This window comes from Citrobacter sp. KTE151, from assembly GCF_000398845.1.
In the GTDB taxonomy this organism is placed as follows: Bacteria; Pseudomonadota; Gammaproteobacteria; order Enterobacterales; family Enterobacteriaceae; genus Citrobacter; species Citrobacter braakii.
On sequence record NZ_KB976063.1, the window covers coordinates 115,344 to 230,686 of the forward strand.

At 52.4% G+C, this 115,343-nt stretch carries 85 protein-coding genes and 6 pseudogenes (2 of these 91 cut by a window edge); 39 read left to right on the top strand and 52 right to left on the bottom strand.

From position 1 onward, the window contains the following. Both WC7_RS24845 and WC7_RS20625 read left to right on the top strand, forming a co-directional pair. Positions 1-1,942, top strand: a pseudogene (locus WC7_RS24845) (hemagglutinin repeat-containing protein); its annotated part reaches 1,341 nt to the left of the window's first position; the annotation flags it as partial. 3 nt (positions 1,943-1,945) lie between these two features. Next, the gene (locus WC7_RS20625; protein WP_016151896.1) at positions 1,946-2,332 is read left to right on the top strand and encodes a hypothetical protein; all 387 of its coding nucleotides are present in this window, start codon (positions 1,946-1,948) and stop codon (positions 2,330-2,332) included. A 3-nt stretch (positions 2,333-2,335) separates the two neighbouring features. Here WC7_RS20625 and WC7_RS20620 read toward each other — a convergent pair whose 3' ends face one another. Then, on the bottom strand, positions 2,336-2,875 hold the full coding sequence (locus WC7_RS20620; RefSeq protein WP_016151897.1) for an RNA 2'-phosphotransferase: 540 nt from the start codon (positions 2,873-2,875) through the stop codon (positions 2,336-2,338). 305 nt (positions 2,876-3,180) lie between these two features. Here WC7_RS20620 and WC7_RS26300 point away from each other — a divergent pair. After that, positions 3,181-4,020: pseudogene (locus WC7_RS26300) on the top strand (IS3 family transposase); the annotation flags it as partial. Positions 4,021-4,219: 199 nt separating this feature from the next. Here WC7_RS26300 and WC7_RS20600 read toward each other — a convergent pair. Beyond that, the gene (locus WC7_RS20600; RefSeq protein ID WP_016151900.1) at positions 4,220-5,464 is read right to left on the bottom strand and encodes an IS110 family RNA-guided transposase; all 1,245 of its coding nucleotides are present in this window, start codon (positions 5,462-5,464) and stop codon (positions 4,220-4,222) included. Between the two features lie 52 nt (positions 5,465-5,516). Between WC7_RS20600 and WC7_RS0124340 the strand changes: the two are divergent. Further along, positions 5,517-5,846, top strand: a pseudogene (locus tag WC7_RS0124340) (integrase core domain-containing protein); the annotation flags it as partial. Between the two features lie 93 nt (positions 5,847-5,939). Here WC7_RS0124340 and cbdX read toward each other — a convergent pair. The 13 genes and pseudogenes from cbdX to puuD all read right to left on the bottom strand — a co-directional run bounded on the left by cbdX (position 5,940) and on the right by puuD (position 18,801). Next, positions 5,940-6,029: a cytochrome bd-II oxidase subunit CbdX gene (gene cbdX, locus WC7_RS25140; RefSeq protein WP_016151902.1), complete on the bottom strand. Its 90-nt coding sequence runs from the start codon at positions 6,027-6,029 to the stop codon at positions 5,940-5,942. Between the two features lie 13 nt (positions 6,030-6,042). Further along, positions 6,043-7,179: a cytochrome d ubiquinol oxidase subunit II gene (gene appB, locus WC7_RS20595; RefSeq protein WP_016151903.1), complete on the bottom strand. Its 1,137-nt coding sequence runs from the start codon at positions 7,177-7,179 to the stop codon at positions 6,043-6,045. Positions 7,180-7,190: 11 nt separating this feature from the next. Continuing rightward, positions 7,191-8,735 carry a cytochrome bd-II oxidase subunit 1 gene (gene appC, locus WC7_RS20590; protein WP_016151904.1) on the bottom strand — a complete coding sequence of 515 codons (1,545 nt, stop codon included), beginning with the start codon at positions 8,733-8,735 and terminating at the stop codon, positions 7,191-7,193. Between the two features lie 89 nt (positions 8,736-8,824). After that, positions 8,825-9,682: a hydrogenase expression/formation protein gene (locus tag WC7_RS20585; RefSeq protein ID WP_016151905.1), complete on the bottom strand. Its 858-nt coding sequence runs from the start codon at positions 9,680-9,682 to the stop codon at positions 8,825-8,827. Beyond that, positions 9,675-10,082: a hydrogenase-1 operon protein HyaE gene (hyaE, locus tag WC7_RS20580; protein ID WP_016151906.1), complete on the bottom strand. Its 408-nt coding sequence runs from the start codon at positions 10,080-10,082 to the stop codon at positions 9,675-9,677. Before hyaE ends, WC7_RS20585 begins: the two co-directional genes overlap by 8 nt. A 5-nt stretch (positions 10,083-10,087) precedes the next feature. Beyond that, on the bottom strand, positions 10,088-10,669 hold the full coding sequence (gene hyaD, locus WC7_RS20575) for a hydrogenase 1 maturation protease (protein WP_016151907.1): 582 nt from the start codon (positions 10,667-10,669) through the stop codon (positions 10,088-10,090). Continuing rightward, the gene (gene hyaC / locus WC7_RS20570; protein ID WP_016151908.1) at positions 10,666-11,400 is read right to left on the bottom strand and encodes a Ni/Fe-hydrogenase b-type cytochrome subunit; all 735 of its coding nucleotides are present in this window, start codon (positions 11,398-11,400) and stop codon (positions 10,666-10,668) included. The genes hyaD and hyaC overlap by 4 nt, the downstream gene beginning before the upstream one ends. 18 nt (positions 11,401-11,418) lie before the next feature. Then, positions 11,419-13,212, bottom strand: a complete 1,794-nt coding sequence (hyaB, locus tag WC7_RS20565; protein ID WP_016151909.1) for a Ni/Fe-hydrogenase large subunit — start codon at positions 13,210-13,212, stop codon at positions 11,419-11,421. After that, positions 13,209-14,336, bottom strand: a pseudogene (gene hyaA / locus WC7_RS20560) (hydrogenase 1 small subunit). Before hyaA ends, hyaB begins: the two are co-directional and overlap by 4 nt. A 209-nt stretch (positions 14,337-14,545) precedes the next feature. Beyond that, the gene (locus WC7_RS20555; protein ID WP_016151911.1) at positions 14,546-15,826 is read right to left on the bottom strand and encodes an NAD(P)/FAD-dependent oxidoreductase; all 1,281 of its coding nucleotides are present in this window, start codon (positions 15,824-15,826) and stop codon (positions 14,546-14,548) included. A 2-nt stretch (positions 15,827-15,828) separates the two neighbouring features. Next, positions 15,829-17,316, bottom strand: coding sequence for an aldehyde dehydrogenase PuuC (gene puuC, locus WC7_RS20550; RefSeq protein ID WP_016151912.1), 1,488 nt, complete (start codon positions 17,314-17,316; stop codon positions 15,829-15,831). 137 nt (positions 17,317-17,453) lie between these two features. Further along, a complete protein-coding gene (gene puuR / locus WC7_RS20545; RefSeq protein WP_016151913.1) occupies positions 17,454-18,011 on the bottom strand; it encodes an HTH-type transcriptional regulator PuuR in 558 nt (185 codons plus the stop codon). Between the two features lie 25 nt (positions 18,012-18,036). Continuing rightward, a complete protein-coding gene (gene puuD / locus WC7_RS20540; protein WP_016151914.1) occupies positions 18,037-18,801 on the bottom strand; it encodes a gamma-glutamyl-gamma-aminobutyrate hydrolase in 765 nt (254 codons plus the stop codon). A 211-nt stretch (positions 18,802-19,012) separates the two neighbouring features. On the opposite strand from puuD, the gene WC7_RS20535 reads away from it, so the two are divergent. Together WC7_RS20535 and WC7_RS20530 are read left to right on the top strand one after the other, a co-directional pair. Next, positions 19,013-20,431, top strand: coding sequence for a glutamine synthetase family protein (locus tag WC7_RS20535; protein ID WP_016151915.1), 1,419 nt, complete (start codon positions 19,013-19,015; stop codon positions 20,429-20,431). Positions 20,432-20,816: 385 nt separating this feature from the next. After that, a complete protein-coding gene (locus WC7_RS20530) occupies positions 20,817-22,205 on the top strand; it encodes an APC family permease (RefSeq protein WP_016151916.1) in 1,389 nt (462 codons plus the stop codon). A gap of 110 nt (positions 22,206-22,315) precedes the next feature. On the opposite strand, the gene WC7_RS20525 is transcribed toward WC7_RS20530, so the two are convergent. The 12 genes and pseudogenes from WC7_RS20525 to WC7_RS0124345 all read right to left on the bottom strand — a co-directional run bounded on the left by WC7_RS20525 (position 22,316) and on the right by WC7_RS0124345 (position 40,587). After that, positions 22,316-23,884, bottom strand: a complete 1,569-nt coding sequence (locus tag WC7_RS20525; RefSeq protein ID WP_016151917.1) for a formylglycine-generating enzyme family protein — start codon at positions 23,882-23,884, stop codon at positions 22,316-22,318. 48 nt (positions 23,885-23,932) lie between these two features. Continuing rightward, a complete protein-coding gene (locus WC7_RS20520; RefSeq protein WP_016151918.1) occupies positions 23,933-25,147 on the bottom strand; it encodes an ABC transporter permease in 1,215 nt (404 codons plus the stop codon). Continuing rightward, on the bottom strand, positions 25,137-25,862 hold the full coding sequence (locus WC7_RS20515; RefSeq protein ID WP_016151919.1) for an ABC transporter ATP-binding protein: 726 nt from the start codon (positions 25,860-25,862) through the stop codon (positions 25,137-25,139). Before WC7_RS20515 ends, WC7_RS20520 begins: the two co-directional genes overlap by 11 nt. Further along, positions 25,862-27,823 carry a vWA domain-containing protein gene (locus WC7_RS20510; RefSeq protein ID WP_016151920.1) on the bottom strand — a complete coding sequence of 654 codons (1,962 nt, stop codon included), beginning with the start codon at positions 27,821-27,823 and terminating at the stop codon, positions 25,862-25,864. Before WC7_RS20510 ends, WC7_RS20515 begins: the two co-directional genes overlap by 1 nt. Then, on the bottom strand, positions 27,820-28,833 hold the full coding sequence (locus WC7_RS20505) for a flagellar basal body-associated FliL family protein (protein ID WP_016151921.1): 1,014 nt from the start codon (positions 28,831-28,833) through the stop codon (positions 27,820-27,822). The genes WC7_RS20510 and WC7_RS20505 overlap by 4 nt, the downstream gene beginning before the upstream one ends. Continuing rightward, positions 28,827-31,541, bottom strand: a complete 2,715-nt coding sequence (locus WC7_RS20500; protein ID WP_016151922.1) for a virulence factor SrfC family protein — start codon at positions 31,539-31,541, stop codon at positions 28,827-28,829. Before WC7_RS20500 ends, WC7_RS20505 begins: the two co-directional genes overlap by 7 nt. Next, entirely contained in the window at positions 31,541-34,609 is a 3,069-nt protein-coding gene (locus WC7_RS20495) for a virulence factor SrfB (protein ID WP_016151923.1), read from the bottom strand. Before WC7_RS20495 ends, WC7_RS20500 begins: the two co-directional genes overlap by 1 nt. Positions 34,610-34,626: 17 nt before the next feature. Next, on the bottom strand, positions 34,627-36,096 hold the full coding sequence (locus WC7_RS20490; protein ID WP_016151924.1) for an SrfA family protein: 1,470 nt from the start codon (positions 36,094-36,096) through the stop codon (positions 34,627-34,629). Between the two features lie 50 nt (positions 36,097-36,146). Continuing rightward, on the bottom strand, positions 36,147-37,292 hold the full coding sequence (locus WC7_RS20485; protein WP_081638395.1) for a tellurite resistance domain protein: 1,146 nt from the start codon (positions 37,290-37,292) through the stop codon (positions 36,147-36,149). 127 nt (positions 37,293-37,419) lie between these two features. Beyond that, positions 37,420-37,914, bottom strand: coding sequence for a hypothetical protein (locus tag WC7_RS20480; RefSeq protein WP_231390967.1), 495 nt, complete (start codon positions 37,912-37,914; stop codon positions 37,420-37,422). A 76-nt stretch (positions 37,915-37,990) separates the two neighbouring features. Continuing rightward, positions 37,991-38,728, bottom strand: coding sequence for a hypothetical protein (locus WC7_RS20475; protein ID WP_016151927.1), 738 nt, complete (start codon positions 38,726-38,728; stop codon positions 37,991-37,993). A gap of 853 nt (positions 38,729-39,581) precedes the next feature. Continuing rightward, positions 39,582-40,587, bottom strand: a pseudogene (locus WC7_RS0124345) (agmatine/peptidylarginine deiminase). 468 nt (positions 40,588-41,055) lie between these two features. Here WC7_RS0124345 and WC7_RS20470 point away from each other — a divergent pair. Further along, complete coding sequence (locus WC7_RS20470) at positions 41,056-41,619, top strand: DJ-1/PfpI family protein (protein WP_016151930.1); 564 nt, start codon at positions 41,056-41,058, stop codon at positions 41,617-41,619. A 49-nt stretch (positions 41,620-41,668) separates the two neighbouring features. Here WC7_RS20470 and WC7_RS20465 read toward each other — a convergent pair whose 3' ends face one another. Both WC7_RS20465 and WC7_RS20460 read right to left on the bottom strand, forming a co-directional pair. Then, complete coding sequence (locus WC7_RS20465) at positions 41,669-42,415, bottom strand: SAM-dependent methyltransferase (protein ID WP_016151931.1); 747 nt, start codon at positions 42,413-42,415, stop codon at positions 41,669-41,671. Positions 42,416-42,426: 11 nt separating this feature from the next. Continuing rightward, positions 42,427-42,684, bottom strand: coding sequence for a YjhX family toxin (locus WC7_RS20460; RefSeq protein WP_016151932.1), 258 nt, complete (start codon positions 42,682-42,684; stop codon positions 42,427-42,429). A gap of 1,318 nt (positions 42,685-44,002) precedes the next feature. Here WC7_RS20460 and pepT point away from each other — a divergent pair. The 7 genes from pepT to foxA all read left to right on the top strand — a co-directional run bounded on the left by pepT (position 44,003) and on the right by foxA (position 53,388). Next, complete coding sequence (pepT, locus tag WC7_RS20455) at positions 44,003-45,259, top strand: peptidase T (protein WP_016151933.1); 1,257 nt, start codon at positions 44,003-44,005, stop codon at positions 45,257-45,259. Further along, positions 45,256-46,617, top strand: coding sequence for a C4-dicarboxylate transporter DcuC (gene dcuC / locus WC7_RS20450; protein ID WP_016151934.1), 1,362 nt, complete (start codon positions 45,256-45,258; stop codon positions 46,615-46,617). Before pepT ends, dcuC begins: the two co-directional genes overlap by 4 nt. A 527-nt stretch (positions 46,618-47,144) precedes the next feature. Next, positions 47,145-47,780: a DUF2913 family protein gene (locus tag WC7_RS20445; protein WP_016151935.1), complete on the top strand. Its 636-nt coding sequence runs from the start codon at positions 47,145-47,147 to the stop codon at positions 47,778-47,780. Between the two features lie 91 nt (positions 47,781-47,871). Beyond that, positions 47,872-48,111 carry a hypothetical protein gene (locus tag WC7_RS20440; protein ID WP_016151936.1) on the top strand — a complete coding sequence of 80 codons (240 nt, stop codon included), beginning with the start codon at positions 47,872-47,874 and terminating at the stop codon, positions 48,109-48,111. Between the two features lie 208 nt (positions 48,112-48,319). Further along, entirely contained in the window at positions 48,320-49,888 is a 1,569-nt protein-coding gene (locus WC7_RS20435; RefSeq protein ID WP_016151937.1) for a methyl-accepting chemotaxis protein, read from the top strand. A 286-nt stretch (positions 49,889-50,174) separates the two neighbouring features. Further along, complete coding sequence (locus WC7_RS20430; protein WP_032931274.1) at positions 50,175-51,158, top strand: helix-turn-helix transcriptional regulator; 984 nt, start codon at positions 50,175-50,177, stop codon at positions 51,156-51,158. A 121-nt stretch (positions 51,159-51,279) separates the two neighbouring features. Further along, on the top strand, positions 51,280-53,388 hold the full coding sequence (gene foxA, locus WC7_RS20425; protein WP_142417636.1) for a ferrioxamine B receptor FoxA: 2,109 nt from the start codon (positions 51,280-51,282) through the stop codon (positions 53,386-53,388). Between the two features lie 106 nt (positions 53,389-53,494). Here the strand turns inward: foxA and WC7_RS20420 are convergent, their stop codons facing one another. The 4 genes from WC7_RS20420 to WC7_RS20405 all read right to left on the bottom strand — a co-directional run bounded on the left by WC7_RS20420 (position 53,495) and on the right by WC7_RS20405 (position 57,603). Further along, positions 53,495-54,004 (bottom strand): hypothetical protein, encoded by a 510-nt coding sequence (locus WC7_RS20420; RefSeq protein ID WP_223307927.1) that lies wholly within the window; start codon positions 54,002-54,004, stop codon positions 53,495-53,497. 184 nt (positions 54,005-54,188) lie between these two features. Then, positions 54,189-55,283 carry a 4Fe-4S binding protein gene (locus tag WC7_RS20415; RefSeq protein ID WP_032946962.1) on the bottom strand — a complete coding sequence of 365 codons (1,095 nt, stop codon included), beginning with the start codon at positions 55,281-55,283 and terminating at the stop codon, positions 54,189-54,191. A 219-nt stretch (positions 55,284-55,502) separates the two neighbouring features. Continuing rightward, positions 55,503-56,891: a diguanylate cyclase gene (locus WC7_RS20410; protein WP_016151942.1), complete on the bottom strand. Its 1,389-nt coding sequence runs from the start codon at positions 56,889-56,891 to the stop codon at positions 55,503-55,505. Positions 56,892-56,970: 79 nt separating this feature from the next. Continuing rightward, entirely contained in the window at positions 56,971-57,603 is a 633-nt protein-coding gene (locus WC7_RS20405; protein WP_016151943.1) for a LysE family transporter, read from the bottom strand. Positions 57,604-57,876: 273 nt separating this feature from the next. Between WC7_RS20405 and yahO the strand changes: the two genes are divergently transcribed. Further along, on the top strand, positions 57,877-58,152 hold the full coding sequence (yahO, locus tag WC7_RS20400; protein ID WP_016151944.1) for a DUF1471 family periplasmic protein YahO: 276 nt from the start codon (positions 57,877-57,879) through the stop codon (positions 58,150-58,152). Positions 58,153-58,184: 32 nt separating this feature from the next. Here the strand turns inward: yahO and prpR are convergent, their stop codons facing one another. Further along, positions 58,185-59,795: a propionate catabolism operon regulatory protein PrpR gene (prpR, locus tag WC7_RS20395; RefSeq protein ID WP_016151945.1), complete on the bottom strand. Its 1,611-nt coding sequence runs from the start codon at positions 59,793-59,795 to the stop codon at positions 58,185-58,187. 251 nt (positions 59,796-60,046) lie between these two features. Here prpR and prpB point away from each other — a divergent pair, with 251 nt between their 5' ends. The 4 genes from prpB (at position 60,047) to prpE (ending at position 65,593) form a co-directional block, all read left to right on the top strand. Next, positions 60,047-60,928, top strand: coding sequence for a methylisocitrate lyase (gene prpB, locus WC7_RS20390; protein WP_016151946.1), 882 nt, complete (start codon positions 60,047-60,049; stop codon positions 60,926-60,928). Between the two features lie 80 nt (positions 60,929-61,008). Next, complete coding sequence (gene prpC, locus WC7_RS20385) at positions 61,009-62,178, top strand: bifunctional 2-methylcitrate synthase/citrate synthase (protein WP_016151947.1); 1,170 nt, start codon at positions 61,009-61,011, stop codon at positions 62,176-62,178. Positions 62,179-62,215: 37 nt separating this feature from the next. Then, positions 62,216-63,667, top strand: a complete 1,452-nt coding sequence (locus WC7_RS20380) for a bifunctional 2-methylcitrate dehydratase/aconitate hydratase (protein WP_016151948.1) — start codon at positions 62,216-62,218, stop codon at positions 63,665-63,667. A 39-nt stretch (positions 63,668-63,706) separates the two neighbouring features. Next, the gene (prpE, locus tag WC7_RS20375) at positions 63,707-65,593 is read left to right on the top strand and encodes a propionate--CoA ligase (protein WP_016151949.1); all 1,887 of its coding nucleotides are present in this window, start codon (positions 63,707-63,709) and stop codon (positions 65,591-65,593) included. A gap of 44 nt (positions 65,594-65,637) precedes the next feature. On the opposite strand, the gene WC7_RS20370 is transcribed toward prpE, so the two are convergent. From WC7_RS20370 to WC7_RS20355, 4 genes are all read right to left on the bottom strand, one after another. After that, positions 65,638-65,910: a YceK/YidQ family lipoprotein gene (locus WC7_RS20370; RefSeq protein WP_016151950.1), complete on the bottom strand. Its 273-nt coding sequence runs from the start codon at positions 65,908-65,910 to the stop codon at positions 65,638-65,640. Positions 65,911-66,065: 155 nt separating this feature from the next. Further along, positions 66,066-67,319, bottom strand: coding sequence for an MFS transporter (locus WC7_RS20365; RefSeq protein WP_016151951.1), 1,254 nt, complete (start codon positions 67,317-67,319; stop codon positions 66,066-66,068). A gap of 52 nt (positions 67,320-67,371) precedes the next feature. Next, positions 67,372-70,455 (bottom strand): beta-galactosidase, encoded by a 3,084-nt coding sequence (locus WC7_RS20360; RefSeq protein WP_016151952.1) that lies wholly within the window; start codon positions 70,453-70,455, stop codon positions 67,372-67,374. Positions 70,456-70,576: 121 nt separating this feature from the next. Then, the gene (locus WC7_RS20355) at positions 70,577-71,659 is read right to left on the bottom strand and encodes a LacI family DNA-binding transcriptional regulator (RefSeq protein ID WP_016151953.1); all 1,083 of its coding nucleotides are present in this window, start codon (positions 71,657-71,659) and stop codon (positions 70,577-70,579) included. 164 nt (positions 71,660-71,823) lie between these two features. On the opposite strand from WC7_RS20355, the gene WC7_RS20350 reads away from it, so the two are divergent. Further along, positions 71,824-72,432: a class I SAM-dependent DNA methyltransferase gene (locus WC7_RS20350; protein WP_016151954.1), complete on the top strand. Its 609-nt coding sequence runs from the start codon at positions 71,824-71,826 to the stop codon at positions 72,430-72,432. Positions 72,433-72,465: 33 nt separating this feature from the next. On the opposite strand, the gene WC7_RS20345 is transcribed toward WC7_RS20350, so the two are convergent. After that, positions 72,466-73,065, bottom strand: coding sequence for a hypothetical protein (locus tag WC7_RS20345; RefSeq protein ID WP_016151955.1), 600 nt, complete (start codon positions 73,063-73,065; stop codon positions 72,466-72,468). Positions 73,066-73,478: 413 nt separating this feature from the next. On the opposite strand from WC7_RS20345, the gene WC7_RS20340 reads away from it, so the two are divergent. The 4 genes from WC7_RS20340 (at position 73,479) to WC7_RS20325 (ending at position 88,329) form a co-directional block, all read left to right on the top strand. Beyond that, positions 73,479-75,116 (top strand): ShlB/FhaC/HecB family hemolysin secretion/activation protein, encoded by a 1,638-nt coding sequence (locus tag WC7_RS20340; RefSeq protein WP_231390973.1) that lies wholly within the window; start codon positions 73,479-73,481, stop codon positions 75,114-75,116. Positions 75,117-75,128: 12 nt separating this feature from the next. Then, positions 75,129-86,834 (top strand): hemagglutinin repeat-containing protein, encoded by an 11,706-nt coding sequence (locus WC7_RS20335; RefSeq protein ID WP_016151957.1) that lies wholly within the window; start codon positions 75,129-75,131, stop codon positions 86,832-86,834. A gap of 290 nt (positions 86,835-87,124) precedes the next feature. After that, the gene (locus WC7_RS24850; RefSeq protein ID WP_071601750.1) at positions 87,125-87,625 is read left to right on the top strand and encodes a DUF6862 domain-containing protein; all 501 of its coding nucleotides are present in this window, start codon (positions 87,125-87,127) and stop codon (positions 87,623-87,625) included. 404 nt (positions 87,626-88,029) lie between these two features. Next, entirely contained in the window at positions 88,030-88,329 is a 300-nt protein-coding gene (locus tag WC7_RS20325; RefSeq protein WP_016151961.1) for a hypothetical protein, read from the top strand. A 111-nt stretch (positions 88,330-88,440) separates the two neighbouring features. On the opposite strand, the gene WC7_RS26305 is transcribed toward WC7_RS20325, so the two are convergent. Then, positions 88,441-89,285, bottom strand: a protein-coding gene (locus WC7_RS26305; protein ID WP_100245687.1) for an IS5 family transposase whose coding sequence is annotated in 2 segments (ribosomal slippage) — positions 88,441-88,940 and positions 88,940-89,285 — 846 coding nt in all. Because the reading frame shifts where the segments join, the coding sequence is not laid out codon by codon here. Between the two features lie 156 nt (positions 89,286-89,441). Between WC7_RS26305 and WC7_RS27305 the strand changes: the two are divergent. From WC7_RS27305 to WC7_RS20300, 6 genes and pseudogenes are all read left to right on the top strand, one after another. Beyond that, a pseudogene (locus tag WC7_RS27305) lies at positions 89,442-89,970 on the top strand (polymorphic toxin type 25 domain-containing protein). Then, entirely contained in the window at positions 89,967-90,410 is a 444-nt protein-coding gene (locus WC7_RS20315; RefSeq protein WP_016151963.1) for a hypothetical protein, read from the top strand. The pseudogene WC7_RS27305 and the gene WC7_RS20315 overlap by 4 nt, the downstream one beginning before the upstream one ends. After that, positions 90,391-91,086 carry a hypothetical protein gene (locus WC7_RS0124360; protein ID WP_016151964.1) on the top strand — a complete coding sequence of 232 codons (696 nt, stop codon included), beginning with the start codon at positions 90,391-90,393 and terminating at the stop codon, positions 91,084-91,086. The genes WC7_RS20315 and WC7_RS0124360 overlap by 20 nt, the downstream gene beginning before the upstream one ends. Positions 91,087-91,352: 266 nt before the next feature. Continuing rightward, positions 91,353-91,598: a YmjA family protein gene (locus tag WC7_RS20310; RefSeq protein WP_016151965.1), complete on the top strand. Its 246-nt coding sequence runs from the start codon at positions 91,353-91,355 to the stop codon at positions 91,596-91,598. Between the two features lie 86 nt (positions 91,599-91,684). Next, positions 91,685-92,161 carry a cold-shock protein gene (locus WC7_RS20305; RefSeq protein WP_016151966.1) on the top strand — a complete coding sequence of 159 codons (477 nt, stop codon included), beginning with the start codon at positions 91,685-91,687 and terminating at the stop codon, positions 92,159-92,161. 295 nt (positions 92,162-92,456) lie between these two features. Next, positions 92,457-92,831 (top strand): hypothetical protein, encoded by a 375-nt coding sequence (locus WC7_RS20300; RefSeq protein ID WP_202633421.1) that lies wholly within the window; start codon positions 92,457-92,459, stop codon positions 92,829-92,831. Between the two features lie 146 nt (positions 92,832-92,977). Here the strand turns inward: WC7_RS20300 and WC7_RS20295 are convergent, their stop codons facing one another. The 3 genes from WC7_RS20295 to WC7_RS20285 all read right to left on the bottom strand — a co-directional run bounded on the left by WC7_RS20295 (position 92,978) and on the right by WC7_RS20285 (position 94,772). Continuing rightward, positions 92,978-93,499, bottom strand: coding sequence for a hypothetical protein (locus WC7_RS20295; protein ID WP_016151968.1), 522 nt, complete (start codon positions 93,497-93,499; stop codon positions 92,978-92,980). 19 nt (positions 93,500-93,518) lie between these two features. Next, entirely contained in the window at positions 93,519-93,824 is a 306-nt protein-coding gene (locus WC7_RS20290; RefSeq protein WP_016151969.1) for a putative quinol monooxygenase, read from the bottom strand. Between the two features lie 135 nt (positions 93,825-93,959). Continuing rightward, entirely contained in the window at positions 93,960-94,772 is an 813-nt protein-coding gene (locus WC7_RS20285; protein WP_016151970.1) for a DNA-binding transcriptional regulator, read from the bottom strand. Positions 94,773-94,965: 193 nt separating this feature from the next. Here WC7_RS20285 and WC7_RS20280 point away from each other — a divergent pair, with 193 nt between their 5' ends. The 9 genes from WC7_RS20280 (at position 94,966) to mmuM (ending at position 105,133) form a co-directional block, all read left to right on the top strand. Next, positions 94,966-96,630, top strand: coding sequence for a bifunctional 3-(3-hydroxy-phenyl)propionate/3-hydroxycinnamic acid hydroxylase (locus tag WC7_RS20280; RefSeq protein ID WP_016151971.1), 1,665 nt, complete (start codon positions 94,966-94,968; stop codon positions 96,628-96,630). Position 96,631: 1 nt separating this feature from the next. Then, entirely contained in the window at positions 96,632-97,576 is a 945-nt protein-coding gene (gene mhpB, locus WC7_RS20275) for a 2,3-dihydroxyphenylpropionate/2,3-dihydroxicinnamic acid 1,2-dioxygenase (RefSeq protein ID WP_016151972.1), read from the top strand. 28 nt (positions 97,577-97,604) lie between these two features. Then, on the top strand, positions 97,605-98,471 hold the full coding sequence (mhpC, locus tag WC7_RS20270) for a 2-hydroxy-6-oxonona-2,4-dienedioate hydrolase (protein WP_016151973.1): 867 nt from the start codon (positions 97,605-97,607) through the stop codon (positions 98,469-98,471). Positions 98,472-98,480: 9 nt separating this feature from the next. Then, positions 98,481-99,290 (top strand): 2-keto-4-pentenoate hydratase, encoded by an 810-nt coding sequence (mhpD, locus tag WC7_RS20265; protein ID WP_016151974.1) that lies wholly within the window; start codon positions 98,481-98,483, stop codon positions 99,288-99,290. Next, on the top strand, positions 99,287-100,237 hold the full coding sequence (gene mhpF / locus WC7_RS20260; protein ID WP_016151975.1) for an acetaldehyde dehydrogenase: 951 nt from the start codon (positions 99,287-99,289) through the stop codon (positions 100,235-100,237). The genes mhpD and mhpF overlap by 4 nt, the downstream gene beginning before the upstream one ends. Then, a complete protein-coding gene (gene mhpE, locus WC7_RS20255; protein ID WP_016151976.1) occupies positions 100,234-101,247 on the top strand; it encodes a 4-hydroxy-2-oxovalerate aldolase in 1,014 nt (337 codons plus the stop codon). Before mhpF ends, mhpE begins: the two co-directional genes overlap by 4 nt. A gap of 68 nt (positions 101,248-101,315) precedes the next feature. Then, on the top strand, positions 101,316-102,527 hold the full coding sequence (mhpT, locus tag WC7_RS20250; protein WP_016151977.1) for a 3-(3-hydroxy-phenyl)propionate transporter MhpT: 1,212 nt from the start codon (positions 101,316-101,318) through the stop codon (positions 102,525-102,527). 274 nt (positions 102,528-102,801) lie between these two features. Next, positions 102,802-104,205 carry an S-methylmethionine permease gene (gene mmuP / locus WC7_RS20245; protein ID WP_032946968.1) on the top strand — a complete coding sequence of 468 codons (1,404 nt, stop codon included), beginning with the start codon at positions 102,802-102,804 and terminating at the stop codon, positions 104,203-104,205. Beyond that, positions 104,192-105,133 carry a homocysteine S-methyltransferase gene (mmuM, locus tag WC7_RS20240; RefSeq protein WP_016151980.1) on the top strand — a complete coding sequence of 314 codons (942 nt, stop codon included), beginning with the start codon at positions 104,192-104,194 and terminating at the stop codon, positions 105,131-105,133. The genes mmuP and mmuM overlap by 14 nt, the downstream gene beginning before the upstream one ends. A 70-nt stretch (positions 105,134-105,203) precedes the next feature. On the opposite strand, the gene fbpC is transcribed toward mmuM, so the two are convergent. From fbpC to WC7_RS20195, 9 genes are all read right to left on the bottom strand, one after another. Beyond that, positions 105,204-106,250: a ferric ABC transporter ATP-binding protein gene (gene fbpC / locus WC7_RS20235; protein WP_016151981.1), complete on the bottom strand. Its 1,047-nt coding sequence runs from the start codon at positions 106,248-106,250 to the stop codon at positions 105,204-105,206. Positions 106,251-106,261: 11 nt separating this feature from the next. Continuing rightward, complete coding sequence (locus tag WC7_RS20230) at positions 106,262-108,340, bottom strand: ABC transporter permease (protein WP_016151982.1); 2,079 nt, start codon at positions 108,338-108,340, stop codon at positions 106,262-106,264. A 69-nt stretch (positions 108,341-108,409) separates the two neighbouring features. Next, entirely contained in the window at positions 108,410-109,441 is a 1,032-nt protein-coding gene (locus WC7_RS20225; RefSeq protein WP_016151983.1) for an ABC transporter substrate-binding protein, read from the bottom strand. Continuing rightward, on the bottom strand, positions 109,438-110,742 hold the full coding sequence (gene uhpC, locus WC7_RS20220) for an MFS transporter family glucose-6-phosphate receptor UhpC (protein ID WP_016151984.1): 1,305 nt from the start codon (positions 110,740-110,742) through the stop codon (positions 109,438-109,440). The genes WC7_RS20225 and uhpC overlap by 4 nt, the downstream gene beginning before the upstream one ends. 85 nt (positions 110,743-110,827) lie before the next feature. Continuing rightward, entirely contained in the window at positions 110,828-112,369 is a 1,542-nt protein-coding gene (locus WC7_RS20215) for an MASE1 domain-containing sensor histidine kinase (RefSeq protein ID WP_016151985.1), read from the bottom strand. Then, positions 112,369-112,998 (bottom strand): response regulator transcription factor, encoded by a 630-nt coding sequence (locus WC7_RS20210; protein ID WP_016151986.1) that lies wholly within the window; start codon positions 112,996-112,998, stop codon positions 112,369-112,371. The genes WC7_RS20215 and WC7_RS20210 overlap by 1 nt, the downstream gene beginning before the upstream one ends. Before the next feature lie 229 nt (positions 112,999-113,227). Then, complete coding sequence (locus WC7_RS20205) at positions 113,228-114,010, bottom strand: YaiO family outer membrane beta-barrel protein (protein WP_032946969.1); 783 nt, start codon at positions 114,008-114,010, stop codon at positions 113,228-113,230. Further along, a complete protein-coding gene (locus tag WC7_RS20200; RefSeq protein WP_016151988.1) occupies positions 114,007-114,636 on the bottom strand; it encodes an LbetaH domain-containing protein in 630 nt (209 codons plus the stop codon). Before WC7_RS20200 ends, WC7_RS20205 begins: the two co-directional genes overlap by 4 nt. After that, positions 114,575-115,343: the 3' portion of a glycosyltransferase family 2 protein gene (locus WC7_RS20195; protein ID WP_016151989.1), read on the bottom strand. Its footprint extends 428 nt past the window's final position; only the last 769 of its 1,197 coding nucleotides appear in the window; its start codon lies off the right edge, out of view — the gene reads right to left on this strand; it ends in the stop codon at positions 114,575-114,577. The genes WC7_RS20200 and WC7_RS20195 overlap by 62 nt, the downstream gene beginning before the upstream one ends.

Here is a 115,343-nt window from a genome sequence, read left to right on the forward strand (position 1 = left end):
GGTCATTGCCGGAGCGCAGGCCCTGGGTGACAAAATCACTGCCGATGTGGGCCGCGACCTGCTGGTGAGCAGCCTTCAGGATACCGATGACTACACCAGCTGGCAGAAGGACGTCAGTGGCGGAGCCAGCTTCACATTCGGCAGCATGTCGGGTTCCGCTTCACTCAGTATCAGCAACAGTAAAACCAAAAGTGAGTATGCGAGCGTCGGTGAGCAGAGTGGCCTGTTTGCGGGAGATAAAGGTTTTGATATCACCGTCGGCAAGCACACGCAGCTTGATGGTGCCGTTATCGCCAGTACGGCGACGGCAGATAAAAACTCGCTGGATACGGGCACGCTCGGCTGGCGTGATATCAATAACAGTGCCGAATACAGCTCAGACACAAAAGGCATCATTGGCGGGTACGCGGGCGACAAGAACGGAAGCGGCGGTGGTGCGATCCCGATTATCGGCATCGGGGCGCATGATGATGCATCGGGTACGACCCATTCGGCGATTGCAGACGGCACAATCACTGTTCGTGACAAGGAAAATCAGCAGCAGGATGTGGCTGACCTGAGTCGCGACACGGATAACGCCAACGGCCATATCGACAAAATCTTCGATAAAGAAAAAGTCCAGGAGCAGCAGGAACTGGCTGGCCTGTTCGGGCAAATGGCGAACCAGGCTGCGGGCGATGTGGGCGCTAAAATGGGCTGGGCGGCTGATGGCCCGGAAAAGGCGGCGATACACGGTGTTATTGGTGCCATTCAGGCAAGCTTCGGCGGCGGTAACGTGCTGGCAGGTGGCCTGGCTGGCATGAGCAGTGAAGTGTTTGGTCAGATGGTGAATGACTATCTGAGCAGCCATACTCAGCTTGATAACAATGAGAAAGCAGCGATTACCCAATGGGCGGCGGCCATCAGCGGTGGCGCGATTGGCGGGGTTATCGGCGGGAGTAACGGTGCACAGTCGGGTGCGACGGTGGCGCTGGATTCAGTGCGATATAACTACCTGGATCACAAAGAAGCCGAACGCAAAATGCAGGTTGAGAACCAGCTCAAAAATGGCGATCTGGCACCGGAAGAGCGGCAGGCACTGCAACAGGAACTGGCCGATATCAATGCAACAGACAAAGCCCGCGATCAGCAAATTCTGGATGTTTGTACACAAGGGAACAAGAGCAGTGCAGGTTGCGGACAGCTTGTTGTACAGGCACAGAAAGCGCTGAATAGTTATGGCGGTGATGTCACTTATAACCTGAAGTATAAAGACCTTTTCCCGGCGGACTATGCCAACGCTGAAGCAATAATGAAGGGTCTTGATGATGGAAGTATTACTCGCGATGCAGCCATAACGGCTATCGTAAATGCGAGTGGGAAGGACGGGAACCCCAAAAAGTCATGGGATGAAGTGGCTGAAACCTATGACACTGTAATGCAAGTGCATGCTATAGCCAGTGCGTTGATAGGTACTAAACTGGCTATTGATGGAGCAACACCAGGTAAGGCTGCCAACAATGCCAATAAAGAATCTGCAACTCTAAACGCAAATGATGTTCGTTTGTCTCAGAACACCGTTTCTTTTAATAAGACTGAACGTGGTACGGAACAAAAATACACTTATGATGATTTAGTAAAAAGCATGAGAAAGGATGGTTGGAAGGGCGATCCAGTAGATGTTGTGACTATGCCCGATGGTAAAGTTACAAGTATGGATAACACTCGTATAGCTGCCGCACGTGAAGCCGGTATAAATGTTCAAGCTAACGTTCGAAATTATAATGATAAGCTAACGGCAGCTGAAATGCTTCGTTTCTCCGACCCCAAAAGAGGCTTGGCCCCAACAACATGGGGGGAGGCAATTACTGGTCGAATTAATAAACAGTCAGGAAACTTCAGCAAAGATAATCCGTATGGGGCAAACGAATCCCCTCGTATAACTGGCAAACCAAAAGGCTAATAGATGAAACGTTTTTTATGTCCAGAAACGAGTTTTGCGAATGGATTTAAGTATCCAAAAAGTTTTCTGAATGTTATCGAAGAAGATAAACTCATTGATCTGGATCCTTGGTGGTTCCTATGCGAGTTCGATGGTTTTTCGCAGCAGTGGTTCAATGAAATTAAAAAGCAATATCCAGAACGAAATTTGATTCCTTTTGCAAAAAAAGATGGTTCTGATGATGTTGCATGTTTTGACGGTCTCGCTACATCAGGAGACCCTAAAGTTCATTATGTTCATACTTTTGCGTCAACAGGCTGGGAAGATCATGGTTCAGTAGCTAACTTTAACGCTTGGTTTGAAGCCGCAAAAAAAGAATCTGCTCTGTATAAATCAGAGCAGGGAACCTAAAAATCAATCGATGAATTTGGCTGGTACTAAATTGACTAACCAAACGCCATTCTCGGAAACGTAAAATTTATAGCCCTGCTGATACATTTGCAGGGCATTTATCTTTAACACAGTAGGCTTACCATGGCGTGAACCAACTTTTTCAGCTGCGCTTTGATTTTCAGATAAGTGAACGTAATGACGAAGACCGGGGATTAAGCCTTTTTGCTGAATTGATTCCAAAAATTTAATAGTTGTACCATGATACAAATAATCAGGAGGGACTTTTTCAGAAAAAGTCATATTCACTGACTTGGTCGAATGGCCTTGTAACGCTCTGATCTTCAAACCATCTTCAGAAATTGAAAATCTTTTTTTGTCGCTTGTGTCAACAATATCAATTAGTTCAGATTTCTCAATAAGCCTACCATTCTGTGCTGCAAGATGAAGAAAATCATCAATGACTGCCCACCCTTCAGAATCAAGTTGTAGGCCAATTGACTCAGGGGAGTGACGTAAAATAAAGCTCAAATACTGACTGGTTTCTTTGCTCTTGTCTTTCATGATCGCTCTTGGAATTGATAGTTTGTCTGATTGTACAATATACCATTTACTACATTTTTAATTATAAGTTGTAAATAGACCTTCATAGTTCCCGCCTTCAACAGGCGGGAGAGTTTTCATAAATTCAAAGTTCCTCCAGTTCTGCCCTCGTAATAACTCCCTCTAAAAAATCCATCACCTACAACTGTTCAGATGACGACAACTCTTTGGCTTTGTTCAGCACTGGTGTAAGTATCCCGCATAATCGTGCCATTCACATTTAGAGATCATCCGGCATAATCAATCTGCCAACGAAGGCGATCCCTATGCGTAAAGCCCGTTTTACTGAGCATCAGATCATTGCCGTAATTAAATCGGTTGAAGCCGGACGAACCGTTAAAGATGTCTGCCGGGAGGCCGGTATCTCTGAAGCCACCTACTATAACTGGAAGTCCAGATACGGCGGCATGGAGGCTTCTGATATTAAAAAGATCAAGGATCTTGAGGACGAGAACCGACGTCTCAAACAGATGTTTGCCGACCTGAGCCTTGAGAACCGGGCGCTGAAAGACGTTATCGAAAAAAAGCTTTAAAACCAGCCTTTAAGCGTGAGCTGGTCACTCATCTGATAACGACCTTTGGACTCAGTATCCGTCAGGCCTGCTGGAGTCTTAACCTGAGCAGAACGGTTTACCATTACCGTCCGGACACCACGCGTGACGAACCCGTTATTGTCGCGTTGCAGGCAGTGGCCGAGCGATACCCACGATACGGTTTTCCGAAACTTTTCCAGGTTCTGCGGCGGCAGGGATACCCGTGGAATCACAAAAGGATCCATCGTATTTATTGTCTGCTGAAGCTGAATTTTCGCCGTAAAGGCCAAACAACGGTTGCCGGTGCGTAATCCCTCGCCACTGGCCACACCGGAAGCGCTGAACCAGAGCTGGTCTGTCGATTTTATGCATGATGCCCTGGTCTGTGGCCGTCGTTTTCGCACGTTCAATGTCGTTGATGACTTTAACCGTGAGGTATTGTCGATTGAAATCGATCTGAATCTGCCAGCTCAGCGCGTGGTCCGCGTACTCGACAGGATCGCGGCAAATCGCGGGTATCCGGTCATGCTGCGCATGGATAACGGACTACCGTTTGAATCAACAGTTTTTGCGCACAAGGATCCTGCCATCTAATACAAAGGCGATGGTTCATTTTTGTATCCGATATCGCTCATCTCCTTTCGGCTTATAAATATGCTTACCATGACATACAAGGGTCCGAATGGCCCGACAGGACTTAACACAGCATTTTGGGAAACCATGGGCGTTGAGCATTATCTAATGGTCGCGATGCGCCTTACGGCCCGTTGAATCACGTCCTATGGCTTATTTCATAATACCCTTTGTAATCAATATCCTGCTTTACTATTGCATGCGCCACTCTGGCGACTTTTGTTGCTACAGCCGTCATGGCTTTTCTTTTCTGATCTGGCTTATCTCCATTTTCCCGAATATAACGTTCATATTTGTAGCGGAAGCTGTTTTCTCTCGTTCTTACGGCTACGGTGGCGGCAAGCCAGAAGGCATATCTTAATCGCGCATTTCCACGTTTCGACAATCTGTAACCACTGTGCTTTTGCCCGCTCTGGCTGGCGGAAAGATTAAAACCGCAAAAGTTGAGGTACTGCCGGTAATGAGCGAAACGTGTTAGATCACCGCTTTCAGCAATTATCATAAGGGCAATGATAGCGCCAATACCGGGGATCGTACGTAAGTGTCTGTAGTCACTCCGTTCCTGTAAATAATTTTCTGCCTGCTTTTCAAGCTGCAATCGCTGTGCCGAAAGCCCGATATAACGATGAAGTTGTAATCTGAACGTGGTCACTGCCAGAGAATCTTCTGACAACGGTAATGCAATGGAATCCGCAGCAACATCATAGAGATGTTCAAGAAACTGCTTTTTATACTGTTTCCTGCCAACAACATCCCATGACTGTTTTACAAACAAATCCCGGTTCAATGATGTAATACAAGACGGTGTAGGGAATTGAAGTAAAAACTGACAGAACCACTCTGCCCGGGACATATGCAGAAATTGCTCAGCCTCAGGGAAATAAAGGGTCAGATAGTGGTTAACCAGGCTGTTCAGGCATCGGGTTCGAGCCAGAGTAACCTGATGGTATGTGTTTGATATCTCCTGTATATCGATAATGCCATTCGCCAGAGGATCATAAAATGGTGAAGATAATCCCTGTTCGAGCAAATACATAATGACACTGGCATCTTTGCGATCATTTTTATCCCATGTCTTAAACAGCATCTCACGAGCTCGCGCACACCTGACAGATGAAACAAGATGGCATTTTACTCCCTGCTTATGTAACCACCATGCAATGTTGCGGTGATAATCAGCTGTAGGTTCAAAGGCCGCGATAATATCATCATGGGGGGAAGCGGTGAGCGCAAGCAATCGGTTGAACCCTTCCAGTGTATTTTCAATACGCAGGTAAGATGTTCGTCCATCCGGGTGTCTAATTTTTGCATCATGATGTTTTTTAGCGATATCCAGGGCAATCAGTGTCCCCGACAGGCTGGTGTTACTGACAAGAGTATTCATTGATTTTCTCCACTTGTGACAGGCATTACAAGTTGTAGAAAATGGCTGGGTAAAACGCGGGTATCCGGTCATGCTGCGCATGGTCCGGAATTTATCTCTGGCACTGGCTGAATGGGCAGAGAAACATGCAATAAAACTGGAGTTTATCCAGCCAGATAAGCCGGCGCAGAACGCTTTCATTGAGCGCTTTAACCGGACATACCGTGCAGAAATACTCGATTTTTATCTGTTCAGAACGCTGAATGAAGTGCGGGAAATCACGGAAAAATGGTTGTCAGAATATAACTGTGAACGCCCGCATGAATCACTGGACAATATGACGCCGGAGGAATACCGACAATACTATTATTTGGCCGGGATCTCAAAAAATGCATGGAACTAAAACGGGTCTATTTACACCATGCTGCTTTTGTGCGAACGAATAAAGACTCCCCGAATAAACAAGGGAGCCTGGAAGCGTAACGCACGCGTAGGGCTATTTCTGCCGTGACTCAAGCCAGACCAGCGCCAGCGTGGAGAGCGTGCACATCAGCAGAATGCCGACAAACCAAAACAGATACCACATCGTACAGTCCTCCCTAATAAAGTTCGTGGTTGTGGCGGCGGATTGTTTCTACGTTGATTCGTCCCAGCATCTTGTAATAACTCCACAAGGTATAAAGCAGAACTATCGGTAGGAAAATCAGCACGATAACCAGCATGATACTGAGCGTCGTCTGGCTGGAGGTACTGTCCCACACCGTCAGGCTAGAGAGTGGATACGCGCTGGATGGCATCACAAATGGAAACAGGGTGATTCCAGCGGTGAAGATCACGCAGGTCTGGGTCAATGAAGCAAACAGAAATCCCCACACGGCCCGACGTTGCCCGCAGGTATAGATCGCGAGCATTGGAAAAATCATGCCCAACAGCGGAATAACCAACAGTAGTGGTGAATTTTCAAAGTGCGCCATCCACGCGCCCGGTGCGGTCGTTACTGCCTTTAATAGCGGGTTGGACGGACCATTAGGATCCTGGCTAAGCAGCACATAGCCGTCGATCCCCGTCCACAGCCAGTACCCGGCTAACAGGAAGCAGAGCACCACTAACATCGCGCTGCGGCGGGTGGCAGACAGCGCGCGCAGGTGAAGAAGACCGTCGGTTTTCAACTGGAGCCAAACGCCCCCCTGCATAATGACCAACATCAGGCTTAATGCGCCGCACAGTAGGGCAAAAGGAGAGAGCAATTCCCAGAAAGTGCCCAGATATTGCACATGTAATTGTGGTGTGAACACAAAAGGCACCCCCAGGAACAGATTGCCGAAGGCGACGCCGAAGATAACCGGTGGCACCAGGCTGCCGATAACCAACCCGGTGTCCCACATGGCGCGCCAGCGTGCATTCGCTATTTTACCGCGATAATCAAAGGCCAATGGACGAAAGAAAAGGGCGCACAGCACCAGAATCATCGCCACATAAAACCCCGAAAATGCGGCAGCATAGACGCGCGGCCAGGCTGCGAATAATGCGCCGCCCGCCAGAATGAGCCACACCTGGTTACCCTCCCAGTGCGCCCCTACGCTATTGATTAACACCCGACGTTCATCATCGTTGCGCGCGATCAGCGGTAACAGGCAGCCGACCCCCATATCAAACCCGTCAGTGACCATAAAGGCCACCAGAATAATGCCAATCAGCAGCCACCAAATGAGCCGCAACGTTTCATAATCCAACATGATGCTCTCCTTTATTCCTGTTGTTGTGCCGGTTGTTGACGTTGCATCGCATCTGGACCAAGACGCGCGTATTTTTGCATCAGGTAGACTTCGGCAATTAAAAACAGGGTGTAAAGCGTGAGGATTAGCCCCATGGACAAGGCCAGTTGGCCCGCGCTCAGCGCAGAGTGGGCGTACCAGGTCGGCAAAATATCCTGAATCGCCCACGGCTGGCGGCCAAACTCCGTCATAAACCAGCCTGCTTCAATGGCAATCCACGGTAGCGGCAGGCTCCACAGCGTTATGTGCAGTACCCAGCGATGCTGGTCGATACGCCAGCGTAAGGTCTGTATCAGCGCAATCGCCATCACCAGCAGCAGAAGGGAACCGCATCCAATCATGATGCGAAAGCTCCAGAACACGGGGGCGACTTGCGGAATAGCGCCGCGTTGTGCGGCCTGATATTGCGCTGGCGTGACATGGTTCATGTCAGGGGCGTAGTTGGCCAACAGGATGCCGTAACCCAGATCTTTTTCCACGGCGTGAAAAGCGTGCAGTAGCTGAGGCGTGCGGTTACCTTTGGCGATTTCCTGCATCAGCAACCATGCTTCCCGGCCCCGCTGCAGGCGGGGTAGCGCGTCTGCCATCAGGTTCTTCAGCCCCGGAACTGGCGTATCTAAAGAGTGAGTCGCCAGGATACCCAGCAGGGCCGGTATCTTCACGGAAAAGGCGTTACGCTCTTGCTCCTGCTGCGGCCAGGCTATCACATGAAAGGGCGCAGGTGCCGGTTCGGTTTGCCATTCCCCTTCCATTGCCGCCAGTTTTACCGGCTGGCGTTGGGCGACCTCATAGGCTGAGCTATCTCCCAGTTGCAGAGTGCCGAGGATAGCCAGTGTGCCAAAGACGGAACCTACCGCGAAGGAGCGCAGGGCGAACTCGCGAGCGCGACCACGCAGCAGATACCAGGCGCTGATGGACATCACAAACATGGCGCCTGTGACATAACCGGACATCACGGTATGCACAAATTTCACCTGGCTGATGGGGTTAAAAACCAGCTCGCTAAAGCTGCTCATCTCCATGCGCAGGGTATCAATATTAAAGTGAGCGCCCGTTGGATATTGCATCCAGCCGTTGGCGTTGAGGATCCACAGGGCCGAGATATTGGAGCCAAACGCTACCAGCCAGGTCACCAGTAAATGCTGGTACTTGTTTAAGCGCTGCCAGCCGAAGAAGAACAGACCCACGAATGTGGATTCAAGAAAGAAAGCCATCAAGGCTTCCATCGCCAGCGGAGCACCGAAAATATCGCCCACATAGTTGGAATAGAGCGACCAGTTAGTCCCGAACTGAAACTCCATGGTCAGGCCGGTCGCCACACCGAGCGCAAAGTTAATACCGAATAACTTTCCCCAGAAACGCGTCATGTCGCGGTAGACTGTTTTGCCCGTCACCACGAACAGGGTTTCCATGATGGCCAGCAAAAAAATCAGCCCCAGCGTCAGGGGAACAAACAGAAAATGGTACAGCGCGGTCAGCGCAAACTGCCAGCGCGATAAGTCAATGACGTCCCACATGCGAACTCCATCAGGCATTAGAGAGTGAATAGATAAGGAAGAAAACGCCAGACCCGCAGCAGAAAAGTATGCGGGTCGGGAGAAGGGGATCAGGCCGGCGGGCCGGATGCCAGCCAGCTACAGACTTCATCCAGGCGCTGGAGCGAGTCGAGCAGATCCTCCGGAGCAGCCAGTACCAGTTCCGGTAATGGACAGATCTCATAACTCTCGAGCAGAAGCCCTTTCAGGGTATCCAGACAGCGCACATGCCAGACATGGCGCAGCGCCGTGGCGTCGATTTGGCTCTCGCCGTAGCCGATGGTGCGGATCTGAATGCGTCCTTCGCCACACAGGCGGGAGAGGAACTGGCGATCCGCATCGCTAACCGGGAGTTGGGTGAGGTTAATGCTATGAGGTTGCGTGGCCGGATCGCGCACGTGCGCCAGCAGTTCCTGAGCCAGCGTCAGGCCATTCATCAACCCATCGACGGGCGGAGGCAACAGGCTATCGTCTGGCAGCGTCGTGATTGTTGCTGCCTGCCACAGCGCCCGTGGCGCACTGCCTGCCTCCAGATGCTCCTCCCATTGACCCAAGTCATTCTGGCAACGCACCCGCCAGATTCCGCAGAAAATAGACTCCTGAATCTCACTCGCCCTGCCGTCAGCCTGCTGGATACGCACGGAAACTTCGCCTTCGCCGAGTAGCGTATTCAAAAACGTGAGGTCGTCTGCGTTGAGCGTGGATAAATCCCATCCCAGCACGTCCTGTTTTGCGGGAATTTTCTGGCTAAGCTGGTGGCGCACGTCGGCTAACAATGCCATCACCGCCGGGCTGTGCGGACAGTTTTCCAGCCTCGCCATGCTGGGGCTGCTGTTGACCTGGCAGGTGAGGGGCAAGGGATTCATGCTGAAGCTGTCATCGCCCGGCTGGGTTCCCGGTCCCAGCAGATGAAAAAAGGTATCACTCATCTTGCAGGCTCCGGGGGATACGTTCTTCAACGAGGGGGCGCATCAGGTTGAGCAGGTCGGCCCACGGATGGATGCCGCTGAGAATGCCGCGCAGCTCGCCGTGGATAAATACCAGCGTGGCCGGGAAGCGGAATACGCCAAAACGATCGCCGATAGCCTCGCTGTGCTCGAGATCCGCCATAGCGATTTGCCAGTCAAACTGGGGAAACTCGCGGAGCAACTCGGCAATCATTACCGGGTTATCGCTGACTTCTGGCGTGCGGCGGGGATCGCTACTGAGCAGCACCACGCCATCACGCACACGCGTTACCCAGTCATCCAGTTCAGATGCGGTCAGCGGTTGCCAGCCGCGCGCCAGCATGCGTTGCCATAGCGCAGAAAATGGTTTGTCATTCAACATGTTGCTTATCTCTCCAGCGTTACACGATACTGGCGAATACGCACGCCTTCATAGTTTTCCAGCGACAGGCATTCATAGTTCAGGCAACGCGTTTCATCGATTGTCTGTGGCGCGATGCCCCACGCGGCCAGTTGCGTTAGCGCGGCTTGTTCTGCCGCCGGGAGCTGAGCGCGCGCGATGTCGGTCAGGCTGCCGCCATAGTCGTCCAGCTGCACCGGCTGTAGTCCTACGAGGGCGATGTGGGCGGGTAGATGACCGCGAATCTCCGCCAGAGCAAGCACTTCGGAGAAGCTGTTCTGATGCAGACTCATTTTTTTGGCGCTGAGGTAACTGGGGACTTGTTCACCGGCGTAGGATTGCAAAGTGCCTGGCGCGAGTCCGTAGTCGATAGCGTCCAGCAGCAACAAATGGCTGGCCTGCTCAACGTAGCCCAGCAGATTCAGCCCTTGCGTGCCGCCGTCGACAATCTCTACCCATTCTGGCCAGTGATAGTGGGCGTACAGGCGTTCGGCAACGCGAATGCCAAATCCTTCATCTGCCCACAGCAGGTTGCCTAAGCCCATCACGATGACGTTAGGTTCGCTCATGACGCCTCCTTATCGTGCTGGCGTTTGGCAAATTTGTGGCTACGGTAGCCGTTGATCATGGTTGAGATGACGGTATCGTCAGACATGATGTCCTCGCGGATAGCCATATACACATGACCGATGATGAAGGCGGCGATGAACCACATCCCCAACCGATGCCAGCTGTGGATATCGAGAGAGTTACCGCCGGTCCAGTAGAAAAACTCCGTCACATAGCGGAAGGGGGTAAAAATGGCGTACTGGCTATGCTCGCTGTATAAGGCAAAACCGGTGAGGATCATAAAAACTGAGAGCAGGAAATAACCGAACATCGCCGCCTGCGCGACGGGGTTATGGCCGATATCTTCTCCCGGTTTTTTTTCCAGAAACAGATACCAGCGCACCACCGAAAAGGCACCCTGCCACCAACTGCGACGCCAGACCGGCACGATAAACAGCTCGCGTGAATAGCGATTGCCGACGAAGGCCCAGTAAATGCGACCCAGCAGTATCACCGTAAACACCATGGCTGCGGCGAAATGTACTAACCGGATGTCGCCCATGTAGAACAGGTAAGTGGCCTCGCCGTTGACCGACGGCAGTGGTCGGCCAATGAAGTATCCGGTTACCATCAAAACCAACATGCAGCCCACTGTCAGCCAGTGCCACAAGCGTACGGGCGCTTCAAACACATAGTGGCTGACGGCGGTATCACGCGCCTCCCCGACGCGTGGGGATATCTTTCCAGTCATCGTTCCGTTCCTTAACGCTTAGCGAACCTGGACTGCGATAAGTTCGCTGCCGTCGTCGCCGAGGACGTGGGTTGAACATGCCAGGCAGGGGTCGAAGCTGTGCAAGGTGCGCAGGATCTCCAGCGGTTGATCCGGTATCGCCATTTGGGTGCCCATCAACGCCGCCTCGTAGGCGCCAATTTGCCCCTTCGGATCGCGCGGGCTGGCATTCCAGGTGGTCGGCACTACGCACTGATACACGTCGATCTTCTGGTCGCGAATCGACGCCCAGTGACCGAGTGCTCCGCGCGGCGCCTCGGTAAAACCGATCCCACGGCACTGCTGCGGCCAGCTTGCAGGCTCCCATTTTTCGGTATTCGCCGTAGCCAGATTGCCGTTTTTCAGGTTGGTCATCAGCTTGTCGAAGAAATATTGCAGCTTGCTCACGGCCCACTGCGCCTCGTGCGCGCGGCACAAAATACGCCCCAGCGTCGACTGCATACCCGACAGCGGCAGTTTGAGTGCGGACATCATGCGATCGACGGATTCAATCGTGGCGGCATCCCCTTTGTGATAGGCAATCAGCGTACGCGCCAACGGTCCAACTTCCATGGCGTGTCCGCGCCAGCGCGGGGCTTTGATCCACGAGTAGCGTTCATGTTCGTTGAGCTGCTGGATATCGGTATCGCTGCCTTTGACATCGCCGGGGTTGTACCAGGGTTCAGTAATCCCCTCGAACGGGTGACGACCTAATTGATCGTCCGGATAACGGTACCAGGCATGATCGACAAACTCCTGAATTTGCTGCTGATCGGCCAGATCCACCGGCATGACGTTGTTAAAATCACCGTTAATGACCGCGCCGCCAGGCATCAACAGGCTCTTCGCGCTGAAGTCGTTGGCAATATCCGGGAACGCGCCGTAGCTTAAGACGCACTTATCAGACAGCCCGGTGCCAATCTGGCTCCAGGGTTTGTTGAACTGGCCGATAGCCAGCGCGTCAGGAACCATGACGTTGTTGATGAAGTCGGCGGTGCGGGTGATGATCGACTGTACCAGGTTAAGACGTTCCATATCGACCGCGCCAACCGCGCCGCTCTGATCGATATTGATAGCGCATGGCATGCCGCCGACAATCCAGTTAGGATGCGGATTCTTGCCGCCAAACACCGTATGGATTTTGATAATCTCGCGCTGAAAATCGAGCGCTTCCAGATAATGGGCAAAGCCCATCAGGTTAGCCTCTGGCGACAGTTTGTACTGCGGATGTCCCCAATAACCGTTGCGGAAAATCCCCAACTGACCGCCGTCGACAAATTTCTTCAGGCGGTTTTGTACGTCAAAGAAGTAGCCCGGGGAGGACATAGGCCAGGCAGAAAGGCTTTGTGCCAACTGCGAGGTTGCGCGCGGGTCGGCTTTCAGGGCATTCAGAACGTCAATCCAGTCCATTCCGGCTAGCTGGTAAAAGTGGACCAGGTGGTCGTGGCACCACAGCGTCGCCAGCATAATATTGCGAATGATGTTGGCGTTGTCGGGCACCTTGATGCCAATGGCATCTTCAATGGCATAGACCGATGCGAGCGCATGTACGCCAGTGCACACCCCGCAAATTCGTTCGACAAACGCCCAGGCATCGCGCGGGTCGCGCCCTTGCAGAATAATTTCCAGTCCACGGAACATGGTGCCGCAGGACACCGCGTTGGTGATGATGTTCTGCTCATCAATGTTCACCTCACAACGCATATGGCCTTCAATGCGCGTAATGGGGTCGACAACCAGGCGCCGGCCGGCATTATTGACCGTATATCCCTGGGTTTGATACGAATTGCTCATGCCTGTTTATCCTCATTGTCTGGCGACTGTTGTCCGGCGTCGGCTAATTGCTGTTTGTGGCGGTTATGTTGATTGACGGCGCTGGCGACTGCGTGGACACCGACGCTGGCGGCCACCACGCCAAGCGCGGTGAGGCCCACGGTATCGGCGGTTGAATGCGTCCCCATCTGCGGGATATCGACTACGCGGCTGTAGAACGAACCGCGATCCCAGAAGCCGTTCTCCGAACATCCCAGACACCCATGACCGGACTGGATGGGGAAAGAAACGCCGCCATTCCAGCGGGTGGTGGAGCAGGCGTTATAAGTGGTAGGCCCTTTGCAGCCCATTTTGTACAGGCAATAGCCTTTTCGGGCTGCGTCATCGTCCCAACTCTCAACGAACTCCCCGGCGTCAAAGTGGGCGCGGCGGTAGCATTTGTCGTGAATACGCTGACCATAGAACATCAGCGGACGCCCCAGACGATCGAGTTCAGGCAGACGATCAAACGTCACCATATAGGTAATGATGGCGCTCATGACATCCGGAATCGGCGGGCAGCCGGGCACTTTCACGATTGGTTTATCGGTGATCACCTTATCGATCGGCGTTGCCTGGGTTGGATTAGGCCGGGCGGCCTGCACGCAGCCCCAGGAGGCACAGGTTCCCCAGGCAATAATCGCGCTGGCGCCTGCCGCGGCTCTTTTTAGCTTTTCAATAAACGGTCGCCCGCCGCTGATGCAGAACATTCCTTGTTCACCCAGCGGAGGATTGCCCTCGACGGCCAGAATGTATCGGCCGTGGTAGCGGCTCAGAATGTCTTCAAATACCTCTTCGGCCTGCGTTCCGGCGGCGGCCATCAGGGTGTCGTCGTAATCAAGAGAAATCAGGGAGAGGATGACGTCTTTGGCGAGTGGGTGAGAGGAGCGGATAAATGATTCAGTGCAACAGGTGCATTCCAGCCCGTGGATCCAGACGACCGGGATCCGGGGTTTGTTTTCCAGCGCTCAGGCTATTCTGGGCGTCATTGCGGCTCCCAGCCCAAGCGATGTTGCTGCGAGGCTGCAATATTTGAGAAAACTGCGTCGACTCACCCCTTTGCGGCGCATTGCCTGATAAAAGGTCTCCTCGTTATTCGTATTCATAACACGCGTTTCTTCCCCCGTTGAGTTCTGGCCACGTCGCCAGCGATAATCTAAAAAAGCCTATCCGATCAGCAGGGAGAAACAATGCAAAGTGTAGGGTTATGTCCTATTGCGATATTTTCGTGCCCGTTACCTGTTTTTCACTGTCCGGGAATAAAAAAACGCACAGGGGGAGACCGCCCTGTGCGTCGGGTTTATTGCGGAAGAACTTAAACCCCAAGGCGATCGCGTAAGCTGTAATATGCCGCCCCCATGGCGGTAAACGGAATGCGCAGGCTGCGCCCCCCCGGGAACGGGTAGTGCGGCAGTTTGGCGAAAGCGTCAAAGCGCTCGGCATCCCCGCGCAGCAGTTCAGAAATCAGACGTCCTGCCAGGTGGGTACAGGTCACGCCGTGGCCGCTGTAGCCCTGCATATAGTAAATGTTGGTATCAAGACGGCCAAACTGCGGCATGCGAGATAGCGTTAACAGGAAATTACCGGTCCAGCGGTAATCAATTTTTACCCCCTGCAATTGCGGGAAGGTTTTCAGCAGTTTCGGCATTATCAGACGTTCAATATCGTCCGGATCGCGGGCACCGTAGACCACGCCGCCGCCGTACAGCAGGCGGTTATCACCGGTCAGACGGTAGTAATCCAGCAGATAGTTACAATCTTCCACGCAGTAGTTTTTAGGAATCAGCGAGCGCGCCATCTCCGCAGACAACGGTTCGGTGGTTAATACCTGTGTGCCGCATGGCATGCTGCTTTTTGCCAGCGCAGGCTCCAGTTTGTCGCCGAGGTAGGCGTTGCCCGCGACGATCACAAAGCGGGCCGTAACCTGACCTTTTTCGGTGCTGACCACCGCCGGGCTGGTGTGCTGGATACGGGTGACCGGCGACTGTTCGAAGACGCGCCCGCCGTTCAGACGAATGGCGTTAGCTTCGCCAATAGCCAGGTTTAGCGGATGAATATGACCACCGCTGTGGTCGAGCAGCGCGCCGACATAACGATCGCTGCTGACTTCGCGGCGAATTTCGCTGCTGTCTAACAGTTCAAGCTGCGTGTTGCCGTAGCGTTCCCAGTTCGACTTCTGCTCCTCCAGCGTTTCCATCTGCTTGTGGTTCAGCGCCACAAACAGTCCGCCGGGGCGATAGTCGCATTCGATCTGATAACGCTTGATACGTTCGCGGATGATATTACCGCCTTCAAACATCATGCTGCCAAGCATTTTGGCGGCGTCCGGGCCATAGGTGCGCTCGATGACGTCGATATCGCGACTGTAGGAGTTCACCAACTGACCGCCGTTACGTCCGCTGGCCCCGAAGCCGATACGCGCGGATTCCAGTAGCACTACGTCGTAACCCATCTCCGCTAAGTGCAGGGCGGAGGAGAGACCGGTATATCCACCGCCCACGACGCAAACATCACAGCTAACCGACTCGCTAAGGGTGGGAAACGGTTCGTACTGATTGGCGCTTGCGGCGTAATAACTGCTGGTATGTTCAGTCATGATTAAGGCTCCAGGGAGATCCAAATGGTTTTCAGTTCGCTAAATTTTTCCAGCGCATGCAGGGACTTATCGCGCCCGTTGCCGCTTTGCTTATAACCGCCGAACGGCACAGTCATATCACCATCGTTGTAGTTATTAACGAAGACCGAACCGGCCTTCAGGCGACGACTCATGCGGTGGGCGCGCGACAGATCGCGGGTCCAGACCGCGGCCCCCAGGCCGTAGTCACTGTCGTTGGCCAGCGCCAGGGCTTCGGCTTCGCTGCTAAAACGGGTGACGACCAGCACCGGGCCGAAGATCTCATCGCGGCTGACGTGGGCTTGCGGGGCTGTATCGACAAAAATAGTCGGGCCGATAGCCGCTGGGTGGACGTGGCTGCGACCATCCAGCGCCAGCGTGCCTTGCGCTTCACCGTCGCGAATAAAACCGTGCACGGTGTCGGCATGCGCGTTGTCGATAAGCGTGCCCATCGTGGTTTCCGGATCCAGCGGGTTGCCCGGCTGCCAGTTTTTCGCCTGCTCTTTCAGCAGGGCAATGAACTCGTCGGCAATACTCTCTTCCAGTAACAGACGCGTACCGGCGATACAGACCTGACCCTGGTTATAGAAGATGCCTGCTGCAGCATTGGCGGCGGCTTTCGGCAGATCCGGGCAGTCGGCAAAAACGATGTTGGCACTTTTACCACCGGCCTCCAGCCAGACGCGTTTCATATTGCTGTCGCCAGCGTCTTTGAGCAGTTGCTTGCCGGTGCGGGTCGAGCCGGTAAAGGTGATCACATCAACATCCGGATGTTGCGACAACGCCTGGCCCGCTTCGTGGCCATATCCGCTCACCACGCTGAGTACGCCATCTGGCAAACCTGCTTTTTTTGCCAACGCAGCAAGGCGAATGGCGGTCAGCGGTGATTTTTCTGAAGGTTTGAGGATCACGCTGTTGCCTGCAGCCAGTGCCGGGCCAAGTTTCCAGCAGGCCAGCAGCAGGGGAAAATTCCACGGCACGATGGCCGCAATGACGCCCACCGGCTCGCGCACAATCAGCGCCAGATCGCTCACCGAGGTGGTGGCCACTTCGCCATAGACTTTATCTATTGCTTCGGCGTACCAACGGATGGCGCGTGCCGCGCCTGGAATATCATCACGCAGGCTATGGCGAATCGGTTTACCGGTGTCGAGCGTTTCCAGTAGCGCCAGCTCCTCGTGATGCTGCTCCATTAAATCGGCGAACTTGTGCAGGACTGCCTTGCGCTCTGCGGGTGATGCTTGCGACCAGTCTCCGCGTTCAAACACGGTGCGGGCAGCGGTGACCGCTCGGTCTACATCCGCTTTTTTGCCGCGGGCGACTTTGGCGAGCGGACGTTGTCCTGCCGGATCCTGCGTAATAAAGGTTTCGTTATCGGCGGCTGCGCAATATTCGCCGTTAATAAATAAACGGGTCTCCGGCGAATAATGGCTGGCTTTTTCACGCCAATATTTAAGATTCTGAAAGTTCATAGCTACTCCTTTTATATCAATAAGATAAAGTTCGTTGCTGATCTTTTCAGGCAAAATCAGGCTGCACGATGCCCCAGGGATGTACCCTGTTAATGCGCGTTATTTAAGAAGGCCTGAGAAACTCAGGCCGCTACTTATTAGAAAGTGGTAGGAGTGTGGGCACTGATGATGCGGCAGATCCCTGCCGAGGTGTTGCTGAAGCTATGTGGTATACCGGTGTTAATGGCATAACTTTGTCCTGCAACAAGATGATACGTTTGACCGTTGATGGTCAGTATCACTTCACCTTCTAGTATTGTCCCAATCTCTTCACCCTGGTGTTTAATTCTCTCCCCGGTTGTCGTACCTGGCTGATAGGTTTCAAACATCATGGCCAGCGTACGATTCGGATTTCCGTTGTGTACCAGCTTCATGGATACTCCCTGACTCCCGATCTCAATCAAATCATCCTGATTGATAACCACCTGCGGTTCGTCAGGCTTTTCCGGTTCCGCGAAGAACTCGGAGAGCGACAGCCCATAAACTTTCAATAGCTTTTGCAGCGTACTGATGGCAGGACTGACTTTATCCTGCTCTATGGTGCTGATGGCGCTATGCGTTAACCCAGACAGTTCGGCGGCACGACGCTGTGAAAGACCCAATTGCTGGCGGATCTCTGACAAACGTTTACCCGGCGCCAGGCCGTCATCGCTCATAATTGCATTTCCTTAACTGTAGTGGTCAGAGCCGCTGTTTTTCAGCGAGGTGGTTCTGACAAGCGGTGATAAAACCTTCAAGTAACAAACGCGACAGGGCGTATTCGCTACTGTTCCATTCCGGGTGCCACTGCACACCAAGCGCGAAAGGATGGTCGTGAACGCTGGCTGCTTCCACTAATCCATCCTGCGAGCGTGCTTCCACGCGCAGTTGCGGGCCAAGGGTTTTTGCGCCCTGACCATGCAAGGAGTTAACCCAAAACGTGCTGCAACCTGGTATTAGCTGAGATAGCAATCCTCCCTGTTGAACCTGGACTTCATGAGATGGCGCATATTGCTGCTCCACCGGGAGTTCCGCATCTTCACGATGTTCCAGGAACTGTGAGTGATCGCACAGGCGACGATACAGAGTCCCGCCAGTGGCGACAACTAATTCCTGTAAGCCCCGGCAGATGGCGAAAATGGGAATGCGCCTTTCGAGCCCGGCGGTAATTAGCGCCATGCTCAGAAGATCACGCCCGGGATCGGCGTCAGACTCATCGCCATTTTCACCATAAAGGTGCGGCTGCACATTGCTTGGGCTTCCTGGCAGGAAGATACCATCCAGTTTCGGTAACAGCGCGTTCAGTAATTCGGGTTCCGCAAGCGCATGGGGAATCGCTATCGGTAATCCACCGGCGTTTAATACTGCATTCAGGTACTTTTCTTGCAGAGTCTGGGTCTCGTGACCCTTAAGCCTGTTCCTACACATCACTACACCAATAACTGGCTTGTCAAATATATTGCCCATGATCGACCTCACGTTTTGGAATAAATTATTGCCAAACGGTTCCTTGTTATGCCATTCCGTTCATTATTTTCTCAATCTAGCAGCGGAATAACCTTATAGCAAACTTAATTTAACATTTGACAAACAATTTGTTTGCATCCAGAGTCGAAGAGTGGACATTATATTTAACAGTCAAATCACAGAACGGCTTACAGGCCAACGGCGGTGAATCATGGAAACCAATATCGTAGAAGTTGAGAATTTTGTTCAGCATTCTGAAGAGAGACGAAGTAGCGCGTTTGCGCGTGAAGTTAAGCAGTATCTGGAGCGCTATCCCAACACGCAGTTCGTGGATGTGCTGTTAACCGACCTGAATGGTTGTTTTCGTGGTAAACGCATTCCCGTCGCCGGGTTACACAAGTTAGAGAAAGGCTGCTATTTCCCGGCATCCGTTTTCGCGATGGATATTCTTGGCAATGTGGTCGAAGAGGCGGGATTAGGCCAGGAGCTTGGCGAACCGGATCGGACCTGTGTCCCGGTGCCTGGCACGTTAACACCTTCGGCCGCCGATCCGGAATGTATTGCGCAGATGATGCTGACGATGCTGGATGAAGATGGCGCTCCCTTTGACGTTGAGCCGCGGAACGTACTTAACCGACTCTGGCAGAAACTTCGCCAGCGCGGTCTGTTCCCCGTCGTAGCGGTAGAGCTGGAGTTCTATTTACTCGATCGTAAGCGCGATCCCGAAGGTTATCTGCAGCCGCCGTGCGCGCCGGGAACGGACGATCGGAATACGCAAAGTCAGGTTTACTCGGTTGATAACCTGAACCACTTTGCTGATGTGCTAAACGATATCGATGAACTGGCCCGTTTGCAGCTGATCCCGGCTGACGGCGCGGTGGCTGAAGCCTCCCCTGGGCAGTTTGAAATCAACCTCTACCATACCGATAACGTACTCGACGCCTGCGATGACGCGCTGGCGCTGAAACGCCTGGTACGGCTGGTGGCGGATAAACATAAGATGCATGCCACGTTTATGGCAAAACCTTATGAGGAGCATGCCGGTAGCGGAATGCATATCCACATCAGCATTATGAATAATAAAGGCGAGAACGTGTTGGCCGATGCGAATGGCGATGATTCCGCGTTACTTAAGCGTGCGCTTGCCGGGATGATTGATCTGATGCCCGCGTCAATGGCGCTGCTGGCGCCGAATGTGAACTCTTATCGCCGCTTCCAGCCGGGGATGTATGTTCCGACCCAGGCTTCCTGGGGGCACAACAACCGTACGGTGGCGCTGCGCATTCCCTGCGGCGATCGTGATAACCATCGGGTTGAATATCGCGTGGCGGGGGCTGACGCCAACCCGTATCTGGTGATGTCGACCATTCTGGCGGGGATCCTGCATGGGCTGGATAACGAGCTGCCGTTGCAGGAAGAGGTGGAAGGTAACGGCCTGGAGCAGGAAGGGCTACCGTTCCCAATCCGCCAGAGCGATGCGCTGTGGGAGTTCATGCAAAATGACAGTCTGCGTGAGTTGCTCGGGGAGCGTTTTAGCCATGTGTATCACGCCTGTAAACACGATGAACTGATCCAGTTTGAACGCCTGATTACCGACACTGAAATTGAGTGGATGCTGAAAAACGCCTGACAGGAAAGTGGCCCGGCGGCGGAATGTTTGTCGGGCCTGTCGCATTGTTTAGTCATTGAAAAAAAGAAGTCGCATCATGCGGTCTGAGCGGAGCCAGCCCGTCAATATTGCAGGATCACCTGCCATTTCCCGGATGTCGCGTAATGGAGCGGCTTGCGACAACGGGTCTTCAGATAACCGACAGAGTTTGTGACGAGGAAATGTGATGATGCCAATGTTTAAAAACCCGCCCCGCGTGAGCATCCATGGCTCCCGCAGTAAGTACGGACCGCATCTGTGCCGTGCAACATTGACGCCTTTCTTTTGGCTTTCCACCCCGACACGACCCAGGTCTGCTGTACCCACGTTTCGAACGCAGATCTGGGTCGTGTCGGGGAGGAAAGCTATGTCGACTAATTCTTCTGTGGATCTCGCGGCCCAGCCGGGCAAAGCACAGCTGCGTAAATCCCTCAAGCTGTGGCAGGTGGTGGTGATGGGGCTGGCCTATCTCACACCGATGACGGTATTTGACACCTTTGGTATTGTTTCGGGCATCAGCAATGGCCATGTTCCGGCCTCCTATCTGCTGGCCCTGGCGGGCGTGCTGTTTACCGCCATCAGTTACGGAAAGCTGGTACGCCAGTTTCCACAAGCCGGTTCGGCCTACACCTATGCGCAAAAAGCGATCAACCCGCATGTGGGGTTTATGGTCGGCTGGTCGTCACTGCTTGATTACCTGTTCCTGCCGATGATTAACGTCCTGCTGGCGAAAATTTACCTTTCCGCGCTGTTCCCGGGCGTTGCGCCATGGATTTGGGTAGTGATGTTTGTAGCGATCCTCACCGCGGCCAATTTGAAAAGCGTTAATCTGGTGGCGAACTTCAATGCGCTGTTTGTACTGGTGCAGGTCGCGATAATCGTGGTGTTCATTGTTCTCGTGGTGCAGGGGCTGCACAAAGGCGAAGGGGTCGGGACCGTCTGGTCGCTGCAACCCTTTATCAGCCAGAATGCGCATTTGATCCCGATTATCACCGGGGCGACCATCGTCTGCTTCTCGTTTCTCGGTTTTGATGCGGTAACCACGCTCTCTGAAGAGACACCGGATGCCGCGCGTACCATTCCAAAAGCTATTTTCCTTACCGCGCTTTACGGCGGACTGATCTTCATTGCCGCCTCGTTCTTTATGCAGCTGTTCTTTCCGGATATTAGCCGATTTAAAGACCCGGACGCGGCGCTGCCTGAGATTGCGCTGTACGTCGGCGGCAAACTGTTCCAGTCTATTTTCTTGTGTACGACCTTTGTGAATACGCTGGCGTCAGGTCTGGCGTCCCATGCCAGCGTTTCGCGTCTGCTGTACGTGATGGGCCGCGATAACGTCTTCCCGGAGAAGTACTTCGGCTATGTCCATCCGAAATGGCGTACACCCGCGCTGAACGTCATTATGGTCGGGATTGTGGCACTCTCGGCCCTGTTTTTTGACCTGGTAACCGCCACGGCGTTGATTAACTTTGGCGCGCTGGTGGCCTTTACGTTCGTTAATTTGTCCGTGTTTAACCACTTCTGGCGTCGTGAAGGGCGTAAGCATACCTGGCAGGAAAAGTTGCACTACCTGGTATTGCCAATGGTCGGCGCCGCCACCGTTGCCGTACTGTGGGTGAACCTGGAGGTGACATCGCTGACGCTGGGACTGGTATGGGCTGGCGTGGGGTTGGTGTATCTCGCCTACCTGACCGGACGTTTCCGCAAGCCGCCGCCGCAGTTTGACGCCGCGAAATCTGAGCAAGCCTGGGAGTGACTTTTTCCAAAGGGTGAGTTATCAACCAACTTGTGAACTCTGTTAGTCACTAAAGGGGCGAACTGCCAGGGGACGCCCCTTTTATTCATGTGCGTTTAATCAGAGTGAAATCAATGATCACTTTTAATTTGCTTACATGTATCCAACCATCTGGTTGGATCAATTTTCCCGTTTGCCAGATATTGTTGCTGGTTCTGCCAGTGCGCGGCGAGGAATGGCTTAAGGCCTGCAAGACGTTTGTTCAGTGTGAGCATTTGATCGAAAACCATCACTTCATGTTTCAGACCTTCCTGACCATAAAGCGTGGCTGAATCAACCAGACTACTGGCGTAGTAACTCGTCAGCTGTTGCAGGCGATCTGTTTGCTCACCAAGTTTTGTTTTTCGGATCGCGCAATTTTTATCACTGTCATCTTTATCCTTACACAGTAATTCATAGTTGTGATTGAGGAAGTCAAGAAAGCGGCCATCATCCTGCAATTTTGTGCAAAGGAAGGAGCCGAGGTTAAGGCTGGCGCGGATCGATTGTGCCCGTTCTTCCTGTTGTTGCTGATTACTGGCGCGGAGCTGATTTTCCAGATCCTTCAGTTTCTTTTTCAGCTCTGTGTCTTCAATGCCTGATGCCAGGCTTCCCAGCGCTTTTGCGGTGTCTGTGGGGACTTCTTTGCTCTTATCTATACCTGGTTTATCTGCGCCGAGAGCAGCCCAATTTTTCTCCAGCTGTTTCACTCGGTCTGTTGATGTAATGGTCGGAGAGACCAGTACCAGACGCAGGCCGGTGGTTTTGCTGGTGAAAGGATGGGCTTCATCGTAGTAGTTAATTTCTTTACGGGTCGCGCTACGGATCTCTGATTCATTCGAGATGACGCTGCCTCCGCGAACCACAAAACCACCAGCCTGGCCGTGAAGTCTGTTGATTTTATTGAGATAAAATGGGGTGAACATCATCTCAGAGACGTTGCCCAGCATATCGTGTAGGCCGAGGGGGTTAGGGTTCAACAGCCCAATGAGCTGTACTTTGCCGTTAGAGGACTGCGACCCGGAATACCACTCGTAATTTTTCATGTCATCCATCGGATAGTGGGAATCACGGAATTCCGCACTGTTTACCTTGAGGCCGCCGCGTGCTGCAAATTCCCATTCTACTTCAGTGGGCAGACGTAAAAATCCAGGGTTGCCATCCTCTTTCGGTAATTTGTCGAGAGCATTCGTGCGTAACCACTGGTTATATTTATCGGCAAAATTTACTGCATCGAACCAACTGATATTGGTTTCTGCGATGCTTAACTTACGTGATGGCGTGGGACAGGTACCGCTGGTTAATGCCTGGTATTGCAATGCTGTCAGTTCATATTTGGCCATCAAATAGTAACGACCTTTGTTTTTTTTGCTTTCGGTAAAGCTACCGGCGATGAAGGTTGGATAACTGTGTTCAACAAAACCCCATTCTCCGCCATCTTCTCCTAAGATGATCGGCATATCATCCAGAGGACCTGAGACCGGGATTTCTACCTGACGGAAAACCATGGAGCCTTCACAGGGCATGGGCAAAATAATATCTTCGCTATCCGGCTTGGGGTTATAGATTTTCTCTGCCCACGGTTCGGCCAGCACGGGTGACATCTTCACCAGCAGAGTCAGCGCCAGCCAGCGTGATAATGTGGAAGGGGTAAGGGTCATGGACGTTCTCCGCAAATGATAAATGCCTTGGGCAAGTAGGAATAAGGGTTATGCCTCGCGCAGGCTCTGCGCAGGTTCAATATTAATGGCGCGCCAGGCACCAATGCCGGCGACCAGTGTCGCCACGATGATGGTGAGTATCAGAGCGACGAGGCCGTGCAACGGGGTGATCTTACAAATCATCTGACCCGTTGCCTGACTGCCCGCTAACGCCTGGTTAAAGACCTGACTGGCTAAGAGGTAGATCGCAAAGCCGCCGATATAAGCCACCAGACTAAGCAGACAGCCTTGAAAAATCACATAGGCACCCACTGCCGGACGGGTAAAACCGAGCAGGCGGAGGACAGCAATATGTTTACGTTTGCGGTCAACATTCGCGATAAATGAGCCAATAAGTGAGGAAATACAGCCAACCAGTGCAGTGGCGGCAATGGTATTAAAAATAATGCCCAAAACCCGATTGATGCTTTTCACATTTTCTATATCAGCCAGACGGCTGGTGGTTTCGATGCGCTGCTCCCGGAGATCGCGCTCAAGGCTGGCAACCTGATCAATATCGCGGGCGTATAATCTGGCGCGTGCGTAGAGCGGTGGTTTACCGTCAAGCTGCGCACCGCTGGTCATCCCCAACCCAGTTACCGCATAGCCATCGCGGAAATGTTCAAGCGCAAGCAATAACGAAGGCTGGGTAAAGATTGCGGCACGATTAAAATAGGTCGCAGGCAAAATCCCCACGACGGTAACGCTTTTTCGTCCCCATTCCCGGCGTTCATCAAGCATTCTGCCTACTCGCAAAGAGAGCGAATCACCAACACTGACCGCTAATTTACGTGCGGCTTCTTGGGTAATGACAACCTCGTTTTCCTGATGGAGTTCAAGGGACTTGAGTAAAGGGTCCCCTGAGTCTGTTGGAATAACTTCAGCATTCTCAATAAAATGTGTGCTGTCTGTTTGCAGGTCAGCAAGCGTATTTAGTGAACGCGTTTGTCCGATGGCGAAACCCACATCGGGTCGCTGCCGTAACTCTTCGATCCAGTTTTGGTTGTAGCTGCCGCTACTCAGCATACGGATTTCCAGGTTACGAGGGTCACTGGCCAGATCTTCTTGCAGCTGGTTCACAATCCCAAAACGCAAACCGAAAAGAAGTAATAAAGGTGCGATAACAGCGACGAGAGAAGAGACGATGCAAAAAGAAATGATGCGATCGTGCCACAGGTCTTGCATAGCCAGGCGGCCCAGCAGTCTGGCTCGGTTAAAGGACAAAATAGGTTCCTCCCTGTTCGTGATTCGACGATGCCACTAACGGTTCAGGCTGGGCAGTTAAACAGGGTAAATTGAAATGTTGTACCAGTGGCCAGTCATGGCAAACAATCAGCGCCATCATGCCTTCCTGGCGGACCAGTTCAATAAACAGGCTAAATAATTTCTTTGCGTTGTAAGGATCAAGTGCGGCTGTTGGTTCATCCGCCAGTACCAGTTTTGGACGGTGCAATATCGCACGTGCGAAAGCGGTTCTCTGTCGTTCACCAAACGACAACTGCGTTGGATATTTGGCCAATAATGGCGCAAGTTTGAGAGCATCGATTACTCTATCCAGCAGCGCGTTGTCGGGGCGTAATCCCAGCAATTGACACGGCAGAAGGATGTTATCTTTGACGCTCAGATAGGGGAGCAACCCCCCATTTTGTAACACAAAGCCAAGCTGACGGGCGCGAATACCCGCTAGTTTATTATGTTGTTCATCCTTTATCAGCGTTGCGATATCAAATTGCTGTGCACCTTCTTCCAGCTCGAAGCACCCGATTTTACTGGGCTGCAGTAATAAGCCGATGGCTTCCAGTAGCGTGCTTTTACCACATCCACTTTCACCTGTGACCGCGACCACCTGGCCTGACCGCAGCGTGAACTGCGGCAGGTAAACCCGGTGAGCATGACTGCCCTGACCACGAACAACGCACAACTCTTCTATGCGCAGCATCAGGGCATCATTTCCAGTGGGATGGGATAAACGCGATCGCGTGGATCGCTTCCTTTTGCCAGCTCAACCCAGCGATCAACATCGGCGTTATATTTTTGGTAATGACGCAGTTTGGATGACAGCGTGCGGATAAATTTCTCCTGTGACAATCCATCCCAGCTTTTCCAGGTCTCTTCGTCGAGGTTCAGGACATCGCTCTTATAGGGAAGATCGGCCAGATATTCTCCCAGTACACCCAGATCGCCAATGCGGGTATTATCCTGTTGTTTCAGCTGGTTAGGATCAGCGCCCATTGTTGCTGCAACAGTACGCAGTTGCTCAAACATTTTGGTCGGTGAGATCATCCCCTCATTTGCTGCTTTAAGGATCTGGCTGACAGCATCGCTTAAGTCACTTAGCTGACCTTTGGTCAAGAGAACACGAACGTCGGTGGTAGGAATGTTTTGCTTAATCAGGTCGCGGTCGCTAATCCATGCCTGAAAGACTAACGGGGCTTGTGTGCTGTTACGCTTACCCAGATAGGCCAACTGCATGGCATGTCCAATTAATGCCGTATCCTGAAGCAGCTTTTGCTCCGGTGTCTGTTTCTGTCCATCGTCTTTCGCGTAAAGCGCACTACCAATCGCAGCATCACCCATGTAAGCAGATTTAACCTGCTCAGTAATGGCGGAAGCTAGCGCATCTACCTGCTGGCCAAACATCTTAAGATCACCGGCATTTACGGCCTGGTAAAGGTTGGATTGGGTACTGTCAAAATTGGAGAGATCGCGGTACTGGCTTTCGGCTTTGGCATGGTTATCTTTGCCGACTGATGTTTTTAGGTGCAGCGTATAGATAGCAATACCGCGGTTACCCGCCTCAAGGCGAAGCTGGCTGGCATCCAGACCGGTACCTGACAGTTTGTTGCTGCCGTCAATAGCACCTGCATCGGTAATCAGGACCATGTAACGTGCGCCAAACGGGCTCCAGTCAATGTCATCAATAGCTGATAGCACGCCGGAATACGCATCCTCGTCATACAAAGAACTGGAGACTTTCGCTTCTTTTAAATCAGCGACCTTCTTCAGGAAATCCGCACCATCTTTCACATGGCTAGGATCTGCGTAAATCTTTGTGCGGTACTCAAGGCCCGGAACGGCTTTGGTGTTTGAACGAAATGAGATCAGCCCAAACTTAACCTGCCCATCCAGATGCTCTTGTTTGATCTTGCCATAGATCTTATTAACCGCTTCTTTGGTACGTTCAATGTAAGGCCCCATTGAAATGGTTGAGTCAATAACGAAGACCACCGAGGCGTTAAACCCTTTCAATTGATTTACGTTATCTTCTTGTTTTTTAGCCGTTTCAGCTTTACTGACGGAGGCTACGTTAAGCAGACGAGTATAGAAGCCATCTTCAGTCATGACCTCTTCGCCGCTCAGGATTGGCAGCAGATAAAACTGCTTTTGCAGATCGACAAAATACTCGGGCTCTTCAGCCTGAATACCCTCGGCATGGCCGTCCCGTTTTAACCTGGCGCGAAGCGGGGCAATCAGCGATACGGGATCGGGGGCAGAGAGAATATCATCAAGGCTTTTTCTCTCTTTAAAGAACAGCAAACGGTCACGGTTTGCCGGGTTGGTAAATGCCAATGTGAGCTGCATTTTCCAGTCGACGGTACATGACTTTGGCAACCAGCCAATAGTTTTACCAAAGCTATCCGGCCCGACCTTAAGCCAGCTCTGGCCGTTTGCATCTTCTTTTTGATAAACATACAGGCTGCTGAAGGCCGGCTGTAGCTGACCTTTATCATCACCTGCGGTAGTCCCAAGTTTGCAACCCGGGGTAGTGAGAACACGTTGATATAACGTTTTCTTACCTTCCTGGAGCAGAGGTTTGTCGCCATCAGCGGCAAATACATGCCCGCTGAGCAACAGGCCACATAATGGCAGAGCCAGACGACTCATCGGATTCCAGGTCATTTTCCTAGCTCCTTAAGGCGCTGTTTGGCCGTTTGGTTGTCAGGCTCCGTTTGCAGAACCGTTTCGTACCAATATGCTGCAGTATCTTTATCTGGCGCTTTGAAACATTCACTTGGCTGGTGGTATTTCGGGTCGTATTCACCTGCGTACACGAGCGCGATTTTGGTATCGCCACCCTGGGCACGGTTAGCATACAGACGCTGTGCAACACCACATTTTTTAGCCTCTTTTGCGGCCTGGATAATGGTCAGCAGTTTGTCACTGTCGAGCTTTTCCTGAACACAGCTCTGGACGAAATCAAGCTCGTTCTGGCTGTTCAAACCCTGTGCAGAACAGGTACTATGAGCGACAGGCTCTGGTGCGGAAGCGGGTGCAGACGCCGGTGTTTCTTGCTGTGCTTGTTCAACGGGGGGGACTTCCGGTGATTTATCCCGCCCTAAAAACCACCACAGCGCACCGGCAATCACGACTAATGCCAGTATTGCCGCTCCAATGACAGGAAGACGGGAGGGCCCTGATTTCGCTGGAGTTCTCACTTCAGTATGAATAACCGGCTCTACAGGTTCAGGGGCAACAACGGTTTCTGTCGCAATGACGGGCTCAGAAGGAACTTCTGGAGTAGCCAGCATGCTGCTGCCGCTATAGTTGCCTGTTTCACCTCTTGCTTCAGAAGAGAACAGTTCGTCGCGCGCCAGCTGTAACGTGGTATTGCGTGTTTCTCCAGAATCCAACTTGATCTGAATTTGTACCTGGCTTGCCGTCGCCAGCAATGGGTCAAGCAATGTTGGGCCAATACGAAAACCGCTACCATTATTCAACGCATAACCACCGTTCATGGAAAACCAGTGTTGTGCCGGGCTCCAACTGCCATCGGGTTGTAGGTAGTTCTGCTCGTTATTGCACAGAGTAAAGGTCAGATTAGTCAATATTGCGGTTTCACCACGCAGGCGGACCATTAGTTGTGCAGTACCTGGCTCTGCCGGCTGGCAGGCGATGATTTTAGCTAGCATGGCATGCTCTCTTGTTTCAATTGGCTGATAATCTGACCAAGTTGACGATTCTGTTCGAAGGAAATATCCCGTGTGGCGCTATGACCCGCATTGTCCAGGATGACGCTCATCAAAGCAGAAAGCCAGTCACCCAGATAGGATACGCCGGGCTGTGGTGCGACGGCGGCGAGTTGTGGCAACTCATCGTTAGCGAGCTGCTTCTGACGCAGAAACACTTTATTTTTCTCGCCAACATAGCTGTTGGGTACCTTTTCTGCTGGCAGCGTGAGATAACCAAACCAGGCAATAAAATCACGTATGGTCAGTTGAGCACGTAAAACCTGACGTGCTCGCATGTGTACGCGGGTTGTTTCAGCCTGCTCTTGACCCGCCAGGGCATGTTTCAATGTCCCTTCCAGATCCAAACGTGTGGCGGCGGTGATTAGCTCTTCGCTGAGTTGATTCATCAGCTCACTGCTCATGCCCAGTTGACGCCACTGCAACGGTTGCTGCGGCAACTCCCGTAGGTGGGCTACCCAGGCTTTAAAGGCCTGATGCGCGAAATCATCATCCTGGCCTACACGTTCCGTTGCGGCAGTTGCTGGCGCATCAACAACGGCGGTTTCAACAGGTGTAGTCGCAAAGGGATCGCTGGCAAAGGGGTTTTCAGCGAAAGGATTACCACCAAACGGGCTGGTTGCGAAAGCATTGATGGTCGGGCTTTCGCCTTCGGTTTGCGGCGCCTGGTCGAGGTCGCGAATACTCAAATAAATGTTGTTGAGCTCCTGAGTCGGCAGAACCAAGCGTTCGATAAGCTCCCCCATATTGTGGGAACATGCAGACAAGCCCTGCCATAACTCTTTGGCAATTGCTTGTTTTTTCACAATCTGCCCATCACCGTCTTTTTCGTACCACCGACCAAGGCGTTGATCGCCGGTTTCCATGCGACATTGCAGCAGTTGTTGCTGTAAACGTTTTAACTTGAAGTCGAGATGGGCGACGCCGCGTAGTGCTTTAGTCAGGCGCGACATTCCACCGTCGTTGAGTTCGAGCATTGCCTGCCAGGCTGCTTTCGGTTCTGCAACGTGCATATTCACATTTTTTCCGCAGACGAAGGTACTGCCCATGGTATCGAGTACATCACGGTAACGATCGCTGATACCCACTTCCAGGAGTCGCTCCTGTCCAGCATCCCCTTCAAGCCTCAGGAAGGGGTTATCGAGCCCGGGTTTGCGTACCAGGAAACAGTTGTTGAAAGGCTGGTTGGGTGCCCATTGTGGAAGCCATTCATAGTGCGAGAAACGCTCCAGTAAAGTCATGTGCATCATACCTTCCCAGCCTTCTTTTAACTGGCTTTCGGTATGTTGCAGGCTGTTGACGATTCGCATATCACACATGGTGATTGCCCAGAACAGACCCGGGTTGCGGCCTCCGCGCTCTTCGGCACTCTTACCCTGGGTTTTCTCTACCCAGCGGTTTAATACCGGACCCACATCAGCAACGTCGCTCTGTTTGGCTGAGCTGGCGCATACGACAAGCGCATTCATTTCCTGGTTATCTGTATAGCGTTCGAACAGGTAAGCAACTTTTCCGCGAAGCAGGAGCTGCGAAATTGCGTTAAGTCCATCCCGGCCAGCCTGTTCAAGTGCAGTGATCTTGAGACGACCGCGATAGCCAGGGAAGTCGAGCAGATCAACCTGTTCCACAACGCTGTCGGTTTCAACTTCTGCCAGAGGAAAAATCAGCTCTGTGGTTAAGGCCGCCAGTTCCGCCTGCGTTAAGTTGGCGCTACCAATTTGTTGTTCTTCTTTCCAATAACGGATCTCAACGTTGCGATCCTGGCTGGAGCCCAGCCTGTTCAGGCTATCAACGTTCATGATACTGCCGCTGCTATGGTCAGTCAGCGTTTCCAGTGGGGCAAATACCATCCGGGTATGGTTCAGTTTCGCCAGTACATTGGCTAATGAACGGTAGGTTTCTGTGAGGGCTGGCTGTTCTCCCCACAACAGGGAAAAGAGCTCTGCACGATCATTTGGGCTCAACGTCGGGGCAATTTTCAACACCTGCGGCCACCAGGCGTGTTCAAGCTTCTCAACTGACTTTTTAAAGGAAGCGTTAAGGTAATCCCACAAGGCGACGACATCTTCCTGGCTGACGCCGTTATATTCCTGTACCTGCACAGCCCGCTGCAGGAATGGGCGCAGGCGCTCTTCAACCCGGCTTTGGTCAAGCTGATAGCTCAATTGCTCATGGTTGAAGTCGTTAAACCACGCGTTGGCCAGAATCTTAGCCAAATCGATTTCACTGAACAGGCGCAACGGCACTGGGTATCCAGCCGGTGCGGCGGGCGCCTGACGGGTAAAGCGAGTGACCAACCCCGTCGCTTCTTTACCTCCGCCGACAGGGTTAACCTCTTTGATAAAGTCAACACGCCTTTCGCCGTAGAGTGCTTCCAGCGACCCATTGCTACCAGCGGCGAGCGCTGAAATGAGGTACGATTTCCCTGCCTGAGAAATACCGAAAAAACCGACGGTCATCGGTGTTTTGGCAACCTGAGTCAGGCTATTGGCCAGGTTTCTCGTACGCAGCAAACTCAAGTTGAGTTTGTCTGCTTCGTTGTCTAAACGACGTGAACCGGGGCGTACGTTGTCGACCCATCCGAGTGCGTCCAGGCATCCCTGAGCGATAGCAGCCCAACCCTGAGTGAGAGATTTTTGTTCGCTATTCATTATTTTTTAACACTCCCGCTATCGAGCCAGTGACGGCTATCAATGAGCCCTCTATCGGGCATCGTATTGAGTTCCAGATCCAAATCACGTTTGCTAAATGACTTATCGGTGTTGCTGCTGACATCGGCGATCGTCAGGCGATCGCTAATCAGTCCAAGTTGACGAGCTCGTTTACCCTTATCGATCGCCAGTCTGACTTTGAGATACGGGGAGCCGTTATCCGTGGACTGAGCCGAAGAGAATTTTTTACGTCCTTCTTCGCTAAAACGTAGGGTATACAGCGGTGCAGCAGTCCAGCGTTCTGCATTCAACTGGCGATAGCCTAAGCGCAGGTCGCCACGCATAACGATGCTTTGTGTGGTTTTCTCGCCATTTTCCTCGGTGATAGCCGGAAGCTTGATCTGCCCGTTTTCAGACTCGATATGTTGATAAACGATGTCGGCATCGCGAATCAGGTTATCCATATCAATGGTGCCGATATGGCGAATCGTTGAATACGGTTTCAGCTCTGAGGTGCGGAAATGGAAGTTAGGAATGCTATGGTTTGCACACAATTGCGTGAGCATGGCACCCACTGAAGCCGTACTTTTCGGATCGTCGATATGACCGTTTTTATGGAACGGATACCAGGTACCAGTCTGATAACCATGTAACGGCAGAATACGCCCTGGCGGTAACGGAAGGTTGCGACGAATAATCGCCTGAATCCCAGGTAACTGAGACGGCCGGCCGGTGAGTAGCAGCAGATCGCAATGATAATAAGACAGCACTTCACAGAGTGCGGTCAGGACTTTATCGATGCTGAACTTACCTGCACAGAGATCGCCATGGAGTTTGGCGAGTGGCAGATTAAGCATGATATCCGCGAGCTTAAAGTCGGTCGGACCTCCCGCTTTCTGAACTTCTCGGCGCACGAATCCTTCGACTTCATCACGAATACAACCGACTGGTAGCAAATCGCCGACACGTTGGTTAATCAGGGTATGCGTTTGTTCATCAAGCGGATCATAATGTTCGTATGTTCCCAGGATATGTAATGCGAGCGGGACGAACAGCTGCAGGCTTAGCTGTTGGCGAAGCACGGCTTCGGCTGCACTAATATTCTGCGATCCGCACAACTGGGACATCAATGTTTCAGTGGACATCACACCGACTTCACGCAGGGCTTGCTCAAAAGCGGGGAGAACGTATGACTGAATAACATCCAGCAAAATGTCATCACCTGCGATCTTAAAACTGTCGCGAAAGCGCTGGTTGGGGATGATATGTACGTTAGTACCACCACCTGTGTGCCCATTATGATCGAGGCGGTAATCGGTGATCACCAGATCGGTGGTCCCGCCGCCAATGTCAATTGACGCGATAGTGATACTTTCACGATCGGTACGGTCTGGTCGGCCAATTGCGTCGAAAAACTCTTCCGGATGACCGGCAAAGTTCTGATTAATCTCGGTGTACAGGTAAACCAACTGTGCACAGGAGGCTTCGTCCCACTCTACCCTGATTTTAGGTAATGGGATCTTGATGTTAGCTTCCGTATGCTCTTCTTGTACGTCTTTGTACGGATCGTTCTCGCCGTTGTGCCAGCGTAACGATTTCCACACCAAGCCGACAGCCTGACGCATGCGTTCATCCAGCACACAGCGTTCAGCCATGGGCATACCTGGTGGAACCGTCAGAATAATATGGCGTAGCTGACGCGGGATCCCGGCGTGTCCCTGACGAATACGCTGCTCCGGGCTGTTAATCTGGCTAATGGCCTGGGTCAGAACTTCAGCCAGCATAAAGGTCATCAGCGAACTGCGTGAGTAGCGTGGCGTAAAGACGGGGATGCGATCCATCTCATCTTCAATGGTGTGCAGGGCTTCGCCTCTTTCATCGATCAGGTTGGCAAACGGTGCCGCCGTTGCCAATGGATTGCTGTCCTGCACATAGCTGCCATTAAAACGCCAACCCTGGCCATAAAACTTCTCATCCCACAAATAGCGTTTAGGGCTGGATAGACCCGTTGAACCTTCGCTGCCTTTACGACGAGCCGCCAGACGACTGGCTTCACCACCAATACGTGCGATAGTTGGCCACTGGAACGCGTCGTGGCGGCCGCTGCGTACAGAGCAGTGATCTTTGCCGAAGAAGGCTTGCGAAAACTCGACCCTGCTTTCAAAAGGATCGGTATAGATATGTTCGGGGGCGCTGAGATCACGTAGTTTCAGCACATAGTTGTGCCTCATGCCTGAACCTGATTGCCCATGATCTTCAATAAGAATGCCACAGGTGCGCGAGTTGCCCACGTCGAGTATCAGGTCGACGGCGATGGGTTTAATCGCATTGGTTTCCTGATTGGCGATCACTCTGAACTGCGGCAGTTCAATGACGGGTTCAGTCTGGATTTGCAGACCTTCGACTGGAATAGCCATCAATGACAGAAGGTTCAGGTAATGTGCCAGCGGGTATTGCTGTGCAAGTTCCTGCTCACGCTCGTCGATATCCCGGCCTTTGCTCGCTTCTTTGAATACTTCTTTGAGCCAGTCGGTTATCCAGTCCTGCGTCAGGTACCAATTTAGGGCATAGGTTGCTGTCGCGACGGCGAAGGTTGCCCCAGCATTCACATCTTCCTGGTTCGGACTGAGATCAGCGGCAGCCTGCTGTTTAGCCATAATACGGGTGTCGATCGCCAGCGTCATGCGATGGCTGTGACCATCTAAATCGGGTTCTGGTAGTTTGACTAAACGAAAACGAGCCCAGTTTAACGGTCCCTCCTGGTACACATTCGGTGGGCTAAAGCGAAACAAAGGAAGCGGTAACCAGATGCCGTCGAACAACTTCAGGCTCTGTTCAACAGGGATATCGTACTGGCTTTTTGCCTTCTCGATGTTATCGGGGGTCGGCTGATAGAAATAGTAATCGCGCTGCTCGTTGTAAATTAAACGGGTGAGTACACCGTTTGCTAATTTGACAAATTCGCCAGCAGGCAGGCGGCCAAGTGACAATCCGAAATCCATAAACTGGATCCCAGAGTCACCCACGAGGGTAATTTGACGATCGAAAGATACAATCTCAGGCAACATAGTTATCTCGTCCCTGTTCAGGAATTAGGTTGAAGCATGCGAATAGGGAATGTTTTTTCCCCATCATTACTGCCAATACAATCAGCGTGGCCAGCAGCGGCTGATTTGCACTCGATTGTCGGTACAATAAAGTTTGAACCGTCGCTACATTTCATCTGCTCAGGATTGGTGATACTTAGCGCCCCTTGCTGCACATTGCCGCTGGCAGGGCCACGGCAGGTCACACCGCTGGACTGGCGTATGCTGACGGTGCCATTACCCTGGGCAAAGTTATATTGCAGTTGCAACGGTCGCCCGGTGAGCTTGTCCTGAATACCACCATTCACGCGCCATTCTCCGTTAAGAAACTGCGCCGGGCCATCGGGAAGGGCCGGAGGAAACGTCAGCGGTGTGCCCTGTGCTGGGATGACTGGCTGCGTGGTGACTGGTTGAACTGTGGGGGGCGTTTGAGCGTCTGCGGCGCCAGGTACAGCAGGAGGTGCTGGAATAGTCGACGCATCAGCGTTGGCATCACTTGCAGGAACAACTGGGGGAATTGTGTCGTCACCGACCTGCGTGGTTGCTGTCGCTGCCGGAACGGCTGGCGATGTTGGTTCCAGAGCTTGCTGCGCATCGACTGCAGTACCCTCAGATATACCAGGGATGACAGCTGAACCCACGACGGTTTCTGAACTTGTGCGGGAAACCTGCGTTGTTACATCGGAAACGCCTACGGCTGGACGTTCGATGGCAGGAGCCGCATCGATCGCCGTTTTATCCGTGGCGATGGCTGGGAGTCCCGGAATGGAGAGTGATGGTACGCATCCGCGTAGTAGACCTAACAATAATGCCAGCAGCAGCAATGCAAGTAGCAACCAGAGTAACCAACGCCAGCTCCAGCGTCTGCGCACTACGGTATATACATCAGGTGTAACAGCTGGGGTTACAGCGGCGTCTACAGGAGCCAGAGGGGTTGAGGCCGCGTGAGGGGGGGCTGGTAGTAATGCTGGACTCAGCCAATGCATAGGGTTACGTTGTTCGCCTTCCGGATGGACAAATCCCCAAAAGGTAATCACCAGGATCCCGTTTACGAGGTACACAAATTCATAATCCGGGAAATGTGTGACTGACTTCAGCAACTGTGCGAAGACGCGGCGATCGCCCCCAGTCCTGTTTTGCTCAGCATTGAGTAACTGTTCACTTAACGCCTGCACTGACATTTGAAACGCATTAAATTGCTGGCGTGCTGATTCCCGCTCCGCTTCACTCGCACCGCTCCAGGGGATGACATCGCCAGGGAAGCTGCTGTACCAATCGGTTCTGTCACCACCCTGATCGTTTTGTGGGATAGCTAAATGACGAGCCAAATCGCGCCCTGCGTCAAGACGGTAGATTGCTTCACGTAACTGGAACGCCATCTTAAAAACGGGATAGCCCGTTTCACCCAGAGCCTTAAATGAGGAATTATGCCCGGTACGCAGCAGTGGTCCCTGAATCGAATTTCGCATTGTCTAAACCTTGTAAGGCTGTGATTTAACAAAAGCCACAGTGATGCAGGCTATTTTTTACTCGCGCCAGGCGTCCATTCAAAACCCCAGCCATAGTGCTTATCCAGCGACTTCCGGTCAGGGAAGAAACGGTCCAGACGTTCAACCGTGATATTGCCATCGACGTTTTTGAGTCTGGCTATCGCCGCAACGTTATTGCGCTGATTGCTGTCAGTCAGCGTGGATATAATGGGGGGTTGATCGGGCACATAAATCGTGATGGTGGCATTGGTCCCTTGCCAGTTATCGGCACCGCCGTAAATGAAGCTATAAATCAGCACCTCATCAATATCCTGCCAGTGGCTACCATTAATGAAGAGCCATTCACCATCTTGATTGTTACCTTCACGAAGATCTTGTTGCAGCAACAGATAAGGCGGTTTGTCATAGTTTCCCAGGAACTTACTCAACGCTTCGGCACCACTGATCTTGCCATTTTTAAAACGAATAAAGGCGGCGATATCGAGGTCGATAGGCTCTTTATGGCTTCCCTGTTGCCAGGTCAGGTTAATTTTAATACGCCCAAAATCTTTGCGTTTCTCCAGATTTATGCTGGGGTTTGCCTGGGTTAAGTTCGTGCTGGCTGGGGCTACAGCAGGTGCAGCGGTAGGCACATCGTGATGCAACGGAGGAGGGGGCGAGGTTAAGGAATTTTTATGCCACCACCACCCGGCACAGGCGATCAGCAGCAACAAGAGCAGCAATAATAGCCATGGCAGGAAGCGTCGCCACCACGGGATAACGACCACGGGAAGTGGGGGCGCTTCACTGATAATGGCCCAGTTAATCAGCACAGGTTCGCCACCTACGCTATAGCAGTTAAGATCGCGCGAATGCGTTAACAGCCTTTGTAAGGCATGTGCTGAATGTTCTTCGCCGCGTGCGAGTAACTGCTCGATCAAACCGGCCAGAACATCATGGTACTGCTGGCGTTTACTCTGGACGGAGGCTTGTTCCGCCTCGCTTAGCGCAGAAAAGGGCTTTGCCAGCCCCTGGCGCTCAGTCCACCATTCCAGATGTCCTTGTGAACCACGGCGAGCGGTGGCGTAGAGTAGCGCCAAAGATGGCGGAAGATGACGGTGTATGATCGCAACCGTCTCCTCGTAGATTGTCAGAGTCGCTTCATCAATAGGCGCAGCAGTTGTTAATCGTTGCATAACCGAAATCATTATTGTTGTGAGTTATATGCGTGGTATGCATACAGTTGTATATCAGCAAGCCAGAGCCGTTTTCTTCAGCAGCAGAAAAAGTGGCCAGGGGATTTGCGCCACTTTTAGGGCATCCTTAGCGAAGGGTATTTGCTTCCTCCAGGACTTTGATTTTCTGCTTGGCTTCTGCGACTTTTTTTTCAATTGCAGCAATTTCACTTGCGCCACTGGCATGCTGAGACTGCCGTTGCAAGTCCTGCAATTGTTGAATTTCCTTCTGGCGTTCACTGCTTTTTATTTTGCTGGACTTCAGCTGTGCAAGGGTCTGTGACAGGTCTGAACGCACGGCATTTAACCTTGCTTGTTCATCGGCCAGCTTCTGATTGACGTTCTGCTGTCGGTTTTGGGTATAAGCCTGCTGTTGCTTCGCCGACTCATTTTCATACTGGCTGAGTCGAACCTGCTGCTCTTTTTGATCAACCTGCTGACGATAACCGCCGGATGTGGCGCAGCTTAGTTTGGTAATAAAACTCGGATCTTGTGCGTGTAAATCACAGTCCTGTGGCGATGTGGTACAGCCGGTAAGCACAATTGTGGCGAGAAGCAGATATTTTCTCATCAAATAATCCATAAATTGATTCAAATAACAACACGTTACATTTCAAAACGGTCCCAAAAAGGCCGATAATCCTATCGGCCTAAAGCTTTTAGCCCAGAGAAATAGCCTGGCGTTGTTCGTAAAACTCGTTCGTTTCTTTTTCCAGGTCGCTAATCTTGCTATTCAGGCTACTGTACTCTTTGTTTAAATTAGCAAGCTTGGCTTTCTCTGCAGATGTGGTAGTAGTTTGTCCTTGCAAAGCGACCTTGTAGGCAGACTCTTTGTCTTTCATACCTTTCACGGTCTCTTTCATCTTGCTGATGTTGGCGTCGATTTGTGCTAATTGTGTTTTGGCTCCTGCTTTATCAAAGCCAGCCTTATCTTTTTGGATGCTAATTTTGGTTAAGGTTGCCTGGTTTTCACTGATAACCTGTTTCATAGCAAGGGTAGATTTTTCTACTGCAGCGGTATCTTTGCTGATATCCGTATCCATTGCCTGCAGGCGATCGGCTGTGGAGGCATAATCTTTTTTCAGACCATCAAGATAGTAGTTAGCCGTCATACCCGCAGCGCACCCAGCAGCACCACCAATGGCAGCACCTGCAATTGCTTTCTTGGTGTCGCCAGCCAGAGCACCAACCACAGCGCCAAGCGCAGCACCTGATACCGCACCAATGCCACAACCTTGCGCGCCAGAAGCACTAAAAAACTGGGATTGCTCGGTGGTTGTCAGACGTGGATCCGGTTTTGCTCCTGACAGCAGAGTGCTTCCAGTATTGGCGCAACCGCTCAGCAGTAATGTTGCGGAAATTAGCAGACAAGCAGTATTTCGGTTAAAAGAGTTCACTTTTTTTCCTTAAATCATAAATTAGCAACGATAAAAAGCTGTATGGTGATTAAATTTCGCATAAGTAACGATTTCATATAGGGCAAAATTAAATTCTGTATTTTTTATGACGTGATAACTTTTACCCCGGTAATACAATAGAATCAAAATACTAAGTGGTGTATTAATTTCGTGTTGTTACTATTGGTGGCGAAATAAAAAGCATCCACTTTGTTTTATAATTTTTTTAATGTGAACTATTTGTTTTTAAATGATTTATGCTGTTTACGTAAACGAAGTTGTTGAGCCTTCATACGGAGTAAGCCATGGTGAAATGATCAACAGTGCGGTTACCAGAGGGGCCCTTCTCACAGAACATAAAAAATTCGTTATGAGTATACCTGATTTATTCGCGATGTGAATTTATCTTAATTTAATATGCTATGTTTTCATAGAGGGTTGAATGTTGTTCATGTAGATTGATCTAAGTCAATAATAAAATGACTATTATGATTGGTAGTTGCGATAAGTGTTATCCGTGGGAACTCGATAACTTACCTGAGGCTGAACTGAGCGGCCTTTCTTTTTTTTAAGCATATTAAAGCAGAATTTTTCACTTATGTGATGTGAGTATTATCTTGTGATGACTTTGTTTTTCTTTATTCGAAATATCTAATTTTCGGATAATGAAAGTATACTTTTATTTCTCTTTTCCGAAATTACCTTCAGGCAGGAAAGAATAATTGATGATAAGAGTTGTATCCTGTTTGCATTTACCTCACGTCGTGAGGTTGCAAAACAGAATACATCCGGTAGGTACGCTATCTCTGTTTTACATGTAATCCGCCAGAATCCCTGCTAGCATAATCAACCACTAACGAGGCTGCTGCTTCGCGCAGTGAATGCCACCGCCGGCAGCCGCAATGCCATCAATATTCAGTTGAATAATCTCATGCTCGGCAAACAGCTCCTGCAAAATAGCGTAGGTGCTGCGGTCAGTGCGCTTATCGCCAAATTGTGGTGCAATCACGGCGTTATTACAGAGATAAAAGTTGATGTAGCCCGCGGCGAAATTATCACTCGCATATGTCTGACGGATGGTGGTCGGCCCTTCAAGCGTCACCAACTCCAGGTGCCGATCTTTGGCATCCGTGGCGGCGTAGTCAAAGGAGGATGGATCCTGCTCAAGACCCGCCACCACCGTACCCGGATGCGTGAATCGCGCATAAAAATCCTTATGACCATCGGTAATATCTTTACCGGCAATACCCGGCAGCCAGATTATCTTTTCCAGCCCTAACCGTCGCTTAAGTTCAGTTTCACACTCGGCTTTACTGACGCCTGGATTACGATTGGGATTAAGCACACAGCTCTCGGTAATAATCGCCGTGCCTTCGCCGTCTACCTCAATACCACCACCTTCAAGGGGTAGCGCCGAGCGGATAAATTCGGCCTGAGCGTAGTCGGTGACGAATTCAGCCACATCGGCATCACGTTCGTGCTCCTGCTTATTGCCCCAGCCGTTGAAATTAAATCCCACACCGCCGAGCGCGCTGCTGGTGCTTTTTACAAATACCAGCCCGGTGGATCCACAGATCGTCGATCGGGTGAACCAACAGATTGACCGACGGCCCGCACAGGCGCGCGGCGAGTTCGCTGTCTTCTTCGCGAACCAGCATATGCACCGGTTCAAATGCCGCGATGGTTTTGGCGACCAATGCCAGATTTTCTTGCACTATCGGCAGCAGATGAGGCTCCCAGATCTCTGCACTGGCACCAAACGCCATCCAGGTTGCCGTATGCGGCGCACCTTCATCCGGCATTAGCCAACTGCGGTTCTCTGCTGCGCGGGCAAGTTGACTCAAGCTGATACCAGCCATGCTGGCGAGTAGCGTACCTGTTGATGTCACCAAACCTTGTCAGATGAACGAACGTCTTGTCATCATGGGAATAACCTTTGCGTATTTTCACCTGACTGCAGGTGAATAAAATAATAATAGATAATAACGAGTGCGCGCATTTTATTTATTAAATAATAAATAAAACGTCCGTCGGTAAATTTCAGACGGAATATAGCACAGGAGATATACGTTGCAATCGCTTTATTTTATATAATGGGTAGTACTGGCTGATATTAAAACCTCTCAACTATATATTTATATATAATTTATATTTATTAACTCTGTTTTGCAATGTCAGCTTGCGCTGAGGCCCTGTCTGGCGGGCCTTGATGCAGATTGTGATCTGGCCGATTGTTCTGCTGTATTTATTAATGTCGTGAAATGCGTGGGCTATAGTAAAGATGGCCGTTATTTCTCATCATTAATAACCGTGAGCGGGGGATGTGAATGAAGAAGATACTGATGCTGGTCGGCGATTATGTCGAAGATTATGAAACGATGGTGCCTTTTCAGGCGTTGCAGATGCTGGGCCATCGTGTTGATGCCGTCTGTCCGGATAAAAGTCAGGGGGACTACGTTCAAACCGCTATTCATGATTTTGATGGGGCGCAGACCTACAGTGAAAAACCGGGTCATCGTTTTACGCTGAATGCGAATTTTGCCGAGGCGCGGGCCACCGATTACGACGCGCTGCTGATCCCCGGCGGACGTGCTCCGGAATATCTCCGGCTGAATCCGGATGTTATTAAGCTGGTGCAAGATTTCAACGCTGCCGGTAAGCCTATCGCCGCGGTCTGTCATGGACCTCAGCTGTTAGCGGCGGCGGGGGTGTTAGAAAACCGGACCTGTAGCGCCTATCCGGCCTGTGCGCCAGAAGTCCGTCTGAGCGGCGGGCATTACGCAGATATCGGCATTGATCAAGCCCACGTGGATGGCAATCTGATTACCGCGCCTGCATGGCCCGCGCATCCGCAATGGCTGGCTAAATTTGTTGAAGTATTAATGAAGTAAGCAATGAAAAAAGTCGGTATAACCTGCCTGGTTATACCGACTGGACATATTACCTCTGTATGAGTGCGAACACCCCCCAACCAATGTACTCCCGGGTGAAGGCCACGTGGCGTGCTGGTGAACTCCTCAGTTGCTCTCTGACTTCTGGGGCAAATTCATCGTCCGGATTTGCCTCCAGCCACCGGCGCATCGTCAGCCATTTTGCCGCCTCGTATCTGTCCCAACCCTCCTGGTCAGCCAGTACCATTTCAACCACGTCATAACCGAGCAGGTCGAAAGATGAAACGAGCTCTGGCAGAGAAAGAAAATCGGCCACGGCGGTGGCACCGCAAGCCTGGGCGATCTCCTCCGTGGCGGGTATTTGACGCCAGTACGGTTCGCCGATGAGCATAATTCCGCCTGGTTTGAGACTTTGTTCCAGTTGTCTGACCGTTCCAGCGACGCCGCCGGCAATCCAGGTCGCGCCAACGCAGGCGGCAATATCGAATTTTTCTTCGGCGATATAACCTGTTGCATCGGCATGAATAAAACGCACGTGCTCATTGACACCCAACTCTTTGGCCCGCAGGGTGGCTTGCTCACTGAACAGCCGGCTCATATCGATACCCACGCCGGAAATACCGTGATCGCGTGCCCAGGTGCACAACATCTCACCCGAACCGCTGCCGAGGTCCAGAATGCGTGTTCCCGGTGCCATCCGTAAAACCTGGCCTAACGTGGCGTATTTCTGTGCGGTGAACGGATTATGAATGCGATGTGCGCTTTCGCTGATGGTAAAAATCTTCGGGATATCCATCTCTCTCTCCTTTAGCGATTATCAAGTTGGGCGCGAACGTTGTTCAGGCCGGTCGTATTAATACGGTAGGGCTGACCATTGACGGATTTGATCAGTTTCTTGGTTCTGAGCTTTTTGAACACCTCGAGCGTGCAGTCGCAGAGCAGCAACCCTTCACGGCTATAGCATTCGACGGAAGTGACGCGGCCAGAGGCATCGCGGACGTGAGCAATACGGCCACCTTTGGCGAGAACGTGTAAGGTACGTTGTTCCTGACGGGATAAATTCATACTGGAAAACCTGTTTAATCATCATGTGCAAAACGTGCAAACACACAGCGGTGTCCGCATTCGAATTCGGCGCATTGATAACCAGTCCGGCCTGAAAAGGTCGGGAAGCTGATTATCAGATGATTACATTCTCCAGCATCAAAGCCTCGGGTTGAGTTGAAAGGTATTTACATGCTGAATCATACCTGCAAGAAACAGTAGGGGAACTTCCTTGTAGTGGAAGTGTGATCTGTAACGAAAAATTGTATTTCTTTTATTTAATGACTTTTTAATTCTCGTTATGTAAATCGCATTTATTCATTAAATTAATTTAATGTTTCAGCGTCGCCAGAAACGCTATCGGTAGCCATACAGCATTGCTATTCTTTTTTTATCACCTCATTGATTAGTATGATTTACTCTTTTTGCTGGTTAATTTTGTTCTTTGATAAATGCTCCTTTATCATAATTGTGGTTTTAAATGAAATTTGCAATTTAATGTTTTTAAGAATTTTCTTAACGTGGCTAAGTGTGTATACTCGGTCCTGCAAGAAGCGCTTCTGTTATCATTAAAACTATAAGTATGTCCTTAACACCCGTATTACCTCTGCCCTGAATCTCTTCTCGGGGGAGAGGTTTTTTTTGCCTGCATATTATTTAGCTTATCGTCATAAATAGAATTTTTAATATTATCGTTATTGATGTTAAAAATTATTGATTACGACGATTTAGCTCTACTGACCCCTACGGCAATATTGAAATAGTATCAGCCTGAATCTATTTCATAGTGAATAGTATAATTCTTGCTATGTTCATGTGGGTATTATATAGCTTTCCTTATAACTGCCTTTTTTTCAGCGCGATAGAAGTTTTTTGCTTTTGAGGTAATTGTGATTTTGTTCACGGATTTTAGTGCGCGAAGTGGCTATTTGTAGAGAGGTGCAAACGGTTGCATGTTGCTGATACAGTATTCGTTCATTAAAAAAATATAGCGATGGTATGTCTTATGCCAGTACAGAGTACAGGAATCTAAATGATTTCTATTATCTCATAGGTATAGGGATGCCGTTTATGACTTCTGTTAGCTTAACACCATGGGAAATAGCAGTAAAAACAGACAGGGAATATGATTTTATCAATCAGAAAGGAGTTTTTTAATCGCAGGTATAATCACTGGCCTTTTTATCTTCCTTTATATAAATCGTTGTCGTAATGCCCATAAAATCAGCGTTCTGGGATGAGCGCTGATTTTATTTGGTTCTCAGATCACTTACCCCACGCTGCATGCAGAACACCTCTCGCAGTACCTCATAAATGATACATTAAAGGATCTCCTGGAATGGATATTGTTGAACGCTTTATTAACTACACGAAAATCAATACCACGACATCAAGGGAAAACGGCGCTAATGGGATAATGCCTTCTTCTCCTGGTCAAATGGAACTGGCAAAACTGCTTGCAGCAGAACTTGAAGCATTAGGAATGGAAAAGATTGAGGTCAGGGATACCGCTATAGTGACGGCAACCTTACCTGCAAATACTGATGACACGATCCCGGTGGTCTCTTTTTTTGGTCATCTGGATACCAGTGCGGAACAGACGGCAGACACCAAAGCACAGCGCCTGCATTATCACGGCGGGGATTTATGCCTGAACAAAGAGCTGAATATTTACCTGCGCGAAAGTGAATTTCCGGAACTGAAAAATTATATCGGTGATGACCTGCTGGTGACCGACGGGACCAGTCTGTTGGGCGCTGATGATAAAGCAGCCATCGCCGCGATTATGAATGCTCTTGAGTATCTGGTCGCACACCCGGAAATAAAACATGGGCCGGTAAAAGTGGGTTTTGTCCCGGATGAGGAACAGGGCTTGCGTGGCGCAAAAGCGTTTGATGTTGCCGCGTTTGGTGCTGATTTTGGCTATACCCTGGATTGCTGCGGTATCGGTGAGTTTGTTTACGAGAACTGGAATGCGGGCGATGCGGAAATCATCTTTACCGGCCAGTCCGCACACCCGATGTCGGCCAAAGGTAAGTTAAAGAATTCGCTGCTGATGGCGCATAAGTTTATTGCCATGCTCCCAGGGGGAGAAGCGCCTGAATATACGGAAGGGCGCGAAGGGTATTACTGGGTAAAACAGCTACAGGGTAACAGCGCCCGCACGGTACTTAAGCTGGATATCCGCGATTTCAGTGAAGAAGGTTATAAGGCGCGTATGGCGTTTATTCGCCAGCTTGCCGTCAGCACCTGTGCCCTGTGGGGGGAAAACAGCGTGGTCTGTCATTTAGCCGATCGCTACGCGAATGTGTTGAACAGTTTGCAGGGGGATGCTCACTACCCGATTGATATTGCATTCCGCGCGTATCAGAAATGCGGCATAACGCCCGCACCTGTCGCCATGCGTGGCGGGTATGATGGCGCGGTACTGTCGCAGAAAGGATTGCCGTGCCCGAATATTTTTACCGGTGCTCATAACTTCCATTCAATTTATGAGTATCTGCCGGTGCGTTCTCTGCGGGCTGCCAGTGATGTGGTGGTGGCGGTGATTGAGGAAACTTATACTGAGTTCGCGCAGCGGAGAGCTCAGTCATGATTCAGGTGTTAATCGCACTTCTGGTTATCGTGGTGGTCGCGCGTCTGATTCTGAAAGGTTACCGTGCTGAACCGGTGCTCTTCATTGCGGGCTTAGTCTTGATGATTTGCACCGCGTTAACCGGATGGGGTTCCGTATTACCGAAGGGGGTTGCCAGTACGGGAATTTCCTTTCTCGATCCTTTCGAGGTAATGCGCGATCTCTTCAGCACGCGCGCCGCCGATCTCGGCCTGATGATCATGGCGTTAATGGGATTTGCGCATTACATGGATCATATCGGCGCAAATGAGGCGGTCGTGCGGGTAGTAACGAAACCCTTACGGGCGCTGCGTTCGCCCTATGTGCTCCTCTTTTTCTCCTACCTGCTCGCCAGCCTCCTGCAGTTGGCCATTCCTTCTGCAACCGGGCTTGCCGTGTTGCTGATGGGGACGATGTTCCCCATTATGCTGGGGTTAGGGCTCTCAGCGGCCTCGGCTGCCGGGGTCATTGCTACTTCGCTTGGCGTGGCTTACACCCCGACGGCAATCGATGCTATCAGGGGCTCTAAAGCAGTGAATATGGATGTAGTGGAATATGTTGTTTACCACCAGGGACCCGCCGCGCTGGCAACGGTTCTGGTTGTCGGCGTGTGCCATTTTTTCTGGCAGCGGCATTGCGACCGTAAAGCAGGGACGTTACCGCGGGAAATCGGTAGCGCAGAAGTGACTGATTCAGGAAAATCCCCGGCTTTTTACGCGCTGCTCCCCATGCTTCCGATACTGATGGCAGTAGGATCATCCGAGATGTTCGTCAGGGGTATCAACCTGAATATTATCACCATTGTCCTCATTTCAATGACCATCTGTATGCTGATTGAATGGCTGCGGGTGCGTGATTTAAAGTCGGTCTGCGAAGGTTTCAGCCATTTCCTGAAAGGAATGGGCACTGCGTTTACCGGTGTGGTTGGACTGTTGGTTGCGGCAGGGGTTTTTGCTCACGGAATTAAAGTCATCGGTGCGATCGATCAGCTCATTCTGATGGCCGAACATGTGGGATTACCGCCGTTTGCCATGGCGGTAGTATTTGCGCTGGTGACGCTGGCCGCTGCTATCATTATGGGGTCGGGGAATGCGCCATTCCTCGCCTTCGTTGAGCTCATCCCGCAAATTGCCGCCAGTATGGGCGCTAACGCCGTTGCCATGATCCTGCCGATGCAGCAGGCATCGCATATGGGACGGGCAATTTCACCGGTATCCGGCGTCGTGATTGCCGTTTCCAGCGGAGCGAAAATAACCCCATTCGATGTGGTGAAGCGTACCGCCGTACCGCTGATTGTGGGGTTCGTTACTCACACCCTGATCATCGGTATTTTCTATTAACCGTACCAGCGACAAGCCAACTTCCGGTTCATTGAATCCGGAGGTTGGTTTTTTGAATTAGGCGAAATTTAAAAGCGTTAATATTACTGATACCTGTATAAAAAGCCGGGCCTGCTACTGTGAGGCTGTCTGTCGCTCAGCGGAGGATAAAATGCGATTTCATTAGGATGTTTAATGGCTGTTTAGCGTTGAAATGGGTGTTTGTCTGGGGTATCTGGTCAAAACTATCAGGATATTTCTTCTAATCAGCAATTTTTGAAGTTTTATGATGATCATATTTTTAACAGTAGGTGGAATTGATAACCTGTGAGTATTATTAGTTTTTATCTTTATCGTATAATTCTTATTATTTATCGCTGAGCCATCCGGGCATCAATGATTAATAAGAGTGATGTGTTAAGTTTGCAATTTTATTACATAGGGATAAATTAATCTGGATCATATTTTGATGTTTTTAGTTGTAGTATTTTTTAAAATGAAATAATGCAAGATTTACATGTAATAATGATTTATTTGGGCAGGTTTAAGTGGTAAGGGATTCAGGAAAAGTTAGTACGTTACGACACCATTATCAGGATGACCTGGAAGCGTTTACCTGGAGTGCATTGGTAGCAATTGGTATCGCAATACGGGACCGTAAGATTCATTCTAAAATGTCAGAGCATCTTTTTATTATGCAATGGCTGGCCATCGCTAAAAAAAGAAAACTCTTCTCAAGGAACGTAATCAATGAACTTCAATGGCTAATTGATGAAGGCAAGAAAAAAAGCCTCAATGCACAACTTAAATTTAAAATAGAATATCTATACTCGACTTCGAGTGGCGATGTATCGATGCAAAACGACTATTTTAAGTTTACTCATACGATTGAGGTGTTGAGAAATAATGGCTGGGAAAGCTTTCTGCTTACGCCAGAGAAATGGCGAGATTTGCATGAAAAGATTAAGGTAAGAGAAGGTAATTTTATTTTTATGGATGATACTCGGCTGCAGGCGTGTTTTGGCGTGCAGGGTGAGATTGTCAAACCCTTCTGTATCCGGGTATATGGCGATGTTGAGTTTGCAAAGTTAACGTTCATTAAACATAACCTTCCGGCTGAATTTGTAAAGCACGTTTCAAATGAGTTTTATCACTTCCATTTTCTTCTGGTAAGTAATGCTTAACTGACGATGTGAACAATGTGCTGTTAATACAAAGAATAGATTGATCAATTTGTAAATTTATCGGATAGAAACCACGCGCCAAGGACAGCGAATGTTTACTCGAAAGTTAGTGATTGCCAACGAATGGATAAGGTTGTCTGATATTCCAGACAGTGTGTCCATTTCTTTTCGGGGCGTTCTCGAGATAACTGAAAGTACAGGTGTGCCAGACGCCAGCACGCCGTTGTTACGTTTAGAAAATGAAATGGCACCGATCACCGTCGATTCGTTGTCCTGGGTGCGGGTGCCTGTCGATAGTCAGAAAGACATTACCGTTTATATCCATAAATAATATTAATATTGAATAGTTTTGGCCTTATTTTTACCAATGTTAGAGGGCTGCTGTTTATAGTAGTATGTCCCCGTGAGTAATTAATTTATTACCTAAGAATGAATGCGGAAACTTTCTAATAATTAACCATTTTACAGGTTAAGGTATTGCGTGATGTGTCGATAACAATTAAGTCGTAGAGGATTTTTATTGTTATGGAGATGTTTAAATGTTAAAGAATATGAGAATTAAAACCAGCCTGTTATTATTGCTGTTGTTATTTACCTTCATGCAGTTCTTTTCCAATGGATTTGAGTTAGTTGATCTCAAAGGAAATCAAAAAAATACGTTATTACTACATAACATCATTAAGGAGCAGGATACCCTGCATAAGGTCGTTGAGGCTGTTTATAAAGTCAGAAGAGTTCGTGATAATATTCAACAACATAATGCGACCGATGCCCGACAGACAGTGAATCAAATGCAAGATCAGATGGCGTATGCCAGAAAACAGTTCGATATTTTCTGGGGTATTCCTGGATTGACGGCTGACGATCCGCAAATCGGTAAAATCATCAGAACGGCTTTTGAGCAACAAATGAATGCTGAGCAAAAGTCTATTGATACATTAAATCAGACGCTTTCCAGCAACAGTATTATTAATGCACAAGAAAATGCTAATGCGGAATTGCTCGCGGCTCGCAAAAATTTCGATAACGAAGTGACGAATTATTACAAATCAACAATGCTGATTGGTGAGAAGATCGTTGCACAAACACACGTTCAGTTTAATACCTCGATCCTGAAAGTATCCGTGATCCTGGTCATTACGGTACTTATCTTCTTTATCTGTAATTTCTGGTTGAACCGGACCATCATTCAGCCTTTAAAAATCGTTTCTGAGCATTTTGCGCGGATTGGTAAAGGCGATCTCAGCCATCCTGTTAAGGTGTCGGGTAACAATGAAATCGGCGTACTGTGCTTAAATTTGCATAATATGCAAAAAGGCCTGCGGGAGACTGTCAGCACTATTCGCGATGGCGTTGAGTCTATTAATATCGGTATGCAGGAAATTGCTTCCGGTAATTCCGATTTATCAACCAGAACGGAACAGCAGGCTGCGGCAGTCGTTGAAACGGCGGCCAGTATGGAACAGATTTCAGTGACAACAAAAAATAATACTGATAAGTCACATCAGGCATCCGTCATGACCAGCGAAAGTACGGAAATGGCATTGCGTGGCGAGCGTTTAATGAGTGATATGGTTGAGAAAATTCACCTGATCAGCCGTAATGCGCAAGGCGTGAACGAAATATCCAATGTTATTGATAGTATAGCTTTTCAAACCAATATCCTGGCATTAAACGCGGCGGTGGAAGCTGCACGCGCTGGTGAGTCCGGGCGTGGGTTTGCCGTTGTGGCGAGCGAAGTCCGAACGCTTGCTCAGCGCAGCGCCTCCTCGGCGAAAGAAATCAGTGAACTGGTTGCCAAAGCGGCAATTAGCGTTAAGGAAGGGGTAGAGATAGCTGAAAACAGTGGCGCCATGATGGCGGATATTGCGAAGGCAATACGCAACATTAATGTCTTAATGGAAGATATCTCCGGAGCCTCGGGGGAACAGAGTCGCGGCATCGAACAGATCCGGGTTGCGGTAACGCAAATGGAGCAAGTGACTCAGCAAAACGCCTCGCTGGTTGAGGAGATAGCCGCCACGACAGGCAGTGTGGAAGAGCAGTCGGCAATGCTATCCCAGGCTGTGGCGGTGTTCCAGGTGGAGGAAAACCAGCCTTCAGCATAATAAGTAGAATACAAACTCGGCGGGTATCGTGGTGCGTTTGACGTGCCCGTTTATGACAGTGAGAAAGGTTGAGCTGCACACGGCTCACAGACCGCAGCTCATCAGGTGTCAATGTTGCCTGATGAGCTGCGCGAGAAGAATATCGGGAATGACGTTCTCCAGCGCGATATGAAATCGCATACGTCATGTTGATAATAATTCTCATTATTATTGTTGTGTTGTACAGGTAATGGTAATGTTGCTTCAGTTATCAACCGTTAATCCCATTTCCTGTGCAGAAGACAGCATGAACAACACCACCGCCCTGAATACGTCCAGACGCGTAGCCCGCACCTTCTCCGTCAGCGAGTTTATGGATTTTGGTGAGCGTTACGGGATCGATTACCGTTTTCCCCTGCTGGCGCAAAAGCCGGATTTGTCGTCTTGCAGCCCCGTTCTGCAGGGGGAGGTTGAGGAGATGACGCTCCCCTGCGGGATGTGTGTCACGCACTCTGATGTGCAGGTGCTACAACCCTACGAAACCACCTCCCGCCACAGCAGTCCTCTGTATATGCTGGTGGTTCTGGAAGGCTGCGTCATCCTGACGCTCAACGGGCAGGAGCATGTGGTGCGTTCCGGGATGGCGTTTAGCTCACGCCTGAGCGAGCATCAGACGATGCGTGCCCGCCATCATGCTGACTGCAAACTGCGCACGTTATCGCTCGGTCTGTATCCCGACGGCGCGTGGCGCACGGGGTTGCTCGAATCGTTGATGCGTGAGTGGGAAAGATGCGAAACGCCGACGCTTATCTGGCAGGTGCCGGGGTTTTTACTCAGCGGCCTGCAGTATGCGCAGCGGAGCACGATCGGCCATGTTTCTCGCCAACTGATGCTGGAAGGGCTGATATTACAACTGTTCGGCCATGGCCTCAGCGTGTGTCAGGTCGAGAGTGGCAAGCGGCTTGCGGCAAGCGGTGAACAGCAGCGGCTGGAGGTCGTTCGTCGTCTTCTGGAGCAGAGTCCCGAGAATGACTACACCCTCAATGCCCTGGCCCAACGCGCGGCGATGAGCCCCAGCAGCCTGCGCAGCAAGTTCCGTGCGGCCTATGGCTGTTCCGTCTTTGACTACCTGCGTGATTGCCGTCTGGAACGCGCGCGCGGCTATTTACTGGAAGGATACAGCGTACAGCAGGCGGCCTGGATGTCGGGTTATCAACATGCTACCAACTTCTCTACCGCATTTCGGCGTCGTTACGGCTTTTCGCCTGGCGATGTGCTCAAACTTTGCTAATCCATTTTTACGTTTTGCGCACGTGCCTTCCCGACAATTTGGCACTGCGCATAGGCAACCTGGCATCCTGCATAGCTATCTCCGTTAGCAAAAAGGTAATAATTCTCACTTACAATTAGACATGCCTTTGGAGATATTCATGTTCGCGAAGACTCGGTTGGCGCTAGTGGTGGGATGGGTGACCGGTAGCGTGGCTTTTCCACTGCTGGCGCAGGAAACAACAAAAAACGATACGGTGGTTGTCACCTCGCAAATGCAAAGCGGGGCCACGAAGCTCGCCACGCCGGATATTGAAACGCCTCAGTCGGTATCGATCATTACCCGTGAACAGTTTGAAGAGCAGGGCGCAACCAGCGTGCGCCAGGCCGTAAGCTATACGCCGGGGGTGTACAGCAATCAGATTGGTGCCTCCAACCGCTTTGACTATATTGTGCTGCGTGGTTTCTCGGATGGTAGCCTGGACAACGTCTATCTCGATGGCCTGAAGATGATGGGGGACACCAACTCACACAGCTCGCTGGTGGTCGATCCGTGGTTCCTCGAAGATATCGAAGTGGTACGCGGCCCGGCTTCCGTACTGTATGGCCGTTCTTCTCCGGGCGGTATTGTCGCGCTGACATCACGTAAGCCGTCGTTTGATGCCGGCGGAGAAGTGAAACTGTTTGCTGGCAACAATAACCAGCGCGGCGCGGCGTTTGACGTCACCGGGGCGCTGGATGATAACGATCGCGTGGCGGCACGACTGAGTGGAATGACGCGTTACGCAGACTCGCAGTTTGGTCCATTGAAAGAAGAACGTTATGCGCTGATGCCAAGCCTGACCTGGCGCATCACCGACCAGACGCGTCTGGATCTGATGGCCTATCTGCACCGTGACCCGGAAGGCGGAAGCCACTCCGGTCTGCCGTATGACGGCACCGTGGTTCCACATTACGGGCAAAAGATCTCCAACACCTTTTACGAAGGCGAGGATGATTACGACAAATACGATCGCCGTGAAAACATGGTGGGCTACAACGTTGAGCACCTGTTTGATAACGGCTGGTCGGTGCGGCAAAAACTGCGCTACCTGCATACCGACGTTGAGCTGAATCAGGTGTATGCGGCGGGCTGGCTGAATGAAACCGAGCTTAACCGCGGCTACTCCGGCTCCGATGAAAAAATGTCAGCGATTACGCTGGATAACCAACTCGATGGCAGCTTTGATACCTGGCAGGTCAACCACCGTGTGCTGGTGGGGATCGACTATCAGGATCGCAGCAACAATACCACCGGTTACTACGGTGCATTCCCGCCGATTGACGCCTTTAACCCGGTATACGGCGCGCAGCCTGATTACATCAACATGTATGCGCGTGAGAAGCACAAGCTGCGCCAGACAGGCTACTATTTGCAGGATCAGATGTCATGGGATCGCTGGCGTATTACGCTCGGCGGTCGCTACGATCAGGTCAGCGTTTCTAACATTGATAAGATCAACGATACCCGCAGCGATCTGGACAAAAACAACTTCAGCACCCGTGCTGCGCTGCTCTATTTGTTCGATAACGGCTTTGCGCCGTATGTGAGTTATTCCACCGCCTTTACGCCAACCAGCTTTGCCGATGAGAACGGCAATCTGCTGGATCCGATGAAAGGCAAGCAGTGGGAAGCCGGGCTGAAATATGAGCCGGAAGGACTCAACAGTCAGTTCAGCGCGTCGGTATTCCGTATCAATCAGACGAATATCGCCACCAAAGAAGAGCCGACCGATCCGTACCGCTCGATTGGGGAAATTGAGTCTGAAGGGGTAGAGCTGGAGGCCATTAGCCAACTGACGGAGAGCTTCCGTCTGCAGGCGGCGTATACCTATACTGACATTCGCTATAAGAAAAGCAGCCCGGAAGAGCAGGGTAAGCGTGCAGTGTACGCGCCGCGTAACCAGGCCAGTACCTGGCTGAGCTACGATGTGAAAAGCGGTCCGCTGGATGGCCTGACGCTGGGCTCAGGCGTACGTTATGTCAACGGTATTGCCAGCGATCGCCTGAATACTCACACCCTGCCGTCCTACACGCTGGTGGATATGGCAATTGGCTACGACTTAACGAATATCGGTATTAAAGGGTTGAGCGCTCAGTTGAACGTCAACAACCTGACCGACAAGCGCTACGTTGCGGCTTGTAATTCGCTCTCATACTGCTACTTCGGCGCCGAGCGCAGCATTGTCGGCAGCGTTTCATGGAAGTTCTGAGTATCGTTTTTTAGCCGGATGGCGGCGCTGGCGTCTTATCAAGCCTACAGATGCGTGCAAATTGTAGGCCTGATAAGCGCAGCGCCATCAGGCTGGGGGATTGCGGTTATTGTGTAAAACCGTTTTGCATACAAATCTGCGCGCTGGTTCTCAGGGTAAAGGCGACTTTGTCTGGGTACTGGCTGTAATAGTTATGCTCTTCTTCCAACCCTTTCGCCTGCGCCAGACGTACCGTTTCCAGCGAGCAGGTACGGTAGATCAGGTCTTTATTCATATTGGTCTGCTTTTCACGCTGTTTATCTGCGGACAGCGCCAGCCAGCTCTCGGACAGCGAGTAATCGTAGACCACCCGGTTTCCTTTCGCCTGCACATTTTCAATGGTAATGAATTCGTCGATTTTCAGTCTTGGTTGCCCACGCATTTTTTTCTTATCTTCTGCGGCGGCATATTGGGCCAGCGCATTAATATCCATGCCTGCTATTTTCTGTTTATAGATATCGACATAAGCGGCGGGCTGCTGATAACGCTGAGCGTAAGCGTTTCTTAATTCTCCATCGCTCACCGTACAACCCGCCAGAAACAGAGGTAAAAGCAGCGCCAGTTTTATTTTAGTCATGATGTTTTCCCGTTCATTATTGTGGTCCCAGTCGCCCATAACATAATAGAAAAAATGATTACGGGTGATATTTAAGGTTGTATAAACGGGGGCACGATGACACAAGTGCAATAGTCTTAAAATGGCGTTACAGGCAGGAAACCCTGCCAGAATTGGCAGGGGTTTTGAACATACTGGTAAAGAATTAATGGCCGATCATTTTTGCTTTCGGGATCAACTGGAAATACAGGTGATCCGGCACCGGCGTATCCCAGACGTTGGCATAAACCGCGTAACCAATGGTGGTAAACAGAATCCCCAGCACCAGTATTGTCATGGCAATACCCGACAGTGCTGTTTGTCGCCATAACGCTTTACCGCTGCCTTTTGCACCCGGCGGTGTCTGCAGGGAAAAGCTCAATGTTGAAGCCACCGGGCAGGATTCAACACAGGTCATGCAGCCAGTGCATTCCACAGTACGCACCTGAATCAGTCTGTCGACCGGGATTTTCGATGGGCAATTTTTCGCGCATTTCCCGCAATCAATGCAACTGTCGGCGTTGCGGCGGATTTTAAACGGCGAGAACAGCGAGAACAGACCAAGCAGTGCGCCGTAAGGACACAGATAACGACACCAGGCGTTGCGAATAAACAGGCTCAGAAGACTGATAACCACCACGGAGATGAGCGTGGCGGAGCCAATATGGCGAAAGAAATCGAGCATCTTCACATCGATGATGATTCCATAGGCTGACGTCAGAAAGTACTGAATCCCCTGGGCGGGCATCGACAGGGCGATATACAAGAAAAACCCCAGCAGCAGATACTTCAGGCTGAGCAGCGGGATATCCAGCCAGTGCGGCAGCGTAAAGTTACGACCGAATAATTTTCTCCCCAGATTACCGAGCAGTTCAGAAAGCGTCCCCACCGGGCATAACCATGAACAGAAAGCTTTTTTTAACAACAGGCTAATCAGGATAAACGCAACTAACAGCAGCATAGAGGCGGCATGGATGGGCGGAAGAAAACCGGTCTCTAGCGTATAGCGGAAATTCATCAAACCCGCTATCGGCAGCCATCCCTCAATACCGCCGGGCCTTGGAATATAAACGCTGGTGCCGGCGGTTTCGAAATAGCGGACCCAATACCAGAACGCCACGCCAATATAAATATTGATAGCCAGCAGGAGAAACTGGGTGGCTTTTCGCCAGCTGCTGGCGTTGCGCCAGTCATTCCACGGCAGTTTGCCCCCGGTCGTGCCTGGGCGGCGCTGCCAGCGCGTTCTCATCTTCCTGTTCATGGTTTTATAGTATCCCTCATATTTCCCCTTCTGCATTCAGAAGGCGTCATCACCGGGATATGCTAGCGCTATTCAGATTTGGTGTATTTGATTTGCATCTTATTACGCGGCTGTTATTTTCTTCATGCCAATATGCCTGAAAAATAATAACAGCCCGATATTTATCACAGGTCAGATAAATACCCTGAACGGGGTATTTATTTCTCTGCAGGGCAACGGTTATTCCTGATAAACCTCAACGCGGTCGCGGCCATTACTTTTCGCCAGATAAAGTGCGCGATCGGCTTTATCAACCAACTGTTTATAGTCGGGATGATAGTCATATTCGGCAATACCAATACTGACGGTAATAGAAAACGTTTCTGTCGCTGAGGCTGCCATGCGCATCTCGGCAATTTTCATACGCAGCGTTTCCAGAATAATACTGGCCTGTGTTTCATCTGACTCGACGAGCAGAATCATAAATTCTTCGCCACCGTAGCGGAACACGTAATCGCTGCTGCGGATATGATCGTAAATGACCGCCGCGACGTTTTTGAGCGTCAGATCGCCAGTATTATGCCCGAAGTTATCGTTAATTTGCTTGAAGTAGTCGATATCCAGCATCGCCAGGGTAAAAGGCTTACGCGTATGTAACGCCAGCGAGATCTCGCGCCGCATGATGGTCGGAATAAAGCGGCGATTAAGCAACTGGGTCAGCGAATCTTTACCATTTTCCTGCTTAACCAGCGCGTCGAACATTGAGGCGAGCAGGAAATGGATTTTTGCCGATAGCTGGCGTACATCCTGCAATAAGCTCATCCGCTCGGGTTCTGTCGGCTGATGCTGATGCGACAGGGTTGTTGTCAGACGACTGTCGATCTCTGCAATCAGTGATTCCATCTTATTCAGCAGATTGCTGTTGCCGAGGATATGTTTTCCCTTATGTGATAACCACATACCGAAGTCAGAATTCGCCAGAAACACCATCTCACCGAAAGGCATTCCGGTGGCGATGTTATAAATAAACTGGTTTTCCCAGTCGGTAAACGAACGGATTTGCCGCTCGCGCTCGACGTTTACGTCATCGTAAATAGTCTGCAGACGGTACTGCTCCTGTGTGTGCATAGAGTTTTGAAAACTGGGGGAATAGGAGACCGTCATGGCTTCCAGCGCAGTATCCATTGCCAGACTGCTGAAACAGATAGCATCGCTCAGCAGGGCGGGAGTGGAATCTGCCTTTGTTTTTAACACCCTGTACAGCTCATCTTTCAGCTTGCGCGCGCCGCGGTTTACCAGATCGATGGGCAGGCCGATACGGGCATGCACCACACCAATTTTGCGCTGTTTGGCCAGCAGTTGTGAGAGATCTTCGTGGGCGCTGCCAAGTACGCTGCGCAGCCAGTCAAACATGCTGCCGCTGAGGCGGGTACTGACCTGTTCTGTATTGAGGAACAATGCGCTCTCCGCATGGGAGAGCATATAGTCATAAAAAACGGTTACTAAATGGCGGATCTCTTCATCGCTTAACGATGTCAGGAGCGTGTGAACTTCAGGCGATGTTTGACGTAACAGCGCCTGCCATTCTGTAAGGAGTAATGTGTCGTTTACCGGTTCAACCTGTTCCATCTTACTGCCACTCAACGTGCGATTAAAAATTCAGGCGGTATTACGGACAATTACCTCACGATGGTCAAGTTAAACTCTCTTATCGATGGCTAATACCTTCATAAATAAGCCTGAGTGCGAAGACACCAATAATGGCGCCAATCACCCGGCTGGCAACCCGTTGGATTCGGCCATACGCACGGCGCACGGCGGGCAACGAAAACGCCTGGCTGAGAAAAATACGCCAGATAACGGAAGACAACACAATGCCGGCCCAGGCCATCAACCTGGCCCACGTTGGCGTGTCTGCGCTTAAGGTGACCGAGAAGATACTAATAAAAAACAGCACGGTTTGCGGATTAGATAAATCCGTTAATAACCCACGGCGGAAAAACACATACCAGGGGGCGGAAAGCGGCTGCTGTAGCGTTGGCATTTGCGGTGTCGCCTGATGCCGGATGCTGTTCCAGGCGAACCACAGCAGATAGGCGCCGCCGACAATCTTAATCAACGAAAAAATCTCTTCACACTGAGTGATAAGCGTCGCCATGCCAAAGAGCCCGAGGCCGGAGTAGAACGCATCGCCTAAGGCGACGCCCAGACCGGTTATCACGCCCGCGCGTCGCCCTGACGCCAGGCTGGTTTGCACCACCACAAACAGGTTCGCGCCGGGGTTAAAAAAAGTTAAAACAAACAGGCTGACGGTGAGTACGACGGCGTGCAGAGGTTCCATAGACAACAATTCCTCAGATTCTCATAAAGTTAACACTATAATTTCAGTGCGCTGCCTGTTCTGAGGATCAACTCACACTGGCTATTGAAACTTTGAACAGGTTGACGCGCTGCTACCCGGTGACCGGTTTTTTCTGCGCCGCAAAATCTCTATATATTCCTGCTGAATGTGGATTTTTTATCCAGGCTGGACTAGTTATTAATCATCCTTGAATCGCGTTATGTAATGTTCAGGGATCGATGATGGCGTAATAACAAAACCTGGAGCTGGTCTATGAAAACTGGAATTAAAGTACTTATTGGTGCATTAGCTTTTGTCGTGACCAACGCATATGCCGCGGAATTTATGACAAAACTTGAATTTGAAAAGGTTGAGTCGCAGTACACAAAAATCGGTGATATCTCAACGAGTAATGAAGTTTCTGTCTCAGACGCTAAAGAAGAGCTGCTGAAGAAAGCAGAAGAGAAAGGGGCCGATGTGGTGGTATTAACCTCCGGTCAAACGGATAATAAAATCCATGGCACAGCCAATATCTACAAGAAAAAATAATACGCTACTGTAAAAATCACGATACCCGCCGGTCATTGTATCGGCGGGTTTTCTTTTAATCTGCGCCAGAAGGTGGTTCGGCTTACCCCGAGATATCGTGCAGCCGCGGTTTTATCGCCATTGAATTGCGCCAGCACCTGCTGCGGCGTCAGCGATGAGGATACCTGCGGCGCGTCAGCAGCAACGGCCAGTTCCGGTAACAGCTGCTGCAGGAATTGTACGTTCAGCTCCGGCTGCGGCTCGACGCTTAAAAACAGCGCCAGGCGCTCCATCATATTACGCAGTTCACGGATATTCCCAGGCCAGCCATAGTTCAGTAACGTCGGTTGACTCAGACCCAGCCCCTTGCGCACAGGTTCAGAAAACGGCACCTCCAGTTCCGCCAGCGACTGTTTTAAAAAGCCTTCCGCCAGCGGCAGGATATCGGGCAATCGCTCGCGTAGCGGCGGTAGCGTGAGGCGCAAAATACTCAGGCGATAAAACAGATCGGTGCGAAATTCTCCCTGTTTTATCTCCTGCTCCAGATGACAGTGGGTGGCGCTAATCACCCGGACATCGACCGGAATCGGCTGATGTCCACCGACCCGGGTGACCTCTTTTTCTTCCAGCACGCGCAGCAGTCGGGTTTGTAACGGCAGCGGCATTTCGCCTATCTCATCAAGAAACAGCGTTCCGCCGTGGGCGATTTCAAACAGGCCCGCGCGTCCTCCCCGACGGGAGCCGGTAAAGGCGCCATCCTCATAGCCGAACAGTTCCGCTTCCAGTAATGATTCGGTGATTGCCCCGCAGTTGACGGCAACAAACGGCGGCGAAGGTTTACCGCGCCGATTCTCCTGACGGGTGAAAAACTCACGATGAATTGCCTGCGCCGCCAGCTCTTTGCCCGTGCCGGTTTCGCCCTGAATCAGCACCGGTGCACGCGAACGGGCATAAAGCATAATGGTGTGCCGCACCTGTTCCATCTGTGCCGAGTGACCGTGCATATCCCCCAGCGCATAGCGGGTGCGCAGCGTATCGCCGGAAACGTACGGACCGTTTCTGCGCAGCGTCAGACGAGTCATATCGAGCGCATCGACAAAGGCCTGGCGCACGGTGGCCGCAGAATAGATAAAGATGCCGGTCATGCCTGCTTCTTCAGCCAGGTCGGTAATCAACCCCGCGCCGACGACCGCCTGCGTGCCGCTGGCCTTCAGCTCGTTGATTTGTCCACGGGCATCTTCTTCCGTGATATAGCTGCGCTGTTCAAGCTGCAAATTGAAGGTTTTTTGAAAAGCGAGCAGCGCGGGGAGGGTTTCCTGATAGGTAATGACACCAATCGACGAGGTGAGCTTTCCCGCTTTGGCCAGCGCCTGTAGCACGTCAAACCCGCTGGGTTTAATCAGGATCACCGGAATCGATAAACGGCTTTTCAGATATGCCCCGTTGGAACCTGCGGCAATGATGGCATCACAACGCTCGGTGGCTAACTTCTTGCGGATATACGTCACCGCTTTTTCAAAACCAAGCTGAATAGGGGTGATAGTTGCCAGGTGGTCGAACTCCAGGCTGATGTCGCGAAACAGTTCGAACAGGCGCGTGACCGAAACGGTCCAGATAACCGGTTTGTCGTCATTCACCCGCGGCGGAAGATGCGTATCAGCCATAACCATCCTAAAAAGTAAGGCACCGAGTATTAGGGTTTAGTTGTGTTTCATGAATGTTGCAATGAAACGTGAAGGAACGTTTCATGAAACGATAGCTGACACGCTTTTGTGCAACAAAGATACAAAGATTTAATTTAATATATTGTTTTTAAAGGTAAATATATAAATTAATTAAAAATTAAGGTCTTTGGCATACCCCTTGCTTTAAATAAATCAACGAATGATAACAAGTTGATAACAAAGGACGGGATATGTCTCTACACTCCCCAGGGCAGGCGTTTCGCGCCGCGCTCAGCAAAGAAAACCCATTACAAATCGTTGGCACCATCAACGCCAACCACGCTCTGCTGGCTCAACGCGCCGGATATCAGGCGATTTATCTCTCCGGCGGCGGCGTCGCGGCTGGGTCTCTGGGTCTGCCGGATCTTGGTATTTCTACCCTTGATGATGTGCTAACCGATATTCGCCGCATTACCGATGTTTGCCCGCTGCCATTGCTGGTGGATGCGGATATCGGTTTTGGATCGTCAGCTTTCAACGTGGCGCGGACCGTGAAGTCGATTTCCAAAGCCGGTGCCGCCGCGCTGCATATTGAAGATCAGATCGGCGCCAAACGCTGCGGTCATCGCCCGAACAAGGCGATCGTCTCGAAAGAAGAGATGGTCGACAGGATCCGCGCCGCCGTGGATGCGCGTACCGATCCCAACTTTGTGATCATGGCGCGGACCGATGCATTGGCGGTGGAAGGGTTAGAGGCCGCCATCGATCGTGCCCAGGCGTACGTCGAAGCAGGCGCGGATATGTTGTTCCCGGAAGCCATTACCGAGCTTGCCATGTACCGTCAGTTTGCCGATGCGGTACAGGTGCCGATCCTCGCCAACATTACCGAATTTGGCGCTACGCCACTGTTCACCACTGATGAACTGCGCAGTGCGAACGTCGCGATGGCGCTGTATCCACTCTCGGCCTTCCGCGCCATGAACCGCGCTGCGGAAAAGGTTTACAACGTGCTGCGCCAGGAAGGAACGCAAAAGAGCGTTATCGACATTATGCAGACGCGCAACGAGCTGTACGAAAGCATCAATTACTACCAGTTCGAAGAGAAACTCGACGCGTTGTATACCAAGAAGTAACCGTCGTAGGCCGGATAAGGCGTAGCCGCCATCCGGCAATAAATTTGTACCCTACATATTATAAAAATGACGAGGACAACATGAGCGACACAACGATCCTGCAAAATAGTACCCATGTCATTAAACCTAAAAAATCGGTTGCGCTGTCAGGCGTCGCCGCCGGAAATACCGCGCTGTGTACCGTTGGCAAAAGTGGTAACGACCTGCACTATCGCGGCTACGATATTCTCGACCTGGCGCAGCAGTGCGAATTTGAAGAAGTCGCGCACCTGCTGATCCACGGGAAATTGCCCACCCGTGATGAGCTCACCGCCTATAAAAGCAAATTAAAAGCGCTGCGCGGACTGCCCGCAAACGTGCGTACCGTTCTGGAAGCGCTGCCTGCTGCCTCGCACCCGATGGACGTGATGCGCACCGGCGTCTCCGCGCTGGGCTGTACGTTGCCGGAAAAAGAAGGGCATACCGTCTCCGGCGCACGCGATATTGCCGACAAGCTGCTGGCATCGCTCAGTTCTATTCTCCTGTACTGGTATCACTACAGCCATAACGGCGAGCGTATTCAGCCGGAAACTGACGATGATTCCATTGGCGGCCACTTCCTGCATCTGCTGCATGGCGAAAAGCCGTCGCGAAGCTGGGAAAAAGCGATGCATATTTCGCTGGTGCTGTACGCCGAACACGAATTCAACGCCTCCACCTTCACCAGCCGCGTGATTGCAGGGACCGGATCCGATATGTATTCCGCGATTATTGGCGCGATTGGCGCACTGCGTGGTCCGAAACACGGCGGGGCGAATGAAGTATCGCTGGAGATCCAACAGCGCTACGAAACGCCAGACGAAGCGGAAGCGGATATCCGTAAACGCGTTGAAAACAAAGAAGTGGTGATTGGCTTTGGTCATCCGGTTTACACCATCGCCGACCCGCGCCATCAGGTGATAAAGCGCGTGGCGAAACAGCTTTCTCAGGAAGGCGGTTCGCTGAAAATGTACAACATCGCCGACCGTCTGGAAGACGTGATGTGGGAAACGAAAAAGATGTTCCCCAACCTCGACTGGTTCTCGGCAGTCTCCTACAACATGATGGGCGTCCCGACTGAAATGTTCACACCGCTGTTTGTCATCGCCCGCGTCACCGGCTGGGCGGCGCACATCATTGAACAGCGCCAGGACAACAAAATTATCCGTCCTTCCGCCAATTACACCGGCCCGGAAGATCGTGTCTTTGTCGCGATAGATCAGCGTTGCTAATGCAAAACCTCTAAATATAAAAACAGGAACCCTTGTTATGTCTGCACATATTTCGAACGTCCGCCCGGAATTTGACCGTGAAATCGTTGATATTGTTGATTACGTCATGAATTACGAGATCACTTCGACGGTAGCGTATGACACCGCGCATTATTGCCTGCTTGATACCTTAGGCTGCGGCCTGGAAGCGCTGGAATATCCGGCCTGTAAAAAACTGCTGGGGCCGGTAGTACCAGGGACTGTGGTGCCGAACGGCGTGCGCGTTCCGGGCACCCAGTTCCAGCTCGATCCGGTGCAGGCGGCGTTTAACATCGGCGCGATGATCCGCTGGCTGGACTTTAACGATACCTGGCTGGCCGCGGAATGGGGGCATCCTTCCGATAACCTCGGCGGCATTCTGGCCACGGCTGACTGGCTGTCACGCAATGCGGTAGCGGTGGGGAAAGCGCCGTTAACCATGAAAAAAGTGCTCACCGGAATGATTAAAGCCCATGAAATTCAGGGCTGCATCGCGCTGGAAAACTCTTTTAACCGCGTCGGTCTCGATCACGTCCTGCTGGTCAAAGTGGCCTCCACGGCGGTGGTCGCCGAGATGCTTGGCCTGAACCGGGATGAAATTCTCAACGCCGTATCGCTGGCGTGGGTTGACGGGCAGTCGCTGCGTACCTATCGCCATGCGCCAAATACCGGCACGCGTAAATCCTGGGCAGCTGGCGATGCAACTTCGCGCGCGGTACGTCTGGCACTGATGGCGAAAACCGGTGAGATGGGGTATCCGTCTGCGCTGACGGCGAAAACCTGGGGCTTTTATGACGTCTCTTTCAAAGGCGAATCGTTCCGCTTCCAGCGCCCGTACGGCTCTTATGTGATGGAAAACGTGCTGTTTAAAATCTCCTTCCCGGCCGAGTTCCACTCGCAGACTGCGGTAGAGGCGGCGATGACGCTGTACGAGCAGCTACAAGCTGCAGGGAAAACGGCGGCGGATATCGAAAAAGTGACCATTCGTACGCACGAAGCCTGTATCCGCATCATCGATAAAAAAGGCCCGCTGAATAACCCGGCGGATCGCGATCACTGCATCCAGTATATGGTCGCCATTCCGCTGCTGTTCGGGCGTTTAACCGCGGCAGATTATGAAGACGGCGTGGCGCAGGACAAACGCATTGATACCCTGCGCGAGAAGATCAACTGCTTTGAAGATCCGGCCTTTACAGCCGATTACCACGATCCTGAAAAACGCGCCATCGCGAATGCCATCACCCTGGAATTCACCGACGGCTCACGTTTTGAAGAAGTGGTGGTGGAGTACCCAATCGGCCACGCGCGCCGTCGTAACGACGGGATGCCGAAGCTGGTCGAGAAGTTCAAAATCAACCTGGCGCGTCAGTTCCCGACCCGTCAGCAGCAGCGCATTCTGGATGTCTCCCTGGACAGAACTCGCCTGGAGCAGATGCCGGTCAATGAGTATATGGATTTGTTTGTTATCTGAAACCCGACTCATCAGGCGTAAGTTCAACAGGAGAGCATTATGTCTTATAGCGAGTTTTATCAACGTTCTATTACGCAGCCGGAGTCGTTCTGGGCCGAGCAGGCCCAGCGTATTGACTGGCAGCAGCCGTATACGCAGATACTGGACCACAGCAATCCGCCGTTTGCCCGCTGGTTTTGCGGCGGGACGACCAATCTGTGCCATAACGCCATCGACCGCTGGCTGGAGAAACAGCCCGAGGCGCTGGCGCTGATTGCTGTGTCATCAGAAACCGAAGAAGAACGCACGTTTACCTTTCGTCAGTTGTATGACGAAGTGAATGTTGTGGCAGCGATGCTGTTGTCGCTCGGCGTACAGCGCGGGGATCGGGTACTGGTTTATATGCCGATGATCGCCGAAGCGCACATTACGCTGCTGGCCTGCGCACGCATTGGGGCGATCCATTCGGTGGTGTTCGGTGGTTTTGCTTCGCACAGCGTGGCGGCACGCATCGACGACGCCCGACCAGTGGTTATCGTTTCGGCGGATGCCGGGGCGCGCGGCGGCAAGATCCTGCCCTATAAAAAGCTACTCGATGATGCGATCGATCAGGCTCAGCATCAGCCGCGTCATGTGGTGCTGGTCGACCGCGGTCTGGCGAAAATGGCGCGGGTGGAGGGGCGTGACCTCGACTTTGCCGCGCTACGCCAACAGCATCTCGGCGCACGGGTGCCGGTTGTCTGGCTGGAATCGAATGAAACGTCCTGCATTCTCTACACCTCCGGGACAACCGGTAAACCGAAAGGCGTTCAGCGCGACGTTGGTGGTTACGCGGTCGCGCTGGCGACCTCGATGGACACCATTTTCGGCGGCAAAGCGGGCGGCGTGTTCTTCTGCGCGTCGGATATCGGCTGGGTGGTTGGGCATTCCTATATCGTGTATGCCCCGCTGCTGGCGGGGATGGCGACGGTGGTTTACGAAGGGCTGCCAACGTATCCGGACTGCGGCGTATGGTGGAAAATTGTTGAGAAGTATCAGGTCAGCCGGATGTTCTCGGCCCCGACCGCCATCCGCGTGCTGAAAAAATTCCCAACCGCGCAAATCCGCAATCACGATCTCTCCTCGCTGGAGGTGCTGTATCTGGCGGGTGAGCCGCTGGACGAACCGACCGCCAGTTGGGTAACGGAAACGCTGGGCGTCCCGGTTATCGACAACTACTGGCAGACTGAATCCGGCTGGCCGATTATGGCTATCGCCCGCGGGCTGGACGACCGACCGTCGCGGCTGGGCAGCCCTGGCGTGCCGATGTACGGCTATAACGTGCAGTTGCTCAATGAGGTGACCGGTGAACCTTGTGCGGCGAACGAGAAGGGGATGCTGGTGATTGAAGGGCCGCTGCCGCCGGGCTGTATTCAGACTATCTGGGGGGATGACGCGCGGTTTGTGAATACCTACTGGTCGCTGTTTTCCCGCCAGGTGTACGCCACCTTTGACTGGGGCATTCGCGATGCCGATGGCTATTACTTCATTCTTGGCCGTACGGATGACGTGATCAACGTGGCCGGACACCGGCTGGGGACGCGCGAGATTGAGGAGAGTATTTCCAGCTATCCAAACGTCGCCGAAGTGGCGGTGGTCGGTGTGAAGGATGCGCTGAAAGGGCAGGTGGCGGTCGCGTTTGTTATTCCAAAACAGAGCGACAGCCTGGAAGACAGCGACATTGCCCATTCGGAAGAGAAGGCGATTATGGCGCTGGTGGACAGTCAAATTGGTAATTTTGGTCGTCCGGCGCACGTCTGGTTTGTGTCGCAGCTGCCGAAAACACGCTCCGGCAAAATGCTCAGACGGACGATTCAGGCGATCTGCGAAGGCCGCGATCCTGGCGATCTAACGACCATTGACGATCCCGCATCGTTGCAGCAAATCCGTCAGGCGATCGAGGAGTAACGTCGTGTGATGCCCGGTGGCGCAATGCTTACCGGGCCTACGTTCTAATCAACTTTCTTATACGGCCCGTGATAGTAATCAAACGGCGCATAAACCGTATCGGCCACGAACGATAACGGCACATCAACAAATAACAGCGCTAAATCGAAATAGTTATAATCGTAAGCGCCCGGGTTTTTTAGTTTATCAATATCATGGCGCATTCCCACGTAATACGTATCTGAATCCTCGCCTGCCGTGCGCGCATCAATGCTGCCACATCCTGTAAGTAATACGCTGATAAAGAGCGTTGTTACCGCAACCGTCTTTTTGCTCATGCTATGACCTGGCTTCTCGCCCCGTTTTACCATAACGATAAAAAAGCGGCGTGCTGTCCTCGGAACTTAAACCACCAGGTCAGGACTCATCGTGTGAGGATGGCACATCGAAGGCCGGATAAACCACGTGAGTGGTGTATCCGGCAAAGAGGCTTTTACAGCGTGACGCTTTCGCGACGACGCAGCAGAGAAAACGGCCCCGGTCCACTTAGGGTAAATACGGAAATCAACGTGAAGCTTAGCGCAATTATCCCCAGCACCAGATACGCCCCCTGGAAACCAATACTCTCATACATTTTTCCGGCCAGAACTGACATGAAAATCATTGCTAACTGTTTGAAGAAACAGAAGCACACCAGGTAAATTGTGGCCGAGAAGCGCACTTCAAACTGACTGGTGATGTATTTGAAGCAACCGACGATCAGGAACGGTATTTCAAACATATGCAGCGTTTTGAGAATGACGACCTCCAGCGCAGAGGTGGCGAAGGAGGAGCCGATGATCCGCACCGACATTATCGTACCGGCCAGCAGTAGGGCGTTCTTTCCGCCAATGCGGTTCACAATCAGCGGCGCAAAGAACATGATAGAGGCATTAAGTAATTCTCCCATGGTCGTGACGTAGCCAAACACACGGGTACCCTGTTCACCGGTGGCAAAGAACGAGGTAAAGAAGTTGGCGAACTGCTGGTCAAACACATCATACGTACAGGAAACGCCGACCACGTACAGGGAGAGGAACCAGAGTTTCGGTTGTTTAAATAACTCCAGCGCCAGCTTCAGACTGAATGCCGAGTTGTTGGCGCCTACCGCATCCGCAACTTTTGCAGAAGAGGGGACCTCTGTTTTTGAAAAGAGCAGCAGCAATGCCAGAATGACCGCACAGCCTGAACCTAACCAGAAGACAAACTGGTTATTGATGGTGAACATAATCCCGGCAATCGAGGCGCATAGTGCCCAGCCCACGCAGCCAAACATGCGCGCGCGACCAAATTCAAAATTGCTTCGGCGGCTGGCTTTTTCAATATAGGCTTCAATCGCCGGGGCGCCGGCATTGTAGATAAAGCCAAGGTAAATCCCGCCGACAATCGAACCCAGTAAAATATTAACCTGTAATAACGGGCCAAAGACGTAAATAAAGAACGGGGCAAACATTACCAGCATTCCGGTAATTACCCACAGCAGGTGTTTACGCAGGCCAAGCTTATCGGAAAGCAGTCCGAAAACAGGCTGGAATAATAATGAAAATAGTGAAATACAGGCGAAAATGATCCCGGTGTCACCTTTACTGATATGGTTTACATCGTGTAACCAGATAGGGAAGAAGGGGAAATAGGCACCCATAATGAAAAAGTAAAAGAAAAAGAAGAAGCCGAACATCCAAAAGTTAGTGTTTTTCAAATAATACATAATGGACTTCCTTACGATGAATGCGGGCAGGGGGGAACCTGCCCGATTATTATTATTTTTGACCCCAGACCAGCTGGTAGTGGTAGCGTCCGGCACTCAGCAGGAACTCTGGTGAAACGGAAGGACTCCAGGAGTCGTCACCGCCCACGCCCATATGGAAGCCATCAATATTGACCCAGGTACCTGCCTCCGGTTGCAGCAGATGGTGGTGGCTGGTTTCCATCAGTTGCTTCTGGCTAAAACGGCTGATGTTGAACAGGAAGTCCCCTCGCCATTGATGCGCGCCGTAGCGTAGCTCACGCGTGTTGCAGCGCAGACCGTTTTCGCCAGGGAAAACATACGGGGTGTACATCTCATCAAGCGACAAATCCCAACGATCAAAACAGGCGGCGCTCAGGCGATCCGGGTAGTTCTCATGTGGGCCGAGACCTAACCAGTTCACGCGCTCAGCGACCTGCGCCAGCTGGCAGCTCAGGCCGATGCGGGCCGGATGTGGCGTGCCGCTGGCGACGTCGACATCCACCGTTATCTGCATTTCACCATTGCCGTCAATGCGATAGCTTTTTCGGCTGACGAACAGCGTTTCGCCCTGATACTGCCACGCATGTTCGGTGGCGATCAGTACCGCATTGCTTAGCGTGTCGGCAGCACAGTGCAGTAACGTTGCTTCGACCAGATAATGACCGGCGGCTTTCCAGCGTTCGACCCAGGCGTTAGGGTCGATGCGGGTTGACTCGCTCACGCCGATGTCGTTGTCCAGCGGCGCGCGGGTGAACTGGTCAGTAAGCGGGGTTAACAGCTGAGCTGCGTCGCCAATCCAGTACTGTGTCAGCAGGCCAGACTGACGGTCGAATTGCCAGCGCTTGTCGTTGATCTCAACAGTAAAGGTGTTTTCGCTCACGTTCAGCTGTGGTGCGGTACGGGCAGTTGGCCGTGGCGCCAGGCTGAGTTTCTCTTCCAGCTTCCATTGCTGCCAGGCGCTAATGTGCCCGGCATCTGACCATGCGGTGGCCTGAGGTTGCTCTACGCGTACCGTTAGCCATAGCTGGCCGGCGGTTTCCGGCAGCGGGACATCTGGCAGGGTAATCACCTGGCGACTCTGTGGGGCGATATCCAGCACGATTTCTCCGGCGGCCAGCGGGTTGCCATCCTGGGCAATCGACCAGTGCAGAACTTCGTTATCGCTGTGGCGGAACAGATATTCGCTGGTTACTTCAATCTGGCGTTTGGGTCCCGGCAGCAGCGTAAACTGGAAAAACTGCTGCACATGTTTGGCCTCGTATAATGCCGGATGCGGGGTGCGATCGGCGAACACCAGGCCGTTCATGCAAAACTGACGATCGTTAGGCGTGTCGCCAAAATCACCACCGTAGGCAGACCAAGCCTTGCCGTTCTCATCATATTTAATCAGCGACTGATCTACCCAGTCCCAGACAAACCCGCCCTGTAGGCGCGGAAATTGACGGAACGCTTGCCAGTATTTGGCGAAGCCGCCAAAACTGTTGCCCATGGCGTGGGCGTATTCGCAGAGGATCAGTGGACGCTGCTCGCCGGGCATCGACAGCCACTTTTTAATCGACCATTTGGGTACCGCGGGGAAGGGCTGATCCTGATCGACGCGGGCGTACATTGGGCAAATAATGTCGGTTGCCGTGGTATTTGCGCCGCCGCCTTCATACTGTACCGGTCGGGACGGATCTTCTGATTTTATCCAGCGGTAGAGCGCGTCATGGTTGGCGCCATGCCCGGATTCATTGCCCAATGACCAGATGATGATGCTCGGGTGGTTGCGATCGCGTTGCACCATGCGCGTGACGCGCTGGCTCATGGCTGGCAGCCATGCGGGATCGTCGGTGAGGCGATTCATCGGCACCATGCCGTGGGTTTCAATGTTGGCTTCGTCGACCACATACAGGCCGTAGCGATCGCACAGGGTGTACCACAATGGATGGTTCGGGTAATGGGAGCAGCGCACGGCGTTAAAGTTGTTCTGCTTCATCAGCAGAATATCCTGCACCATCGTCGCCTCGTCCATCACCTGACCGTTGACCGGATGGTGCTCATGACGGTTGGTGCCGCGAATCAACAGCGGCTTACCGTTGAGTAACAGCAAGCCGTTTTCAATACGAACCTGACGAAAGCCGACATCACAGGCTTCCGCTTCAATCAGCACTCCGTCAGCGGTACTTAACTGGACCACAGTGCGGTACAGATTAGGCGTTTCGGCACTCCACAGCGCCGGGTTTTCGACGTTCAGACGCAGGGTAATCCGATCATGATAAGCGCCGCGTTCATCAATAATTTCGCTGCCGAGCGGGGAAGTCGTTTCGTGAGTGAGCGTTTCACCGTCCCACAATTGCAGAGTGACGCGTAAATCTTCGCTCTCGTTGCCCGCCACTCTGACTTCTGTTTCCAGCGTGGCGCGGCTGAAATCGTCGTTAAAACGGGTGTTAATGCGCAGATCGCGGATTTGCGTAGTGGGCTTATGCAGCAAAGATACATCGCGAAAGATCCCGCTCATGCGCCACATGTCCTGGTCTTCCAGATAACTGCCGTCGCTCCAGCGCAGCACCATCACAGCCAGGCGGTTTTCGCCGTGCAGCAGATAATCGCTAAGATCGAATTCAGACGGCAGGCGGCTGTCCTGACCGTAGCCAACCCAGCGACCATTGCACCACAAATGAAACGCGGAATTCACCCCGTCAAAAATAATGCGCGTCTGACCTTCATCTAACCACGCGTCTTCGATACTGAATGTGAGCGAGTAACATCCTGTCGGATTCTGCGCTGGAACGTACGGGGGGTTAACCGGGATCGGGTAGGTGACGTTGGTATAAATTGGCGCGTCGTAACCGTCCATCTGCCAGTTAGAGGGGACGTTGACAGTATCAGCCTGTGGCAGATCGCTTGTCAGCCAGCTTTCCGGCACGGCCTCAGGCGCGGAAAACCAGGCGAACAGCCACTTGCCATTCAGCGAGCGTAACTGAGTTGATCGCTGATTGGTGCGCGCATCATCCGCTGAGCGCCAGCTACAGAACGGCGGGTGCGCCTCCAGGCGGTTGAGCTGCGTGACGCCGGGGTTTTCCCAGTCACGGCGGGCCAGTACAGCGGAGAGTGAATCTGTGTTCAGGTTCATAACGGTATCCTGTTTGAATTTGTTATTCGCTCACAATTTCAATCAAAATACGAATAAGCGATCCCCACTGTAAAGGATGGGGCGCTCAATGAGTGAACTGACTCACACAATTGTTATGCGTTCACAATTTGGGTGTGAGCTGCGAAACTTGCCGCGCTAGCTGGATCAGTGAGTCGGCCAGCACCTGGGGTGAGAGGGTTTGCGTATCGGGAGGCAGAACCGTATTGCGCTTAACCAGGGTTACGGGCAGCAGTTGGTTGCCCACGCTTGAGGTCCCACGGGGAAGTTGCAGCAGTCTGTCGACGCTGGTTTCACCCAGTAACGGAAAATCCTGCCTGATGGTGGTCAGTGGTGGGATGTAGCAGGCGCTGTCTTCGGTGTCATCGTAGCCGATCACCGAGATATCAACCGCCACCCGCAGACCGAACTCGCTGATTGCCCGCATCGCGCCCAGCGCCATTTGATCGTTAGCGACCAGCATGGCGGTGGGGAGATTACCACCATTAAGCATATGCAGCGTTTGCTGAAAACCTGACATCGCGCTCCAGTCGCCTTCCAGCTCCGCGGTGGGTTGCAACTGGTAGTGCGCCAGATATTTATGCCACCCCGCATGGCGAAGCCTTGCCGAAACCGAAGTGTGTGGCCCGCTCAGCAGGGCGATACGCTGATGCCCATGCTGCACCAGATGTTCAACGCCGAGACGAGCGCCGTCGTCATGGGAGAAAATCACGCTGTTAATTGGCGTCTGATCAGAGACATCAAGAAACAGTACCGGCACCGTACCGCAGGCGGTAGCCACGGCAATGGCGTCTTCTTCATCCAGCGGGTAGTTGATGATAAGCCCGGTTACGCGTTGAGAAAGCAGGTTGTGGACTGCGGCTTTACATGCCTCAACGCCGCTACGTTCGACCATGGCGATCACCACGCTGGCCCCGGACTGGTCGGCGCGGGATTTTATGGCGGCAACGATTTGCGAGGGGGCGTGCAGGGCAAGGTTCGCCGTCACGACGCCAATCAGCGGCGTCTGTTTGCCCGCCAGCTGCTGTGCGACACGGTTGGGGATGTAATTGAGCTCCGCCATCGCGGCCTCAACTTTCTGTCGGGTTTTTGCGGAAACGTGGCTGGCCTGATTCACGACGCGCGAGACGGTCTGGTAAGAGACTCCTGCATGGTCTGCCACATCGTATAGCGTTACCGGTTTCACGTTTATCACCCCTGTCATGACGTTATCTGCGCGCTATGATGCCACAGCGGGACGGTTTTGGGGGATTTGCGCATTGGTTCTGCGAGGCGCATTCCAGGGTTGCAAATCGTGTGCTGGGGGATTTATCGTCGTGATGCTTAACAGAATAAAAAAGTGAGGACATCGTGAGCGACTCTGCGGCAAACAACATTCTGTCGATCTACCAACGTCATGCGGAGGCCTTTGCCAGCCAGCGTTCACGCGCACTGTTCGAGAAAAGCTGGCTGGATAAGTTCATCACCGTGATGGGCGGGCGGGGCAGCATTGTGGATATTGGCTGCGGCAACGGTCAGCCGATTGCTGGTTATTTTATTCAGCAAGGCTTTCAGCTTACGGGAATTGATGGTTCTGCGGCGATGCTGGCGCGGGCCCGGCACTCTTTTCCCGCACAGCGCTGGCTGGAGCAGGATATGCGCGAGCTGGGACTTAACGAGACTTTCGATGGTCTGATCGCCTGGGACAGCTTTTTCCATTTAACTCAGCAGGATCAGCAAAAGATGTTCCCGATTTTTGACCGACTCAGCCGTCCCGGCAGCGCGCTGATGTTTACCAGCGGGACGGAAAACGGTATCGCGATGGGGCAATTTGAGGGCGAACCGCTGTTTCACGCCAGCCTCGCGCCGGATGAATACCGCGCATTGCTGTCAGCGCACGGTTTTGTGGTGGTAGAGATGGTGATGGAAGATCCGCACTGCGCCGGGCATACCATCTGGCTGGCGCAAAAACGTGGCTAAATTCTAAACGTTAAGCGTTCCCTTCTCCTGATATTATTCTGCAGTGGCTGTTTTAACATTCCGGAACTTCAGTTCAAGGATTTTATTTATTGTTTGATCCAGTTCTGAACCTTTTATTGGAGAGCATATTTCAGCATACTCTTTTACGTATTTTTGGCATGTGTTGACGACTTCTGGTTGTGGGAGGAAATATGCGGCGACTGAGACAGGGGAAAAAATTGCTGAATAGAAAGTAATGTAGAGTCCCTTCGACAAATATTCAACATCCTTGATACGCTCGGTTCCACAAGCAGAGGGGATTCTTTTTATAACAGTGTCGTACCTGTCACGAAAGTGCTCGTTAATGGTAGGGCAGGTTTCAGGGGATGAGCTGTTAAATACCGCTAGATCTATTTGCGCAGGGTAATTCTTCCCATCTGTTTTGGTGAGATCTATTAAAACAAAAGGCATAATTGTTAAAATAAGGGAGGTGGTTGCTAAAAAATACTGATATGGGCTGTATTCGTCGGAACGAAATTTACACAGGGTATAAATCGACAAGAATAAACCCAGGGTTGCAATAAAACCATTGAGTATTGCCAGAATAAGGAAGAAAAGAACGATCGCGGAAGGTTTAATTATGCTGGTATTCATTTCTAATTATTCCATGTTTTTTAACGCTATTACTTTACGACAATTAAGTTAAGCGATAATAGTACAATTTCCAGGTATTGCGGATTCCGCTTATTTAGTGCCGGGGAGGTATGTCTGTTAGCACGATGCGAGTGGCGTCATCGTAGCGTATTATCCAGAAGGTTAATGTGGGTAAATGGGCGATTTGCGATGGGATTAGGTCAACAGAGTAAGAATAATTTAACTTAAGAGCATAAGAAATCCTAAAATGCAATTAGAATGAAGTGAAATAGCACTTAATGTCTTTACTTTTGTTTACATTTTGTGCTTTTTTACAAGGATCGGCTGTGCTTTACAGTCAAGTTCGCTTTCGTACTTTTATGGGGGGTGGGGTGAAGTTCAGGGATGAAAGAAAGTTGGCAATATTAATTGGGATGTTAATTTTGCCGTTCACAACTGTTTCTGCGGCGCCACTCTCTCCTGCGGATCGGAATACCATTCAGCAGCAACAGCAGCAGCGACTTAATGAAAACCAGCGCCAGCGTGAAGAGCTGGAGCGTAGCGTTACGCTACCCGAAACCGTAACGCCGAAAACGCCAGCCCAGACTGAAGGGCCGTGTTTTATGATTTCGCGTATTGATATTGACGGCGCAACGAAGTTGTCCGCTGCTGCCTCGGCAAAGCTTACCGCGCCATGGGTGAATCAATGCCTGAATATTCCCCGCCTTACGGAACTGACAAATGCAATTTCCGACTGGTATATCAGTCGAGGCTACATCACCAGTCGTGCCTTTTTAACCGAACAGGATCTCTCATCCGGGGTGCTGCACATTGCGGTGCTTGAGGGTAAATTGCAGCAAATACGTCTGGAAGGCGTCCCATCGCGCACTCTGCTGATGACCTTTCCCGGAATGGAAGGAAAAATTCTCAATCTGCGTGACATTGAACAGGGGATGGAGCAGTTGAACCGGGTTCGCCAGACGCCGGTGGAAATTGAAATTTTGCCGGGCAGTCAGCAGGGGTTCTCAATAGTTAACCTCACCGCCACGCCTGAATTTCCACTCAATGGCTCAGTTAGTTTTGATAACAGTGGACAAAAGAGCACCGGAACCGGACAGCTCAGTGGTGCGCTATTTTTCAATAATATGCTCGGCCTGGCGGATAAATGGTTTATTAGCGGCGGACGCAGTAGCGATTTTTCCAGCAGCAAAGATGCGCAGAACTTTGCGGCCGGCGTGAGTATTCCTTACGGCTACGGACTGCTTGATTACAACTACAGCTGGAGTAACTACCTCAGCACGATTGATAACAATGGTTATCTTTGGCGTTCCACCGGAGATAGCGAAACCCATCGTCTGAACGGATCCTGGGTTTTGTTTCGCAATGGTGATGTCAAAACCGCTGCATCGCTGGGTTTGACGCATCGAATTAACCGTAACAAATTGAATGATATCCTGCTGGAAACCAGTAGTCGCAAGCTTTCCAGCGTTTCGCTGGGCATCAACCATACGCAAAAAATTGCTTCCGGCGTTGCGACGTTTAACCCTTCATTCACCCAGGGCGTGCCATGGTTTGGCGCAGAGGATGACAACGATAAACAGGGTGATGTGCCAAGGGCGGAGTTTCGTAAATGGAGCGTCAGCGGTAGTTTCCAGCGCCCGTTGGCAGAGAAACTGTGGTGGCTAAGCAGCGTGTATTTTCAATGGTCTCCAGACCGACTCTATGGAAGTGAACGCCTGACGCTGGGCGGAGAAACCTCCGTTCGCGGTTTTAAAGAACAGTACATTTCTGGAGATAACGGCGGCTACTGGCGCAATGAAGTGAATTATTCGCTATTTACGCTGCCGGTGCTGGGACAGATTGGCGCGATAGCGGCATTCGACGGCGGCTGGCTGAAACAGGATAACGTTGATAGCTATGCCTCCGGCACGTTGTGGGGGGCTGCGCTGGGATTAACCAGTTCAGGGCGCTGGTTTTCCAGTCAGTTTACCGTAGGAACGCCAGTTAACTATCCGGACTGGCTGGCGCCGGATCATCTCAATGTGTATTACCGCGTTGCGGTGGCATTTTAAGGAATAAGGGTGATGAAAAAGGATCAGGTTCGTTTTTCCCAGCGTTTGCTAAGTGGCATGTTGAGTTTCCTGTTGGCTACCCAACCACTGCTCCCAGCGATGGCTGCCGCCATCACGCCTGAAGGCAATACGCAGATGGATAAAGCCGCCAATGGTGTTCCGGTGGTGAATATTGCCACGCCGAACCAGTCCGGGATTTCACACAATAAATATAACGACTACAACGTGGGAAAAGAGGGGCTGATCCTCAACAACGCGACCGGGCAATTTACCCAGACCCAGCTCGGCGGCATCATCCAGAATAACCCGAACCTGCAACCGGGAAAGGAAGCTTCAGGGATCATCAACGAAGTTACCGGCGCTAACCGTTCGCAGCTTCAGGGCTATACCGAAGTCGCGGGGAAAGCTGCCAACGTCATGGTTGCCAACCCCTATGGCATTACCTGTAATGGTTGTGGATTTATCAACACGCCTAACGCCACGCTGACCACCGGTAAACCCGTGTTGGATGCCAACGGCAACCTACAGTCGCTGGATGTAAGCAAGGGCAGCATTACCATCGAAGGTAAGGGGCTGGATGGTAGTCAGAGCGATGCGGTGTCGATTATTGCCCGTGCCACGGAAATTAATGCTGCGCTGCACGCCAAGGATCTGACGGTTATCGCCGGCGCGAATCGCGTGGCGGCGAATGGCCAGGTGAGCCCGCTGAATGGCGAAGGGGAAGCACCGAAAATTGCGGTAGACACCGGTGCGTTAGGCGGCATGTATGCTAATCGAATTCATCTGGTCTCCAGCGAGAAAGGGCTGGGGGTCAACCTCGGGAATCTGAATGCCCGTCAGGGTGATATCACCCTCAATGCTAACGGGAAATTAACGATCGGCAACAGTCTGGCAAATGGTGGTCTATCCGCCAGTGGCGAAGGCGTCACGTTGACCGGCAGTCATAAGACCGGAAGCGGGATGGTCATCAACAGCACCGGGGCGTTAGCGTTACAGAATGCAAATCTCTCCAGCGGCGCAGGCGTGCAGCTGGGCAGCGATGGCAAGGTGACGATCGAGGGGGGCGGGGTTGCCGCAGCTGGCGAGTTGCAGGTGGCTGCTAAACAGGATGTAGCCATTGAGGCAACCACTTTGGTTAGCCAGAAAAACACCTCGCTGCGCAGTGACGGTTCGCTGAAAATCACCGACGGCAGCCTGACCAGTAAAGAAAAAATGCATGTTACGGGTACTAATGGGCTGGCGCTGACCCGTTCCACACTGGGGAGTGATACTGATGTCAGCCTTAACAGTCAAGGCGAACTGTCGGCGCAGGGGGGATTGCTCTCAGCAGGTAACGGATTAACGCTGAAGGCACAGCGCATAGCTCTGAATAACGCCAGTCGGGCCGATGCGAAGGGCGCATTAAGCCTGACCGGTAGCGACATAAACAACCAGGGACAGGTCAATGCGGGAGGCGCGTTGTCCCTTTCTGGTGGGCACCTCGTTAATGGTGGTCAACTGGCTGCAAATGGCAGTCTTGATGTTTCTGTCAGCAGCCTTAACAACGCAGGTCTGATGCAGGGTAACAGCGTATCGGTCAACAGCGGGGCGCTGGATAATATGGGTACGCTGGCGAGCGGCGGCCAGCTTTCAGTACAAACGGTAGCGCTGAACCAGCAGGGGATCCTGAGCGCGAAAAACAATGCGGATATCCGGGCTGATGCCACGCTGAGTAATGGTGGAAAGTTGCTCTCTGATGGCACATTAACGGTGCAGGCCGCGACAGTTGAACAACATGGCGTCCTCTCTGGCAACCAGGGGGTAACGGTCAATGCTGAAAACCTCACCGCCGCGAAAGATTCGCTGATCGCCGGGCAACAGGACATACAGTTAAACGTTACGCAAAACCTTAACCTGAACGGTCAGGTTAATGCCGCTGGTGCGCTTAATGTCGGCGCAAAGCAGTTGACTACTGGCAAAGACGGTCATTTGCAGAGCGGTCTGGACCTTGCGATTACGGGCAACAACGTGACGCTGAACGGCGTACAGGCGGCAAAAGGCTCGTTGGATGTGACGGCTGACAGGCTCAGTCATGGCGGGAAATCCACTGGGGAACGCGTCGGTTTCAGCGCGCAGCAGTCAGTTGATAACCATGGAGATCTGCTGGCCGATACTCTGGCGCTCAGTGGGACAACGCTGACCCATAGCGGTAGCGCCAGCGCCGAACGCATCTCGATTATTGCATCTGATGGACTCGCCAGCAGCGGCTCTCTGATCGCCGACACGTTAACTCTCCAGAGTCAGCATGTCGTGAACAGCGGTCTGATGCAGGGCAACACCGCGCTGAACCTGTATACCGACAGACTGGAAAACCTCAGCGGCGGCTCACTCTACAGCAAAGCATCTCTAGCGCTGGATATACCGTATCTGGCTAACCATGGGTTGATTACAACCGACGGTTCATTGCACCTCAACGGTCGCCAGTTGGTTAACGGCGGAGAAATTAACGGCGTTAATCTGCAAAGTGAATATGCGACGATAAAAAACGAAGCCGCGGGACGCCTGCTGGCTGACACGTCATTATCTGTTCACGGACAGCAGACAGATAACCTCGGACTCATGGCCGCCGATACGCTCGCGCTGAACAGTCAGGACGTGAATAACGACGGTAATGTGTTGTCGGTGGGTGAATTAAGTCTTAAGAATCAGACTCTCCACAACACTGGCTTGCTGCAGGGCGGTACGCTGAATCTGGAAGCAAATACGTGGCAAAATAGCGGTAATGCGTTGGGTGAAACGGGGGTAACGGCAACAGTACACGACGCGTTCACTAACCAGGGAAAAGTACTCAGTCAACAAGGTATGACCGTCCATGCCGCCAGCGTGAATAACAGCGGAATGCTGGCAGCGAAGGTGCTGGCATTACACGGCGATCTCAGCAACAGTGGGATCCTGCAGGGGAATCAGGCGCTCGCCTGGGATGGGAATCGCTTTACAAACCTTGCTGGTGGGCAGGTGACCAGCGGTGAAGATCTACAGCTCAGCGGAAAGCGTTTTGAAAATGATGGCCAACTAGAGGGCCGTACCGCGGCGATTAGACTGGATAACCTGCGCAATAGCGGCAGCGTTCAGGCACTGGACAGTCTGAAGATTAAGGCTAACGGGCGACTGGATAATCAGGGATCGCTGCGCAGTCTCAACCTGTTTGAGTTGGCTGCGGCACAGTTGTTTAACGACGAAATGATTGCTGCAAAATCCCTGAGCATTTCCGCACCGGAGCTGGTGAATAACGGCATTGTGCAGGGTAATTCGGCGCTACAACTCACCACCCGCAATCTGTTCAATGGTCAGCAGGGACAACTGGTTAGCGGCGCGGGGTTGGATTTAGGCCTCGACATGCTGGAAAACCAAGGTCTGCTGCTGACGAATACCGACTTCACACTGCGCGGCAGCAAATTAATTAACGCAGGTGATATTCAGGCCGATTCCCTGAACCTGACGCTGGCGAACTCGGTTGGAAACCAGGGGAGTATGGTGGCGAAACAGGGGGCGTCGATGAATACTGCATCCCTGGATAACCGCGGTACGCTGGCGGCGAAAAGTGTCACTCTGGATGGAAAATCAATCCGTAACAGCGGTCTGGTACAGAGCAACGACAATACCTCGGTTTCTGCGAATACCTTCATCACGGATACCGCAGGTAAATGGCTGGCCGGTAATGCGCTGCTGGTGCATTCCGGTGCGATGGAAAACGCCGGCGTACTGCAAGGCGATACCCTGACATTCACTGCCGACTCGCTGAATAACAGCGGCGTGTTTAACGGTTTGCATGGCCTGGAAGGCAAGCTGTCCGGGCGACTTACCAACCCCGGACACATTCAAAGTGGCGGCGCACTGACGCTTACGGCTGATGATATCAACAGCGCCGGGCGTATTACCGGTGACAGGCTGACACTTGCAGCCTCGACGTTAAACAATACAGGCCTGTGGCAGGGGACGAATGGGCTTACGCTGGATGGCGATGTGCTCACGACGGGCATTACGTCCCGTACGCTGAGCGGCGGCGCGTTGAGCGTCAATGCCGGCACTATCACGACGCAGGGAACGCTGCAGGGGCAGCAACTTACGCTGACCGCAGATGACTGGCTGCACAAAGGATCGCTGATAAGCCTGGGTAATCTGACGGCTGATGTAAACAACGGTCTTACTACATCAGGCGAAGTGATGAGTCATGGCGGAATGTCACTGACCGCGCAGCAGCTTGATAACAGCGGCAAGCTGCTCAGCGAAAGCGACGTAACGCTAGACGGCGTGCAGCTTAATAACAGTGGCACGGTACAGGGAAATACCCTGACCCTGCAGCAAAACCGGATCCACAATCAGGGGACGCTGACCGGTCTGCAAAGCCTGACACTAGAGGCTCGTCAGCGTCTGATGGCGCGCATGGCGATGGCTTCACCGCAACAGGAATTGATTAACGCAGCAGGTGGTTCACTGCTGACGCAGGGGACGCTGAAACTCTCTTCTGGCGAGGTGACGAATAACGGCGTGTGGCAAGGGCAGTCTGTTCTGCTCAATGCGCAAACGCTGACAAACAACGGGGCAATACAAAGCGCCGACGCTCTGCAGCTTACGCTCGCAAATAACCTGACGTCTGCGGCGGGCAGCAAAATTACTGCCCTTGGTAACGCGACGCTACAGGCGCTTTCTCTGGCTAACGCCGGGCAATGGACGGCGAAAAATCTTACGCTGAAGGGGACAACCCTTGATAACAGTGCGGCGATTAGCGGCGTAAATGCGTTTACGCTTGCCATGAACGGCGCGGTCAGGCAGCAGAAAGCGGGCAGTATGCTGAGCGCCGGCGCGTTGGATCTGACTGCGGCGTCAGTCACCAATGAGGGCAAAATTCAGGGGGCGACGCTGGGCATGACGACCGGCGCATTGACCAACAGCGGACGACTGCAAGGGGATAATGGCGCAACGCTGTCGCTGAGCGGTGATTTGATAAACCAGGCTTCCGGGGAGATCGTCAGCCGCCAGGGGCTGACGCTTTCTACGCCAGTGCTGTCCAACTACGGTTTAATGCAGGGCGGTGGAGAGACCCATCTTAACGCCACAACTCGCGCACTCAATGACGGCAAACTGCTTTCTGGCGCGGGAATGAAGCTGACCACGCCGCAGTATTCCGGCGCAGGCTGGTTACAGGCGGCAAACCTCATTCTGAATGCAGCAACGGCCACCAATAGCGGGAACTGGCTGGCTGACAGCGCCACGCTTGCAGGGACCAGTTTTACCAACCTGGGAACCGCGCAGGCCGGTCAATTAGCGGTGAAATACACGCAACTGACAAATAACGGTACGCTGTTGGGCACCTCGCAACTGAGTGTTAATGCCAGCCAGATTAATCAGAATGCGGCAGGGAAACTGTTCAGCGGCGGCGATCTGTCCGTTGAGAGTCACGGGCTGGGTACGTTGGGGCAGGTGGTTGCGCTGGGTAATCTGACGCTGAAACTGGTGAATGACTTTACTGTGCAAAGCGCTTTTGCCGCGGGCAAAACGCTGACCATTACCAGCGATGGCGCTATCGACAACCGTAGCGTGCTTCAGGGGCAATCGCTCAACCTGACGGCGGGCGGACAGCTCAGCAATAATGGACAAATCACCACTGGCAACGGCGCCAGTTATCTCAGCGGCGACAGCGTAGCGCTCAATACCGCCGGAACGTTACAGGGCGGCGGCGATATTACGCTGACCAGTCGCGGTAATATTTCAGTCTCTGGTTTCACCGGAACGCGTGGCTCTCTGACGCTCAATGCACCGGGTGCCATCGTCAATACGGCGCTGTTGTACGCGGCAAATAATCTGGCGCTATATGCTAACACCATTACCAACCAGCGCGGCGATATCCTCGCGGGAAACAATCTGTGGATGCAGCGAGATGCGGCGGGAAATGCCAACAGCGAAGTGGTCAACACCTCCGGTAATATCGAAACCCAGAACGGTGATATCACCATCAAAACCGGGCATCTGCTGAATCAGCGGGATGGGCTGGTGGTAAGTAACGGCAAAATTGAAGATCTAACACAACAGTATGCCTGGCTGAATGAGAGTTTTGCAGATATTCCTCTTGCTGAGCTAAAACTGGGAACTGACTATGGTTACATTGTTAACCGATCCTGCAGCGGTGGAGGGAGTCCGGGGCACGGCGCGAGTCCTGATTGTTACGACATAGCTGTTCCTAAGGCGATGAAAAACAGTCCGACGAAGGAGATTGCAGTCTCACGCGCAACCCTTTCTGTCTCTGCCAGCGGTGGGGCCGGGCGCATCAGTTCATCTCGTGGAATGGTCCTTCAGGCGGGACATCTGGAAAATAATGCCAGTACGTTGCTGGCTGGCGGGGATATGCACCTTTCGGGTACAACCCTGCAAAATCAGTCTTGGACAGACGGTACAGTTACCCGATATCGGACGTATGCTGCTGACCAGCAAGGTAATAAATGGGAAACGCCTGCTGCGTCAGTAAAAGCCGATAGCTATAGAAAGACTCCAATTCATTACATCGCACAAGGGAAGGACCGAGAAGAAGCTTCGGATGCAACGATTTATCGCTCAGTAATCCAGTCGGGCGGAAAAATTCAGGCAGTTTTTTCACAAGATATTAGCAATACCAGTACCACTCCTAATACGGGGGGAGTGATAAATACCATCGTTACCCCTACCCTCAACACCCTCAGCAACCAAACCATCAGTAATGGGGTGCAAAAGCAGGCGCTGGCAAGCAATGACACGGTAAGTGTCAGCTCTCCACAGTGGAACGATCGACTGCATGACGTATTGCAGAAGATTAACGGCGGCGGCGCGTTGGAAAGCAGCGGCGTATCAGACGCTACGCTCAACCCTGTTTCTACCACGCAGAAAGGTAACGCCAGTCTCGGTCAACTCAATGGCCTGATTAACCCAGGCGAGAAGGACGTGAATGCCGCCGGGATAAATCAGGGCAAAACGGTGGATACCAGCGCTTATCCGTTGCCTTCCGGAAAGAACGGGTATTTCGTCGTCTCCGACGATCCGAAAAGCCCGTATCTGATCAACGTTAACCCGAAACTGAATGGTCTTGGTCAGCTCGATCCCAGCCTGTTTGGTGATTTGAATGCAATGCTGGGTATCAAACCTGGCGAAGCGCCGCGTGAAACCAATATTGCGTATACCGATCAAAACCAGTTCCTGGGATCGGCCTATATGCTCGATCGTCTCAAACTCAACCCTGAATATGACTACCGTTTCCTCGGTGATGCGGCGTTCGATACCCGCTATGTTAGTAACGCCATGCTGAATAAGACGGGAAGTCGATACATCAACGGCATTGGTTCTGACCTTGACCAGATGCGTTATCTGATGGATAGCGCTGCAAGCACTCAGCAGTCGCTGGGACTGAAATTTGGGGTGGCACTGACGGCAGATCAGATAGCGTCCCTTGAGCACAGCATGCTGTGGTGGGAAGCCGCCACCGTCAACGGTGAGACGGTAATGATACCGAAGCTGTATCTCTCGCCGAAAGATATCACCGTGAACAACGGTAGCGTCATTGCCGGGAATAATGTTCAGCTTACCAGCGGGAATATCACCAACTCCGGCAGTACGCTGTTGGCGAGAAACGACCTCACTCTCGACAGCCAAAACAGTATTAACAACCTTAACAATGGTCTGATGCAGGCCGGGGGCAACCTCGACCTGAGCGCGATTGGTGATATCAATAACGTCAGCTCCGCCATCAGCGGAAAAACGGTGGCGCTGGAAAGCCTGGGCGGCAACATCAATAATCTGACGCTGGCGGAACAGATTGATGTGAGTGCCAGGGACAAATACCGCAATGTGAGCTTTAAAGATACTCTGCTGGGGTCTACGGCATCGATAACCGCGCAGGACGGATTGTCGCTCTCGGCAGGCAAAGATATCACTGTTACTGGCGCGAATCTCTCTGCAGGCGGCCCATTGCTGATGGATGCGTGGGGGGATATTGCGGTAAATGCCAACCAGATTAACGATGCCCGGAGTCGCTCCGGACGCTGGATAACTGAGACTGGTCGGTCGTCAGTAGACTGGCAGGGTAGCGCCATCAGCGCGGGCGGTAACCTCGGTATCAATGCCGGGAATAACCTCAATATCACCGCCAGCGATGTTAAAGCGGGAGGGAATGCTCAGCTAACAGCGGGTAACGATCTCAATCTGAATGCAGCTACCACTCAGCAAAGTAGCCGTAACGGGGGCAGTGAATCGCACAGCACCGGGCTTTCCCTTACAACCGTTTCAGCGGGTGACAATCTGGTGTTGAAAGCGGGTCAGGATATTAATTCCCATGCGGCTGGGCTGGCTGCGGAGAATGATGTCGGTCTGCTGGCCGGGCGAGATGTCAACCTGCTGGCTGAAGCAACGACCGACGGCGACAGCTATCGTGCGAAGAAGAAAACCGTAGTCAATGACGCCGTACGCCAGCAGGGAACGGAAATTGCCAGCGGCGGCGACGCCGTCATTATTGCCGGGCGTGATGTAAACGCACAGGCAGCAGATGTTACGGCACAGGCCGATATCGGCGTAACGGCAGGCCGGGATGTGAATCTCACGACCGCCACAGAGAGCGATTATCACTACCAGGAAACCACGAAAACCAAAAAAGGATTCCTCAGTAAAAAGACTACCCATACGATTGAAGAAGACAGCGCTACGCGGGAAAAAGGCGCGCTGCTGAGTGGGAACAATGTGACTGTCACCGCCGGGAATAACATTTTGGTACAGGGCTCAGCCGTTGCCGGTGACGGCAATGTGGCGCTGGGGGCTGGCAACAATGTGGATATCGTTGCCGCCACCAATACCGATACCTCATGGCGCTTTAAAGAGACTAAAAAGAGCGGCCTGATGGGGTCAGGCGGGATCGGCTTCACCATCGGTAGCAGCAAAACCACGCACGATCTGCGCGAAAAAGGCACCACCCAAAGCGAGAGCTTCAGTACTGTCGGCTCAACGGCGGGCAACGTCAGTATCACCGCAGGCCAGCAGGCACATATCGGCGGCGCGGATATCATCGCCCAGAAAGATATTGCTGTTCGCGGCGACAGCGTACTTATTGAACCGGGTCATGACAAACGCACACGTGATGAGAAGTTTGAGCAGAAAACCAGCGGACTGACGGTGGCGCTGTCGGGGGCTGCGGGCAGTGCGGTGAACAGCGCGGTTTCAGCAGCACAGGGAGCAAAACAAAGCAGCGATTCCCGACTGGCGGCACTGCAGGGTACGCAGGCAGTTCTCTCCGGAGTACAGGCCGGGCAGGCTGTGGCTCTGGATCAGGCGAAAGGGACCGCTAAAGACAATACCAATACGATAGGTGTCAGTGCTTCTCTGGGCTCACAGTCCTCAAAATCGACCTCCCACAGTGAGCAGGATTCAACGACGGGAAGTACTCTGAACGCAGGCAACAGCGTCAATATCACGTCCACAGGAAGCGATATTACTATTGCAGGCAGTGAAGTGAAGGCCGGTAAGGATGTGGTGCTGGATGCCACACGTGACGTGAATCTTATCGCTTCGCAGGATACGCAACTGACGACCGGTAAAAACAGCAGCAGCGGTGGCAGTATTGGCGTGGGTATCGGTGTGGGTTCCGGTGGCGCGGGGATCAGCGTCTCGGCGAACGCCAACAGCAGTAAAGGGCGTGAGAAAGGCAACGGCACCTGGCAGAATGAAACCACGGTGGATGCGGGTAATCAGGTCACGATAAACAGCGGGCGGGACACTACGCTTGCTGGTGCGCAGGTCAACGGCAATCAAGTGACGGCAGATGTAGGCCGCGATCTGACGATTACCAGTACGCAGGACAGCGACCACTACGATAGCAAACAGAACAGCGTGAGCGGAGGAGTGGGATATACCTTCGGCGCGGGGACGGCTTCTGCGAGTATCAATGCCAGCCGCGACAGGATGAAGAGCGACTATGACTCGGTGCAGGAGCAGAGCGGGATATTCGCGGGAGACGGTGGCTTTGATATCACCGTGGGCAAGCACACCCAACTGGATGGCGCGGTCATTGCTTCTACCGGTTCAGTGGATAAAAACAGTCTGGATACGGGCACGCTGGGCTTTGGCGATATCCACAATCAGGCAGATTACAAAGTGGAGCACCAGGGGGGAGGGATCAGTACGGGAGGCAGTATTGGTCAACAGTTCGCGGGTAATCTGGCGAACGCCCTGATTGCCGGAGGTGGCAGCAGCGGGCATGCGGAAGGAACAACGCAGGCGGCGGTGAGTGAGGGGACGTTAACTGTTCGCGACACGGAAAACCAGAAGCAGGATGTCGCCGGTCTGAGCCGGGATGCGGAGCATGCAAACGGCAGCATCAGTCCTATTTTTGACAAGGAAAAAGAGCAGAGACGTCTGCAAGAAGTGCAACTGATAGCCCAGATAGGTAACCAGGCGGCGGATATCGCGCGGACGCAAGGTGAGATAAATGGCCTGAACGCGGGTAAAAAAGCACTGGCAAAGGAAGGCATTCCTGAGCCGGATGTGAACGCCAGTGATGAAGAAAAAGCAAGATACCAGACGCAACTACGGAACTCAGCGGCATATAAAACCGAGCAGACGAAATACGGTACGGGCAGTGACGTGCAGCGGGGTATTCAGGCTGCAGTAGGCGCTCTGCAGGGGCTGGCTGGCGGTAATATTGGCGCGGCGCTGGCGGGGGCATCGGCACCGGAGCTTGCCAATATCATAGGCCATAAGGCGGGCCTCAGCGAGGATGATATCGCGGCTAAAGCCATCGCGCATGCGATACTGGGTGGTGCTGCGGCGGCTATGCAGGGGAACAATGTAGCAGCCGGAGCGGCTGGCGCAGCGGCAGGAGAGCTTGCTGCAAATGCGATACTGAAAACGATGTATCCGGGCAAGCACGTCAGTGAGCTGGATGAAAGTGACAGGCAGTTAGTCAGCAATCTTGCGACTATTGCATCCGGGCTGGCAGGTAATCTGGCCGGGGGGGATTCGAAAAGCACGACAACGGGGGCGCAGTCTGGTAAAAATTCAGTTGAGAATAATTTACTCGGTGGTAGTGAAGATGCTCAGGCTGCATGGATACGTCAGCATGGGATCGATATGGCGAGCTGTTCTGATAATCCTGATGGAGCCGCATGCCATAAGGCTAAAAATGAACGGGATGCGGTAGGACTTGCTCTGGCAACAGGTACAGTGGCTCTGCTTCCTGGTGGTGCTCAGGCTATGTGGGGACTGGGAGCAAGTGCGAATGCCGGTATCAGTTATCTGGCTGATGGTACTATAGACCCTGCAAACGCAGCCATTGCTGGTTGGGTGAATGTATTCAGTATGGGGAATGGCCTGGCAGGTACAGTCGGCTGGAATGCCGCAGGTGGTGCGCTGGGTAACTGGATTGACAACAAAGACCCGCTGTCGGGGGCGCTAATCAATGGGGCCGGTTCGGGTATTGGCTATGGCATCGGTAAAGGGGTCTCATGGGGCGTTAATTCTGGTGTTAACTGGTGGAAAGGTGGTTGGGATCCTAAGTTTAATCCTGCTCTGAGGCAGTTTACTGAAGTGAAAGGAGAGCTTGGGCTTTCAAAAGAAATGACACCTAGCTCTTTTCCAGGTATAGCTGGCGATATCGGTGGTAGCGTGGGATCTGAACTTAGCGGGAAGTATATAGAGCAGAAATCCTCTCAGGAGGATCGCAAAAAATGAGAAAGCAAAATAAGTTTCTGCACCTGCCTCTTTTTATCGCATTAAGTATTGTGTCCATTTTTTTGACATCAATTACTTTATACGTAGCAGGGGAGTTGTTGTTCTTCTTTTTCAAAGGGATACCAATTAATTTCACTATGGAAAATATATTGCTACTCTGTAAGATTAGTCTCAGTGTCGGAAGCTTTGTCGGTGGTGGGATGTGGATAGCTCGGTTATTGAAATTAAAAGGATTCTAAGTTGTTGTTGAGAATAACTTCCTCAGCGTATCGGATAAGACAGAGCTTGAAATAGCTAAACAGAAGCTCAACAGCAAAGATCAGGCTGTACGTGAAAAAGCGCAGCAAACCATTAATGATCTGCGCGAAAAAGACATCACCAGCGATCAGAAGGTCATCAGTGCCTGCGGCAATGGCAATGCAGCCAGTTCAGCCTGCGCCACTGCCAGGCTGGATGTGATTAAAGCAAGAGGAGAGTACGAAAATACCGGGAACTATAATTCAAAGGCCAGCCAGCAGTACGCAGATGCTTATGGTCAGATAGTTAACCTGCTCGATATCACCGGTGTTGATGCGCAAAATCAGCAGCAGGTGAAGGATGCAATGATCAATTACACCATGACTCAGCTTGGTTTAGATAAAGAGAAAGCTGAAGCATATGTAGAAACCTATGATGGGATGAAGATTGTTGCCGCTTCGATGGCGCCAATTTTGGGCGGTGCTGTTGCCAGTAAGATAGAATCTCTCGCGAGTAAATCTATTGATGGCGGTGTGATAAAAGCTTCGTCATGACTATTTATTAAGGCATATGGCCCTCACGAAGCTGGTCCGCTTGGTAACCCAAATGATTTAGAGTCGAAAGCAGCAACTTTCCGCAGTGGTTCTTACTCGGAAAAAGTTGCAGAGACGGACATCTACCTTTATAGAGACTTCGGAGGAACTGCTCGCCCTGACGGTAGGTTCTGGACTCCTGAGCCATCCAAAGGCCCTTTACAATCACAGATGGATAGTGCAGTTCTTCCTGAGTGGGGGAACACATTTGAAAATCAAGCAATCATAAAAATACCGAAAGGAACGGTGTATTATGAGGGAGCCGCAGCTCCACAGATTGGTACAGTCGGTACTAAACCATCTTTACTTGGCGGTGGAACTCAAATTTACTTACCTGATCCTGACCCAACTAGGATAATTAAGAAATGAAACAGCTTGAATTAGTAAAAAGCTGGCTAAAGAGTAGGCGTTCAATTTACTTTTTTTTACCAAATGGTCCGTATGGAAGGCCATTTGATAACCAGTATTATGTCGATGAAGTGAAAGAACTAGTAGGGGGGTTCAGCATCCATTTTACTGACGGTTTAGTTCTTGAATTCAGCGGTGATGTTGCAGTTTTGGAGACTGAAGGGAAATTAATTATTGAAAATTTCAGAACATGTGTATTTGAAATTAATGGAAAAGTTAAGGCTGAATTTGACTATGGGCATGTTTCGCTTTGCTAGGTTTGAGGTTGCGGTTTTGCCCTAAATCATATGGACTCCAATGTCGATGAGCGCAAAAATGCATGTCAGGGAAAAACGCCATCAGCGCCCAAGTACATTAGGCTGTGTCCCTTAATTGCATAATCTTTTGTAAAACAGTCTGATACAGCCCAGTTTAACCATCGCCAGATAATTCCTCGCCGTTTTGTCATAACGTGTGGCTATGCGACGATATTCTTTCAGGCGACCAAAGCAACGTTCAACAACATTGCGATTACGGTAAGCATCACGATCGAGTTGTGAACGACCATCTGAGGCCATTTTTTCATTGGATTTGCGAGGAATGACGGCTTTTATACCCTTGTTTTTCAGTTCGTTCCGTAACGCATGTCCGGAGTAGGCTTTATCTGCCAGTACGGCATGACCACGTCGCTTCATGCTGCCATTCTGGCGCTGAACACCAATACCGTCCAGCAGACGTTGTGCGAACTGGCTTTCATGGGCTTGTCCGGGGCTCAGCACAATATTTAACGGCAGACCGCTTCCGTCTGTCGCCAGATGGATTTTGGTGCCAAAACCGCCGCGAGAGCGACCCAGCCCATTATCTCCGGCGATATCGGGATGTTTTTTTGAGCCCCGGCTGCACATTTGAGTGCACGGATATTACTGCCATCCAATGCTGTCGCTGACCAGTCAATAAGACTGTTTGTATCAAGTAACGTAAGTAACTTGTTGAAAATCATGTTAATCACTCCTGACTTTGACCACCGGTTAAAACGGTTGTAAACGGTCTTCCATGGACCATATCGTTCAGGCAAATCGCGCCATGGTGCGCCTGAACACAGCACCCAGAACATACCATTGATGACCATACGGTGTTCTGCCCATGGGCGTCCGGCCCGTGGTGTTGCTGGTTCAGCAGGTAATAAGGGCTGGATGAGAGCCCATGCATCATCGGGAAGGTCGTAACGAGCCATAGTTCAATGTGTTGTGGAAACAGGCAGTTACTATAGCTCAGGTGATTAAGGGACACAGCCTAGTAAAAACGGTCCATAACCTACTGAACTAATAAGGAAAACTTACTCGCGATCTCAATAACCGTGTCGGAACGAATTGTTGTTGAGAATAACTCAATGTCTGAGCTTGTGCCGCCTCGCGTACAGCAGGATGCATCTCTGGCATTTGATCCGAATCAGCAAGGAAAGAGCGCAGAAGAGGTCGGTGATGCAATAGATGCTTCGCATATGGGGCCTTCATGGGGAACAGAGTCAAGGTGAAACTATATGCTAAAGGTGAAGTAGCCGGAGGTGCAGGTGCCGGTTATTATTTTGATACAAGTATAGATCCATCCCAGTTTTCAGCTAATCGTGGAGAAACCTTAGCTATTGGTGGGCGTATCTCTGGGCAAATAGGGATACAGTTTGGACCATATTTCTCCGGATCTATTAATTCCGAAAGAAATAGTTCCGCAGGCTTTGGGCTCGGGATCGTTTCTAGCGAAATATCTTATGGAAAAGATGGGTTGGTTTTAGTTTCGGAGTAGGGCCGGCTTGGGGGTGGAGCGGAATATCAACCAATGTTGCCGGTGAAAAAGTAGATATCAACGGTTCCTCTGGAACTGAATTCTTTCATCATGACTTCTACCAGGGTAAAGCAAAATGAGCCCCGATATCATCACGATCGCGCTATCACTAGCAATTTTTTTCATATCATTCTTTCACTATGCTAGAAGCAATATGCTGCCCCTAAATTCTCCAATAGGCATGAATGAATATTTTAGTGGCATATTTTTCCTTAGAAGGAAGTCCTTTAGTTTATTTATGGGGAGGATAGCGTTGCTTGTTGGTTTCCCATTATCATATTCTCTCAAATTCATTAGTGGTGGTCAGGGAGTAGCTTACTTTCCACTGATTGTGATAACTTGGTTTCTAGCGTTGTATTTTTACAAATATGCTGGCCATTTCAAGGGAGCAGTTGATGGTCGGAAAGGTTTTTTTAGCATACTATTAGCAGGAAAAACCAATGGATTTGCTGGGGCTTTGTTATGGTTTCTCAGAATTTTATATATTGCATCAGTAATGTATGTATTATTATTTAGATAGGCTTATCACTAATGTTGAGAATAACTATCTTAGCTGGGATGAAACACAGACTTTCGATAAAGAAATGACAGCCTGTCGTGAACCCGGGGGGGACTGTGGTGATATCCAGAATAAATATGCTGTAATGAGTGCTGACAATCGACAGAAATTGCATATTGATGTCGCTGCGGATCCTCTGACGGCGCTGTCCGGGGAAGATAAATGGAATATTGAGGGTGGACTCAGCGCAGCGGGCAGACCTGGCTGGTTATATGGTTCGCTGGAAAACCAGGATGTGAGGGATTACGTCACTGACGGTAACAGCTATGACCTGAACTATCTGAACAGCAATACGTCACAAAGTGATAGGGCACTGGCCTTCTTCGGAGAGCCAGAAAATTACTGGGGTACTGTTGCCGGAGCAGGTTCATTATTAACGTCATCAGCCACGCTGGGTGAAAAAGTTGTCAGCGCCGGGTTGAGTTATGGCGCGAACGGCGCTGTTCAGATTGCAACTGGTAATTCAGGAGATAAATTTGATTATCTCAGTTTCATAATGTCAGGCTTAACAGGGGTAGGTACACCGCCATCCTGGAGGGGGAGTGGCGGTGAGGATAAATGCTCGATGGCGCTTCGCTTAGCAGGCCAGCAGGGGAATCATTATTTTTTGCTGTTTAATCACCGGAATATCCCCTAAATCATTTAATGCTCCGGGAAAAGACTTTAACTACTTTCCTTCGTTACTACACTATTTAACCTGTGGCTGTTATACCGAGCTAAATAAAAATGTCATTTAAATAAGAGTAGACTTATTAAATACGAAGCGACTCCAGAAAATAGTGTTGATATATGCAACGTATTGCAGCCAATAAAACATATCGCGAACCATGAAATAAGAATGCTATCATTCACACCAGACGCGGCAGGCAACTGCTGGCACACGCATTTACCCCGGAGCACCCGATGAACAACGACATTCCGCTAAAATTTTATGATATCGCCGACGAATACGCGACTGAAGCTGCAAAGCCGGTGAGCGATACAGAACGCGACGCACTGGCACACTACTTCCAGCAGTTGATCACTCGTTTGATGAACAATGAAGAGATCAGCGAAGAAGCGCAGCAGGAGATGGCAACCGAGGCCGGAGTCGACGCACAGCGTATCGATGATATCGCGGAGTTCCTCAATCGTTGGGGGAACGAGTAGCCAAAGACATGGCCTGTGTTTTACACTGCGCGCAAATTGAGTAGGTATACTCTACAAGTAATAGGTTTAATCAGGCGGAAACAGCAATGAACGGAACAATCACAACGTGGTTTAAAGATAAAGGCTTTGGATTTATCAAGGATGAAAACGGCGACAACCGCTATTTTCATGTGATTAAGGTTGCTAATCCTGAGCTGATCAAGAAAGACGCGGCGGTGACCTTTGAGCCTACCACCAACAACAAAGGCTTATCTGCCTACGCGGTAAAAGTCATACCCGACAGCAAATACATCTATATCGCCGGCGAGCGTCTGAAGCTCACGGCGATCAAGTCTTACCTGGTCTACAGCGAAGAAGTCCCTGCTGAGACTCGTATCGACAAAGAAAATGCGGTGCTGTCCGTTGGTGTGCTGATGAACAGCATCCGACCGAAATCAGACGTGAAGCCTGGCGAAATGCGCACGCTGAAAAAGCTGGCCATCACCACCTTCCAGGGCACGACGCTGATCTTCTCGGAAGATGAAATCGATATCGACGAGACGGTGAAACTGCTTAAGGTCTGAAGCCCTTCAGAGTGAATGAAAACCGAAATCCTGCTCTTTTTTGAAGCGGGGTTTCGGTTTAGTACTGTGTGAATGGGGTGAATTGAGAATAGCTTTCTTTGACAACTCGAATCCCACTTGCAGCAGTATAAGAATTCTTTTGATTATATTGAATTGTTTTGTAAGTATTCCAGATGATACAGTTATCCCGACAGTGACAAAGCCGAGGTCTGATGCTTACCTCATTATGAGGACATAAATATCTGTCGGAGTTGGTCACTTCGTAATGAGTTTATATGAATTTTTCGGGCGAAAGATGAAAATATATAAAATAGCGATCATTGTAGCAGGTTTGTTTATTTTGCAGGGTTGTGATAGTCAGGAAACGAAAGTTAAAAAGTTACTAAAGTGTGGTTTGGCAGTTAATGAGGTAGGTAATTCCCTGGCACAAGAAAATTACAAAAAAAATGGTGTCACTGCTATATTTGGACGCTCACCACCACATATTAGCTCTTATGACATGATGAGAATAGGTCAGGATGCCAGAGATGAGTTATGGATGAATGGCCGAAACCGTAGAGGAGAGGCCCAAAAAATAATTGAAGAGTATGAAGAGAGCTACTGTGTTGACATACACCAGGTTCCGGATGATGAAAATATTAAAAAATTAAAATTGATGTTGCGCATATGAAAAGCAGAAGGAGCGACTGTTGACGCTTCTCTTTATTGATATGACTCTGGCTTCGTAATTAGGGATAGGAACTCTTGTTCGCTGACCATAGTTCTATTATTGAGAATATCCTGGCCTCTTTACAAGAGACCAGGGTCAGCATCTGGCTACTTAAGCTTGCCTCTCAATCCTTCATAGACATCGAGTGCTTTCTGTACATTTGCCTCGTTTATCGATATCTCAGAGAAGTCGATAAACCAGGTACCGGAACTATGTTTATTAATGACAAAAAGTTTGTTGCCCTGAACAAAACGATACTCAACGTCGTATTCCTTGTTAAACGTTGAGCCAGCATCTGGGATGGTGAACGTTGTTGTTACACTCGAATTTTGTGGATCCCATTTTAAGAAGTTTGAATAAAGTGCGATCCAGTTATCAAGATTGCTTTTCGTGACATAGCCGAACTGATTAACGACATTCCCGCCGTTATAGATAACTATCATCGCATAATCGCCATCGTCGTCGAGGCGTAAAGTCCCATGAAAAGCATCATTATATTTAGGGGCTTTCGGCAACTGGATATCGATGCCCGTTTTGTACTGCGTCCAGGGGTAGTAAAAGGCTGGTTTGCCTGGTGTGGAGCATCCTGTTAAAAACATAATTAATAGTAATCCAAGTACTTTCTTCATTATCTATCCTGTTTCTTAATTATGATGAGACCGTCGGATTTACCACGTCATCCATCAGTATGTAACGTGCTTCCTGGCGCGTGTATTGATCGATTAACGGCACAAGTCGCCGGAAATGCTCACTGGCACAATGTTCATCGAGAGCCGCGTGGTTTGGCCATTCTTCGATAAAAATAAAATGCCCCGGATCTTTTTCATCAATATAGAGGTCATAAGCAATGCATAGCGGCTCTTTCTTCGTTGCCGATATTAGCTCACGGTACCAAGGGAGAACGGTTTCAATATACTCAGGTTTGATGAAATCTTCGGCAATGACCTTTAACATGCAGCCTCCTGGCAGAAAACGAATGCACACTATGTGATGAAGATATATTTAGGGCAAGACGCCACAGTGTTATATCGGTCGGTGAGTGAGTTATCTCAGCTATTAATCCGATGATCCGCTTAGCTGTGATCCATCTCACCTCCCGGCAACCAAAATCTCCTGCGACTCAACGCCATCTTCTATCTGTTTCGCCACCTTTTGTAAGGCCGGAAGATGTTTTTCCGCGGCCTGTTCGATGGTCATGGCGCTGGCCATATACACCAGATTCAGGCAGCCGATCACCCGCTGTCCACTGCGAATGGGGACGGCGATGGAGGCGATTTTCTCCTCCTGATCCCAACCGCGAAAGTTCTGGCCAAAACCGTCTTTTCGCGCACGGCTCAAAATGGCGTCGAGCTTCAGCGGTTCGCGCGCCAACTGGAACTCATCTCCTGGTCGTGAAGCCAGCATTTCAATCAGTTCCTGACGTTCATTCTCCGGGCTAAATGCCAGCCAGGTCAGGCCGGATGCGGTTTTCAGCAGCGGCAAACGACGCCCGACCATCGCCCGATGAAACGACAGGCGGCTGAAGCGATGGGTGGTTTCACGCACCACCATCGCGTCCACATCCAGCGTGGAAACGTCGGTCGGCCAGATGACCTCGCGCAGCAAATCCCCCAACAGCGGGGCGGCGAGCGCAGAAATCCACTGCTCGTCACGAAATCCCTCACTGAGCTGACGGACCTTAATGGTTAAGCGAAAGCTGTCATCGGACAGACTGCGCCGGACGTAACCCTCATCCTGCAGGGTTTCCAGTAGTCGCCTGACCGTGGTGCGGTGCAGGCCGCTCAGCTCTGCCAGCAGGCCAACGCTGGCCCCGCCGTCGAGACGATTTAACATATTTAATAACATTAGTCCGCGCGTTAACCCGCGCACGGTTTTGTATTCTGTACCGTCGTCACTTTTCATATTTATTGACAAATCTACAGTTAAAACAACGTTGTGCACTTAGTGCACATTCAGGCATGTTTTGATTGTAGCGCAAAAACTCACTTCTATACTGACCGCACAATAAAAAATAATTCACATTCTTTTAACAAAAAAACAATTGCGCCTCACCAGGGTCTGCAATTGCATTTTGTCCGAGTAGTGAGGTTCTGAAATGACAACAATAAATCCAGATATCCAACCCGCTGTGCAGCACACCGTGCAGGTAGCGATTGCCGGAGCCGGTCCGGTAGGGCTGATGATGGCGAACTATCTTGGCCAGATGGGCATTGAGGTGTTGGTGGTGGAGAAGCTCGATACCCTTATCGACTATCCTCGCGCCATCGGCATTGACGATGAAGCGCTGCGCACCATGCAGTCCGTCGGTCTGGTCGAAAATGTTCTGCCGCACACCACGCCGTGGCATGCGATGCGCTTTCTCACCCCGAAAGGGCGCTGTTTTGCTGATATCCAGCCGATGACCGACGAATTTGGCTGGTCGCGCCGCAACGCGTTTATTCAGCCGCAGGTGGACGCGGTGATGCTGGAAGGGCTGTCGCGTTTTCCCAACGTGCGCTGCCTGTTCTCTCGCGAACTGGAAGCTTTCAGCCAGCAAAATGGTGAAGTGACGTTGAACCTGAAAGCGCCGGATGGCCAGCGTGAAACGGTGAAAGCTCAGTGGCTGGTGGCCTGCGACGGTGGGGCCAGCAACGTCAGACGTTCGCTGAATGTGCCATTTGAAGGCAAAACCGCGCCGAATCAGTGGATTGTGGTGGATATCGCTAACGATCCGCTCAGCACGCCGCATGTGTATCTGTGCTGCGATCCGGTGCGCCCGTATGTCTCCGCCGCGCTGCCGCACGCGGTGCGCCGCTTTGAATTTATGGTAATGCCAGGGGAAACCGAAGCGCAGCTCAGCGAACCGCAGAATATGCGCCAGCTTTTGAGCAAAGTGCTGCCGAACCCGGACAACGTCGAGCTGATCCGCCAGCGCGTATATACCCATAACGCACGTCTGGCCGAACGTTTTCGCATTGACCGCGTGCTGCTGGCGGGCGATGCGGCGCACATTATGCCGGTCTGGCAGGGGCAGGGGTACAACAGTGGCATGCGCGATGCTTTCAATCTGGCGTGGAAACTGGCGCTGGTGATTGAGGGCAAAGCCGGTGATGCGCTGTTGGATACCTACCAGCAGGAACGCCGCGACCACGCCAAAGCGATGATCGATCTCTCGGTGACCGCAGGCAACGTACTTGCGCCGCCGAAACGCTGGCACGGCGCGGTGCGCGACGGGGTTTCCTGGCTGCTGAACTACATTCCGCCGGTCAAACGCTACTTCCTTGAAATGCGCTTTAAGCCGATGCCGCAGTACCACGCCGGGGCGCTGGTGCGTGAAGGCGACGCGAAAACCTCTCCCGTTGGCAAGATGTTTATCCAGCCGAAGGTAACGCTGGAATCAGGTGAAGTGACGCTGCTCGACAACGTCATCGGGCCGAATTTCGCGGTGATCGGTTGGGGCTGTAACCCGCTGTGGGGCATGAGCGAGGCGCAGATCCAACAGTGGCAGGCGCTGGGGACACAGTTTATCCAGGTGGTGCCGGATACACAGATACAAACCGATCAGGATAACCACGACGGCGTTACCCGCATTGGCGATACGCAAAACCGCCTGCGCGCGTGGTTTGCCCAGCACAACGCCGCGCTGGTGGTGATACGCCCGGACCGCTTTGTGGCCGCCATCGCCATTCCGCAAACCCTGGGCAGTACCCTGAATAAACTGGCGTCGGTGATGACGCTCACCCGCGTTAATGCCCACATTCCCGCTGAAAAGGTGGCCTGATATGCACGCTTATCTTCACTGTCTTTCCCACTCGCCGCTGGTGGGTTACGTCGACCCGGCGCAGGCCGTGCTCGACGAAGTTAACGGTGTGATCGCCAGCGCCCGGGCACGTATTGCGGCGTTCGACCCTGAACTGGTGGTGCTGTTTGCCCCCGATCACTACAACGGATTTTTCTACGACGTGATGCCGCCGTTCTGTTTAGGCGTAGGCGCTACGGCGATCGGCGATTTCGGTAGCGCGGCGGGGGAACTGCCGGTGCCGACAGATCTCGCTGAAGCCTGCGCCCACGCGGTAATGAAAAGCGGCATCGATCTCGCCGTGTCCTACAACATGCAGGTCGATCACGGCTTCGCGCAGCCGCTGGAGTTTTTGCTCGGCGGTCTGGATAACGTGCCGGTGCTGCCAGTGTTTATTAACGGCGTCGCCACGCCGCTGCCGGGCTTTCAGCGTACCCGCATGCTCGGTGAAGCGATTGGCCGATTCGCCAGCTCGCTGAATCAGCGTGTGCTGTTTTTAGGCTCCGGCGGCCTGTCGCATCAGCCGCCGGTCCCGGAGCTGGCGAAGGCCGATGCCCATATGCGCGACCGCCTGCTCGGCAGCGGCAAACAACTGCCTGAAAACGAGCGCGAGCTGCGCCAGCAGCGGGTGATCAGCGCCGCCGAGAAGTTTGTGGCCGATCAAAACACGCTGCATCCGCTTAACCCTGTCTGGGATAACCGCTTTATGACGCTGCTTGAACAGGGGCGTTTGCAGGAGCTGGACGCGGTCAGTAACGAAGAACTGTCCGCGATGGCGGGCAAATCAACGCACGAAGTTAAAACCTGGGTTGCTGCCTTCGCCGCTATTTCTGCCTTTGGCAACTGGCGCAGCGAAGGCCGTTATTACCGCCCGATCCCAGAGTGGATCGCTGGATTCGGCTCCCTGAGCGCCACGACACAGAACTGAAACTGAACTGAATATGCAGGAGAACATCATGACTTACCAACCGCAAACCGAAGCCGCAACCAGTCGTTTTCTGCAGGTGCAGGAAGCAGGCGAAACGCTGCGCGTACATTTCAATGACTGTGGGCAGGGCGAAGAGACCGTCGTGCTGTTGCATGGATCTGGTCCGGGTGCGACGGGCTGGGCGAACTTCAGCCGCAATATCGATCCGCTGGTGGAGGCTGGATACCGGGTGATCCTGCTGGATTGTCCTGGCTGGGGCAAAAGCGATGGCATCGTTAACCGCGGTTCGCGATCCGATCTCAATGCTCGCATCCTGAAAAGCGTGGTCGATCAGTTGGATATTCAGAAAATCCATCTGCTGGGCAACTCGATGGGGGGCCACAGTGCCGTAGCGTTCACCCTGAGCTGGCCGGAGCGTGTGGGCAAGCTGGTGCTGATGGGCGGCGGGACGGGGGGCATGAGCCTGTTTACCCCGATGCCGACCGAAGGCATCAAGCGCCTGAATCAGCTGTACCGCGAACCGACCATCGAGAACCTGAAGCTGATGATGGAGATCTTTGTCTTCGACACCAGCGACCTGACTGAGGCGCTGTTTGAGGCGCGTCTGAATAACATGCTGTCGCGTCGCGATCACCTGGAAAACTTTGTCCACAGCCTTGAAGCCAACCCGAAACAGTTTCCGGATTTCAGCCCGCGCCTGGGCGAAATCAAAGCCCAGACCCTGATTGTCTGGGGACGCAACGACCGCTTCGTGCCGATGGACGCCGGCCTGCGTCTGCTCTCCGGAATTGCCGGGTCTGAGCTGCACATCTACCGCGACTGTGGGCACTGGGCACAGTGGGAACATGCGGATGCTTTTAACCAGCTGGTGCTGAACTTCCTCGCTCGCCCTTAAGGAACGGACATGACGAATCTTAATCTTGAGCAGTTAGCCGCCGATTTACGTCAGGCTGAGGAAAAAGGGGACGCTATCGCCCCGTTGCGTGAACTGATCGGCGTGGATAACGCCGAAGCGGCCTACGCCATTCAGCGTATCAATGTGCAGTATGACGTGGCGCGAGGGCGTCGCGTCGTCGGGCGCAAAGTGGGGCTGACGCACCCGAAAGTGCAACAGCAGCTGGGCGTCGATCAGCCGGACTTCGGCACGCTGTTCGCCGACATGTGCTACGGCGACAACGACACCATTGCGTTTGCCCGCGTGCTACAACCGCGTATTGAAGCGGAGATTGCGCTGGTGCTGAACCGCGATCTGCCCAATGCCGATACCACCTTTGACGAGCTGTACAACGCCATCGAGTGGGTGCTACCCGCGCTGGAAGTGGTCGGCAGCCGTATTCGCGACTGGTCGATCAAGTTTGTTGATACCGTGGCGGATAACGCCTCCTGTGGAGTGTATGTGGTCGGCGGCCCGGCACAGCGTCCGGCAGGATTAGATCTGAAAAACTGCGCGATGAAAATGACGCGCAATAACGAAGAGGTTTCCAGCGGGCGCGGTAGCGAATGTCTGGGACATCCGATCAACGCCGCCGTGTGGCTGGCGCGCAAAATGGCCAGCCTCGGCGAGCCGCTGCGTGCCGGGGACATTATTCTCACCGGGGCGTTAGGCCCGATGGTGGCGGTGAATGCGGGCGATCGTTTCGAAGCCCATATCGACGGTATTGGTTCAGTTGCCGCCACCTTTTCAGCGGCGGTTACAAAAGGAAGTCAGTCATGAGTAAGCGTAAAGTCGCCATTATCGGCTCTGGCAACATCGGCACCGATTTGATGATTAAAATTCTGCGTCACGGCGTACGTCTGGAGATGGCGGTGATGGTGGGGATTGATCCGCAATCCGACGGTCTGGCACGCGCCCGGCGTATGGGCGTTGCCACCACCCATGAAGGGGTGACGGGGCTTCTTGCGATGCCTGAATTCGCTGACATCGACATCGTGTTTGATGCCACCAGCGCGGGCGCGCACGTGAAAAATGACGCCGCGCTGCGCGCCGTAAAACCGGGGATCCGTCTGATCGACCTGACGCCCGCAGCGATCGGCCCGTACTGCGTCCCGGTGGTGAACCTGGAGGCTAACGTTGACCAACAGAACGTCAATATGGTGACCTGCGGCGGGCAGGCGACCATCCCGATGGTGGCGGCGGTTTCTCGCGTGGCAAAAGTCCATTACGCCGAAATTATCGCCTCGATCGCCAGTAAATCTGCGGGACCGGGCACCCGCGCCAATATCGACGAGTTTACCGAAACCACCTCGAAGGCGATTGAAGTGGTGGGGGGCGCGGCCAAAGGCAAAGCCATTATCGTACTTAACCCGGCTGAGCCGCCGCTGATGATGCGCGACACGGTGTATGTGTTGAGCGAAGCGGCCTCCCAGCTTGAAGTTGAAGCGTCGATTAATGACATGGCGGCGGCGGTGCAGGCGTATGTGCCAGGCTATCGCCTGAAGCAGCGCGTCCAGTTTGAAGTCATCCCGGAGGATAAACCGGTGAATCTGCCGGGTATTGGTCAGTTTTCCGGGCTGAAAACCGCGGTGTATCTGGAAGTGGAAGGTGCGGCGCACTATTTACCCGCCTATGCGGGCAACCTCGACATTATGACTTCCAGCGCGCTGGCGACCGCTGAGCAGATGGCGCAGTCACTCACCCGTCAGGCAGGAGAAGCAGCATGAACGGTAAAAAACTCTATATCTCTGACGTGACTCTGCGCGACGGCATGCATGCGATTCGTCACCAGTATTCGCTGGAAAACGTGCGCCAGATTGCCAAAGCGCTGGACGACGCGCGGGTTGATTCCATTGAGGTGGCCCACGGCGACGGTTTACAAGGTTCCAGCTTTAACTACGGCTTTGGCGCGCACAGCGATCTCGAGTGGATTGAAGCGGCAGCAGACGTGGTCAAACACGCAAAGATCGCCACGCTGTTGCTGCCGGGCATCGGCACTCTTCATGACCTGAAAAACGCGTATCAGGCCGGCGCGCGAGTGGTGCGCGTGGCGACCCACTGCACTGAAGCGGACGTGTCGGCCCAGCATATTCAGTACGCGCGTGAGCTCGGCATGGATACCGTCGGCTTTCTGATGATGAGCCATATGACCACGCCGGAGAATCTGGCGCAGCAGGCGAAGCTGATGGAAAACTACGGCGCGACTTGTATCTACGTGGTCGATTCCGGCGGGGCGATGAATATGAGCGATATTCGCGCCCGCTTCCGCGCCCTGAAAGCGGTGCTGAAGCCGGAGACAGAAACCGGAATGCATGCGCATCACAACCTGAGTCTCGGCGTGGCGAACTCGATTGCCGCGGTGGAAGAGGGCTGCGACCGTATCGACGCCAGCCTGGCGGGTATGGGCGCTGGCGCGGGCAACGCGCCGCTGGAAGTATTTATCGCCGCTGCGGATAAGCTCGGCTGGCAGCACGGCACCGATCTGTATGCGCTGATGGACGCCGCCGACGATCTGGTGCGTCCACTGCAGGACCGTCCGGTGCGGGTGGATCGCGAAACGCTGGCACTGGGCTATGCCGGGGTGTACTCCAGCTTCTTGCGTCACTGCGAAGTGGCGGCGGCGCGTTATGGCCTGAGCGCGGTCGATATTCTGGTTGAATTGGGCAAACGCCGAATGGTGGGCGGCCAGGAAGATATGATCGTCGACGTGGCGCTGGATCTGCGCAATAGCAAATAAAAATGATTACGCGGCTGCCAACGTATCAGCCGCGACTCACCTGCATCGTGACCTCAGAGGTACATCTTATGACTACCCGTACCCCCACATCTTACCGCCTGACGTTAACCGTCGGGCTTTGCTTTTTAGTTGCCCTGATGGAAGGGCTGGATCTACAGGCCGCCGGGATCGCTGCCGTCGGTATCGCCCAGGCGTTTGCGCTGGATAAAATGCAGATGGGCTGGATCTTCAGTGCGGGCATTCTCGGACTGCTGCCCGGCGCGCTGGTGGGCGGCATACTGGCCGATCGCTATGGGCGCAAGCGCATTCTTATTGCCTCCGTGGCGCTGTTCGGCCTGTTCTCGCTGGCGACGGCGATTTCCTGGGATTTCTCGTCGCTGGTGTTTGCCCGTCTGATGACCGGCGTCGGGTTGGGCGCGGCGTTGCCGAATCTGATCGCGCTGACCTCCGAAGCTGCGGGCCCGCGTTTTCGCGGTACGGCGGTGAGCCTGATGTACTGCGGCGTGCCGATTGGCGCGGCGTTAGCGGCGGCGCTCGGGTTTAGCGGTCTGGCCGCCGCCTGGCAAACGGTGTTCTGGGTTGGCGGAGTGATCCCGCTGCTGCTGGTGCCGCTGTTGATGCGCTGGCTGCCGGAATCACAGGTTTATGCCCAGCAAACGCAGGTGGCCGCCGCGCCGTTGCGCGCCCTGTTCGCACCTGCTACCGCGACAGCCACGCTGCTGCTGTGGCTGTGCTATTTCTTCACCCTGCTGGTGGTGTATATGCTGATCAACTGGCTGCCGATGCTGCTGGTGGAGCAGGGCTTTCAGCCCTCGCAGGCGGCTGGCGTGATGTTTGCTCTGCAAATCGGCGCGGCCAGCGGCACGTTAATTCTCGGGGCGTTAATGGACAAACTGCGCCCGGTGGTCATGTCGCTTCTGATCTACATCGGGATGTTGGCTTCGCTGCTGGCGCTGGGGACGGTCTCGTCATTGAGCGGTATGCTGATGGCCGGATTTGTGGCGGGGATGTTTGCCACTGGAGGACAAAGCGTGCTGTATGCGCTGGCTCCGCTGTTTTACAGCACGCAGATCCGCGCGACAGGCGTGGGTACCGCCGTCGCCGTTGGGCGTCTGGGGGCGATGAGCGGCCCGCTGCTGGCAGGAAAAATGTTAGCGCTCGGCACTGGAACGGTAGGCGTGATGGCGGCTTCTGCGCCGGGCATTTTACTGGCAGGGCTGGCGGTATTTTTCCTGATGAACCGTAAATCGCAGATGCCGATCCCGACCAGTGGCTCATAAGCAATCGTTCGGTTGTATGAGTGGGGAGATACGGTTCCCACTTCCGGGTGAACGCCAGCCGGCGATGACGTTGCCAGAGTTTATATAAAGCCTGGCAACGGAGGCGTTATGAGCTGGCGGCCCTTTTTATATTTGATAATTAACCCCCACCCGGTATTAAGCGCCCGGCGCGGTCATCTGCGTCTGGTGCAGGGTTGACTTTGCATTGTGTTAACAAACGCGGTATAACACACCTTCTTTGGATGTTTAGATGTCCATACGTTTAGAAGGTTATATGCAAACAACACAACAAAATGCGCCACTGAAGCGCACGATGAAAACGCGTCACCTGATTATGCTCTCCTTAGGCGGCGTGATTGGCACAGGGTTATTCTTCAATACCGGCTACATCATCTCCACTACCGGGGCCGCGGGAACGCTGCTGGCCTATCTGATTGGCGCGCTGGTGGTCTGGCTGGTTATGCAGTGTCTGGGCGAGCTGTCGGTCGCGATGCCGGAGACCGGGGCGTTTCACGTCTATGCCGCGCGCTATCTCGGCCCGGCGACGGGGTATACCGTGGCCTGGCTCTACTGGCTGACCTGGACCGTGGCGCTTGGTTCGAGTTTTACCGCTGCCGGATTCTGTATGCAGTACTGGTTTCCGCTGGTGCCAGTATGGGTCTGGTGCGTGGTGTTCTGTGTGATTATTTTTGGCCTGAACGTTATCTCCACGCGCTTTTTTGCCGAAGGGGAGTTCTGGTTCTCGCTGGTGAAAGTGGTCACTATCATCGCCTTTATTATCCTCGGCGGGGCGGCGATTTTTGGCTTTATCCCGATGCAGGATGGCTCGCCCGCGCCGGGGCTGAGTAATATCACGGCGGAAGGTTGGTTCCCGCATGGTGGCTTACCGATCCTGATGACTATGGTGGCGGTGAACTTTGCTTTTTCGGGAACTGAGCTTATCGGTATTGCCGCCGGTGAAACGGAAAATCCGCGCAAGGTGATCCCGGTGGCGATTCGTACCACCATCGCGCGACTGATTATTTTCTTTATCGGCACCGTGTTTGTGTTGGCGGCGCTGATCCCGATGCAGCAGGCGGGCGTGGAGAAAAGCCCGTTTGTGCTGGTATTTGAGAAGGTAGGTATTCCGTACGCCGCCGATATTTTTAACTTCGTGATCCTGACAGCCATTCTTTCTGCGGCGAACTCCGGGCTGTATGCCTCCGGGCGCATGCTCTGGTCGCTGTCGAATGAACGTACGCTGCCAGCCTGTTTTGCGCGAGTAACGAAAAACGGCGTGCCGCTGACGGCGCTGTCGGTCAGTATGCTCGGCGGCGTACTGGCGCTGTTTTCCAGCGTGGTGGCCCCGGACACGGTATTTGTCGCGCTGTCGGCAATCTCCGGGTTTGCGGTGGTGGCGGTGTGGCTGAGCATCTGCGCCTCGCACTTTGTTTTTCGCCGCCGTCATTTGCAACAGGGTAAGGCATTGAGTGCATTACATTATCGTGCGCCGTGGTATCCGCTGGTGCCGGTATTAGGATTTGTGTTGTGCCTGGTGGCCTGTGTGGGGCTGGCATTCGATCCAGCGCAGAGAATTGCGTTGTGGTGCGGGTTACCGTTTGTTGCGTTGTGCTATGGTGCATATTTCCTTACTCAACCCCGTAACGCAAAACAGGAGCCAGAACATGTCGCAGAATAATCCGTTACGCGCTCTCCTTGAGAAACAGGATGTCCTGTTACTGGATGGCGCGATGGCGACGGAGCTGGAAGCGCGAGGGTGTAACTTAGCCGACAGCCTGTGGTCAGCCAAAGTGCTGGTAGAAAACCCGGAGCTTATCCGCGAAGTGCATCTTGATTATTACCGGGCGGGGGCGCAATGCGCGATCACCGCCAGCTATCAGGCGACACCGGCGGGATTTGCCGCGCGAGGCCTGGATGAAGCGCAGTCGAAAGCGCTGATTGGCAAAAGCGTGGAGCTGGCGCGTAAAGCGCGTGAAGCGTATCTGGCAGAGAACCCGCAAGCGGGCACGCTGTTGGTGGCGGGATCTGTCGGACCTTACGGCGCGTATCTGGCGGACGGCTCTGAATACCGTGGCGATTACCAGCGCAGCGCCGAGGCATTCCAGGCGTTTCATCGCCCGCGCGTGGAAGCATTGCTGGATGCCGGGGCCGATCTGCTGGCCTGCGAAACTCTGCCGAATTTTGTCGAGATTGGCGCACTGGCTGAGCTGTTGACCGCGTACCCGCGTGCACGAGCCTGGTTCTCATTTACTCTGCGTGACAGCGAGCACCTGAGCGACGGTACGCCGCTGCGTGACGTGGTCGCGTTGCTGGCGGATTATCCGCAGGTGGTGGCGTTAGGCATTAACTGCATTGCGCTGGAAAACACCACCGCTGCGTTGCAGCATTTACACGGCTTAACGGCGCTGCCGCTGGTGGTGTATCCGAATTCGGGCGAGCAGTACGATGCCGCGAGCAAAACCTGGCATCATCACGGTGAGTCTTGTGCGCAACTGGCGGATTATCTGCCACAGTGGCAGGCCGCTGGCGCACGATTGATTGGCGGGTGCTGTCGCACCACGCCTGCGGATATTGCCGCGTTAAAAGTTCAGGCCCAGGCCCGATAAGACGTAAGCCGCCATCGGGCATTTTTTGCCAGATGGCGATACGGTATGAACCGGAAACATGGGTAACACTTTATGCCGCATCCGCCAGCACAAACATGCCGTACGGATGGATTTCGAGATAATACTGCTCGCCGACGTCCGGCTGCAGACGCGTAGCGTTGACCTGCAATAAAATCTCCTGTCCGTGCCACTCCACCGTGACCTCATATTGGGGGCCCATATACGCGACGTGGCGGATCACGCAGCGTTGGCTCTCTTCGCCGCGGTCGCTGAGCGTGATCGCTTCCGGGCGCACGCCTACCATGCCCTCGCCTTGATCGCTAAAGTGCAGTGGGCGCGGCAGATGATAGCCGTAGATATCAACGTATCTGTCGCTGAAGGTGGCCGGGAACAGGTTAGAATCGCCCATAAAGCTCGCCATAAAGCGGGAGGCGGGCTGGCGATAGAGATCCTGCGGCGAGCCGATCTGCATGATGTGTCCCTTGTTCATCACCAGTACGGTATCGGAAACCGCAAAGGCTTCGCTTTGATCGTGGGTGACGTACAGCGAGGTGATATCAAACTGCTTTTGCAGCTCGCGGATCTTGTCGCGCATGCTGCGACGCAGGTTGGCGTCCAGGTTACTTAACGGCTCATCAAACAGCAGCACTTTCGGTTTGAGGATCAACGCACGGGCCAGCGCCACGCGCTGCTGCTGACCGCCGGAGATCTGATCGACAAAGCGGTCTTCAAATCCCTCCAGATCCACCATCGCCAGCGCCTCTTTGACACGGGTTTTCACCTCCGCGCGCGACACGCCGAGCATCTTCAGGCCATAACCGACGTTCTCCCCTAACGACATGTGCGGGAACAGGGCATATGACTGAAACACCATACAGATATCGCGCTGCTGAATAGAACGATGGGTAACGTCTTCGCCATCAATGAAAATTTGTCCTTCGCTCGGTTTTTCCAGCCCAGCAACCAGACGCAAGATGGTGGTTTTACCGCAGCCGGACGGGCCGAGCAGCGTTACCATTTGCCCCTGCGGAATGGTGAGATTGATATTGTCGATAACCGTGTTGCTGCCAAATCGTTTAGTGACGTTGCGCAGTTCAACGAAATTTTTCTGAGTCATAGTGCGCTCCATTACGCCTGGTTTTTGGCTTTTGAACGGGAGGTACGTGATTCACCGATCAGCCAGTCAAAGATGAAAATAATCGCCAGCATCACCACGATTAAAATGGAACCGTAGGCAATCGCCACGCCGTATTCGCCGTCTTCTACGCGATTCAGGATGTAGGCCGTGGCCACGCGGGTATCCGGCGTGACGAGGAACACAATGGCGCTGACGGTGGTAATGGCGCGCACAAAGCTGTAGATCAGCGCTGAGAGGATCGCCGGGCGCAGCAGCGGCAACAGGATATGCGTAATGGTGCGCAGGGAACCGGCGCGCAGACTGAGCGAGGCTTCATCCAGCGATTTATCGATTTGGCCTAAGCCCGCAATGCCCGCCCGGATACCGACCGGGACGTTACGCATCACCATTGAGATAATCACGATGGCGGCGGTGCCGGTGAGGTATACCGGGGCGCTGTTAAAGGCCAGAATGTACGACACGCCCGCTACGGTGCCCGGAACGGCAAAGCACAGCATAGTGGTGAACTCGATGGTCTTTTTGCCTTTAAACTGCTGACGCACCACAACCCATGCGATCAGCAGGCCGAAGATGGCGGTGATCGGCGCGGCAATCCCGGCGTAGAGCAGGGTGTCGAGCAGTGAAGGCCACGCGCCGTCGCTCATTCCCTGACCGAACAGTTTGGTAAAGTTCGCCAGCGTCAGGGTGTAGTCCACGCCCCAGTTAACGGTGAAACTGCCGTAGAAAATGCTGCCGTAGAGCAGGGCGTTAAAGGCAATCCACACCGCCAGCAGCGCGACCACGCTCCATACCAGCGTTACCGGCAGCGGCTGCACGTCGCCCCGATAGGATTTACCAGAAACGGTGACGTACGAGCGTTTACCAATCCACATGTACTGCACGCAGAATACCAGCAGCGAGAACAGCAACAGGAAGGCACCCAGCGTACTGGCGGCCTGGTAGTCGAGCTGGGAACCGGTGATGTAGAAGTAGATTTGTGTTGCCAGCACGTCAAAGTTACCGCCAAGCACCAGCGGGTTACTGAAGTCGGCCAGCGACTGCACCACCACAATTAAAAAGGCGTTTGCCAGTGCCGGTTTTAGCAGCGGGACAAACACGCCGTTAAAGGTTTGCCAGCGGCTGGCGCGCAGGGTGTATGACGCCTCCTCCAGCGACGGATGAATGGTTTTGATCGCCCCGTCGAGGATCATAAACGCCATCGGAGTGAAGGCCAGCACCTGCGCCAGCCAGATGCCGGTAAAACCGTACAGCCAGTTGGTGTTGGTCAAACCAAACCATTCGACCATAAATTCGGTGATGTAACCGGAGCGTCCCATCATCAGCGTTACACCTAAACCCACAACAAACGGCGGGGTGACGATCGGCAGAATCGAGAAAATACGTCCGATAATGGCGCTGCGTTTCGCGATACGGGTGGTGTAGATAGCCAGCACCAGGCCAAAGAAGGTACAGCCGACGCCGACGGCAATCGACAGCATAATCGAGTTGAGGATCACCTGAATGATATGCGCCTGCGACAGCACATTCATAAACGCCAGCGGAGCAAATTCTCCGGCGTCGTTGGTGAACATCGGAATGAAAATAGCGATACTTGGCCAGACGATAAAAATACCGATCAGCGCGACAATCGCGGTGAGCGAGCCGATGACGAAACGGTCGCCGCCCAGCCATTCCAGACGGGTGAGCGCCAGGGTCATGATCGCGCCTAGTGCCACAAACAGCATGATGGTGGCATAGCCTAAGCCGCGTCCCTCAATAGTCGCGCTGGCGACGATAAACGCCATACAGAAAAACGCCCAGCCCGCATCAAAATAATGGCGGCTGCGCTGTTCGCGTCTGGCCTCATGGAACGGGCGCACCAGCAGCAGGCTTGGCAGCAGATACCAGAGCCAACTGATATTGAACTGTGACCAGCCGTAGGCGGCGAGAATTTCTTCGCGCGTCGATTCCAGCAGACCGTAGTCCAGGCTCCAGCTCGGCAGCAGGGCAAACGCCAGCCAGCCGAGTAAAATCCAAAGAAATATCGCATCCCGTTTTTTCACGGGATGGAGTGCAAGTGTGTGTGACATAGCGGTTCCGGTATTTCAGGCCGGATATGGCGTTAAGGCCTTATCCGGCAAATGAACGCAAATCTGGGGTTATTTACCCATCTTCACTTCGCTGACCCACTTATTGATCAGGGCTTTACGCACGTCGGTCGAGCCGTACTTATCCATGTCGTAATTGATAAGCTTCAGGTCGTCGAGCTTCAGCGAGTTAGGGGACGTCTCGGCGGTGGTGTTGGTCAGGATCTGATAGGATTTACCTTTCTTCCACGCCAGCTCCTGCGCGTCTTTCGACAGTACCCAGTCAACGAACAGTTTGGCGTTATCGAGGTTACGCGCGCCTTTCAGGATGCTGACACCGCCGATTTCATAACCGGTACCTTCGCACGGTGAGACAAGTTCCAGCGGTGCGCCCTGTTCTTTTTCCAGCGAGTAGTCGTGCAAGAAACCGATGCCGATAGCCGTTTCGCCACGGGCGGCGTTGCGCGCCGGGGCAATGCCGGATTTGGTGTACTGGGAGACGTTGGCGTTGAGCTGTTTCAGGTAGTCAAAGGCCTGATCTTCCCCCCACAGTTGGGCAAAGGTCGCCAGTGCGGTATAGGCGGTACCGGAGCTTTGCGGATCAGCAATCTGGATTTCGCCTTTGTATTCCGGTTTGGTCAGATCCTTCCAGCATTTTGGCACCGGTAGGTTTTTCTCTTTCAGACGCTGGGTATTGACGCCAAAGCCCAGAATACCGACATAAACCGCCGAGGAGAGGTTGCCTTTCACTTTTGCCGGATCGCGAAACTTCTCCATGATTTGTTCGAGGTTTGGTGATTTATACGGCTGCAGCAAGCCCATTTCACCGGCCTGAGACTGTGGATCCAGCGTACCGCCGTACCAGACATCCGCTTGCGGGTTTTTCTTCTCGGCATCCACTTTCGCCAGCGTACTGCCTGAGCCGTTGCGAATGAATGAAGTCTTCACATCATATTTTTCACCGAAGGCTTTGGTTTCGGTTTCGCACATTTCGTTGGTGGCGCTGCAATACACCACCAGACGACCCTGCGCCTGAGCTGCACTGCTGAAGGCTGCCAGCGTCAGAGCGGAGGCAATTAGGGTAGAGGTAAGCGTCAGTTTCATTGTTTTATCCTTTGACTGAGAGAAGGGGGAATGCCCGCAATGAGCAATGGCATCAGCAATAAACCCATAAAGACAGCGGCAACCGAGAGCAAACTGAACATTCCCGACCAGCCGTAGTGTTCTATGACCAGCGACAGCGGCCAACCCGCCAGCGCGGCCCCCAGATAGGCGAACAGCCCGAGAAAACCAGTAATTGAACCTGCTGTCGCTTTATGTCCGCATTCCACGGCCGCGAGGCCAATTAGCATCTGTGGGCCAAACACAAAAAAGCCCACGGTAAAGAAACACACTGCCAGTAGCGCGTAGTGGTGCACCGGTGCCAGCCACAGCGCGGCGACGGAGACCATCAGCCCCAGTGTGAACAGCAAAATCATTGGCGCACGCTGACCGCTGAACAGCAAATCCGATCCCCATCCGGCAAACAGCGCCCCCAGCAAGCCGCCGACTTCAAACAGCATTACCGTGGCATTGGCGCTGAGCAGGTTCACACCGTGGCTTTCCGTCAGCCAGATGTTGCCCCAGTCGTTGAGCGCTATGCGGATCAAATAGACCAACACATATGACACGCCGAGTAGCCAGATCATCGGGTTCTTCAGCATGGTGGTGCGCAACATTTGCCACAGTCCCATCGGCGGGCTTTGCTGCTCCTGACGCAACTCCAGCGGGTCTTGCCGCCATTCCCCAACCGTGGGTAAGCCTTCTTCCCGGGGCGTGCCTTTCAGTTGCAGGGTGAGCCAGACTCCTAACGCCATGCTGATTATTCCTGGAGCCAGCATGGCTGCCTGCCAACCCCACCAGTGGGCGGCAAAGGCGCTAATCAGCGGAATGATGGCCCCACCGATGTTGATCGACATATTCCAGCAGCCCCACCAGAAGCCGCGTTCGTTGCGCGAGTACCAGTGGGTCAATAGTCGGGCGCAGGGCGGCCAGCCCCAGCCCTGAAAAAATCCGTTTAGCGTCCAGACCACCAGGAGCAGCGTCAGCGATTCACCAAAGGCGAACAGCACGTTTAAAACGCCGGTGGCAAACAGGCCAATGCCCATAAACGCGCGCTGTCCGTGGCTGTCGTGCCATAGCCCGGCGGTGAATTTCGACAGGCCATAGGTCAGATAAAACAGCGATCCCAGCAGGCCGATATCGCCTTTATCCAGACCCAGATCCGTTTGCAGCGCCGGGAGGACGTAGTTAACGCTTTTGCGCGTCAGATAAAACGCGGCGTACCCAATCACCATACACATCAGCAGCCGGGGGCGTAGCGCCCGGTATTGTTGGTCTGTTTCGCGTGATGCACGTGCATGCATGGCAGCCTCCGTTTGTGCTGACTATAGGAAAGTGAAAGCAAAATGGGATGAGATAAAGTCCGCAGTGACTAAGACTTTTTCCTGGTTAACGGCTGATTTGTTGCAAATTTGTGGGCAGGTTAACAATTACCCGCGTGCCGTTGTTCGATTCGAGCGTCAGTTCGCCGCCAAGGGCGCTGACCCGCTCACGCATCCCCTGGATACCGAACCCGGGGATTTTCTCTGCGAGAATACCTACACCGTTGTCAGCGACGTGCAGAAACACGCGGTGTTCCTGCTGGCGCAGCGTAATCGATACTTCGCTGGCATCGGCATGTTTACAGACGTTATTGAGCAACTCCTGCAGCAGGCGATACAGTGTGAAACGCACCGTTTCATTTTCTGGCGTATTTTCAAGCTGATAGTCAAACCAACAGCGAATGCCGCGTTCGGCAAAGGCAAATTCATTCACCAGATGATGCAGTGCATCTTTAAAGGCCAGTTCATCGAGCGCGGGCGGTCGCAGCTGGCGCAACAGTTGGCGGGTGAAGTGGTGAATGCGCCGGGCAAGGTCGTTGATCTGATTTGCCGCTTCAAGCGTTTGCTCGCGACCCGGCGCGCGCTTGACCAGTTGCGACTGAATTTGAATGGCGGTGATGTTCTGACCAATTTCGTCGTGTAGCTCCCGCGCCAGGCTTTTGCGCGTATTTTCCTCGGTGCGGATCAGTTGTTCGGTCAGCGCGCGTCGCGCTGCCAGTTCGGCTTCCAGACGCTGGCGATAATGGTGCAGGTTTTGCGCCAGATGCTGCTGGCGGCTGATAGCGATCCCGAGCCCTATGCCCAGCAGCGCCTGGGTGGCGAGGAAAATCTCCAGCTCCAGTAAATTGCTGAACCCGACGCCGATTTGCCGGGCGATGGTGATCATCATACTGCCGAGCAGTCCGGACAACACGCCGCCCTGCCAGCCAAATTTCCACGCCATCACCACGTTTGGTAAGAACACCACGATTAGCAGCAGGCGCTCGATCTCCGGTGACAGCACCATCTGGGTACCTATGCCGATAATGAAAAACAGACTGCACCAGATGATAAGCGAGGTACGCAGGGGAGGATTGGTGGTATCCAGTCCGAGCAAATGATAGCGGTGCTGCTGGCGCAGAAATTCATAGATCAGATAGACAAACGGCGTCAGCAGCACGCCGCCGGTAAACGACGCCAGGCCAATTAACGTTGCCGGGCTTTGGATAAACGGTGAAAGCAGGAGGGTATTGAGCAATGACGTGATCGTCACCGCGGCCAGCAGCAGCGTTAAGCGCTGCCAGTAAAGGGGGAAGCGGTGCCAGTATGACTGGCCGATACTCGCCGGGATCAGGCTAATCAACGGCGCAACCAGCAGGATATAGCCATTCACTAATTGCTCGCTGTGCAGCCAGAACAGCATCAGCACCGGCGGCAGTACCAGCGCGGGCCAGTAACGGCGAGAAAGCAGGATTAGCAGGGCGAGATAGACGCCGTGCGGCAGGAATAGCGCTGCCTGCTGGCCGTTGTGGGTCAGGTAAAACCCCAGCGTCCACAGCATCAGCCAGCCCGATCCCCAGGCCAGCAGAATAAACAGAGAAATAACCCAATGACGAAGGCTGCGTGACATTAATGCCCCGTCAGCAACTGGTGGTCGAGTGCAAAATGCACCAGATCGATGGTGCTGTGGCATTGCAGTTTGCCCAGCACGTTCGCACGATGAACGTGCACTGTTTTATGGCTGAGGTCGAGCTTGAAGGCGATCTCTTTTACGCTGTCGCCTTTGACCAGCAGATCAAACACTTCGCGCTCGCGCGGGGTCAGTATCTCCAGTACCTGCGCGGGCTGTTCGCCGCCGCGTAGCGCCCGTAGCGCGTCGGCGCACAGGTAATGCCCGCCCATACCAACCGAACGTACCGCCTGCACCAGTTCCTCTGGCCCGCAGCGTTTGGTCAGATAACCGCTGGCACCGGCATCCAGCGCGCTTTGCACAAACGTGGGTGAGTCATAGATGCTGAGAATAATGGCGCGAAACCCGGGCTTCTGCGCCCGCAGTCGTTTTAACAGGCTCAGGCCATTTTCATCCGGCATGGCGATATCCATCACCGCAACGTTGACGTCATCATGCAGTAATGCAGGCCACGCCTGTGCCGCGCTGCTGTACTGGCCAGCAACGTTGAGATCGTTTTCGAGACTGAGTAATTGCGCAAAGCCGGAACGCACCACCACATGGTCATCCACCAGCACAACATGAATCATGATCTTGCTCTCTTGCCTGACAATGGCATCTATGATGCCTGCCAGCGCCGCGCTGGCAATCCCCGTGGCGCTGATATGTAACGAATGTAACAAAATCGCAATAATTTGCCGGGTGTTGTAGGACGGATAAGCGTTGCGTATCCGGCATTGATTAATGGATGGCGGCGTGAGGGCTGAGAGAATGGCTATTTCATTGGTGGTTGACTCTCCCCTATCGAGGGGGAGAGATTTAAAACTGCCAGGTGAGATCGGCGAGAATTTGCTGGCTGTGATAGCTCTCAACCGGCGTTTCATACCATTGTTTGCCGAGGGCAAGACCGAGAGTTAATTGCTCGGTCAGCGGCTGATTGCGACGCAGGCTGATGCTTTTTAACGTTCCTTTTTTGGTGTCCGGTGACCAGTCATAGGTATAGGCACCCGTTCCGCGGCTTACCCAGAGCTGCGTATTGCCTTTACCGTTCAGGTCGTTCAGACGCAGTGAAACGATGTGGCTATAGCTTCCCCCAGCATCTTCAGTATCGTAATGCGTATAACGCCATGAGGTGATAAACGGTCCGGTATACAGAGTTATTCCGCCTGAAAAAGCATTGACGTCCGTATCGTCAAAGTAGTTGGCATAGCGATAACCAAAGGTAAATACGGTTTTAGGTAGAACTTTTACGCTGATATCCTGCTGAGCATCGCGTCTGGCAAAAACGGGGGTGTTTTCGGCAATTGCCAGACCCGTTTTTGTTGATAACCACTGATTCCAGTTATACCAAACGGTCGCGCGGCCACGTAACGCGTTCCATGATTCACCGTTGTCGTAATCGCGTCTGCCTTCGGAAATATTGAAAACCGCGGCACCATCGTCAATCTGCGTCTTTAATTCGCTGAACATGACGTTACGGGTGCCATGCCCTGCCGAATAATCAGTAAAGTCGTATCCGGCTGTCAGCTTCAGGTCGGTTGCTTCAGCCGGGAGAGAAGCCGTGCTGAGTATCAACGATACAAATAAAGTCCTTTTCATTATTCTTCACCTACGAGACTGGAGATCTCTTGTTTGAGGATATATTTACCTTTTGGCAGGTTTTGCTCGATGGTTATCCGTGGGCCAATTGTGCTTTCAGCTGCGATATATCGGCCTGGTAAAATAATGACCTGAACACCAAGCCGCGCACCGGGACCGATATAACACCCTAATTTTTCGCAGCCTGTATCAATGTCTTCATCGTCCAGCCTGACATGCACGGTTTTACCATCGAGGCGATGATTGCTGGTTCTTACCTGCGCGCCCAGGTAAGCGCCTTTGCCAATAACCGAGTCAGAAATAAAGCATTGGGGACCGATGGTGGCCGTCGATTCCAATACTGCGTTTTTGATTTCGGTGCCATAGCCAATACGTACTTGATTGCCAATTAAGCAACCCGGTCGAATAAAGGCGTAATTACCAATAATGCAATCGGCCCCAATTACGACAGGCCCCTGAATAACTGCACCATGACAAATTTTACTGCCAGCACCGATCGTCACCGCTCCCGCGCTTTCATCAATAACAACGCCAGGTGCAATGGATACTGACTTATTATTCTGTTCGCTAAGCTTTAGATAGTTCTTCACCACCGCGGGTAGCTGTGGGGGGGTTATTGTTTGGCGCATCCACCACCGCGGTATAGCGTGTGGGTTTGTCACGTAGGGGTTCACGTCCAGTAAAAAAGGCAATAAGTCCATATACAATCCAAATTAAATAAGCCAGAAGTACGTAAAAAACAGAAAAAGGCGCAAGGAAAATAAGTTTCCAGCATCGGTGATACCAGGCACTAAATGCTCCAATTGAGCAAACCACTCCAACCCAAATAATGGGAAACAAGGAAAGCACAATCGCATGTGGGCCGATAGTGAGCGTGATGTGTTGCCAAGTAATGAGATAGATTGCTACGCCATACAACACGACCAGCACCATTGGGAGTATGCTGAAGATGCCGAATCTGCTGAGGATGAGTGATTTATGCAGACGCATGCAAACGGCATAGCCCACGATCCAGCGCCGCCATCGTTTCCATTCATCGCCCAAGGTATTGCACTCCTGAGGATAAACAATGCAGCGGTTTGCCTGACGGATACAATAACCATTCGCGACCAGGGTCCAGGTTAAATCGAGATCCTCCACCTTGGTACGATCGGAAAAACCAAATTTGCGTAGCACATCAGTACGAAACATGCCGCAGGCTCCGCTAATAATAAAAGGCGCACCGCCGAGCAACTGCTGTAATGTCCGCTTCATGACGATCATCGGAAGTTTTACCGTTGCACGGATATGTGGCAGCAATCCAGCACCAGGCAGATGTGTTGAGGGGATTCCACCA

Bases quoted from the DNA above. Each gene is read 5' to 3' on its own strand.
- WC7_RS20490 (WP_016151924.1), bottom strand. From the start codon at position 36,096: ATGCGAAATTCGATTCAGGGACCACTGCTGCGTACCGGGCATAATTCC.
- WC7_RS20410 (WP_016151942.1), bottom strand. From the start codon at position 56,891: ATGGAACAGGTTGAACCGGTAAACGACACATTACTCCTTACAGAATGG.
- WC7_RS20315 (WP_016151963.1), top strand. From the start codon at position 89,967: ATGAGCCCCGATATCATCACGATCGCGCTATCACTAGCAATTTTTTTC.
- WC7_RS20345 (WP_016151955.1), bottom strand. From the start codon at position 73,065: ATGAATACCAGCATAATTAAACCTTCCGCGATCGTTCTTTTCTTCCTT.
- WC7_RS20435 (WP_016151937.1), top strand. From the start codon at position 48,320: ATGTTAAAGAATATGAGAATTAAAACCAGCCTGTTATTATTGCTGTTG.
- WC7_RS20285 (WP_016151970.1), bottom strand. From the start codon at position 94,772: ATGAAAAGTGACGACGGTACAGAATACAAAACCGTGCGCGGGTTAACG.
- WC7_RS20370 (WP_016151950.1), bottom strand. From the start codon at position 65,910: ATGAGCAAAAAGACGGTTGCGGTAACAACGCTCTTTATCAGCGTATTA.
- WC7_RS20625 (WP_016151896.1), top strand. From the start codon at position 1,946: ATGAAACGTTTTTTATGTCCAGAAACGAGTTTTGCGAATGGATTTAAG.
- WC7_RS20340 (WP_231390973.1), top strand. From the start codon at position 73,479: ATGTTAATTTTGCCGTTCACAACTGTTTCTGCGGCGCCACTCTCTCCT.
- WC7_RS20200 (WP_016151988.1), bottom strand. From the start codon at position 114,636: ATGCGCCAAACAATAACCCCCCCACAGCTACCCGCGGTGGTGAAGAAC.
- WC7_RS20405 (WP_016151943.1), bottom strand. From the start codon at position 57,603: ATGGAACCTCTGCACGCCGTCGTACTCACCGTCAGCCTGTTTGTTTTA.
- foxA (WP_142417636.1), top strand. From the start codon at position 51,280: ATGCCTTTGGAGATATTCATGTTCGCGAAGACTCGGTTGGCGCTAGTG.
- WC7_RS20525 (WP_016151917.1), bottom strand. From the start codon at position 23,884: ATGACCCTTACCCCTTCCACATTATCACGCTGGCTGGCGCTGACTCTG.
- hyaB (WP_016151909.1), bottom strand. From the start codon at position 13,212: ATGAGCAATTCGTATCAAACCCAGGGATATACGGTCAATAATGCCGGC.
- hyaE (WP_016151906.1), bottom strand. From the start codon at position 10,082: ATGTTGAATGACAAACCATTTTCTGCGCTATGGCAACGCATGCTGGCG.
- prpC (WP_016151947.1), top strand. From the start codon at position 61,009: ATGAGCGACACAACGATCCTGCAAAATAGTACCCATGTCATTAAACCT.
- mhpF (WP_016151975.1), top strand. From the start codon at position 99,287: ATGAGTAAGCGTAAAGTCGCCATTATCGGCTCTGGCAACATCGGCACC.
- WC7_RS20325 (WP_016151961.1), top strand. From the start codon at position 88,030: ATGAAACAGCTTGAATTAGTAAAAAGCTGGCTAAAGAGTAGGCGTTCA.
- WC7_RS20230 (WP_016151982.1), bottom strand. From the start codon at position 108,340: ATGTCACACACACTTGCACTCCATCCCGTGAAAAAACGGGATGCGATA.
- WC7_RS20510 (WP_016151920.1), bottom strand. From the start codon at position 27,823: ATGACCTGGAATCCGATGAGTCGTCTGGCTCTGCCATTATGTGGCCTG.
- WC7_RS20365 (WP_016151951.1), bottom strand. From the start codon at position 67,319: ATGTATTATTTGAAAAACACTAACTTTTGGATGTTCGGCTTCTTCTTT.
- WC7_RS20295 (WP_016151968.1), bottom strand. From the start codon at position 93,499: ATGAAGAAAGTACTTGGATTACTATTAATTATGTTTTTAACAGGATGC.
- WC7_RS20380 (WP_016151948.1), top strand. From the start codon at position 62,216: ATGTCTGCACATATTTCGAACGTCCGCCCGGAATTTGACCGTGAAATC.
- hyaD (WP_016151907.1), bottom strand. From the start codon at position 10,669: ATGAGCGAACCTAACGTCATCGTGATGGGCTTAGGCAACCTGCTGTGG.
- WC7_RS20620 (WP_016151897.1), bottom strand. From the start codon at position 2,875: ATGAAAGACAAGAGCAAAGAAACCAGTCAGTATTTGAGCTTTATTTTA.
- WC7_RS20515 (WP_016151919.1), bottom strand. From the start codon at position 25,862: ATGCTGCGCATAGAAGAGTTGTGCGTTGTTCGTGGTCAGGGCAGTCAT.
- WC7_RS20535 (WP_016151915.1), top strand. From the start codon at position 19,013: ATGGAAACCAATATCGTAGAAGTTGAGAATTTTGTTCAGCATTCTGAA.
- WC7_RS20430 (WP_032931274.1), top strand. From the start codon at position 50,175: ATGAACAACACCACCGCCCTGAATACGTCCAGACGCGTAGCCCGCACC.
- WC7_RS20555 (WP_016151911.1), bottom strand. From the start codon at position 15,826: ATGACTGAACATACCAGCAGTTATTACGCCGCAAGCGCCAATCAGTAC.
- mhpE (WP_016151976.1), top strand. From the start codon at position 100,234: ATGAACGGTAAAAAACTCTATATCTCTGACGTGACTCTGCGCGACGGC.
- appB (WP_016151903.1), bottom strand. From the start codon at position 7,179: ATGTTGGATTATGAAACGTTGCGGCTCATTTGGTGGCTGCTGATTGGC.
- fbpC (WP_016151981.1), bottom strand. From the start codon at position 106,250: ATGACTCAGAAAAATTTCGTTGAACTGCGCAACGTCACTAAACGATTT.
- uhpC (WP_016151984.1), bottom strand. From the start codon at position 110,742: ATGCATGCACGTGCATCACGCGAAACAGACCAACAATACCGGGCGCTA.
- WC7_RS20420 (WP_223307927.1), bottom strand. From the start codon at position 54,004: ATGACTAAAATAAAACTGGCGCTGCTTTTACCTCTGTTTCTGGCGGGT.
- mmuM (WP_016151980.1), top strand. From the start codon at position 104,192: ATGTCGCAGAATAATCCGTTACGCGCTCTCCTTGAGAAACAGGATGTC.
- mhpT (WP_016151977.1), top strand. From the start codon at position 101,316: ATGACTACCCGTACCCCCACATCTTACCGCCTGACGTTAACCGTCGGG.
- WC7_RS20225 (WP_016151983.1), bottom strand. From the start codon at position 109,441: ATGAAACTGACGCTTACCTCTACCCTAATTGCCTCCGCTCTGACGCTG.
- WC7_RS20280 (WP_016151971.1), top strand. From the start codon at position 94,966: ATGACAACAATAAATCCAGATATCCAACCCGCTGTGCAGCACACCGTG.
- prpR (WP_016151945.1), bottom strand. From the start codon at position 59,795: ATGGCTGATACGCATCTTCCGCCGCGGGTGAATGACGACAAACCGGTT.
- yahO (WP_016151944.1), top strand. From the start codon at position 57,877: ATGAAAACTGGAATTAAAGTACTTATTGGTGCATTAGCTTTTGTCGTG.
- WC7_RS20465 (WP_016151931.1), bottom strand. From the start codon at position 42,415: ATGGATATCCCGAAGATTTTTACCATCAGCGAAAGCGCACATCGCATT.
- WC7_RS20360 (WP_016151952.1), bottom strand. From the start codon at position 70,455: ATGAACCTGAACACAGATTCACTCTCCGCTGTACTGGCCCGCCGTGAC.
- WC7_RS20500 (WP_016151922.1), bottom strand. From the start codon at position 31,541: ATGAATAGCGAACAAAAATCTCTCACTCAGGGTTGGGCTGCTATCGCT.
- WC7_RS20210 (WP_016151986.1), bottom strand. From the start codon at position 112,998: ATGATTCATGTTGTGCTGGTGGATGACCATGTGGTGGTGCGTTCCGGC.
- WC7_RS20290 (WP_016151969.1), bottom strand. From the start codon at position 93,824: ATGTTAAAGGTCATTGCCGAAGATTTCATCAAACCTGAGTATATTGAA.
- prpB (WP_016151946.1), top strand. From the start codon at position 60,047: ATGTCTCTACACTCCCCAGGGCAGGCGTTTCGCGCCGCGCTCAGCAAA.
- pepT (WP_016151933.1), top strand. From the start codon at position 44,003: ATGGATATTGTTGAACGCTTTATTAACTACACGAAAATCAATACCACG.
- WC7_RS20495 (WP_016151923.1), bottom strand. From the start codon at position 34,609: ATGTTGCCTGAGATTGTATCTTTCGATCGTCAAATTACCCTCGTGGGT.
- WC7_RS20440 (WP_016151936.1), top strand. From the start codon at position 47,872: ATGTTTACTCGAAAGTTAGTGATTGCCAACGAATGGATAAGGTTGTCT.
- WC7_RS20585 (WP_016151905.1), bottom strand. From the start codon at position 9,682: ATGAGTGATACCTTTTTTCATCTGCTGGGACCGGGAACCCAGCCGGGC.
- WC7_RS20415 (WP_032946962.1), bottom strand. From the start codon at position 55,283: ATGAACAGGAAGATGAGAACGCGCTGGCAGCGCCGCCCAGGCACGACC.
- WC7_RS20310 (WP_016151965.1), top strand. From the start codon at position 91,353: ATGAACAACGACATTCCGCTAAAATTTTATGATATCGCCGACGAATAC.
- WC7_RS20305 (WP_016151966.1), top strand. From the start codon at position 91,685: ATGAACGGAACAATCACAACGTGGTTTAAAGATAAAGGCTTTGGATTT.
- mhpB (WP_016151972.1), top strand. From the start codon at position 96,632: ATGCACGCTTATCTTCACTGTCTTTCCCACTCGCCGCTGGTGGGTTAC.
- WC7_RS0124360 (WP_016151964.1), top strand. From the start codon at position 90,391: ATGTATTATTATTTAGATAGGCTTATCACTAATGTTGAGAATAACTAT.
- WC7_RS20480 (WP_231390967.1), bottom strand. From the start codon at position 37,914: ATGGATTATTTGATGAGAAAATATCTGCTTCTCGCCACAATTGTGCTT.
- mmuP (WP_032946968.1), top strand. From the start codon at position 102,802: ATGCAAACAACACAACAAAATGCGCCACTGAAGCGCACGATGAAAACG.
- dcuC (WP_016151934.1), top strand. From the start codon at position 45,256: ATGATTCAGGTGTTAATCGCACTTCTGGTTATCGTGGTGGTCGCGCGT.
- WC7_RS20335 (WP_016151957.1), top strand. From the start codon at position 75,129: ATGAAAAAGGATCAGGTTCGTTTTTCCCAGCGTTTGCTAAGTGGCATG.
- hyaC (WP_016151908.1), bottom strand. From the start codon at position 11,400: ATGACTGGAAAGATATCCCCACGCGTCGGGGAGGCGCGTGATACCGCC.
- WC7_RS20470 (WP_016151930.1), top strand. From the start codon at position 41,056: ATGAAGAAGATACTGATGCTGGTCGGCGATTATGTCGAAGATTATGAA.
- WC7_RS20530 (WP_016151916.1), top strand. From the start codon at position 20,817: ATGTCGACTAATTCTTCTGTGGATCTCGCGGCCCAGCCGGGCAAAGCA.
- WC7_RS20505 (WP_016151921.1), bottom strand. From the start codon at position 28,833: ATGCTAGCTAAAATCATCGCCTGCCAGCCGGCAGAGCCAGGTACTGCA.
- WC7_RS20460 (WP_016151932.1), bottom strand. From the start codon at position 42,684: ATGAATTTATCCCGTCAGGAACAACGTACCTTACACGTTCTCGCCAAA.
- prpE (WP_016151949.1), top strand. From the start codon at position 63,707: ATGTCTTATAGCGAGTTTTATCAACGTTCTATTACGCAGCCGGAGTCG.
- appC (WP_016151904.1), bottom strand. From the start codon at position 8,735: ATGTGGGACGTCATTGACTTATCGCGCTGGCAGTTTGCGCTGACCGCG.
- WC7_RS20600 (WP_016151900.1), bottom strand. From the start codon at position 5,464: ATGAATACTCTTGTCAGTAACACCAGCCTGTCGGGGACACTGATTGCC.
- WC7_RS20300 (WP_202633421.1), top strand. From the start codon at position 92,457: ATGAAAATATATAAAATAGCGATCATTGTAGCAGGTTTGTTTATTTTG.
- puuR (WP_016151913.1), bottom strand. From the start codon at position 18,011: ATGAGCGATGACGGCCTGGCGCCGGGTAAACGTTTGTCAGAGATCCGC.
- WC7_RS20485 (WP_081638395.1), bottom strand. From the start codon at position 37,292: ATGCAACGATTAACAACTGCTGCGCCTATTGATGAAGCGACTCTGACA.
- puuD (WP_016151914.1), bottom strand. From the start codon at position 18,801: ATGGGCAATATATTTGACAAGCCAGTTATTGGTGTAGTGATGTGTAGG.
- WC7_RS20215 (WP_016151985.1), bottom strand. From the start codon at position 112,369: ATGTCACGCAGCCTTCGTCATTGGGTTATTTCTCTGTTTATTCTGCTG.
- mhpD (WP_016151974.1), top strand. From the start codon at position 98,481: ATGACGAATCTTAATCTTGAGCAGTTAGCCGCCGATTTACGTCAGGCT.
- cbdX (WP_016151902.1), bottom strand. From the start codon at position 6,029: ATGTGGTATCTGTTTTGGTTTGTCGGCATTCTGCTGATGTGCACGCTC.
- puuC (WP_016151912.1), bottom strand. From the start codon at position 17,316: ATGAACTTTCAGAATCTTAAATATTGGCGTGAAAAAGCCAGCCATTAT.
- mhpC (WP_016151973.1), top strand. From the start codon at position 97,605: ATGACTTACCAACCGCAAACCGAAGCCGCAACCAGTCGTTTTCTGCAG.